The organism is Methylobacterium amylolyticum (assembly GCF_030700245.1).
GTDB lineage: Bacteria > Pseudomonadota > Alphaproteobacteria > Rhizobiales > Beijerinckiaceae > Methylobacterium.
The window spans coordinates 1-112,473 of record NZ_JAUYZI010000014.1; the positions used below are offsets into that span (position 1 = coordinate 1).

The following is a 112,473-nucleotide window of genomic DNA, read 5'->3' on the forward strand; positions in this document are numbered from 1 at the left end:
GGCCGCAAGGACAAAACGCCGCCCGCGTCTCCCTTCCTCTTTCCAACAATGTCAAAGATCGGGGCATCGGTCGAACCGGCACCCACCCCACACGCCACGGACCGACCCACACCCGGCAAAACCACCGCCAGGCACGCCCCAGTCCATTGTCGGTAGAGACGCCCGCCTCGCCAATCCCGACCGCAGCCAGATACCGGAGACAGACAATCCAGCGCCCGGTCCACTCCCGCGGCCGGCGCCGATGAGCGGGGTATACGGAGCCAGCTCAGAAGCGTCAACCGGAAAGATTCAAAAATGTCGGTCGCTCGGCGCCGCGCCCCGCCGCAACCCCGTCCTCCAGCAGTCTCAGGCCTCCACCGACAGGGTGAGGCCGTCATGGGCCGGGACCACGTCCCGCGGCAGGCGGCCGGCCAGCTCGGCGTAGTCGAGTTCGGTGTGCAGGTTGGTGAGCACCGCCCGCCGCGGGCGCACCGCGGCGATCAGGGCCAGGGCGTCCGAGACCGAATAGTGGGTGGGGTGCGGCGTGTCGCGTAGGGCGTCGATGATCAGCAGGTCGAGATCTTCGAGCCGGGCCCGGGTCTCCGCGGGCACGCGGCTCACGTCGGGCAGGTAGGCCGCGGGACCGAACCGGAAGCCCAGAGCCGGCTCGTTGCCGTGCTCGACGGGCAGGGCCTCGGCGGTCAGCGGCCCGCCCTGCCCCGCCAGCGTCAACGGCTCCCCCTCCGGCAGGGCGCGCAGGTCGAGGATCGGCGGGTAGGCGCTGCCGGGGGGCGTCACGAAGCAGTAGCCGAAACGGGCGGTGAGCGGCGCCCGGGTCGGGGCATCGGCGTAGACGGGGATGCGCGCCCGCATCCGGATCACCAGCGGGCGCAGGTCGTCGATGCCGTGGGTGTGGTCGGCGTGGGCGTGGGTGTAGAGCACGCCGTCGAGATGCGTGACGGCGGCATCGAGGAGCTGCTCGCGCAGGTCGGGAGAGGTATCCACGAGAACCGTCGTGCGTCCCGCGGGGCCGGCCCGCTCGACGAGCAGCGAGCAGCGGCGGCGGCGGTTGCGCGGGTTCGCCGGGTCGCACACCCCCCAGCCGCTGCCGACCCGCGGCACGCCGCCGGACGAGCCGCAGCCGAGGATGCGCAGGGTCAGCGTCGCCATCCGGTTCTCCCGCCCGGGCGCCCCACCCGGCCGGGGCGGACCGTTCAGGTCACCGTCCCGGCGCGGGCTCTCCGACGACCACGGGACGTCGTCTCACACACAACCGGATCGGTCGTATCGCGGCCGGCCGGGACCTGTCACGCCCGCGCCGCGCCGTTCCCTGCCGCCGCCTTGTCGAACAACCGGAAAAAGTTCGCGGTGGTGATCCGCGCCAGTACCTCCGGCGTCAGGCCGAGGGTGTCCGCGAGGGAGCGGGCCGTGTCGGCAGTGTAGGCCGGCTCGTTGGTGCGGCCCCGGTGCGGCTCGGGGGCGAGGAACGGCGCGTCGGTCTCCACGAGGATCCGGTCGAGCGGCACGCCCCGGGCGATGTCGCGCAGCTCGTGCGAGCGGCGGAAGGTGACGATCCCGGAGAAGGACACGTACAGCCCCAGCGCGACGCCGGCCTGCGCCAAGCGCGCCCCGGAGGAGAAGCAGTGCAGCACCGCCCGGAACGGCGCGCGCGCCATCTCCTCCGTCAGCACCCGCTCCATATGGGCGTCGGCGTCGCGGGCGTGGATGACGAGCGGCAGGCCGGACAGGCGGGCTGCCTCGATATGGGCGCGCAGCACCCGCTCCTGGACCGCCTCGGGGGCCGCGTCGGCGTAGTGGTAGTCGAGCCCCGCCTCGCCGATGCCGACGCAGCGCGGATTCCTCTTCGCATGGTCCGCGATGGTTTCGGCCGGGACGTCCGGCTCCTCGGCGGCGCCGTGCGGGTGTGTGCCTACCGTGTACCAGACCCGGGGATGCGCCGCGGCGATCGCCCGGTAGGTCTCGGCCTTCGCCACCCGGGTCGCGATGGTGAGCATGCCCGTCACCCCCGCCGCCTCCGCGCGGGCGATGACCCCCGGCAGGTCGGCGGCGAACTCGGGAAAATCGAGGTGGCAGTGACTGTCGATCAGCATTTTTGGGGACTTGGATTCGCGCCCTGGGGGTGCCGCTACGCCGCCGGCGCCTCGGGCCGCTCGAAGCGCGGGAAGATCGGGCTCGGGGCCGGCAGCGCCGTGCCGGGTGTCAAGCGGCCCCCCTCCCCCGCGTCGCTGAACCGGCGGCGATCCTGCGGCACGGCGAGCAGGTCGAGGAGCTTGCCCGCCGCCTCCGGCACGAAGGGCTGGACGACGAGGCCGATCCCCCGCAGCGCCTCCAGCGTCGTGTAGAGCACCGCGTCCATCCGCGCCGGATCGGACTTGCGCAAGCGCCACGGCTCCTGGGCCGCGAAGTAGCGGTTGGCCTCGGCCACCGCCGCCCAGATCTCGGCGAGGATCGTGTGGAGGGCGAGATCCTTCATCAGCGCCCGCGCCCGCTCCGGCAGGGCGTCGACCTGGGCCAGCAGCGCCCGGTCCACGTCAGTGAGGTCGCCCGGCTCGGGGACGCAGGCGGAAGAATTCTTGGCGACCATGGTCAGCGAGCGCTGGGCGAGGTTGCCGAGGTCGTTGGCCAGATCCGCGTTGATGCGGCCGATGATCGCCTCGTGGCTATAGCTGCCGTCGCCGCCGAACGGCACCTCCCGCAGCACGAAGTAGCGGACCGGATCGACGCCGTAAGTGTCGGCGAGCTCGAACGGATCGAGCACGTTGCCGAGCGACTTCGACATCTTCTCGCCCTTGGAGAGCAGGAAGCCGTGGCCGAACACGCGCTTCGGCAGCGGCAGCCCGGCCGACATCAGGAAGGCCGGCCAGTACACCGCGTGGAAGCGGACGATGTCCTTGCCGATGACGTGCAGGTCCATCGGCCAGAATTCTTTTTTCGGATCGGACGCGTCGGGGAAGCCGGTGACCGTCAGGTAGTTGGTGAGCGCGTCGACCCACACGTACATGACGTGCTCCGGGTGCCCCGGCACCGGCACGCCCCAGTCGAAGGTGGTGCGGCTCACCGACAGGTCCTTGAGGCCGGCGCGCACGAAGCTCGCCACCTCGTTCATCCGGGTCTCGGGCCCGACGAAGCCCGGCTGCTCCGCGTAGAGCGTCAGCAGCCGATCCTGGTAGGCGGAGAGGCGGAAGAGGAAGTTCTCCTCCTCCATCCAGACCACCGGCGTGTCGGTGGCGAGGGAGCGGCGGGAGCCGTCCTCCAGGAGCCGGGTCTCGGCCTCGTCGTAGTAGGCCTCGTCGCGCACCGAGTACCAGCCGGCATAGGTGTCGCGGTAGATGTCGCCGTTGGCCTCCATCCGCCGCCAGATCTCCCGGGCGGCGGCGTAGTGCGGTTCCTCCGTGGTGCGGATGAAGCGGTCGTAGGCGCAGCCCATCCGGTCGGCCATCGCCTGGAAGCGGGCACTCGTCCCGTCGACGAAGGCGCGCGGGCTGGTGCCGGCGCGGGTGGCCGCCTGCTGGATCTTGAGGCCGTGCTCGTCGGTGCCGGTGGAGAACAGCACGTCGTAGCCGTCGAGGCGGTGGAAGCGCGCGATCGCGTCGGCGGCGATCACCTCGTAGGCGTGGCCGATATGCGGCGCGCCGTTGGGGTAGGAGATCGCCGTCGAGATCCCGAATCTTTTTGGGGTTTGGCCGTCCGTCACGCGCATGTCCGATCGGGCGATTGCGGGGCCGCCGGGACGCCCGCGCCGTGTCCGCGGGGGTCGGCGATCCGTCGGGTCAGGCGTTCGCCAGATCCGCGAACAGCGACAGCACGACGGGCCGGCGGTCGAGGTTGTAGGTCGCGGCCTCCCGGGCGGCGCGGGCGAACTTGTCACACACCTCCACCAGGGCCGCAAGACGGGCGGGCGGCTCGGCCCGCCGCCGGTCGAGTTCGGCCGAGACGAAGCGCAGCACCGCGTCCTCGGCCGCCGCGAAGCGCGCGTCGGCATCGCGGCCCGACAGGGTCTCGGCGAGCTTGAGCACCCGCGCCCAGTCCGGGCTCGCCGCGCGGCCGAGCAGGGTCTCGACCTCGGCCACCAGCCCGGATGTGACGGGGTCGAGCATGGCGAGCGCCCGGGCGACCGAGCCCTCGGACGCCGCCGCCGCCCGGGCGAGCGCCGCCTCGTCCGGCGGGGGGAGGGGCAGCGCCCGCACGGCCCGGATCACCTCTTCGTCCGTCAGCGGCCGCAGCGCCAGCGCCCGGCAGCGCGAGCGGATGGTCGGCAGCAGGCGCCCGGGCTGGTGGGCGAGGATCAGGAACAGGGCGCGGGCGGGGGGCTCCTCCAGCACCTTGAGCAGGGCGTTGGCGGCGTTGGCGTTGAGGTCCTCGGCGCTGTCGAGGATGCAGACCCGCCAGCCGGAATCGGCGGCGGTGGCGGCGAACAGGTCCAGCGCCCGGCGCACCGCGTCGACCGCGATCCTGGTCGGCAGCGCCTTGGCGCCGGGGGCCCGGTGGCGGCGCAGGGCCACGAGGTTCGGATGCGACAGGCCGGCGATCTGCCCGTGCACCGGGTGGTCGTCCGGCACCGCGAGTCCCGCGGGCCCCCCGCCCCCCGGATAGGCGAGGAGCCGCCGGGCGACCCGGTAGGCGAGCGTCGCCTTGCCGATGCCGGCGGGGCCGCCGATCAGCCACGCGTGGTGCAGGCGCCCGGCCGCGAGCGCCTCGGCGAAGGCCGCCTCCGCGCCGGCGTGGCCGACGAGGGCGGCCGTCTCGCGCGGGCGGGGCACGCCGGCCACGTCCCCGGGCTCGACATCGTCGGGCGTGCGCTCAACCGGCATGCCGTCCGCTCCCCGCTCCGGTCTCGGCTCCGGCTCCGGCTCCGGCCCGGTCCCCGGCCCCCTCCCCCGGCAGGAGGTCCGGCAGGCGCGCGGCCACGACCGCGCGGATCGCGGCCTCGACAGCGTCCGGCGCGCCCCCCGCGTCGATCACCGCGCAGCGCTCCGGCTCCCGCCCGGCGATCTCCAGGAAGGCGGCGCGCAGGCGCGCGTGGAAGGCGGGGGCCTCGGCCTCGAACCGGTCGGGGGCAGCCCCGCGCCCGGCGGCGCGGCCGAGCCCGGCCTCGGGGGCGAGGTCGAGGATCAGGGTGAGATCGGGGCGGGTCGGGCCGACGACGACGCGCTCCAGCGCCGCCACCACGCCGGGCTCCAGACCGCCGGCAGCGCCCTGGTAGGCCCGGGTCGAGTCGATGAAGCGGTCGCAGATCACGACCTCGCCGCGGGCGAGCGCCGGGCGGATCAGCCGGTCGAGGTGGTCGATCCGGGCGGCGCTGAACAGCAGTGCCTCGGCGAAGGGGCCGTAGGGCTTGGCCGCGCCGCCGAGCAGCGCGGCACGGATCTCCTCGGCCCGGGCCGAGCCGCCGGGCTCGCGGGTGACCGTCACCGGCCGCCCGGAGCGGGCGCGGAGCGTCGCCGCGAGGCGGGCGACCTGCGTCGACTTGCCGGCCCCCTCCCCGCCCTCGACGGTGATGAAGGCGCCCCGCGTCGCCGCGCCGCCTGCCGCGCCCCTCGCCTCGACCCGTCCGCCGGTCACGTGGGGTTCGCGGCCTTGTCCTCGGCCTTCTCCGGCTTGCCCTTGCCCTTGGCCACCGTGTCGAACGCCTTGCGCATCAGGCCGGTCCCGAATTCCAGGGCGGCGTCCATCGCCCGCTGCGGCAGGGTCCCCTGGGCCACCGCGGCGCCGGCGTAGAGCGGCAGGTCGAGGGCCACCGTATCGCCGCGCTGCACGCGCAGCACGCCGACCCGCTGCCCCTCCTCCACCGGGGCGACGAGCGGGCCCTGGTAGATCACCTTGGCGCTGACCCGGTCGGTGGAGCCGCGCGGCAGCAGCACCCGAACCGGCTTCTTGGCCACGAGCGGCACCGAGCCGGCCTCGCCACCGAACACCGAGGCGTCGGCCACCGTCTCGCCGGCGGCGAAGATCTGCCGCGGCTCGAAGGCGCGGAACCCCCATTCCATCAGCTTGCGCGACTCGGCGGCGCGATCCCGGGCGGTCTTGAGGCCCGAGACCACCATGATCAGCCGCTGGCCGTTCTGCACCGCCGAGCCGGTCAGCGCGTAGCCGGATTCCTCGAGATAGCCGGTCTTCAGCCCGTCGGCGCCGATGTCGAGCGCCAGCAGCGGGTTGCGGTTCTGCTGGCGGATCTTGTTCCAGGTGAACTCCTTCTCGGCGAAGATCTTGTACAGGTCCGGATAGGTGTCGATGATGTGGATGGCGAGCTTGGCCATGTCGCGGGCGGTGACCCGCTGGTCGGGGGCCGAGTAGCCGGTGGCGTTGCGGAAGGTCGAGTTCGTCAGCCCGATCTCCTTGGCGCGCTGGTTCATGATCCCGGCGAACGCCGCCTCCGAGCCGGCCATGTTCTCGGCGATGGCGATCGCCGCGTCGTTGCCCGACTGCACGATCAGCCCGCGGAGCAGGTCGGACATCTTCACCCGGCTGTTGAGCTGGGCGAACATCGACGAGCCGCCCCCGCCCGCCCCGCCGCGCCGCCACGCGTCCTCGGTGATCGTGAACTCCGTGTCCATCGACAGCCGGCCGGACTTCAGCGCCTCGAACACGATGTCCGTGGTCATCAGCTTGGCCATGCTGGCCGGGGCGAAGCGCTCGTCGGCGGCCTTCTCGAACAGCACCGAGCCGGAATCGGCGTCGATCAGGATCGCGTGCGGGGCCGCGGTCTGGAAGGTCTGGGCGCGGGCCGGCGCGGCGAGCGCCAGCGCGGCGGCGAGCCAGAGGAGGGGCGTGAAGGGCCTGCGCATCGCGGATCTCCGGTGGGCGCCCGCTGGCCGCACCCGCGGCGACCGGCCACCCTGAGACAACAAGCGTGACCATACCGCGGTTTCGGGCGCGGATCGAACGCGAATTGCCGCGGCGTCGGCCCCGGCCCGCTTCAGAGTACGGCGGATGTCCCGGATGTGGAACGGCCGCCGTCAGTAGATTCCCGCCAGCCGGGGACCGTGCTTGCCCGCCGGGCCCGCCGCCTGCCGCGTGGCGGGCGGTGCGCCCGTTCCAGCAGTGCCCGTTCCAGCCGTGCCCTTGCCCGCAGCGACCTTGCCCGCAGCGCCCTTCGCACCCGCGGCTTCCTTGGCCGGCGCCGCGGAGGCGGAGAGCTTCGCCATGGCGAGCTTGGACGAGACCGGCATCGCCGGGGCGGGGTGGGCTGCGGCGAGGGTGCGGGACGCCGGAGCGGCCTGCGCCGCGAGACGGGTCGGGGCGGGGCGGGGGGCCGCGGCCGGTCCCTTTGCCGCGGCTTTCAGGCCGGGCGCGGGGGCCGCGCGGGAGCCGCCGGGGTTGAGCCCGGCCACCTTGAGGTCCGGCGCCTCGAAATTCGCCGTCCTGAGATGTGCGGTCTGCACCGGCGCAGGCCGGAACGCCTGTGCGCGGGGGGCGGTGGGCTGCACGGCCGCCGGCACCGCCACGGCGGCGCTCGCCAGCACGATCGGCGCGCGGACCGGCCGCGGCACCGGCGCCTCCTCGCGCTCCTCCCGCTCCGGCGCCGGCTTGAAGGCCAGGGGCGCCGCCCCGCGGGCGTAGCGCTCGGGCTCCTCCGAGGGGCCGAGATCGGCGAGCATCACCGGCGAGCGGATGCCGGCCGGGCGGCCGTCGGTGCGCAGGGTCGCGAGCAGCCTGCGGTCGTCGGAACCGGCGACGGAGGCCTTGCCGACGTACTCGACGCGGATCCGCGCCGTGCCCTTGCGGTGGAAGCCCAGCGCGTCGGCGGCCTCCTCCGAGACGTCCATGACGCGGCCGGCGTGGTAGGGGCCGCGGTCGTTGACGCGCACCACCATCGAGTGGCCGTTCTCCAGGTTCGTCACCCGGGCGTAGCTCGGCAGCGGCAGGGTCGGGTGGGCGGCGGCGATCGAGTGGCGGTCGAACACCTCGCCGTTGGCGGTCATCCGCCCGTGAAAGGCCGAGCCGTACCACGAGGCCAGCCCCACCCGGACGTAGCCGCGGGCATCCTCGCGCGGCGTGTAGGTCTGGCCGGCGACCACGTAGGGCTTGCCGCTGAACCGGCGCCCGCCCCCCTTCGGGATCACGTCGCCCTCGTTGTAGAGGCGCGGACTGGCCTTGACCCCGTATTTCGGGTCGATCTCGCTGCCGGAAGCCAGCCGCTGCGGGGAGGGGGCGGTCGCGCAGTTGGCCGTGGCCAGCGCCACGCCCGAGACGGCCATCAGCCGCAGGGCGAGGCGCGCGGGCCGGGGGAGCGACGTGCGCACCATGCTGTGGGACACCGATACTCGACGCGTGACCGGGGCCCGGCAGACGGCCCCGCCCGGCCCCCGAGGGCGCCGGACCACCGCAAATTGTCGGCACTGCGTAAAGGAAGCCTGAACGCTGCGGGCCCGGCCGGCGAAACGCGGACCGGCCTCGTGCGCCGCATCAGGATTGCGCTTCAAGATCCTGATGAAAATGGACTATCGGGCGCAGATGATGGTGTGGGTCTCTCTGTCCGCGTCCCCGCCAATATCTTGAGGCATCGCCTCAGAATTTCGGGGCAAATCGCTGATTCTAGGAAGAAATCAGCGCGGCGGGGTGTCGGAGAGCTGCGCGATCGAGCGGGCGCCCCGCTGGCGGAACAGCAGGTCGAGGGCCTCCAGCATCAGGGCGTGCATCTTGGTCCGCTCGGCGTAGGCGAGGTCGCGGAGCTGGTCGTAGACCGGCGGCTCCAGGTAGACCGACATCTGCCGGGCGCGCTGCTTGAGGGTGCCCGCGGGCCGCGGCGCCGGGGCCAGCGCCAGCGGCACGATCTCGGCCGTCCGCGGCGGCGCCGGGGATCTCGGCGCCGGCTTGGCGGGCGGGGTCGCGGAGGCGACGATCGCCGCCAAGCTGAGCTTAGGCGGCTTGGACATGCCGCTCCGTCCTCTGTCCCTGCCGCGGCGCCTGGGTGCGGCGCGCGATCCAGGCCCAGAGCCGGCGCACCTCGTCGGCGGCCTGCCCCTTCGGGTTCAGCTCGGTGACGCCGAGCCCCAGCCCGATCGCGTCCTGGTGGTCGGTGCGGGCGACGATGTTGACGTCCGGCAGCACCCCGAGCACCGCGAGCCCGTCGGCCGCGTCGCGCACCCGGTAGGAGCGCGGCGGCGTCTGGTTCAGCACGAAGGCGAACCGCTTCTCAAGCCGGTAGACGGCGGCGAGCGTCGGCTTGAAGGCGCGCAGGTCCGCCGGCGTCGGGCGGCAGGGAATGATGCACAGGTCCGCGGCGCGGATCGCCGAGAGGGTTCCGGTGGAATCGACGCCCGGCGTGTCGATGAACACGTAGTCGTAGGCCGACTCGCGCAGGCGCTCGATCACCGCATCGATCTGCGTTGCGTCGATCTGCGCCACCTCGGGTCCGTCCACCGTCCGGTGGTCGAGCCAGTCCGACACCGTCGCCTGCCGGTCCATCTCCAGGATGCAGACCGTGTGCCCCGCCTCCCGGGCGGCGACCGCCAGCGAGATGCACAGCGTGCTCTTGCCGCTGCCGCCCTTCTGCGTGACGAAGGTGAGCGCTTTCATCGCCAAGCCCCCTGCGCGAGTTCCATGCGGTCGGCTCACGGCCGCCGCGGACAACCTGAAGTACGGATTACGCGTCCGGCCGCGGATCCTGTGACCCAGGGATGCCCGGTTCCGGGATGCGGGATCATGGTTAACGGTCCGTTAAGGGCCGCGCCGCCTTCTGCGCCGGGGTCGATAAACTTTAGGTTTGCAAGAGCGGGTGCTCGACCGGTCCGGACCTTTGCATACAGGCGTGAATGCCGTAACTTCCGCTAAATCGGCTCCGCGCGCCCGCAGTGGGCCAACTTCAGGTTAAGAAGCGGCCGGGCCGGCATGAGAGGTGCGCGAGGCGCAGCATGGCAGAACCCCCGATCCCGCAATCCGTGCTCGAAGCCTCGGGGGTGGTCGGCACCTGGGTCCACGACCACTGGGCCGGGCGGCTGGCCCTGTCGGGCACGCTGGCCGGGCTGCTCGGCCTCGACCCGGAGGCGGCGGCGACCGGGGTGCCGCTCGAAGCCTTCCTCGATCGCACCCACCCGGAGGACCGGGTCCGGGTCGAGAGCTACCTGCACGCGGTGTCCGAGACCAGCGGCCCGGTGGAGGCCGAGTTCCGCACCCGCGACTCGCGCGCGGGCGTGCGGACCCTGCTGATGCGCGGCCGGATCGAGCGGGACCCGACCGGCCACACGGTGCAGGGGCGCGGCATCGCCATCGACCGCACGGAGGAGTCCAACCCCGGACTCGCGCAGAGCGAGCGCCTCGTGAACCGGATGGCCGAACACGTCATCGCCCTGCGCGGCCTCGCCCAGACCCTGCATAGGCCGGCGCTGACCGAGGGGATCGACCGGCTGATGATCGAGATCGGGTTCGAGCTCGCCCGCTTCCTGCCCGAGCCCGAGGACGAGCCCCGCCACTGATTTCTGCCGCCTCCGCGCCGGGTGCCCGGCGCGACCGGATTGCTGGCGCCCGCGGGGACACGCTACGGTCCCGGCGAGGCTTCGACGCGAGCCCGGCCGAGGGGGGACGATGCGCGACACGATCTACGACCGCGACCTCGATCGGGTGCCGGCCAACCATCAACCGCTGACGCCGCTGCTCTATCTCGACCGCGCGGCGCGGGTATTCCCCGACCACGTCGCGGTGATCCACGGGGGCCTGCGGCGCAGCTACGGCGAACTCTACGCCCGCGCCCGCCGCCTCGCCGCGGCGCTGACGGCCCGCGGCATCGGCCGCGGCGATACGGTGGCGGCGCTGCTCGCCAATACCCCCGAGATGGTCGAGTGCCACTACGGCGTGCCGATGACGGGGGCCGTGCTCAACACCCTCAACACCCGCCTCGACGCGGCCACGATCCGCTTCTGCCTGGAGCACGGCGAGGCCAAGGTGCTGATCACCGACCGCGAGTTCGCCCGCATCGCCGGCCCGGCCCTGGAGGGGATGGCGCGGAAGCCCGTCATCATCGACGTCGACGACCCCGAATACGACGGGCCGGGCGAGCGCCTGGGCGAGACCGACTACGAGACGCTTCTGGGGGAGGGCGACCCGGAGCACGACTGGGCGCTGCCCGGCGACGAGTGGGACGCGATCACCCTCAACTACACGTCCGGCACCACCGGCGACCCGAAGGGGGTGGTCTACCACCACCGCGGCGCGGCGCTGCTCGCGCTCGGCAACGTGGTCACCGGCGCGCTCGGGCAGCACCCGGTCTATCTCTGGACCCTGCCGATGTTCCACTGCAACGGCTGGTGCTTTCCCTGGACCCTGTCGATCGTGGCCGGCACCCATGTCTGCCTGCGGCAGGTGCGGGCCGACGCGATGTACCGGCTGATGGCCGAGCACGGCGTCACCCATCTCTGCGGCGCGCCGATCGTGATGCAGCTCCTGATCAACGCCCCCGACGCCGAGCGCCGTCCCCTGCCCCGTCGCGTCGCCTTCTTCACGGCGGCCGCGCCCCCGCCCGAGGCGGTTCTGGCGGGAATGTCCGAGGCGGGCTTCGACGTCACCCACCTCTACGGGCTCACCGAGTGCTACGGGCCGGCGGTGGTCAACGCGTGGCACGCCGACTGGGACGCGCTCGCCGCCGACGCCCGGGCCGCCAAGAAGGCCCGGCAGGGGGTGCGCTACCCGGTGCTGGAGGCCCTCGACGTGCGCGACCCCGAGACGCTGGAGCCGGTCCCCGCCGACGGGCAGACGCTCGGCGAGGTGATGATGCGCGGCAACGTGGTGATGCGCGGCTACCTCAAGAACCCGGCCGCGACGGAGGCGGCGTTCCGGGGCGGCTGGTTCCACACCGGCGACCTCGGGGTGAAGCACCCGGACGGCTACGTGCAGCTCAAGGACCGCTCGAAGGACATCATCATCTCCGGCGGCGAGAACATCTCGTCGATCGAGGTCGAGGACGTCCTGTTCAAGCACCCGGCGGTCGCCGCCGCGGCCGTGGTCGCCAAGCCGGACGCGAAGTGGGGCGAGACGCCCTGCGCCTTCGTCGAGCTGAAGCCCGGCGCCCAGCCCAGCGCCGACGAGTTGATCCAGTGGTGCCGCGGGCGGCTGGCCGCCTACAAGCTGCCGCGCCACGTGGTGTTCGGCGAGCTGCCCAAGACCTCGACCGGCAAGGTCCAGAAGTACGTCCTGCGCGAGCGGGCGCGGGAGGGCTGAGGCGCCCTACTCCGCCCCGCGCCGAGGCCGGTCCGTCCGCACCGGCACGCGCACCGGGACCCGCTTGGCCGCCCGCAGGTCGGCCGCGACCTGGGCGAGGAACGCCCGGAGCGAGACGAGGCTGAACACGGCGATGCCGCTCACGAGGGCGGCGGAGACGAGGGTCTTGGCGGTTGCGGGATCCACGGTCGGGGTTCCTCAGGTCGCGCGGCCCGCACGCTTTCGGCCGCGACGGGGATGAGGTGGGGACCCGCGGTCCCGGGCGCCACCCTCCCCCCGCCGTTCCTGACATGCGTCCCGCTCCGGGTTCGTGCGCCGGCGCACGCCGCGTCGAGCCGTCCCGCTCCGCCCGCGAAAACGCCGGTCGAGGCTGGTCGCGGCGGGCGTTTCCCGCGATAAGCGCCGCACGGGCCGGGTGAGAGCCCGCGGGGGATGGCATGGCCGGCAGCCGCATCGCGCGAGGGGCCCTGACGGCGCTGCTCGCCGCACGGACGGGGATGCTCGCGGGCCTGCTCGGGGCGGGCGTCGCGCCCGGGCCGGTCCGGGCGCAGGGCATGCCCCGCGAGGCGGTGCCGGCGCGGCCGCCCGAGCGGGCGGCGGACGCCGCGAAGGCGCCGGAGACGGTCTCCGGGCCGGTGACGCGGGCGGCCTACTTCTACATCGGCGGCCGCTATCAGAAGCTCGGCGACAAGACCGTGATGGTCGGCCAGATGTTCGTGCAGTCGCGCACCCCCGCCAAGGTCACCCAGCCCTACCCCGTGATCATGGTCCACGGGCTGTCGCAGACCGGCGTGAACTTCCTCGCAACCGCCGACGGCCGGCCGGGCTGGGCCCAGCGCTTCGTCGAGAAGGGCTATCAGGTCTACGTGGTCGATCAGGTCGGGCGCGGGCGCTCGGGCACCAACCCGGAGGTCTACGGCCCCTACGACCGGCTCGGCACGCGCCAACTGGAGCGGATCTACACGGCGCCGGAGGTCTACGACCTGTTCCCGCAGGCCAAGCTCCATACCCAGTGGCCGGGGGGCTCGGGGGTGCAGGGCAACCCGAGCTTCGACCAGTTCTACGCGAGCCAGGTGCCCTACCTCGCCAACTCCCAGCAGACCGAGGAACTCGTCGATCCGGCGCTCATCGCTCTGCTCGACAAGATCGGGCCGGCGGTCGTTCTCACCCACGGCCAGTCGGCCCTGTTCGGCTGGGCGGTCTCGGACGCGCGGCCCGACCTCGTGAAGGCGCACGTGGCGGTCGAGCCGAACGGGCCGCCCTTCTTCGACGTGCAGTTCCGCGGCGGCAAGGATTTCTGGGAGAAGTCCGGCGACGGCCGCGCCCGGGCCTACGGCCTGACCCGGGTGCCGCTGACCTTCGAACCGCCGGTCAAGGCGCCGGAGGATCTGGTCGTCACCCAGCAGGCCAAGGCGGCGGGCGAGGGCCGGATCCGCTGCTGGCTCCAGGGCGACCCGGTACGCAGCCTGCCCGTCCTCGCCCGGGTGCCCGCGGTGGTGGTGACGGCCGAGGCCTCGTTCCACGCCACCTACGACGAGTGCACGATCGCCTTCCTCAATCAGGCCGGCGTCCGGCCCGACACGATCCGGCTGGCCGACCGGGGCCTGCGCGGCAACGGCAACCTCGTGATGCTGGAATCGAACAGCGACGCGGTGGCCGACGCGCTGGTGGCCTGGCTCGCGGGACGGGTGAAATAGGGTCTCGAGAGGACGCGCCCTATCCTCCGCCGGGCTCGGCGCAGGGGATCCGCTGCGGCCCGGAGAGGCGGGTCGGCAGGTCGTCGATGCGCAGGCGGCGGCGCAGACGCCGCGACAGGGCGTCGACCGCCACCGTCAGCGCGGCGGTGGCGGCGATGAGGATCACGGCCACGTCGAGGCGCAGCTCCGAGATCGCCGCGTCCACGTAGAAGCCGAGGGTGGCCACCCCCAGGATGCCGAAGATCGCGCTCTCGCGCAGGATCAGCTCCCAGCGGTAGAGCAGGTAGGCCAGGAACTGCCCGTAGAGCCGCGGCACCGTCTCGTAGGCGTAGAGGTCGAGCCCCCGCGGCGCGTCGGGCCGGTAGGGGATGGCATCGGCGTGCCGGCCCATCAGGTAGGCGACGATGCCGGCGTTGTGCAGCGCCAGCGCGAGGATCGCCGGCAGCATCGAGGGCCCGAGCAGTTGCAGGCCGACATAGGCCAGCATGTACTCGGGGGTGGAGCGCACCACCACGAGCAGCACCCGCCCCAGCGGGCGCCCGAGCCGCCCGGCGAAGCGCCGCGCGGTGAGCGGGAACAGCAGGAGCGCCCCGAGCCCGGTCGCGACCAGGGCGATCTGCGCGAGGATCAGGGTCTGGAGGATGCCGGGCAGGATCTGGCCGGTGAGAATCGGTGCGAACCACGCCCAGAGCCGCGCCCAGGTCTCGGGGGACGTGGGATCGCCCGTGCGCAGGGGCGCGGGGACGATGTCGTGGCCGAGGAAGCGGGTGAGGCTCGCCCCCACGTCGGCGCTGCCGATCGCCGGCGGCAGCGCCAGGACGGCGCCGACGAGGAGCACCGGCAGGGTCACCCCGCGCACCCACAGCCGGCGGGTGCCGATCAGCGCGTAGAACACGGCGAGCAGGGCTCCGGCCTCGGCGTAGCGCCCCTGCCGGAAGGCGGATTCGAGGTAGAAGCCCATGGTCGGCAGGCCGATGAAGCCCAGCACGAGGCTGGAGCGCAGTCCGCATTCGAGCCGGTAGAGGGTGTAGTCGCGCATCCGCGCGGCGGTCTCCGGCAGGCGGGCGTAGAGGAAGGCGGAGACGGCGCCGGTGCCCGGCGGCAGCACCCGCAGGGCCGAGAGGTCCGCCTCCTCGACGATCTCGGCGTAGACCTTGGCGCAGATGCCCGCGTAGGGCAGCGCGATGGCCAGGATGCCGGTGGTGGCCGAGAGGCCGAACACCTGCATCAGGAGGAGCGCCCAGAACAGCTCGTGCACCGCGCGCAGGCCCGCGCAGGCGAGTCGCACGGGGCGCGAGCGCGCGAACGGCACCGCCAGCAGGAAGCCCGCCCCGACCCCGAGCCCGACGCCGAGCACCGCGAAGGCCACGGTGTAGACCACGCTGCGGATCTCGACCGCCAGGAAGTCGGGCCGGACGAGGCCGCCCAGCAGGCGGGCGAGATCGGCCAGCGGGTGCAGCGTCGTGACGTGCAGGTCGGCGACGAGCAGGCAGACGAGCGCGACGGCCGCGAACCGGCGGCTCACCGCCGCGTAGCCGAGCCCGGCCGGCGCGGGGTGCATCAGGCGGCCGCGTAGTACGGGGCGAGCCGGCCCGGGTCGAGGCTCCGGGCCGGCGCGTCGAGGGCGATGCGCCCCGCCTCCAGCACCACGATCCGGTCGGTGTGGGCGAGCGCCAGAGCCACGTCGTGGAGCGCCACGATCACGGTCTCGTGGCCGGCGGCCAACTCGGCGAGGATCGTCCCGCCCTGCGCGCGGTCCAGCGCCGAGACCGGCTCGTCGCCCACCAGCACCGGCCGGCCGTTGTAGAGGGCGCGGGCGACCGAGACCCGCTGCTGCTGGCCCCCCGACAGCTCCCCCGCCCGCGCCCAGAGTTTTTCGGAGAGCCCGACGCGGGCGAGCACCGCTTCCACCGCGACGACGTCCGCACGGGCGGGGCGGACGAGCGTGCACAGGTTGTGCAGGGTCGAGCGCCGGTCGAGGCGGCCCATGTAGACGTTGTGGAACACGGAGAGCGGCCGCACCAGGGCGGCGGCCTGCGGGACCAGCGCCACCCGTTCCGGCGCCCGCGCCTGGATCAACCCGATCAGGGTCGACTTGCCGGCCCCCGAGCGGCCCATCAGCGCCACGCGCTCGCCCGCCCGCACCGTCAGGTCGATGCCGGACAGGATCGTGCGGTCCCCGTAGGCCGCCGAGGCGTTCTCCAGGGCGATCGCCGGCTCGGCCACGGCCTCAGTCCAGGAGGCCGGTCGCGCGGCCGACCTCGACGAGGGGCTCGTAGGCGGCGTCGGTGACGGGGATGAAGCGCGTCCGCCCGAACGGCTCCAGGATCGCCGGGTCGGCGATGCCCACGAGGGCGTCCCGGAGCCTGTCGGTGAAGCCGGCGCCGTAGGTCTTGTCCACGTCGGCGCGGACCGTCCACTGGTAGTCCGGGAAGGGCGGGCTCTCCCAGATCACGGAGACCGCCTTGGGGTCGACCTTGCCGGCCTTGGTGTCGAGGTCCCAGACCGAGTAGTCGACGGCGCCGACGGCGTAGGCGCCCGATTGCACGAGCTGGATCGTGCGGGTGTGGTCGCCCGAGAAGCCGACACGGGCGAAGACCTGCTCCGGGGTCCTGCCCGGGAAGGCCTGCCGGATGAAGTACTCGGGCATCAGCCGCCCCGAGGTCGAGGCGCGGGCGCCGAAGGTGAAGGTCTGGCCCGCGACGGTCTTCGGGAAGTCCTTGCCCGGCTTCAGGCCGGTGGCGCTGTTGGCGATGACGTAGGTCTTGAACGCCGCGTCCTCGGCGCCCTGGGCGATGGCGTGCGAGCCCGGCACCGCCCGGCGCGCCTGCACGCCGGTGAAGCCGCCGAACCACGCGAGCTGCACTTGCCCGTTGGTGAAGGCGGTGACCGCCGCCGGGTAGCTCTTCACCGGCACGTAGCGCACCGGCACGCCGAGCTTGTCCTCGAGGTAGCGCGCGACCTTGCCGAAGCGCTCGACGAGGCGGCTCTCGTCCTGATCGGGGATGCCGGTGAAGACCAGGGGCGGCTTCCCCTGCGCCCGCGCCGGCCCGGCGGCGAGCGCCGCCAGCACCCCGAGGGCGAGCCGCCCCAATCGCCGCCTGATCATCGTGCCCCCGCCGCGTCACCGTCCGCGGGGGCGTAACAGACTCGGGCCGCCGGGGACATCATCGGATGTCCCCGGCGGCCGATCGAAGCGAAGTTGCTCTCGGCGACCCGGCCGCGCTCAGCGGGAGCGGCGGTGATGACGGCGATGGTGCCGGTGGTGGCCGCGCCCCATCGCCTGCCGCGAGGTGGACACGGCGCCGCGGTGCATGCCGCCGGTGCGGCCGTTGCCCATGGCCTCGGCGTTGCGGTCGAGGCCGGCACCCGCGGCGTGGCCGGGGGTCGGGGCGGCGGTCAGCGCCAGACCGAGGGCGAGCATCGCGCCGAGGGCAAGCTTTTTCATGATCTCAAACCTTTCCGCGGACCAGCGCCGCAGCATCGGAACGAGCGGATACTGCTACGGTTCGGCGCCCCGCGCAACCTGGAAGTCTGACACGGTCCGGGTAGTCTGGCCCGTAGTTAAGGGCGCCTAACGGCACTGACATCCGGCGTGCCGACGCAGCCGCTACGCTTTCACAACTCCCACTTGTGCAGGTCAGGTCCGCGCCCGTTTCCGTCAGGCGCGCCAACTCACGCGCGCCGCGCGCTCGGCCCCCGTCCCGATCGCGTAGAGCGTCGGCTGCCCGTCCGCGGGGGCGCCGACGCGGGTGGCGGAGACGCCCTCCGGCAGCCGGCCGCCCAGGAGGTCGAGGACATCGTCCGAGGCGGCGATCTCGAGATCGGCCGCCTTGGCGCGGGCTTCGAGGCGCGACAGGGCGTTCATGGCGGGCCCGAGCACCGTGTACTCCGCCCGCACCCCGTCGTCGAAGACGCCGACCAGGACGCTGCCCGCGTGCAGCGCCACGACCGCGCGGATGGTGAACGCGCCCTCGATCATCCGGCGGGCGTTCAGCGCGGCGATCCGGGCGCGGATCGCCGCGGCGCAGCCGAGCGCCGCCCGGGCCTGCGCGTCGGGCGTGCCCACCACGAACTGCACCAGCACCGCGTCGCCCACGTACTTGTCGACGAGGCCGCCATGCTCGGCGACCGCCGCCTGCGCCGCCGCCCGCACCGCCAGCAGCGCCGCCACCATCGCCTCGGGCGGGTGCTCGCGGCTGAGCGCCGAGAAGCCGCGGATGTCGAGCACCATCAGGCAGGCGTGGCGGCGGCGCATGCCGCGGCCCTCGTCGCTGGCGAGGTCGCGGGCGACCGCGGCGGGCAGGAAGCGGGCCAGCACCGCCCGCTCCTGCTCGACCCGCAGCGCCCGGCCGACCGCCCCGCGCAGGCGCGTCATCCCGTCGAGCACGAGGAGGCCCGTCGCGACGAAGGTCGCGAGCCCGACCGCCTGTGCGGTCGGGTGGGTGTCGGGGCCCGGGAACAGGCCCGGATTGACCTGCCCGAGGACGAAGGCGGTCACCCAGCTCGCCGTCACGATGGCGCAGAACACGAGCGTGTGGCCCGCCCGCATCGTCAGCCCGGTCTGGAGCAGCAGCAGGAAGGCCGGCAGGCGGCTCACCGCGTCGGCGCCCGCCTCCGTGCCGCCGCCGGCCAGCATGTGCTCGACGATGACGTAGACGGCCAGAACCGCGTTGAGCACGGTGCCCGCCCAGGCGAACACCTCCGCCAGGGGACCGCCGCGCCGCTCCGCCAGCCCGAACCCGATCGAGCCGAGGCCGTAGAGGACGAGGATGAACCAGTGGCTCAGGGCGTGCAGGGACCCGTCATAGGCCTGCGCCGCCATCAGCAGCACGAGCACGATCACCACGCGCAGGGCGAGCAGCCGCGTGCCGCCGCCCGCCTGCATCGCCCGCAGCACCGCGTCGTCGCCGTCCCGCCGCGCGTCCGCCCCCGCGGGGGCGGGGCCGCGCCCGCCGGCGCCGACCCCGCCGGACGCCGTCGTCATCCGGCCCGGCCGAGGCGGCGGGCCGCGCCGAAGCGGTTGAGGAAGCGCGGCTCCTTCTCGGGCGCGATCCGCACGGCGAGATGCAGGGTGCCGTCGCCTTCCGAGCGCCGGTCGAGGATCTCGGCGTTCTCGTAGAGCCAGTTCAGCGATGCCCCGTCCTCGGGGGGCAGGGTCACCGCGAAGCTCGTCCGGCCCCGGGCGATCCGGGCCTCGATCCGGGCCGCCAGCGTCGCCAGCCCCTCCCCGGTCAGCGCCGAGACGAGCACCGGCGCGTCGCTGTCCCGGTCGGCCCGGGTCCGCGCCTGCCCGCTGAGGTTCAGGAGCCGGGTGCGCTCCGCCTCGTCGAGGAGATCGGCCTTGTTCCAGACCTCGATCAGGCGCCCGTCCGCGGTCTCGATGCCGAGCTCGCGCAGCACCACCCCCACGTCCTCGGCCTGGGCCTCAGTGTCGCCATGGCTCACGTCGCGCACGTGCAGCAGCACGTCGGCCTCGATCGCGTCCTCCAGCGTGGCGCGGAAGGCGGCGATCAGCGGGGTCGGCAGGTCGGAGATGAAGCCCACCGTGTCGGACAGGATCACCGTCTCGCCGTGGGGAAGCTTGGTGGCCCGCGCCGTCGGGTCGAGGGTGGCGAACAGCATGTCCTTGGCCGTCACCTCGGCGCGCGTGAGCGCGTTGAACAGGCTGGACTTGCCGGCGTTCGTGTAACCCACGAGCGCGACGATCGGGTAGGGCACGCGGCGCCGGCTCTGCCGGTGCAGGCCGCGGGTGCGCACGACCGCGTCGAGGTCGCGCTCGATCCGGGTCATCCGCTCCTGGATCATCCGCCGGTCGGCCTCGATCTGGGTCTCTCCGGGGCCGCCGAGGAAGCCGAAGCCGCCGCGCTGGCGCTCCAGGTGGGTCCAGGACCGCACCAGCCGGCTCTTCTGGTAGGCGAGATGGGCGTGCTCCACCTGGAGCGTGCCCTCGCGCGTGGAGGCGCGGCGCCCGAAGATCTCGAGGATCAGGCCGGTGCGGTCGATGACCTTGGCGCCCCAGGCCTTCTCCAGGTTGCGCTGCTGCACCGGCGACAGGGCGCAGTCCATCACCACGAGGCCGATCTCGCGGGCGCGGACGAGGCCGGCGATCTCCTCGACGCGGCCGGTGCCGAGATAGGTCGCCGGGCGGATGCGCTGGAGAGTCACGGTGAGGCTCTCGACCACGTCGAGCTCGATCGCGGCGGCGAGCCCCGTCGCCTCGTCGAGGCGCGCCTCGACCGCGCGCGACGGCGCCCCCTGCCCGCCCCCGGCGCCCCGCACGAGGTAGGGCCCGACCACGAGGGTGTGGGTGGCGGCGGCGATCTCGCCCTCGGGCGCGGCCTGCGCCTGGAGCCGGGCCTCGCCCGCGGTCAACGGTTCGGTCATTCAGCCTGCGTGCCGCCGGGCCGGCCGGCGGGTCGGTTCGAGAGGGTCGAGACCCTGGTATGGGGATCGCCGCGGCCCGGGCCAAGATGGCCGGCCCTGCGATGGCCGGTTCTCGGGTGGCCCGGCACCGATCCCGCGCGGCGCGGACGCCGGTCTCACGCCTTCTCGGGGGTCTCGTCCGGCTCGAACAGTTGCACGGGGTGCCCGGGCATGATCGTCGAGATCGCGTGCTTGTAGACGAGCTGCGAGTGTCCGTCGCGCCGCAACAAGACGCAGAAGTTGTCGAACCACGTCACGACGCCCTGAAGCTTCACGCCGTTGACGAGGAAGATCGTCAGCGGAATCTTGTTCTTGCGGACGTGGTTGAGGAACGTGTCCTGCAGATTCTGTGCGCGCTCGCCGGCCATTCTTGTCCTTCTCCGGTCTTGTTGTTGTCTCGACGGGTCCGACGCGTGCCGGCCGGAGGATCCGCCGCCGCACGCCTCTCCGCCGGGCGGCGGACGGTCCGTATTACGTGTTCAACTCTCTGGAAGACGCAAGGTCCGAGCCGGCCGGGGCGTGACGGATGGGCGCCACTCTCAGCGAATCCGCCCGCTCGGGCGGGAGGCCGCGCCGTGGGTCTCGCAGATGCGAAGGCGGGCAGGCCGGAACCCCCGCCCCGGCCCCGGCCCGATCAGGGGCCAATGCCGAGCGACTTCAGCTTCCGGTGCAGCGCCGAGCGCTCCATGCCGATGAACTCGGCGGTGCGGGAGATGTTGCCGGAAAAGCGGGCGATCTGCGCCACGAGGTACTCGCGCTCGAAGATCTCGCGGGCCTCGCGCAGCGCGAGGCTCATCAGCTTCTCGCCCCCCGCCCCCGCCGGCGTGGTCGGCACCAGCGCACCGATCTCCGAGGGCAGCATCTCGGAGGTGACCTCCTGGTCCGGGTCGGCCTGGGTCAGGATCATCAGCCGCTCGACGTTGTTCTTGAGCTGGCGGACGTTGCCCGGCCAATTGTGCGACTGGAGCACCGCCATCGCGTCCTCGGCGATCACCCGCTTCGGCAGGCCGGTCTGAGACGAGATGTTGTCCATGAAGAACTGGATCAGCTCCGGCACGTCCTCGCGGCGCTCGGACAGGGCCGGCACCCGGATCGGCACCACCGAGAGGCGGTGGAACAGGTCCTCGCGGAAGCGGCCGGCGGCGATCTCCTCCTGAAGGTCGCGCGACGAGGAGGAGATGATCCGCACGTCGACGTGCACCCGCGTGGTGCCGCCGACCCGCTGGAAGTTCTGGTCGACGAGGACGCGCAGGATCCGTCCTTGCGTCTCCCGCGGCATGTCGGCCACCTCGTCGAGGTAGAGGGTGCCGCCGTGGGCCTCCTCCAGGGCGCCGACCCGGCGGCCGTTCTCGCCCTCGACGCCGAACAGCTCGGCCTCCATCGTCTCGGGCAGGATGGCGGCGGCGTTGAGCAGCACGAACGGGCCGCTCGCCCGCGCCGACGCCTTGTGGAGCCCGCGCGCGGCGAGTTCCTTGCCGGAGCCGAGCGCCCCGGTGATCATCACCCGCGCGTTGGTCGGCGCCACGCGCTCGATCGTCTGGCGGAGCTGGTTGACCGCGAGCGAGGCGCCGACGATGCGGTTGGCCTGCCCCGAGCGCGCCTTCAGCTCGCGCACCTCGCGCTTGAGGCGGGAGGCCTCCAGCGCCCGCTCGGCCACGAGGATCAGCCGGTCGGCCTTGAACGGCTTCTCGATGAAGTCGTAGGCGCCCGCCTTGATCGCCGAGACCGCGGTCTCGATGTTGCCGTGGCCCGAGATCATCACCACCGGCAGGTCCGGGTGGGCCGCCTTGATCAGGTCGAGCACCTGGAGGCCGTCGAGGCGCGAGCCTTGCAGCCAGATGTCGAGGAAGACGAGGTGCGGGCGGCGCGATTCGATCGCGGCCAGCGCCTCGTCGGAGCCGCCCGCGGTGCGGCAGCGGTGGCCCTCGTCGTCGAGGATCCCCGCCACGAGATCGCGGATGTCGGCCTCGTCGTCGACGATCAGGATATCGGCGCTCATGCCTGCATCTCCGCGATCCGGGGCGTCGGCACCGCGCCCGCCTCCTCTGTCCTGTCGGTCGCCCGGGGGGGCGTCTGGCCGGGGGGCGGGGCGCCCGCGTCTCCCCCGCCCGCGGCCGGCTGGGCGGGGCCGGCCTCGCGGGGCACGCGCATCCGCACCTGCCCGCCGCGGCCGGCGGGGTTGTCGTTCAGCTCGATCCCGCCGCCGTGCTCCTCAAGCACCTTGCTGACGATGGCAAGCCCGAGGCCCGTGCCACCGTCGCGGGTGGTCATGTAGGGCTCCAGCAGCCGCTGGCGTCCCTCCGCCGGGAAGCCCTTGCCGTTGTCGGTCACGGTGATCACCGCGAAGCCGTCGTCCACGGCGAGGTCGAGGGCGATCCGGCCCTTGCCCAGGGTCTCCGGCGGCACCTCGACCACCGCCTCGACGGCGTTCTTGAGGATGTTGGTGATCACTTGGCTGAGCAGCCGGATGTCGAAGGCCGCCACGATCTTTTCCGACTTGTCCGCACCCCCCTGGGCCGAGAAGGCGAAATCGATATCGGGGTGCGCGACGCGGATCATGAAGAGATTCTGCTTGGCGATCTCGGTCAGGTCGTTGGGGGCGATCGCCGGCTTGGGCATCCGCGCGAAGGCCGAGAACTCGTCGACCATGCGCTTGATCTCGTCGACCTGGCGCACGATCGTCGCCGTGCACTGGTCGAACACCTCGCGGTCGGTTGTGATGACCTTGCCGTACTTGCGCCGGATGCGCTCGGCCGAGAGCTGGATCGGGGTGAGCGGGTTCTTGATCTCGTGGGCGATGCGGCGGGCGACGTCGCCCCAGGCGGAGGTGCGCTGGGCCTGGACGAGGTCGGTGATGTCGTCGAGCGTCACCACCGAGCCGCGGGCCCCGCCCGGCGCCTGCTCCCCGGTCACCCGCACCGTCACGGTGCGCTCGCTCTTCGACTCGCCCCGGGTCCGGGTGAGCTGGATCTGCTGCTGGATCGCGCGCTGGCGCGCCTCGCCCTCGGCGAGCACGGGCGCCAGTTCCGGCACGGCGCGGGCGAGCGGCTGGCCGACGAGCCGATCGCTCGCCAAGTCCAGAATCCGCTCGGCGGCCGGGTTGGCGATGGTGACGAAGCCCGCCGCGTCGAGGCCGATCACCCCCGGCGACACCCCCGACAGCACCGCCTCGGTGAAGCGGCGGCGGGCGTCGATCAGATCGTTGGCGGCGATCAGGCCGGCGTGCTGGCGGCGCAGCTCCTGGGTCATCTTGTTGAACGATTCGCCGAGGCTCGCGAGGTCGCCGCTGGTCTTGCGGGTCGGCACCTGCGCGTAGAAGTTGCCCGACGCCACCTGATCGGCGGCGTTGATCAGGCGGCGGATCGGCGCGACGAAGCGGTTGGCGAAGTTGAGCCCGAACCACACCGCCGAGAGCAGCGCGATCAGCGCGATCAGCACGAAGACCAGGGCGAAGGTGATCTGGATCGAGCGGCGCAGCGAATCGTAGGTCAGGTACTCGGCCGCGGCCGCGCGCGACACGCCGGGGAACTCGATGGCGAGCTGGCTCACCTCCCGCTGCACCATCAGCACCGCGTCGTCGTAGGCGGGCATGCGCAGGAGCGCGGCGAAGACCCGGCCCTCGGTGGGCAGCAGGCAGATCGGATCGCTCGATTTGGCCGCGTCCTCGAAGGCGGCCGCCGACGGCAAGCGGGTCTGCTTCAGGATGTCGATATTGGCCCGCGCCACCACGTCGGTGGGGCCGCGCATGATCTGCGCCACCGGCAGGCCGAGGTTGCTCGCCCGGGTGGTGAGGAAGGTCTCGAACCAGCCGCGGTTCACGTCGAAGTTCGGCCGCGCCCGGGTGAGGTCGTCGGCCAGGATGCGGATCTCCCGGGCGAGCGACTGGCACTGGTTCTCCTGGTAGGCGTCGGCGACCTCCACCGACTTCAGCACCACGTCGCGCACCCGGTCGGTGAAGCCCAGCGACAGGCCGCGGTCGATCGTCACGGAGGCCACCACCGCGAGCAGGATGGTGGGCAGGATCGCGATCAGCGAGAACAGGCCGACGATGCGCGAGTGCAGGCGGGCCACCGCGGCGTTGGCCCGGCGGGCGTGCAGGAAGACCCGCGCCTCCCAGGCGATGATCACCGCCAGCCCGAGCACCAGGGCGACGTTGAGGGCCAGCAGGGCGACGCCGTAGGTCGGCGTCGGCGTCACGCGGATGACGCCGGCCAGGATCAGGAAGGTGGCGATCGCCGAGACCAGCGCCGTGATCACCACGGCCGCGCCGATCCAGCCGGGCCCGCGCGGGCCCGGCCGCAGGGATTCCTCCAGCGGCGCGGGCCCCTCGAGGGGCGGCGGCGGGGCGTCCGCGGTCCGGGAGCGTCGCAGGAACGGCATCGGTGGTGCAGGGCCACAACAGTGTGGCGGAATTAATACGAATCCGGCGGCGGTACAGCCCGTGCGGGCAGATTCGCCGCGGCCTCGCGTCCCCGATGCGGCCTTGACCGGGGGAAAGCGGCCGCGTACCCGGATCGGCGGAGGCGAACGGGGTCTGGTGGCCCTCCTGGTCTTCAAAACCAGCGGTACGCCAACAGCGTACGGTGGGTTCGATTCCCATCCGCTTCCGCCAAGTCTTCTCCGGATCTTCTCAGCCGCATCTTCCTGGCCGGCACGACTCTGCCGGCTCCTGCGCGGCGTGACGCCTGCGCCGGGTCAGCGGCCGCCGGGGCGTTCGAGGGGGAAGCTCAGCTCCGTCGTGCCGTCCGCCATCAGCAGCTCGGCTGGCGGCGACGGGAACGGACCAGCCTTCCGGATCGCGGCGAGCGCGCCCGCGTCGCGCGCGGCCGAGCCCGAACTCCGCTCGACCTGCGCGTCGATCACCGACCCGTCCCGGGCGATGCGGATCCGGATCTCCACCGTCCCCGCCCTGGTCCGCGTTCCGGATCCGGCGGCGCCCGTCGGACGGTCGGCCTCCCCGATCCGCGTGACCACGGTGGAGAGCCACCGCCGGGCGGCGGCGGTTTCGCCGGCCGCCGCCGGATCCGGAGCGCGGATCAGGGCGGCGAGGAGGACGGCGAGCAGGCAGGCCGGGAGGAAGCGGGCGCGGAGGGACATGGTCCTGCGATTTGGAATCTGGGGCGACGTTCGGGTGCTCGGTAAACCCGGCCGCGGCCGCTCACGGCGCCGCACGGGGCTCGGCCCCCTGTGCGGGGACGAAGCGAGCGGCCGCGGGGCCAAAGGGTGACGTTTTCCTGACGGGGTCCTGCCGGGGCCGGCCGGCGTTCCACGATGTCCCCGCGAGGATGTTCCGGCGACCGCCCCGGGATGATCCCGGACGCGGGCCGATGGGGGGCGCCCGCGGCGCCGTTAAGCCTCCGCTTACCAGGGGCCGCGAGGGTGCCGCCCCGTCACCGGAGCTGCAGCATGACCGACCTGACCGACACCGCCGCCGTCGCGGGGGACCGCATCCGCTCGATCGTCGAGCGCGTCGAGCGGCTGGAGGAGGAGATCAAGGACCTGATGGAGGCCAAGAAGGAGGTCTTCGCCGAGGCCAAGGGCGAGGGGCTCGACGTGAAGGTGCTGCGTGAGATCCTGAAGATCCGCAAGCAGGACAAGGACGCGCGCGACGAGCAGGAGACCCTGCTGGAGGTCTACCTGCGCGCCATGGACGCCCCCGCCCCGCTCGCCGCGGCGGCGTAGGGCCCGGCGCCCGCTGCGGGCTCCGATTCAGCCCAAAAAAAGACCCGGCCTCGAGGCCGGGTTCAGTGTGAATCCCTCTTGCACGGGGGATATCAGGGCCGGGCTTTGGAGAAACCGGCCCCGATCGGGTGATCAGAAGTCGCGCTGGACGCGGATGCGGATCTGCTGGACGCCGTCGTTCGTGGCGGTGCGCACGAAGCCGCCCGCGTTGATCGCGGCGACGCGGCTGTAGGCGGTCGGGTCCTTGTCGGCGTCGATCACGCGGCCGCGCTGCATGCCGATCTGGGTGTAGAGACCCTCCACGCCGATATCGAGATCCTTGACCGGCGACCAGATCAGGTTGGCGCCCGCCACGATCTGGTAGGTGTCGCGCAGAGCCTGACTGAGCTGGAAGAACCGCGTGCCGGGTGCGCCGACAGTGTTCACACCGAAGCCGATGGCCGGGCTGATGGTGTTGACGACGTTGAAGATCGCGCCCTGGGCCGCACGAGCCCCACGCCCGAAATCCATCTCGCCGTAGCTGGCGAAGAACGCCGAGCGCCACGCCGGCGACCAGTAGTGCAGGTAGGCCGCCGACACCGTGAAGCTGTTGGAGAGCTGCAACTGACCGGTGATCGGGTTGATCGTCGCGTCCGAGAAGTATTGCGAGAACTTCTGGCCCTGGATCGTCGCGGAGTTCTGGATATAGTTGCCCGAGTACGAGGAGTAGCCGGTGTAGAGCTGCGCGCCCTCGCCGTAGGCCGCCTGGAGGTAGAAGGTGTCGCCCGGGGCGATGAACGGCATGTTCACCTTCAGGCCGCCCTGCACCGCCCAGCCGTACTGCGTACGGGTGTGGGGGATGCTGATGTTGCTGCCGGTGCCGGTGCCGGCGCCGTTCTGGACGTTGTTCGCGTTCAGCTCGTGTGACGCGGCCGAGAGCTGGGCCGAGCCCCAGGCGCTGTCGTAGCGCAGGGCGCCGACGAAGTCGGGCAGGCGGCTCTTCTCGATCCCGTCGACGAAGCTGTAGCGGCTCGGCGCAGCGCCGTTGTAGCCGATCACCACCGGGATCGGCGAGTTCAACAGGCCGAAGTTGGCGACCGCGGCGTTCGTGGCCACGCCCGCGGCGTTCACGGTCGGCGAGAAGATGCCGCTGCGGCGGAAGACCGGGTCTTCGACCGAGAGCGTGGCGGAGAAGCCGTTGCCCAGCGTGGCGGTGTAGGCCAGCAGATTGGTCGAGGCCATGTCCGAGCCGGCGGTGGCGGCGGTGAACTCGAAGTCGTGGGCGTAGAAGTCGAAGAACGAGGACGCGCGGCCGGCGGTGAAGCCGGCGAACTGCACGAACGCCTTGTCGGCGTTCACGTATTGCTGGGCGCGGCCGAACTGGTCGACGCCGAGGCCCGGGAAGGCCTGCGCGATGCGCTGCTGAGTGCCGGACGTGCCGCCGCCGTACGGGCCGCCGGTGCGGGAGGCGACCTCGACGCGCAGGAAGGCGCGCAGAGTGCCGTAGCCGGTCTGGGTGCGGGCATCGACGTTGATGCGGGCGAGGCCGCGGTAGCCGGCGGTGTCGCCGCCCTGGCCGAACTGCCGGGTGTAGTTGGTCTGGTAGCCGCCCTCGAACCGGGCGCGGCCGGAGAGGCGGATGCAGGTGTCGGTACCGGGGATGTAGAAGAAGCCGGCGCCGTAGGCGGTGCAGATGCGGACGTACTCGATCGGCACCGCCTTCTTGACGGGCAGGTCGGCGGCGTGGGCTGCTCCGACCGCGGCGAAGGCGGCGGCCGAACCGAGCAGCGAGCTCCTCAAGAGCGACATCGATTTCTCCAAGACTTCGAGACCCGTGGTACGGCCGTGCCCGGTTGATCCGGATCGCGCCGCGCATACCTGTGATTGGCCCGCTTTCCGGGCTCGAACCGTCGGCACGTCTGTACTTGCCCCGCGTCAACAGTCGCAGAATCCTTCGCACGGCTGATATTCGATCTTCAATCAACCGAAGCTTGCATGATCGACTGTATCGGGGGCAGTTGCTGTTCGATCACACAATCGCTTAAGTTTAATAAAACGGATATACAACCCAAGGCACCGGAGCGCGCCGGTCGGGCCGCCGATTCCGGAGATGTCGCGTCGGGATAGTGGGGGCCGATCGGTCGTCATGGGCCTTGCCGACGGCGTCGCCGACGGCCGGGAGCCCCCGTTCCCACTGCGCGATGGGGGGGCCTTCGACGGCGGGTGATGCCGGTTCTCGGGGGCGTCCCACCCGGACCGCCGGGCCCGTCCGGCGGGCGCAGTTCACGGGCCGCGCGGCGACCCCGGCAGGACGCTCCACGCCCGGGAACCCGCGCGGATCAGCCGACCGGGCATGCGAGGCTCGGCGACCGTCCCGGGCTCCGTCCCGACCCGTGCAGCCGCACCCGGTCGAAGCCCGGACGCCGCCGGGCGGGGGCGTCAGCCCGCCCGCATCCAGCCCAGGCCCGCCTCTGTGGCGGCGGCCGGGTGATACTCGCAGCCGATGCGGCCGGCGTAGCCGACCTCTTCCAGCGCCCGGAAGATCGGTGCGAAGGCGATGGTGCCGGTGCCCGGCTCGTGCCGGCCGGGATCGTCGGCGATCTGCACGTGGGCGATCAGCGGGGCGTGCGCCCGGATCAGCGCTGCCGGGTCGTGGCCGAGGCAGACGCAGTGGTAGGCGTCGAACAGGAGCTTGACGTTGTCCCGGCCGACCGCGCGGATCGCCTCCACCGCCATCTCCGGATCGTCGATCGCGTAGTCCGCGATCGAGCCCGGCCCGATCGGCTCGACGATCACCGTCATGCCGCGCTTGGCCGCCGCGTCGGCGGCGAAGGCGAGGTTCTCGAGGTAGGTGTCCCACAGCCGCTCGCGGGGCACGCCCGGGGGCCGCACCCCGGCCATCGGGTGGACCATGCGGCAGCCGAGCTGCTCGACGAAGTCGAGCGTCGGCTCGATCGTGCCCCGGTACTGCGCCACCCGGTCCGGCAGGGCGGCGAAGCCCTTCTCGCCCCGGGACGCGTCGCCCGCCGGGAAGCCGGTCTGCACCAGCGGGATTCCGGCCCGCTCCAGCCAGCCGGCAACCTCGCGGGCGGGGGTGGCGAACAGGTTCGGGTGCTCGACCGCCGTGAAGCCGGCCCTGGCGGCGGCCGCGAAGCGCTCGGACAGCGGCAGCTCGGTGAACAGGAAGCCGCAATGGCCGCTGAGGCGGCCGGCGAAGGCGCCGAGATCGAGGGGTTCCACGCTCATCTTACCCCCTCCCCGCCACCAGCGCCCGCATCCGCGCGACCGCGGCGTGGGGCGCGGTGAGCACCGGCACGCCGACCGCCGCGCGCACCGCCTCGGCGGCGCGCGAGGTCGAGAAGTGGGCGAGCATGATCGCGTCGCAGTCGCCGAGTTCCGGCGCGCGGGCCGCCACCAGCCGGTTGTGGGTCTCCGCGTCGCCCGCGCGCAGGCGGGCCATCGCGTCGTCGACCAGCAGCGTGCGCAGAGTGGCCGGCCGATCCCCCTGGCCCACGAATTCCTCGAACTCGTCGGTCATCGTGCCCACCGACGGCCCGAAGGTCGCGAGCATGCCGATCCGCTGCCCCCGCGCGATGGCCTCCCGGAACATCGCCTCGTTGGGCTTCAGGACCGGCACGGGCACCGCCGCGCTCAGCCGGTCGATCGCCGGGCCGAAGGCCGAGCAGGTGATCAGGATGCCGTCGGCGCCCATGTCGTGGCCGTAGCGGCCGAACCGGACGAAGCGCTCGATCATTCCCTCCGAGATCGCGCCGGGCTCCCGCGCCCGGTCCAGCGACAGACCGTCGTCGAGGAGGTTGACGGTCTCGGCCTCGGGCCAGAGCTCGGCGAAGGCGGCCTGGATCGGGGCCATCGCGACCGGGGTCGCGTGGAGGAGGACGATGCGGGGGGCCATGGGTCTCGCTGCTGTCTCGCCGTTCTCTCGCCGCTGGTCGGGCCGGGTCGAATTTCTGTAAGCGGTTTCAGAGTGCCCGATCGCGGCAGGCTGCACAATAGCGCATCGGGATCACGGCTCGGTCCGTCGTGGCGGCGCGGTGCTGGCGCGGACGATCAACTCGGCGGGTATCTCCGTCTGGCGCAGGGCCGGGCGACCGGTGATCCGGGCGACGAGGTGGTCGCCCGCCGCCCGGCCGATCTCCGCCGAGTGGATCCGCACCGTGGTCAGGGCCGGGGTCAGGAAGGCGGCGATGTCGGAATCGTTGTGGCCGAGCACCGACAGGTCGCCCGGCACGTCGAGGCCGCGGGCGCGGGCCTCGATCATCGCCCCGAAGGCGATCTGGTCGGTGCCGCAGATGATCGCGGTCGGCGGCGGGCCCCCCGCCAGCATCTGGCGGAAGCCGTCGCGGCCGCCGCCGATGCCGTAGGAGATCTCGATGTCGTGCTCGGGCGCCAGCCGCAGGCCCCGGGCCGCGAGCGCCCCCGCGACCCCGCGGACGCGGGCGCCGCCGCGGTCGTTGTCCTTGCGCAGGCCCGAGATCACCCCGATCCGCCGGTGGCCGAGATCCATCAGGTAATCGGCGGCGCGGGCCGCCGAGGCGGCGTTGTCGAAGCCGACGCAAGCGTGCTCCCGCGACAGGGTGAAGGCCTGCACCACGGGGATGCCGTGGCGAGCGATGCGCGCGTGCAGGTCGGGATGGTGGATGTCGCCCACCAGCATCAGCCCGTCGAGGCCGCGCTCCAGCAGGAAGGTCGCCTCGCGCAGCTCGTCCTCCAGGTCGTAGCCGGCGTTCGCCGCCACCAGCGTGTAGCCGGCCTGCCGCAGCCGCTCCTGGAAGCTCGACAGGAGGCGCACGAACGCCTCGTTCTCGATGTTGGGCACCACCGCGCCCACCGCCATGAACCGGCGGGTGGAGAGCGCGCGCGCCGCTCCGTTGGCGACGAAGCCGAGGTCGTGCGCCGCCCGCATCACCGCCGCGCGCTTGTCCGCCCGCACCCCGGCCGAGCCGTTGAGCACCCGCGACACGGTGGCGGTGGAGACGCCGGCCCGCCGGGCCACGTCCCGGGCCACCGGGTTGCGCGCCGCCTGCGCCGACGCCTCCCCCTCCGCTCGCCCCTGCCCCTGCGAAGCCTCCGCCTCCATCCCGTCGCCCACCCCGAGAGACCGCCCGGCCGGAACCATCCTGCCGGATTCGCGGCGGCCGCACGTTGACACCGCCGGACCGCCGCGGCTATCTGAAAGCGCTTTCAACAAGCGTGCAAGGACTTTTCGGGTCCGAAGCAGGCGCTGGCCTCGGGGAGGGGTGGATGGCGACGCTCGACCGTCCCGCGACCGGCGTCGCGGCAGGTCCCGATTCGGCCCCGGAGCGCGCGGCCCCTGAGCGCGCGACGCCGACGCTGGGCCGCGCCGACGCGGGCGCGCCGGGGATCGCGGCGCCCGGCGCCGTCGTCACCAGCCTCAAGCGCAGCGCCGCGGCCACGCCCTACCGCTTCCGCGACCTGCTGGCGCTCGACGATTTCGAGCGCCACGCCCGGCGGATGCTGCCGCCGATGATCTTCCAGTACGTGGCCGGCGGGGTCGAGACCGGCGCCGCCCTGCGCCACAGCCGCGCGGCCTACGCCGACTACGCCTTCCTGCCGCGGATGATGCGCGACACCGCCGCCCGCGACACCGCGGTGGAGCTGTTCGGGCGGACCTACGCGGCGCCGTTCGGGATCGGGCCGCTCGGCGGGGCCGCCTTCATCGCCTATCGCGGCGACCTCGTGCTGGCCGAGGCCGCCCGGCGGATGGAGGTGCCGATGATCCTCAGCGCCTCCTCGCTGATCCGGCTGGAGGACGTGCACGCCCAGAACCCGGACGCGTGGTACCAAGCCTACCTGCCCGGCGACCAGCGCCGGATCGACCGGCTGATCGACCGGGTGGCGGCGGCGGGCTACCGCACCTTCGTGGTCACCGCCGACACGCCGACGCTCGGCAACCGCGAGCACAACACCCGCACCGGCTTCTCGATGCCGATGCGGATCACCCCGCGGGTGATGTGGCAGAGCGCGACCCATCCGCGCTGGCTGCTGGGCGTGGTGGCCCGCACCTTCCTCAAGCACGGCGCCCCGCATTTCGAGAACACCGAGGCGACGCGGGGCCCGCCGATGCTGTCGCAGGGCTCGGTGCGCAACAGCATCGACCGCGACCGCCTCTCCTGGACGAACCTGGAGGCGATCCGGCGGCGCTGGCACGGGCCCCTGCTGGTGAAGGGCCTGCTCTCGCCCGAGGACGTGGAGCTGGCGAGGGGCTGCGGGGCGGACGGGGTGATCCTCTCGACCCACGGCGGGCGCCAGCTCGACGGCGCCATCGCGCCGCTGGACGTGCTGCCCGAGATCGCCGCGCGGAAGGGCGACCTGAAGCTCATCGTCGACAGCGGCATCCGCCGCGGCACCGACGTGATCAAGGCCTTGGCGCTCGGGGCCGACTTCGTCCTGCTCGGCCGCCCGTTCATGTTCGCGGCCGCGCTCGGCGGCGCCGACGGGGTGGCGCACGCGATGCGGATCCTCAAGGAGGAGATCCACCGCGACATGGCCTTCCTGGGGGTGAACCGGCTCTCGGAGCTGACCCCCGACTACCTGCGGCGCGTCCCGCGGCGGAGCTGACGGGCACTGTCCGTTCCCACACCCTGACGGCGGCGGAGCGCCGCGCGAGGAGAGATCGATGGGCGCCGAGGAGATCCCGAACAGACCCGTGCTGCTGACCGGGGCGTCCGGCGCCCTCGGGCGGATCCTGGCCCGGGCGCTCGCCGCGCGCGGCTGGAGCCTGTGGCTCACCGACCGTGCGCCCTTCCCCGATCCCGTCCCCGCGGGCGCGCGCTTCACCCGCGCCGACCTCGAGGACGGGCCGATGATCCTGCGGCTGGCGGAAGGCTGCGGCACGATCGTGCATCTCGGCGGCGTCTCGGTGGAGCAGCCGTTCGAGACGGTGATCGGCCCGAACCTGCGCGGGCTCTACCACGTCTACGAGGCCGCCCGGCGCGAGGGCGCACGGGTGGTGTTCGCCTCCTCGAACCACGCGGTCGGCTTCCGCGAGCGGGCGGAGGTCCTCGACGACGACTGCGCCCTCGCCCCGGACGGCTTCTACGGCCTGTCGAAGGCCTACGGCGAGCTGATGGGCCGGCTCTACCGGGACAAGCACGGGGTCGAGAGCGTGGTGCTGCGCATCGGCTCCTGCTTCCCGGAGCCCACCGACGCGCGGATGCTGGCGACCTGGCTCTCGGCCGAAGACCTCGTCCGCCTGATCGCCCGCGCGACGCTGGCGTCCGATCTCGGGCCGGAGGGCCGGACCGTGATCTGGGCCACCTCGAACAACAGCCGCATGACGTGGTGGCGCCGCGACGGCCGCGACGTCATCGGCTGGGCGCCGCAGGACAGCGCCGACCCGTTCATCCCGCACCTCGAAGACCGCACCACCGACGACAGGATCGTGGAGCGCTACCAGGGCGGCGCCTTCACCGCGATCGACTACAGCCGCGACGGGGGCCGATCGTGACGGGCGAGGGGCCGCTGCGGCTGATGTGCGCCCTGGTGGTGCGCGGCGCCTTCGACGCGCACGTGGTGCCGGCCTACGAGGCGGCGGGCGGGCGCATCGCGGTCGACTGGGCGCCGACCGCGGTGATCATGCAGAAGATCGCGGCCGGCGAGCGGGCGGACGCGGTGCTGGTGCTCGCCGACGCGATGGACCGCCTCGTCGCCGAGGGGCTCGTCGAAGCGGACGCCCGCGTGGCGGTGGCGCGCTCGCGCTACGGGATCGCCGTGCGCGCCGGCGCGCCCCATCCGGAGATCGGCACGGTGGAGGCGCTGAAAGCCGCGCTCACGGGGGCACGCTCGGTGGCCTATTCCCGCACCGGCGCCAGCGGGATCTGGTTCGCCGGCCTGCTGCCGCGGCTCGGCATCGAAGAGGCGGTCAACGCCCGCGCCACGATCATCCCGCAGGGCTTCACCGCGGAGAAACTGGTCTCGGGCGAGGCCGACCTCGCCGTCCAGCAGATCAGCGAGCTGATGGTGGTGCCGGGCATCGCGGTGGTCGGTCCGTTCCCCGACCCCGTGCAGGAGGAGACGGTGTTCTGGGCGGCGCCGATGCGCGGCCGCGGCGCCGCGGCGGCGGCGTTCCTGGCCGGACTGACGACGCCGGCGGCGGCGGCGGCCTACCGGGCCAGCGGATTGGCGCCGGCCGCCTGACGTTCGTGTTTGATGGGACCCGGCCCGTGAAGAGGCCGGACGCGTGGGAGGAGTCGAGGGCATGAGGGTATCGCGTAAGGCACGGGGCTGGCTCGGGGGCTTGGGGATCGCGCTCGCCGCGCTCGCGGCCGCCGCCCCGGCCGCCCGGGCGGACGACGCCCGGGTGCGGATCAGCCGCCAGCCGGGCTTCGTCTACCTGCCGATGGTGCTGGCCGAGCGGCACGGGCTGATCGAGAAGCACGCCAAGGCGGCGGGCCTCGGCGACGTCACCGTCGAGTGGATGAACCTGACGAGCGGCGCCGCCGGCAACGACGCGCTCCTGTCGGGCAACCTCGACATCGTCGACAGCGGCTCGACCAACATGCTGCTGATGAACGACCGCACCCGCGGCGACGTGAAGGGCCTGACCGGCGTCGGCGCGACGCCGATGCTGCTCCTGACCCGCAATCCCGACGTGAAGACGCTCAAGGACTTCACGTCCAAGGACAAGATCGCCCTGCCGAGCGTGAAGGTGTCCTCGCAGGCGGTCCTCCTCCAGATCGCCGCCAAGAAGACGTTCGGGCCCGGCGAGGCCACCCGCCTCGACCCGCTCACCGTGCAGCTCGGCCACCCGGACGCGATCGCCGCCCTGTCGAGCCCGCACAACGAGGTCAACAGCCACTTCTCGCTGCCGCCCTTCCAGCAGCGCGAGCTGCAGGACCCGGCGATCCACGCCGTGCTCAACTCCTACGAGATGGTCGGCGAGCCGGTCAGCAACGCGATCCTCTACGCCCGCACCGGCTGGTTCAGCCGCAACCCCAAGCTCGCCGCGGCGATCGTCGCGGCCATCGACGAGGCGAATGCCGCGATCGCCAAGGACCCGCTCCAGGCGGCCAAGGACTACGTCGCGTCCACCAACGAGAAGACGCCCCCGGAGCAGCTCGTGGCGATGATGAAGGAGCCGGGCACGGTGTTCTCGACCACGCCCTACGGCATCATGCTCCAGGCCCGGCACTTCCACGAGATGAAGACCATCCGGACCGAGCCGAAGGACTGGAAGGACTATTTCTTCCCGATCGTTCATGGGTTGCCGGGGCGCTAGAGCGCTCTCCGCCGAAGTGGACGCCGGTTCGGCGACGGAGAGCGCGTCAAAACAAGGACCTGGACCCGCGCGCGATCGCAACGCGGTCGGGCACGGGTCTAGGACGGCCGGCGCCGGGAGACCCGTTCCCCCGGCGCCGAAAGACTGTACCATCCCGAAAAAGAAGCGACCGCAGACGTCGCGCATGGAGGAGGCGACCGATGGAAGATGACAGGCCGCTGCTTGAGGTCGACGGCGTCACGCTGCGCTACAAGACGCCCCAGCACCTCGTCACCGCCACCTACCGGGTGAGCTTCCGGGTCTGGCCCGGGGACCGCTTCGTGCTGCTCGGGCCGTCCGGCTGCGGGAAGTCGACCCTGCTCAAGGCGGTGGGCGGCTACATGGCCCCGACCGAGGGCGACATCCGACTGAAGGGCAAGACCGTCACCGAGCCCGGACCCGACCGGATGATGGTGTTCCAGGAGTTCGACCAGCTCCTGCCCTGGAAGACGGTCAAGCAGAACGTGGTCTTCGCGCTGGAAGCCTCCGGCCGCCTGTCGGGCCGCGAGGCCGAGGAGCGGGCGCGGTCCTACATCGACAAGGTCAACCTGACGAAATTCGCCGACAGCTACCCCCACACCCTCTCGGGAGGCATGAAGCAGCGCGTCGCCATCGCCCGCGGCATGGCGATGGAGCCGGACATCCTGCTCATGGACGAGCCGTTCGCGGCGCTCGATGCCCTGACCCGGCGGCGCATGCAGGACGAGCTGCTGTCCCTGTGGGAGGGCACGCGCTTCACCGTCCTGTTCGTCACCCACTCGATCCCGGAGGCGATCAAGATCGGCTCCCGCATCCTGCTGCTCTCGCCGCACCCCGGCGAGGTCAAGGCCGAACTCAACAGCGCCGGCTCCCCCGAGGCGGCGCTGCAACTCGAGAGCCGCATCCAGACGATGCTGTTCTCGGAGGAGATCAAGGAGGCGGAGAATGTCTAACGTCCACGCCCTGGCCGCGCGTCCGGCCCTGACCCTGCCGAACCGCCCCGAGATCGTCCGCGAGGTCGGGTCCGCCCACGGCGCCACGGTGGTGGAGAAGCCGCTGTCGCTGGCCGAACGGCTCTACAACCAAGCGTGGCTGCGCAAGCTCCTCATCCTGGCGGTGCTCGCCCTGATCTGGGAGGGCTACGGGCGCTACCTCGACAACGAGCTCCTGTTCCCGACCTTCACGGCGACGGTGGAGGCCTTCGCCCGCGGCATGGCCGACGGCACGCTGCCGGCCCGGGCCTGGGGCTCGCTGAAGGTGCTGCTGATGGGCTACGTCGCGGGCGTGGCGCTGGCGACGCTGCTGACCGCGCTGGCCATCGCCTCGCGGATCGGCACCGACTTCCTCGAGACGCTGACCTCGATGTTCAACCCGCTGCCGGCCATCGCGCTGCTGCCGCTGGCGCTGATCTGGTTCGGGCTCGGCAACGGTAGCCTCGTGTTCGTCCTCGTCCACTCGGTGACCTGGGCGATCGCGCTCAACACCCATTCCGGCTTCCTGTCGGTGAGCCGCACCCTGAAGATGGTGGGGCGCAACTATGGGCTGTCGGGCTTCGGGCTGATCCGCAAGATCCTGATCCCGGCGGCCTTCCCGTCGATCCTCACCGGCCTGAAGATCGGCTGGGCCTTCGCGTGGCGCACCCTGATCGCCGCCGAGCTGGTGTTCGGCGTCTCCTCGGGCTCGGGCGGGCTGGGCTGGTTCATCTTCGAGAACAAGAACATGCTCGACATCCCGAACGTGTTCGCCGGCCTGCTGACCGTCATCCTGATCGGCCTCGTCGTCGAGAACCTGATCTTCAGCACCATCGAGGCGCGCACCATCCAGCGCTGGGGCATGCAGAACCACTGAGCGTCTGCTTGTCGGCGATACCGGGTTTTCGAAGGGCGAGCCCTTCGGCGGGTGCTCAGGGCAGAGCCCTAAGACGTTCGCCAGGGCTCCGCCCTGGACCCGCGAAAGATCTCAATCTTTCGAAACCGGGATTCGCAGTCGCGCGATGACGGCGCCCGGCCGGGCGCCGATCAGAGGTCCGCGCCGTAGAACGCCTCGCCCCGGACCTGCCGCCCGGCGGCATCGAAGGTCATGATCTCGCAGGCCCGCCGACGGCGGCCGTCGCGCTCGGCGACGTAGATCACCGTGAGTTCGCGCCGCGCGTCGTCCCACGTCGCGTGATCGAGGGTGAAGCGCAGGCTGGGGATCCGATCGAGCGCGGCGCGCCAGTAGGCCCCGATCCCCTCCTTGCCGGTGAGGACGGCTTCCCCGACCACGTCGCGGGCCACCGGGCTGACGAACGTGGCGTCGTCGGCGAAATGCCCGAGCACGGCCTCGACGTCGCGCCGGTTCCAGTTCGCGATCCATGCGGCGGCAAAGCGCATCATCGCGTCTCGGCTCATCTCCATGGTCTCGGCTCCGCGGGCAGGAGGGGGGATCGGGGCTCAGGCCGCGCGCGTCGCGATCCAGGCGCCCCAGAACAGGCTGGAGAAGAACATCTCGGCCGCGACGAACCCCGCGCCGTGGAGCAGGTCCAAGACGGCGGCGTCGGATGCGGGCGGCTCCGCGGCGTCGAGGATCCTGCCGAGCTTCACCGCCACCTCCGCGTCGTCCGCCCCGTGCAGGCGCCAGCGCTCGGCCCAGGCCGAGAGGAACAGCGGGCGGCTCGCGTAGGTGCTGCGGTTGCCGGCGAGGACCAGCGGCGCGCCCGGTTCGAGGCGCGCCGCGAGCGCCGCCAGGATCGCCCGCTTCGCGTCATCTCCCGGCAGGTGGTGCAGCACGCCGATCAGCGTCGCAGCGTCGAAGCGCGCGCCCGCGGGGAGATCCTCGACACGCCCGGCGCGGAAATCCACCCGGGCGTCGAGGCCGGCGACGGCCACGCTCGCCCGCGCGCCGTCGAGCATGGGCCGCGACGGGTCCACGGCCGTGTAGCGCCAGTGCGGCGCGAGGCGGGCGGTCGTCAGGATCTCCTGCCCGGTGCCCCCGGCCCCCGCGACGAGCAGACGGGCGCGGCTGCCCCGGCCGAGCCGCGCGGCCAGGAGGCAGGCGGACAGCTCGTGGCAGGCGTCGTAGCCGGCGAGCGCGATCCGGCTCTGCTCGGCGTATTCCGCGGCGCGCGCATCGAATTTCGAGGCTGCCGCGGTCTCGGATGGCGCCATGGCGTCCGCTCCATCGGACCGGCGGAGATCTCGTCCCGCCGCGTCCACCTTCAGGCCGGGTCCGCCTGGATCCGGCCGATTTCCGCCAGCACATCCGCCGCCAGGGGCCCGTCGGCGGCCGCCTCCAGCGCCGCGTCGAGCTGGTCGAGGCTGGAGAAGCCGACCGCGACCGTGTCGAGCGGTGCCGCCAGGCCGTAGCGGATCGCCAGCGCCGCCGGGCTGCGCGCCGCCCCCGCCGCGACGAGCGTCTGGAAGCGTGCCGCCGCCCGAAGGTCCGCCGGGTAGTCGCGGGCGGTGCCCGGCCCCCCGCCGACCGGGGCCACGACCGGCGCGGCCAGCGCGTGCCGGGTCTCGGCGCCGCCGAGCGCCCCGCCCGCGAGGATCCGGATGCCGATCGTGCCGAGGGACGTGCCCGGCCGCAGCAGCCGCGCCGATTCCCCTCGTCCTTGCCCCTGCCCGTCCCCCGCGGCGGAGGGATTGAGCAGGTTGAAGGGCACCTGCGCGCTGGCGAACACCCCCGCCGCGGCGAGGCGCTCGATCGCGGCGGCGTCCCCCAGGGCGGTGAAGCCCAGCGCCCGCACCTTGCCCGCCCGCCGGAGCGCCTCGAAGGCCGGGATCACGTCGCCGAGGATCCGCTCCACGCCCAGCGCGTCCCCGGCATCCTCGGGGCCGACCCGGTTGTGGAGCTGGAACAGGTCGACGCTCTCGCGACCCAGCCGGCGCAGGCTGGCGTCGAGACTCGCGCGGATCGCCGCCGCGACGCCGCCGGCCAGATCCTCCGGGCGCAGGCGCACCTTGGTGGCGACCGCCGCCCGGGCCTCGCCGCGGGGCAGGGCGCGGCCGAGCGCCGTCTCGGACAGGCCGTCGCCGTAGAAGGCGGCGGTGTCGAACAGGCGGATGCCGCCATCGAGCGCCCGCGCCACCGCCTCCCGCTGCGTCTCCGGGTCACCGCGGACCATCAGCCCGCCGACCGCCCCGCAGCCGAATGTCAGGGCGGAGACCGTGATCCCGGTCCCGCCGAGGGGTCGCGTCTGCATGGTCCGTCTCCCGGCACGTGTCCCGCGCGGCGGCCCCCCGGTCGTCCGCGAGGCGGTATCTGATCCGGCGCCGCGCGGGATCAAGGCCGGCGGCCCGCGGTGTCGGTCCGCCCCTGTCCCCGCTATCCAAAGTTGAGCACTGTTGTCCCCTCGCGCGAATGCAGTATCCTGAGATCGCGCGGCCCCACGGCCCGCCGTCCCGGAACCACCGGCCGCCGCGGCGGCTTCCCCGGGATGACCTGCGATGATCGGGGGCGCCCGTGACCCACGCACGTCCTGCACGACCGCCGGCCGGCCGCCGCGGCACGTCCCGCTAGAGGTCGGCGATGCTCGACCGCCTCCTCCCCGCCGCCGCCCGCGCGAAGCTTCGCGCCCTGGCCGCCCGGCGCGCGCCCGGGCCGACGGTGCTGCCGGGCCTCGACCCGAGGCCGGGGCCGATGCCCCCCGTGCGCCCGGGCGCCGCCACCAACGACAACCCGCTCCACGAGGTCCACGACGCGGTGGAGTTGGAGTTGCGCGCCCGCGGCCTGCTGCGCTGAACCGAAACCCTACCTGGCCACCGCCGGCCGGCCGGTCGGGGCGGGGCGCGTCCCGGCCTCCATCCAGTGGCAGGCGGTGGTGCCCTGCACGGCGGCGCACTCGTAGGCCTGCCCGCCGAGCACCACGTGGTCGGCGACGCCGGTGATCCGGCCGCGCGGCAGGGCGGTGCAGCCGAGATGGTCCGCCTTGGGGTCGGCGAGGGTCGCGGCGGCACCGGCGGAGCCCGCGCGCACGAGCATGCGGTAATTGGCGAGCGACGGGCAGCCGATCACCGGCGGAGACTTGTCGGCGGCCTTCTCGTGTGCAGCCTTCTCCTGGGCGGCCCGATCGCCGGACTTGGCGCGCGCGCCCTCCGCCGCGGCGGCCGGGCCTGCGACGAGGACGAGGAGGGCGCAGGCGGTGCGCAGGGGGTGCCGTTCCATCGCACCCCCCTAGCACGGGCGGCCGCAGGGATCCCGATCACGCTTCCGTGCCGGGACGGCGCGCCGGCCTTGACGGGTCCCTCGCCGTCTGCGAGCCCGTCCCGACGGGGCGTCCAGCGGAGAGGACGGGTCATGACGACGACGATCGAGAGCGACCAGCGGCTGCACCTCGTGTTCGGCGGCGAACTGGAGAACCTCGACGGGGTCCGGTTCCGCGACGTGAAGGGTCTCGACATCGTCGGCATCTATCCCGACTACGCCTCCGCCCAGGCCGCCTGGAAGGCCAAGGCGCAGTCCACCGTCGACAGCGCCCAGACCCGCTACTTCGTCGTCCACCTGCACCGCCTGCTGGAGCCGCAGGCCGTCTGAGCCCGCCCGCGCAGCCGAGGATTGTGACGCCTGGACGCCGCTGGTAAGAGCCTCGCCCGTCATCGGGCGATCCCGGACCCCGCAGGGCCGCGATCGCGTGCGCGGCCCCGCGGCGGGGCCGCGAGTGGGCGGGCCAGCATGAAGACCTCGATCAAGATCGTCGCCGGCAACGCGAGCCGGCCCTTGGCCGAGGCGATCGCGGCCTACCTGGAACTGCCGCTCGCCAAGTGCATGGTCCGGCGCTTCGCCGACATGGAGATCTTCGTCGAGCTGCAGGAGAACGTCCGCGGCGAGGACGTGTTCATCGTCCAGTCGACCTCGTTCCCGGCCAACGACCACCTGATGGAACTGCTGATCATGATCGACGCCGCGCGCCGGTCGTCGGCGCGGCGCATCACGGCGGTGATCCCCTATTTCGGCTACGCCCGGCAGGACCGGCGCACCTCGGGCCGCACCCCGATCTCGGCCAAGCTCGTGGCCAACCTCATCACCGAGGCCGGCGCCGACCGGGTGCTGACCCTCGACCTCCACGCCGGCCAGATCCAAGGCTTCTTCGACATCCCCACCGACAACCTGTTCGCCGCCCCCGTCATGGTGCGCGACATCAAGGAGCGGATGCCCGACCAGGACCGCATGGTGGTCTCCCCCGACGTGGGCGGCGTGGTGCGCGCCCGGGTGGTCGCCAAGCGCATCGACGCGCAGCTCGCCATCGTCGACAAGCGCCGCGAGCGCCCGGGCGAGTCCGAGGTGATGAACATCATCGGCGACGTCGAGGGCCGCTCCTGCATCCTCGTGGACGACATCGTCGATTCCGGCGGCACCCTGGTGAACGCCGCCGAGGCGCTGCTGAACGCCGGCGCTAAGGAGGTCTCGGCCTACATCACCCACGGGGTGCTGTCGGGCGGCGCGGTCTCGCGCATCGCGGCCTCGCGGATGAAGGAGCTGGTCATCACCGACTCGATCCAGCCGACGCAGGCGGTCAAGCTCGCCCGCAACATCCGCGTCGCCAGCATCGCGCCGCTGCTCGGCGAGGCGATCGGGCGCACGGCCACGGAATCGAGCGTCTCCAGCCTGTTCGACTGATTCTTTTGGGACTTTGGTCGCAGTGCAGGATGCGACCGAGCGCCCTATCCTCTTCGCTCGGCATGGCCGCGTCGGGGGGAGGGCGCCATCCGGAAGACGAAGAGAATCGTCGGAATCCACGGGCTCGCGAACAAGCCGCCCCGCGAGGAGAAGGCGGGCTGGTGGGCGGACGCGATCCGCGAGGGGCTGGCGCGCAACGGCGCCTGGGCGGGCGGACCGGCGCCCGACCCCCTGCCCTTCGCCTTCGTCTACTGGGCCGACCTGCGCCATCCCGAGCCGCTCGACGCCGCGCGCAACCGCGAGCCCTACGTCCCGGACGCGGGCTCCGGTCCGTTCCCCTCCCCCGCCGACGATCCCGGCCGCCGCGCGCCGACCCTGACCGACCGGGTCTACCGGGGCCTGTCCCGCCTCCAGGAGGCGACCGGCCTGACGCCGGTGGACGACCTGATCCTGGAGCATCGCCTCGACGACCTCTGGGGCTACCACGAGGACCACGCCTTCCGCGACGCCGCCCGCGACCGGCTGGCCGCGGCGCTGGCGGAGGCGGCCCAGGACGACCCGCACGTGCTGCTCGTCGCCCACTCGATGGGTGGGCTGATCGCCTACGACGTGCTCCGCGCCGCCGAGCGGGACGGGACCCCGGACGGGCACCTCCCGCCCGCCTGCACCCTGGTGACGCTCGGCGCGCCGCTCGGGCTGGCCGAGATCAAGCTGAAGCTCGAAGCCGAGCACGGCGACCTGCGCGTCCCCGCCTCGCTCTCGGCCTGGATCAACCTGATCGACCGGGAGGACATCGCCACGGTGGGCGACGACCTCGCCGGGATCTACGCCGCCAACGCGGCCGGCGTCGCGCCCCGGGACGTGCCCGTGATCAACGCCTACCGCGCCCCCGACGGACGCGAGAACCGGCACAAGTCCTACGGCTATCTGCGCACGCCGGAATTCTCCCGGGTGGTGGCCGGGTTCTTCGCGGATTAGAGCATCGTCCCGAGAGGTGGTCACCGGCTTTCGGAAAAGATGATGCGAAGACAAAGGGCTCGCGCATCGTCCTGGACCCGATATCCAGGACGATGCGCTAGGCGCGCCCGCCTCGCTCCTCCGGCGGGACAGGGCCATCGCATGCGGCGCGATGCGGATCGGCGCGGGCGGCGTCCCGCCATCCGGCCGTGCGAATTCCCGTAACCGCGCGGGGCATTCGCGACTTCCCGTCGGCACCGACCCGACGCTATGTGTGCGCCGCAGACGCGCCACGACCGGGAGACCCGCCATGCCCCTCACCGCCGACATCAGCGGCGTCGTGCCGATCGCGCCGACGCCGTTCCACCCGGACGGGCGGATCGACGAGGCCTCGCTCGACCGGATGACCGACTTCTTCGGCGCGGCGGGGGTCGACGGGCTGACGATCCTCGGGCAGCTCGGCGAGGCGGGCAAGCTCGACCACGCCGAGGGCATCGCGGTCGCCCGGCGGGTGCTGGGGCGGACGCGGCTGCCGGTGATCGTCGGCGTCACGGCGCCGGGCTTCGCGGCCATGCGCTCGCTCGCCCGCGAGGTGATGGAGCTGGGCGCGGCCGGGGTGATGATCGCCCCGCCCAACACCCTGCGCACCGACGATCAGGTCGCCGGCTACTACCGCAACGCCGCCGAGGCGATCGGGGCGGACGTGCCCTTCGTCCTCCAGGACTATCCCCTCACCTTCTCGGTCCAGATGACCCCGGCGGTCATCCGCCGGATCGTGACGGAGAACCCGAGCTGCGTGATGCTCAAGCACGAGGACTGGCCGGGCCTGGAGAAGATCACGACGCTCCGCGGCTTCGAGGCCGACGGCGCGATGCGCCGCATCTCCATCCTCGTGGGCAACGGCGGCCTGTTCCTCGACTTCGAGGTCGAGCGCGGCGCCGACGGGGCCAACACCGGCTACGCCTTCCCCGAGATGCTGGTCGACGTGGTCCGCCTCGGCGCCGCGGGCGAGCGCGACGCCGCCCACGACCTGTTCGACGCGCACCTGCCGTACCTGCGCTACGAGCAGCAGCAGGGCCCGCTGGGGCTGGCGGTGCGCAAGTACGTGTTCATGCGCCGGGGCATCTTCGCCTCCGACGCGCAGCGCAAGCCCTCGCAGGCGCTCACCGCGGCGGCGAAGGCGGAGGTGGAGTACCTGCTGTCCCGCATCGCCCGGGTCGACCCGCGGGCGCGGCTGCCGGGCTGATCCGGGCTCAGTGCCGGTTCGGGTCCGATCGACTCGGCGATCGACTCGGCCTGCTCGACCGGGCGTCCCAATGCGCCGTCCAAGCCTCCAGGAGCGCCCGGGCATCGGCAGCGATCTCCGTGGCCTCCGCCTGCGTCGCGCTCTGCACCCCGTCGAGGCCGCCGTCGGGGAAGTAGTCGGACTCTGCACGCGCCGGTCGCGCGCGCGGTTCAGAGCCCGCCCCGTGTCGCGCAGCGCCGCACCCTGCCCCTCGGACAGGGCGATGTAGTGCATCAGGACGTGCTCGTGACTGTCCGGAACGCTGCCGCGCTTCCCGACGCCCCCGGCCCTCAGGAGGGCGGCGACGGCGATGAAATGCATGGCGTAGTAGGCCGCGTGGATGCAGGCATTCGGCGCGCCGTCCCACGCGACCATCGCCTCCGCTTCGGTCAGGTGGACGACGGCCTTCCGGAGGGCCTCCGCGGCCTTCTCCTCGCGCTCCGCGTCGGTCAGAGCGACGACCGGCGGTGATCGCGGCTTCGGCGGCTTCTTCTTCGTCGCCGCCCAGTCCTTGTCCTTGCTGCGGCTCACGCGATGGGGATCCCGTCGCGGGCGACGTTGCGCGCGACGGGCAGGGGGCTCGTCGCGCTGACCTGCTCCGACAGCAGTGCGACTGGCCGGATCGGCATCCGCATCCGGACGAACCGATACGCGATGTCCGAGAGCTTGCGCGGGATATCGGGATCTCGGCCGCCGTCCGAGAAGACCACGGCGACATCGTAGTCGCTGCCGCGCCGCACCTCCCCGCGGGCCCGCGAGCCGAACAGGAGCACGTCGCTCAGCCGGTCGGGAAAGGCGCGCTCGACATCCTGCCGGAATGACCGCAGGCGCATCGCCGAGCGCGCCGAGACCACGGCGTCGATCGGCTTCGTCGCTGTCGGCGCGGGATGCATGGCCGATCGATACGCGCTCCGCCGCTCCGGCGCAAAGCGGGCCCCGCTCACGACCCCGCCTCGGCCTCCGGCCGGACGGTCACCCGGTCCCCGTCGCGCAGGGAAGCGGGCGGGCCGATCACCACCCGCTCGCCGCCCTCCAGGCCGGCCCGCAGCTCCAGGGTCTGGCCGAGCTGGCGGAAGATCGAGACCGGGCGCATCCGCACCCGGGAGCCGTCCGCCTCGACCACCGCGACGCGGGTGCCGTCCTGGTCGAAGATCAGGGCGTCGCTCGGCACGGTCACGGCGGGCGCGGGCCGCGGGATCGCCAGCGTCACGCTGATGTACAGGCCCGGCCGCAGCTCCGCGTCGGGGTTGGGGATGTCGACCTGCGTCACCAGGGTGCGCGCGGCGGAGAGGAGCGAGGCCGACGAGCGCGCGACCTTGCCCGGGAACACCTTGCCGGGGATCTGCGCCACCTCGGCCTTGGCCGGCAGCCCCTCGCGCACCCCGGCGGCGGCGTAGAGGGGCACGTTGACCGCCATGCGCAGCACGTCGTCGCGGGCGAGCGTCAGCAGCGGCGGCCCGCTCGTCGTGTCGGCGGTGACCGCGTCGCCGATGTCGCTGTTGCGGGTGGTCACCACCCCGTCGAAGGGCGCGCGGATCTCCTCGAAGCCGGTGAGCACCGTCAGGCGGGCGACCTGCGCCTCCTGGGCGGCGATGTTGGCCTCGGCGACCTTCACCGCGGCCCGCGCCGCCGCGACGTTGGCGGCCTGGGTCAGCACCCCGGCCCGGGAGGTGTCGGCGTTCTGCTGGGCGGCGATGCCGGAGCCGGCCAGCGTGGCCGTGCGCCGGTTGGTGACGTCGGCGAGGTGGCGGTTGGCCTCGGCCTGATCGACCATCGCCTGGGCCTGGGCCAGCGCCGCCCGCAACTGCACCACCTGCGACTGCGCCTGGACGAGCTGCTGGTCGAGGTCGGGGGCGCTGATCCGGAACAGCAGGTCGCCCTTCTTGACGTGCGAGCCGATATCGACCCGGCGCTCGGCGATGTAGCCGGTGGCCCGGGGATAGAGGCTGGCATAGTCGAAGGCCTGGGTGGTGCCGGTCTGGGTCAGGTCGGTCGTGTCGGCGGCCCGCTGCGCGGTGGCGACCCGCACCGTCGGCGGCGCCCGCTCGGCCCGGGCGGGCGGGCTCTGCGCCCGGGACGGCCCGGACCACGCCCGGTAGCCGAGGGCACCCCCGGCCGCGAGGGCGATCAGCGTGAGCCAGACGGCGCCCCGGGCCGCCGGCCGCCCGGCCTTGTCACCCTCCGCCATCCGTCCCCGCCGCGTTCCCGGTGCCGCGTCCCGGCGCGGGCCGGGCGAAGCGAATCATATACCGCGCCGGCCCCGGCGAACGAGGGGCGCCCCGAACCGGATCGTCGCGCCCCGAACCGGATCGTCGCGCCGCAGAAACCGGCCGGGCGCCGACGGGTTGAGCCGGAGTCGGCACGAGCGGCGGATCGCGGACGGGACGAGCATGACCGATCTCTCACGGCGGGGCCTGATCGCCGCGGCGGCCGGCGGGGCGCTGGCGGGGCCGGCCCGGGCCGAGGCGCCCTCGGCAGAGCGGGGTGGCCGGGGCGCCGACATCCTCGGCCCGCGCGACGCCGCCCGCGCGGCGGAGGCGCCGAACACGCTCGACCCGCCCGCCACGGACCACGGCACGATGCCGAACCTGAAATGGTCGTTCAGCGACAGCCACATGCGGCTGGAGCCCGGCGGCTGGGCGCGCCAGACCACGGTCCGGGAGCTGCCGGTCTCCACCGCCATGGCCGGCGTCAACATGCGGCTCAAGGCGAACGCGGTCCGGGAGATGCACTGGCACAAGGAGGCGGAGTGGGCCTACATGATCAAAGGCCGCGCCCGGATCACCGCCATCGACGCGGAGGGGCGCACCTTCGCCGACGACGTGGGCGAGGGCGACCTCTGGTACTTTCCCGGCGGCATCCCCCATTCGATCCAGGGCCTCCAGGGGCCCGAGGACGGCTGCGAGTTCCTGCTCGTGTTCGACGACGGCGGCTTCTCCGAGGACTCGACCTTCCTGCTCACCGACTGGCTGGCGCACACGCCCCGCAGCGTGCTGGCCAAGAACTTCGGCATCCCCGAAGCGGCGCTGGCGCACATCCCGGAGACGGAGCTGTACATCTTCCCCGGCCCGACGCCCGGCCCGCTCGCGGGCGACGTGCCGGGGGGCAACGGTCAGGTCCCGAGAACATTCAGCCACCGGATGCTGGCGCAGGCGCCGGTGGCGACGCGGGGCGGGCGGGTGCGGATCACCGATTCCAGCGTCTTTCCCGCCTCCGCGACGATCGCGGCGGCGCTGGTCGAGGTCGAGCCCGGCGGGATGCGCGAGCTGCACTGGCACCCGAACGGCGACGAGTGGCAGTACTACCTCGCGGGGCAGGGCCGGATGACGGTGTTCGGATCGGAATCGAAGGCCCGCACCTTCGACTACCGGGCGGGGGACGTCGGCTACGTGCCCTACGCCATGGGCCACTACATCGAGAACACCGGCCCGGAGACGCTGACCTTCCTGGAGCTGTTCCGGAGCCCGCGCTACGCCGACCTGTCGCTGACCCAGTGGATGGCCCTGACCCCGCACGCCCTGGTGCAGGCGCACACGCGGATCGACCGGGCGGTGATCGACGGCCTGCCCGCCGCGAAGCATCCGGTCGTGCCGGGTTGACGCGCGCTGGAACCCGGGTGCCTCCTCGCGCGTCGCCCGGAAGGACACGACGGAGTTCTGGCATGCGCGTCCACACCCTCGGCATCCCTCTCGCCCCGACGCTGGCTGCGGCGCTGGCCCTGACGCTGGCCCTGGCGGCCGGCGACGCGGCGGCGCAGGTGCAGCAGAACAACCCGAACGCCGCCAACGAGTCCCTGGCGCGCCAGAGCGACATGCGCATCCTCCAGCAGCAGCGTGTCTCAGACTTCAACATCCTGAACATGCAGGCGCAGCGCAGCGTGCAGTACCGGCCGGCGCCCCCCGGCGGCGCGGTCTACGGCTACGGGCTGCGCCGCGGCAGCGTGCGCCACGGGCGCGTGCGCAGCGGTTTCGATCCCGGCATCTGCGTCGGTTGCTGAAAACCTCCGCCGCCGCGGCACGGGAAAAGCCGCGGAAGGCCCTTTTCCCGCCGACGCACATGGCCCAGAACCGGTGACCATGATGGCGCGCGCATGAACATCCTGCTGATCGGTTCCGGCGGCCGCGAGCACGCGCTCGCGTGGCGGCTGGCGCAGAGCCCGCTCTGCGCGCGCCTGTTCACCGCCCCCGGCAATCCCGGCACCGCCCGTCACGGGACCAACCGGCCCGACCTCAAGGTCTCGGACCACGCGGCGGTGGCGGCCTTCTGCGCGGCGGAGGGCATCGGCCTCGTGGTCGTCGGGCCGGAGGCGCCGCTGGTGGCCGGGCTCGTCGACGATCTCACCGCCGCGGGGGTGCGCGCCTTCGGGCCGACCCGCGACGCCGCCCGGCTCGAAGGCTCCAAGGGCTTCACCAAGGATCTCTGCGCCGAGTACGGCATCCCCACCGCCGCCTTCGCGCGCTTCTCCGCCCTGGAGCCGGCGCTGGCCTACGTCCGCGCGCGGGGCGCGCCGATCGTCGTCAAGGCCGACGGGCTCGCCGCGGGCAAGGGCGTGACGGTGGCCGACACCCTCGACCAGGCGGAGGACGCGCTGGCCGCGCTGTTCGCGGAGGCCGGTGCCGAAGTGGTGGTGGAGGAGTGCCTCGTCGGCGAGGAGGCGAGCTTCTTCGCCCTGTGCGACGGCACGCGGGCGATCCCGCTCGGCACCGCCCAGGACCACAAGCGCGTCTTCGACGGCGACCGCGGCCCGAACACCGGCGGCATGGGCGCCTACGCGCCCGCCCGGGTCGTCACCCCGGAGATCGAGGCGCGGGTGATGGAGACGATCATCGCCCCGACGCTCGCCGGCATGCGGGCCCGGGGCTGCCCGTTCACCGGCATCCTCTACGCCGGGCTGATGCTGACGGCGGACGGGCCGAAGCTCATCGAGTACAACACCCGCTTCGGCGATCCCGAGGCGCAGGTGCTGATGCCGCGCCTCGCCTCCGACCTCGTGCCCGCCCTGCTCTCGGCCTGCGACGGCGACCTCTCCGGCGTCAGCCTGGAGTTCGATCCCGGCCGCGCCGCGCTGACGGTGGTGATGGCCGCCGCCGGCTATCCCGGCGCGGTCGTGCGCGGCTCGGTCATCCGCGGCGTCGAGGCTGCGGAGGGCGAGGGCGTCCACGTCTTCCAGGCCGGCACCCGCGCCGAGGGCGGCGACCTGCTGGCCCACGGCGGCCGGGTGCTCGCGGTCACCGCGCTCGGCGACAGCGTCACCGAGGCCCAGGCCCGCGCCTACGCGGCGGTGGCCCGCATCGACTGGCCGGAGGGGTTCTGCCGGCACGACATCGGCTACCGGGCCGTCGCGCGGGAGGCGGAAGCCGCGGCTTGAGGTCGGCCGTGCACCGAGGACGTCGCCCGAGCGTCTAAGAGCCGTTCCCGATCGCGTTGCAATCGTGCTCGACTCTAAGTCCTTGTTTTGACGCGCTCTCTTTCGCCGAACCGGCATCCACTTCGGCGGAGAGCGCTCTAGCCGCGGGGTTCCAGGACGAGCTCCACCGTGATCAGGGTCGGGTTGTCGCCCCGCACCAGCCCGCCCCCGGAGACGGCGCCGGTGTAGTCGACGAGCCTCACGTCCACGTCGGCCCGAGATGCCCCGGCCGCGTCCGGCCCGATCCGGCCCGAGACGATCGCCATCTCGGTCGCGAAGGCATCGACCCGCCGCCCGTCCCGGTATCGGGCGCCGATGATGCTGCCCACGCCGCCGTGGATCTCCGCCGCGGCGATGCCCCGCGCCCGGCAGAACGCTTCGAGCGCGCCCGCCAGGTCCTGGTTGGGCCGCAGGCGCACCGCGAACACCCGCCGATCCGACGCATCCCGCGCGCCGGCCCGCGGGACCGGGCCGAACAGCGCGAAATTCGTCTCCGGATCCGGCGCGGCGACGAACGCCGCTCCGACGAGACCGAGGCCCTCGACCGGGATCGGCTCCGCGATGATCGTGCTCTCGGGCAGCACGTGCCCGCCGCCTGGCGCGCCGTCCGCCTCGGTCCAGAAGGCGTGGCAGTGGAAGCTCGGTGCGCCGTCGCGCCACCCGAGCGTCAGGGCGCCCGCCGCGATCCGGCTGGGCCCCTGCGGCCGATGCGCGGGGCTGTAGTAGGCCGCGTGGTCGGGCGTCTCCGAGAGCGCGGGCATCACGTAGGCGAGCGGGCCGAGGGCACCGCCCGTCAGCCTCAGGACGCCGCCCGCGCAGCCCTGCGCCGCGAAGGCCGCCCGGACCGCGTCGAGCAGCGGCACGCCCGGTTCGAGGACCGCGCGCACCGGCCGCCCCCCGGCCTCGACCGCCTGGATGCGCTCGGGCGCTGCCGGGCCCGGTTGCGCGACCGTCCGCATGCCCGTCACGACCGAGGCACCCTAATGCCCCACCCCCGCCCCGGCCGGCCGCCGGTTGTCGTTGGCGCCGTAGAGCAGGTCCGGCCGCATCCGGCCGGTGCGCGAGGCGTCGTTGCCGGAGGTGGCGGTCTCGCGGACCGGGGGCGCGGCGCCCTGCACGGCGATCAGCTCCTCGGCTCCCCACGGCACCTGCTCGGTGATGCTGTGGCCCATGCCCTTCAGGATGGCCTGCGTGTCCGCCGACAGGGCGAACGGCTCGGCGTAGATCGTGTCCGGCAGCCACTGGTGGTGGATGCGCGGCGCATCGACCGCCGCCTGCGGGTCCATGCCGAAATCGAGCATGTTGATGATCGTCTGCGCGTTGATGGTGATGATCCGCGAGCCGCCGGGGGAGCCGGCCACCATCACCGGCTTGCCGTCGCGCAGGACCACCGTCGGGGCCATCGAGGAGAGCGGGCGCTTGCCGGGCGCGATCGCGTTGGCCTCGCCCTGCACGAGGCCGAACAGGTTCGGCACGCCGGGCTTCACGGTGAAGTCGTCCATCTCGTCGTTCATGAGGAAGCCGGTGTCGCCCGCGATGACGCCCGCGCCGAAGAAGCCGTTGATCGTGTAGGTGAGCGAGACGGCGTTGCCGGCCTTGTCCATCACCGAGATGTGCGTCGTCTCCGGCTTCTCCCGGGGCGGCAGGCTGTTCGGGTCGGGGCGGATCTCGGCCGACGGCGTGGCCTTGTCCGGCCGGATCGTGGCCCGGAGCCGCGCCGCGTAGGCCGGCGAGATCAGCCGGTCGACCGGGTTGTCCACGAACGCCGGGTCGCCGAGATAGGTATTGCGGTCGGCGTAGGCGCGCCGCATCGCCTCGACCATCCAGTGCACGGTCTGCGCGGAATTGAAGCCCGCCGCGCGCAGGTCGTAGCCGTCGAGCACGGCCAGGATCTCGCACAGGGTGGTTCCGCCCGACGAGGGCGGGGCGGCCGAGAGCACGCGCGTGCCGCGGTAGCCGCAGGCGACGGGATCGGACTCGGTGACGGTGTAGGCCGCAAAATCCGCCGCGGTGAGCAGCCCGCCGCCGGCGCGGGAGGCCGCCTCGACCTTGCGCGGGATCTCGCCCTTGTAGAACGCGTCCGAGCCGCCCGCGGCGATCGCCTCCAAGGTCCCGGCGAGATCCGTCTGCACCAGCCGGTCGCCGGGGCGCCAGGGCGTGCCGTCCGGGCGCAGGAAGATCCGCGCGACGTTGGCCTCCTTCGCGAACAGCTTGGTCCCAGCCTCCAGGATGTCGGTGTCGCCGCGGGTGAGGATGAAGCCCTCGCGGGCGAGGCGGATCGCCGGGGCGATCACCCGCGCCAGCGGCAGCGTGCCGTATTTCTGGAGCGCCGTGTTGAGGCCGAGCACGGTGCCCGGCACGCCGGCCGCCTTCCAGCCGTAGAGGCTCGCACCCTTCACCACGTTGCCGGCGGCGTCGAGGTACATGTCCTTGGTGGCCGCCGCGGGCGCCGTCTCGCGGAAGTTGATGAACCGGTTCCGGCCGTCCGCCGTGTGCAGGACGATGAAGCCGCCGCCGCCGATGTTGCCGCAGCAGGGGTTGGTCACCGCCTCGGCGTAGGCCACCGCCACCGCCGCGTCGACGGCGTTGCCACCCTCCCGCAGGATCTCGGCGCCGACCTCGGAGGCGATGCGCTGGGAGGACACCACCATCCCGTTCTCGGCCTCGACCGCCGGGCCGGAGGCGGCGCGGGCCGGCCCGGCCAGCGCGAGGGCGGCGGCCAGGGCCAGCGCGGCGCGTCGTGCGATCATCCCCGTCTCCCCCGGCCCGTCAGGCCCGAGCCAGCGCCTCTCCTCCCCCTCGCGGGGAGGAGAGGCGCGCTCGGTGGGCGAGATAGGGCCGGAAACGGCCGCGTCAGCCGTTCCGGAAGGTGTAGCTGTAGCCGTTCAGCGCCGGGGCGCCGCCGAGATGGGCGTAGAGCACGCGCGACCCCTTCGGGAAGAAGCCCTTCCCCACGAGGTCGATCAGCCCCTGCATCGATTTCCCCTCGTAGACGGGGTCGGTGATCATCCCCTCCAGCCGGGCCGAGAGGCGGATCGCCTCCACCGTCTCCTTCGAGGGCACCCCGTAGACCGGGTAGGCGTAGTCCGCGTTGAGCACCACGTCGTCCTCGGTGATCTCCCCGGCCTCGACCAGGGCGGCGGTGTTGCGGGCGATGTCGAGCACCTGCGCCTTGGTCTGCCGGGGCGTGCAGGAGGCGTCGATGCCGATGACCTTGCGGGCGCGCCCGTCCGCCGAGAAGCCGACCACCATGCCGGCATGGGTGGATCCCGTCACCGTGCAGACGATCACGTAGTCGAAGGCGAAGCCCAGGTCCGCCTCCTGGGCCCGCACCTCCTCGGCGAAGCCGACGTAGCCGAGGCCGCCGTACCTGTGCACCGAGGCGCCGGCGGGGATCGCGTAGGGCTTGCCCCCTTCCGCCTCGACCTCACGGAGCGCCCGCGTCCAGCTCTCGCGGATGCCGATGTCGAAGCCCTCGTCCACGAGCTGCGCCTGCGCGCCCATCAGCCGCGACAGCAGGATGTTGCCGACCCGGTCGTAGACCGCGTCCTCGTGCGGCACCCAGGCTTCCTGGATCAGGCGGCACTTCAGCCCGAGCTTGGCCGCAACCGCCGCCACCATGCGGGTGTGGTTCGACTGCACGCCGCCGATCGACACGAGGGTGTCGGCGCCCGACTTCAGCACGTCCGGCACGATGTATTCGAGCTTGCGCAGCTTGTTGCCGCCGTAGGCCAGACCCGAGTTGCAGTCGTCGCGCTTGGCCCAGATCTCGACCTCCCCGCCGAGATGGGCCGAGAGCCGCTTCAGGGGCTCGATCGGCGTCGGCCCGAAGGTCAGGGGATAGCGTTCGAATTTTTCCAGCATCGAGCCACTCCGCGTGCGAAAGCGGCTTGAAACCTAGCAGATGATGCGCGGAAGGTGTTTTCGAACTGACGGTCCCCACCGGTCTCATCGTTCGTGTAAGGGGCCTCCGCGCTCTATCCGTTTCGCTTGCGGGCAGGAATTCGAAAGGTCCTTTCATGGGCACCGCGCTCGACCGGATCGACCTGAAGATCCTGCGGCTCCTCCAGGCGGACGGGCGGCTCGGCAACGCCGAGATCGCCGAGCGGGTCGGCACCAGCGCCGCCACCTGCCACCGCCGGATGCGGGCTCTGTTCGCGGGGGGCGTGGTGCGGGCGGTGCGGGCGCTGATCGACCCGGCCAAGGTCGGGCGCGGCACGCTCGTGATCGTCGGCGTGGTGCTCGACCGCTCGACGCCCGAGAGCTTCTCCGCCTTCGAGGCGGCAGTGCGGGCGCTGCCCACCGTGCTCGACTGCCACCTCGTGGCCGGCGACTTCGACTACTTCCTCAAGATCCGCGTCTCCGACATGGCCGACTTCAACCGCCTCCACAGCGCCACGCTGATCGGCCTGCCGGGGGTGCGCCAGACCCGCACCTTCTTCGTGATGAAGGAGGTGATCGACAACGCGCCCCTGGCCCTGTGACCCGGCCGCAGGAGGGCCGCATTCCGCCGCTAGCGGCGGGTTTTTGCACTCGGACAGAGCCGTCGCATGCCGTTCGATCGGGAGGCCGCCGCACCTCCCCCTCCCCCCTCTGCGGGGGAGGGAGCCTTCCTGCGCTGCATTCGTCCCACCCGCCCCCGACCCGAGCCGCCTCGCCGTCGGGATCACCGCCTACCACCCGGCCCCGGGCCAGCTCACGGCCCTGCTGGACCGCCTGCCCGCGGGCGTCGCGGTGCTGGTGTTCGACAACGGTGGCCTGCCGCCGGAGGACCGGGACGGCCTCGCCCGGGCCGGCGCGACGATCCTGTCGGACGGTCAGAAGAATCTCGGGATCGCCGCGGCGCTGAACCGCCTCGCCGACGCCGCGCGGGCGGCGGGCGCGGACGGGCTGCTGCTCCTCGACCAGGACGCCGCGCCCGATCCCGCCCTCCCCGCGGCGCTGCTCGCCGCCCGCGACCGCCTGCGCGCGGCGAGCAGGGCCGCCGCCGTGGTCGGGCCGGCGCCCGCCGCCGCCGCCGGCCACAAGCCCCCCGCCCGGCCCCCCCGGCCCGGGGTCGCGCCGGTCGGCCCGCTCGCCCCGGTGCAGTTCCTGGCGACCTCCGGCTCGCTGATCGACCTCGACGCCTTCGCCCGGGTCGGGCCGTTCCGCGCCGACTTCTTCATCGACGGCGTCGAGCTCGAATGGTGCTTCCGCGCCTGGGCGCGGGGGTTCGGCTGCTACCTCGACGCGAGCGTCACCATCCCGCACCGGGTCGGGGCCGGGACGATCCGGTTCCTCGGGCTCGCCACCCCGCGCCAGCCGCTGCCGCGCATGGCGACCTACCTGCGGAACAGCCTCTACGCGTGGCGCCTGCCCCACGTGCCCCTGCGCTGGAAGCTGGCGCAGGGCCTCTACCTGCCGGTCCAGGCCGCGCTCTACTGGGCGGATGCGGGGTTCCGCCCGGCCGTCCTCGCCCGGCTCGGTGCCGCCGCCCGCGACGGGCTCCTCGGGCGCCTCGGCCAGCCCCGGGATCTGCCGTGACGGACTTGCCGTGACCCTCGATCCCGAAGCCCTCCCCGACCTGGACGTGGTGATCGTCAACTGGAACGGCGGCGGCCTGCTGCGCGCCTGCCTCGCGAGCCTCGCCGCCGCCACGGACGCGGGTCGCGTGCAGGTGACGGTGGTCGACAACGCCTCGGCGGATGAATCCCTGCGCGACCTGCCCGCCCTCCCCCGCCCCCTCCGGCTGATCGAGAATGCGGACAATCGCGGCTTCGGCCGGGCCTGCAACCAGGGCGCCGCCGGGGGCCGCGGCCCGGTGATCCTGTTCCTCAACCCGGACGCGCAGGTGGCCCCGGACGCCCTCGCCCTCGCCCGCGCCGCGCTGCTCGCCGATCCCGGCTCGGGCGTCGTCGGCGCGCGGCTGATCGACGCCGACGGCCGCACCGCCCGCTCCTGCGCCCGCGCGCCGACCTCGGGCGGGATGCTCGGCCGGGCGCTGGCGCTCGACCGGGTCGGCTTCGTGCCGCCCCACTTCCTCGCCGACTGGGACCACGCCGAGGACCGCGCCGTCGATCAGGTGATGGGCGCCTTCCTGATGATCCGCCGCGACCTGTTCGAGCGGCTGGGCGGCTTCGACCCGCGCTTCTTCGTCTACTACGAGGACGTCGACCTCTGCACCCGGGTCCGCGCCGCGGGTTTTTCCGTGCGCCACCTCGCGGGCCCGACCGCGCGCCATCTCGGCCAGGGCACGACGCGGGCGGTGCGGGCGCGGCGGCTGTTCTACATCCTGCGCAGCGCGGTGCTCTACGCCGGCAAGCACCACGGCCGGGCCGCGGCGCTGGCGCTGCTGGCCGCGTCCTTCGCGGCGCAGGTGCCCCTGCGCCTCGCCCAGGCGCTCGCCCGCCGCTCCCTGTCGGAAGCCGCCGAGATCCTGCGCGCCGCCGCCCTGCTCGCCGCCGCGACGCCGGCGATCCTGGCCGGGCTGCGGACCGGCGCGCGTCGAAGCGCGGGGTGAGCCCCGGCCCGCAGCGTGACTTCGGCGGCAGAACCGGCCAGAACCCGCGCGTCCCACCCTCCCCCCTCATCCTGAGGTGCCGGAGCGCAGCGGAGGCCTCGAAGGAGCCCTCCAGCCGGCCGCGCGATCCCTGGAGCCCTCCTTCGAGGCCCGCGCGGGCACTTCAGGATGAGGGGAGCGCGTGGGACGAAGCCCTCGAACCGGCGGCGGGCCCGGCCGCCGCGAGCCCGTTCCCCAGACCCTCGCGATGTTGCACCAGAACAGAATCGCCGTCGTGCTGCCGGCCTACAACGCCGCGGCGACCCTGCGGCGGACCTACGGTGAGATCCCGCTCGACATCGTCGACGACGTGATCCTGATCGACGACGCCAGCCACGACGCGACGGTGGCGGTCGCCCGGGAGCTCGGCATCCACACGGTGCGGCACGCCGAGAACCGCGGCTACGGCGGCAACCAGAAGACCTGCTACCGGACCGCCCTGGAGCGCGGCGCCGACATCGTCGTGATGCTCCACCCCGACTACCAGTACGCCCCGCGCCTCGTCACCGCGATGGCCTCGATGATCGTCTCGGGCGAGTACGACGCGGTGCTCGCCTCGCGCATCCTCGGGGGCGGGGCGCTCGCCGGGGGCATGCCGCTCTACAAGTACGTCGCCAACCGCGGCCTGACGCTCGTCCAGAACTGGCTCATGGGCCAGAAGATGTCGGAGTACCATTCCGGCTACCGCGCCTGGAGCCGGACGGTGCTGGAGCGCGTGCCGCTCGACCGCTGCTCGGACGACTTCGTGTTCGACAACCAGATGCTCGCCCAGGCGATGCACATGGGCTTCCGGATCGGCGAGATCTCCTGCCCGACGCGCTACTTCGACGACGCCTCGTCGATCGATTTCCGGCGCTCCTGCGTCTACGGGCTCGGCGTGCTGCGCACCGCCCTGGACTACCGCCTGCACCGGATGGGCCTGCGCGCCGACCCGCTGCTGGCGGACCCGGACGCGCGGGCGGGGCGGTGAGGATCCCTGCGCCGGGCGGCCCCCGGTTCTGGTGCGGCGCCTTCCTGGCCCTGTGCCTGCCGGTCTGCCTCGCGCTGGCGCTGATCGTGCCGCTCGGCGAGGTCGCCGACGAGGCCGCCCACCTCGCCCGCGCCGCGGCGCTGAGTGAGGGGCAGCTCGTCGGGCACCGCGAGACCGTGACCTACGCCGACGGCTCGACCCACGTCGCCGCCGGGATGCGGATCGACCCGGTCTGGATCCGCGCCGGCCGCTCGCGCCCGCCGGATGTCCGCGGCACCCTCGCCCCGATCGAGGCGGAGCCGGGGCCGGACGGCCGGGTGTTCATGCCGCTCTACACCGTCGCCACCTACCCGCCGCTGCTCTACGCGCCGGGCGCGGCCGGCCTCCTCGCCGGGCGCGCGCTCGGGCTCGCGCCGGAGGGGGCGGCCCGGCTCGGGCGGCTCGCCAACGCCGCCGCCTACCTCGCCCTCGGGGTCGCGGCGCTGGCGCTGGCCACGCGCGGCCGCGCCGCCCTGTTCGCGCTGCTCGCCCTGCCGATGCCGCTGTCGCTCGCCGCCTCGCTGAGCCAGGACGCGCTGGTCGTGGCGCTCGCCGCGCTCGCCGCCGCGCTGCTCACCCCGCGGCCGCAGGTCGGGCGGGGCGGCTACCGCCGATTGTGGGCCGCGGCCGGGGCGCTCGCGCTGGTCGTGCTCGCCAAGCCCCCCTACGCGCCGCTCGCCGCGATGCTGCTGGTGCCGCTCCCGCCGCGCTCCGCGATCGGCCGGTTCCTGCTGCGCCGGGGGCCCCTCGTCGCCCTGGCGGTCGCCCCCGCCGCCCTCTGGACGCTGGCCGCGACCGCGCTCGTGGCCACGCCGGTGCCGCGCCCGGCCTACGAGGCCGGCCCGCTCTGGCCCGGCCCCCGCCCGGCGACCTTCTCCGCCACCGATCCCGGCGCGCAGGCGCGGGTGCTGCTCGCCGAGCCCGCCCGCCTCCTGACCGTGCCGGCGAAGTACCTGTTCGGGCTCAAGCATCTGATCGCGCTGGCGCGCGAGGCGATCGGCAGCTTCGGCTGGGCCGACCGGCCGCTGCCCGCCCCGCTCTACGCCCTGTGGGCGGCCGCGCTCCTCGTCCCCTGGCTCGCCGACCGCCGCGGCCCGCTGCCCCCGGGTCCCGAGCGCGCGGGGCTCGCCGCCTGCGCGGTGCTGTGCCTCTGGCTGGTGATCCTGTCGCAGTACCTCTCGTGGACCGATGTCGGGACCGACCGGGTCGACGGGCCGCAGGGGCGCTACCTGCTGCCGCTGGCGCCGATGCTGATCCTCGCCCTCGCCCGCGGGCGGATCGGCACGGCCGCCGTCGGGCGCTGGCCGGCGCTGCTCCCGGTCGCCGCCGCCGCGGTCGATGTCGTCGCGCTGCCGCTCGTGGCCTGGGGCGCGGCGCCCGGCTGAAGCGGCACCGGGACGCCTTGCCGACGCCGCGGCCTGGGCTACTCTCGTCCGGGTCGTCCCGGAGTCGTCCGATGCGCGCGCGGTCCGCCCTGGTCCTCCTCGCCCTGCTCGCCGGCCCCGCCCGTGCCGACGAGGCCGGGCGCGCCGAGGCCCGGGCGGTCATCACCCGCCAGGTCGAGGCGTTCGGGCGCGACGACGCCGCGCTGGCCTACGCCCAGGCCGCCCCGGCGATCCGCGAGATCTTCCCGAGCGCCGACCTGTTCCTCGGCATGGTGCGCAACCAGTACCGGCCGGTCTACCGCCACCGCAGCTTCGTGTTCGGGGAGGGCCGCGACCTCGGCGACGCGCGCGTGACCCAGTCCGTGGCGATCCAGGACGAGTACGGGACCGACTGGACGGCGGAGTACACCCTGGAGCGGGACGCGGACGGGCAGTGGCGCATCACCGGCTGCCGGCTGGTCAAGGCGCCGGGCACGACCGCCTAAGGGGCGGCCTCGCAGGAGCCCGTCATGGGATACCGAAGGGATCATCCCTTCGGCGGGTGTCGGGCGGAGCCCGACGGCTTCTCCGGGCGACGGCGATCGATGCGGCCGCTCACCCCGCCTCCGCACGCGCGTCGAGCGCGAGGGCGTCGGGGACGAGGACCACGTCGAGCGCGCCCGAGCGCCCCCGGACCGCCAGGGTCCTGCGCTCGAACGCGGCCTCGCGGCCGGCCGCCGCCAGCACCGCGGCCGAGACCACGGCCTCGACCTCGAGGTCCTTGGCGGCGGTCTCGAGCCGGCTCGCCACGTTGATGGCGTCGCCCACCGCGGTGAGGCTCAGGGTGCGCCCGTAGCCGATCTCGCCGACGATGCAGGGGCCGACATGCAGCCCCATGGCGACCCGCACCGGCTCGCCGCCCTCCGCCCGCAGGTCGGCGTTGAGGGCGGCGAGCCCCCGGGCGATCGCGGCGGCGGCCGACAGCGCCTGGGCGCAGGCGCGGTCGGCCGGCGCGGCGAGGCCGAACAGGGCCAGCGCCCCGTCGCCGATGAACTTGTCGAGGTAGCCCCCGCCCGCCTCGACCGCCCGGCCGACCACCGCGAAGTAGCGGTTCAGCAGGTGGACGGTGTCGAAGGGCAGGGCGCCCTCGGAGCGGCGCGTGAAGCCGCGCAGGTCGCAGAACAGCACGGCGACCTCGCGCTCGACCCCGCCCGGCGCCGCCGCGTCGCGGAAGGGCGCGCCCTGGCCCGCGGGCGCCTGCGCGTAGACCGGGAAGACGGTCAGGTCGCTTGTCGGCCGCAACTGGCAGGCCAGCCGCACGGCCTCCCCCTCCCCCGCCCGGATCCCGGCATGGGCCAGGGTGGCGCGCTCCGCCTCGGTCTGCGGGGGCAGGTCCTCCCGGCCCTTCAGCACCCGGACCCGGCAGGTCGAGCAGCGCCCGCGGCCGCCGCAGACCGAGGCGTGCGGGATCCGGGCGAGGCGGCTCGCCTCCAGCACGGTGAAGCCCGCGGGCACGACCACCGCGCGGCCGTCGGCGTAGCGGACCCGGACGCGCCGGCTCCGCCCCGCGAGCGCCCGCCCCACCCGCAGCAGGAACACCGCGGCCACCGCGCCGCCGAGGGCGGCGAACAGGGCGGCCCGCGCCCGGGCGCCGGCCTCCAGGGCCATCTCCGGAATCCGCTGCGGCGGCGGCGGCACCCGCGCCAGCTCCCGCCCCGCCGCGACGAAGCCGAGGGCGGCCGCGCAGGGCACCAGCACCGCCGCCGCGAGCAGGTAGGGGGCCGCGCGCGGGAACCACGGCTTCGTCCGCAGCCAGAACCACAGCCCGAAGCAGCCGTGCAGCCACGCCACCGCCAGGGCGACGAGCTGCCGCCCGCCCTCCCCCGGCGACACCGACCACAGGGTGTGGACCACGTGGGCGAAATCCGCGGTCTCCCCGGCGAGCCGCGGCACGACCTGCGTGCCCACCACGTGGGCGACGAGCAGGAACGGCAGCCCCAGGCCGAAGGCCACCTGCACGGCCTCGCGCCCGCCCATCCGCAGGGTCCGGCGCCGGTAGAGCGCCCGCAGCGCGAGGCCGAAATGGGCCGCGAGCGCCGCGTAGAGCAGGGCGTTGCCGACCGGGTTGGACCACAGGCCCGTCAGCCAGGGCCACGCGGCGTCCATCGCCTCCGCCGAGACGAGGCCGAGCGCGATGTTGGCGAAGTGCGTGAGCAGGAACAGGCCCAGGATCAGCCCCGAGGCGAGCCGGATCGTCCGCACGTCGCCGAGGCGTCGGGCGAGGGAGGCGGGTATCGGGTTCGAGGCTGCGTCCAAGAGGTGTCCCGCGGGGCGGCCCCATCATCCGTCCCAGATCCGCCCGGGGATCTTACCAAGCGACGACCCGTGTGGCCACGACGCGGCCGATGCGCTCAGGACCTGAGCTGTCCCCTCAGGGAGACGAGCAGCGCCAGCGCGTGTTTGGAGTCGCGATCCGAGGCCGTATTGGCGGCCTTCCACGCGCCGATGGCGCGGGTCACCCGGCGCCGCAACTGGCGCGCATCCGTCTCGCTCAGCGGCTCGCTCAGATTGTAATCCGCATCCTCCCGCTTCGCTCGGGCGTCGAGATACGCCGTCGCGACCTGTTGCAGGAAGGGCGGGGTGGGGACCGACCCTGCCGCCACGCTTGGCAGGCGAAACAGGTCCACGACCGACGCATCGATCGTTGCGCCCTTCAGCTTGCCGAAGGTGGTCGTCAACCCCGCGTGGGACAGCGTGCGGATGAAGAGGCGCCGTCGTTGACGCAGGTCGTTGCCCGATCCGACGAGCCTGCCGGCCGTCTCATCAATCAGGAAGTGGAACAGGGCGTAGTAGGTCGTCGATATGCTGCGCCTGACATACGCACCCTTGAGCGGCCCCTTCTGGCCCTTCCGCCTGCCGAGGAGCCGGGATGAGGCCCTCAGCAGATCGTCCGAGAACGTCGACATCAGTTTTCTGAATACCGCACGCTCGGGAAACGATCGTCGTGGCGATTGACGGCATGCTCGATCGATGACGTCAACGCATCGATGTCGTCATCGCTCACGTCTTCCATCTCTGAGACGCGGACGACGACCCTGATCAGGCTATCGTCGTCATCGCCCTGGTCCGCCGCGAGTGTGAGGCCCCGAAATTTTCGTCCGATCGGCGAGTCCTTGATGACGCCCGATATCGCATCCTGGAGTCGCTGTGGGTCAGCACGCCTCATGGCTACGTTCCGAACTCGACCGGTCGCAGATCGCTTGGCGCCCTATGAACATCCGCCGCGCACCGCGCGCAACCTGCGCGGCGCGGTTCCGTCGCATCGAACGCCCATGTCCGCTTCACCGACGCGATCCGTCGACCAGCCCGCCATGCCGGGCCGTTCATCGGACGTCCCCGCTTTCGACAGTCCCGCGCGCATCGTGTAGAGGGGGCGCCTTCCTCCCGGAGGCCCCCGTGCTCCACGTCTCGACCCGCGGCGAGGCCGCGCCGCTCTCGTTCTCGGACGCCCTTCTGGCCGGGCTCGCCCGCGACGGCGGGCTCTACGTGCCGCAGGCGTGGCCGCGGCTCGGGGCGGACGAGATCGCCGGGCTGGCGGGCCGGCCCTACGCCGAGGCCGCCAAGCGCGTGCTGCGCCCGCTGGTCGACGGCGAGATCGCCGACCCCGACCTCGACCGGATGATCGAGGCGGCCTACGCCAGCTTCCGCCACCCGGCGGTCTGCCCGCTCACCCAGCTCGACGACAACCTGTTCCTGCTGGAACTCTTCCACGGGCCGACGCTCGCCTTCAAGGACGTGGCGATGCAGCTCCTCGGGCGGCTGATGGACCACGTGCTCCGCGCCCGCGGCAGCCGCGCGACCATCGTCGGCGCCACCTCGGGCGACACCGGCTCGGCCGCGGTCGAGGCGTTCCGCGGGCTCGATCAGGTCGACGTGTTCATCCTCTACCCGCACGGACGGGTCTCGGAGGTGCAGCGGCGGCAGATGACCTCGGTCGCCGCCGAGAACGTCCACGCGCTCGCGATCGACGGCACGTTCGACGACTGCCAGAACATCGTCAAGGCTCTGTTCCAGCACCGGGATTTCGCCGACGGCGTGCGCCTGTCGGGCGTCAACTCGATCAACTGGGCCCGCGTCGCCGCGCAGACGGTCTACTACTTCACCAGCGCCGTGGCGCTCGGCGCCCCCCACCGCCCGGTCTCGTTCGCGGTGCCGACCGGCAATTTCGGCGACATCCTCGCCGGCTGGGTCGCCAAGCGGATGGGGCTGCCGATCGAGCGGCTGATGATCGGCACCAACGCCAACGACATCCTCGTGCGCACCCTGGAGCACGGCGCCTACGAGCTGCGCGGCGTCGAGCCGACCACCTCGCCCTCCATGGACATCCAGATCTCGTCGAACTTCGAGCGGCTGCTGTTCGAGGCGCTGGGGCGCGACGCCTCCGGCCTGTCGCGGCTGATGGCCGGGCTGAAGCAGTCCGGCGGCTTCCGCCTGGACCCGGCGGTGCTGGCGGGCGTGCGCGCCGAGTTCGACGCCCACGCCGTGCCGGAATCGGCGGTGATGGAGGAGATCGCCCTGACGCAGGCCGCCACCGGCGTCACCCTCGATCCCCACAGCGCCATCGGCGTGCGCGCCGGCCGGCGCCTGCTGGCGCGCGACCCGGCGACGCCGGTGGTGGCGCTCGCCACCGCGCATCCGGCGAAGTTCCCGGACGCGGTCGCCCAGGCCACGGGGGGCCTGCGCCCGGCCCTGCCGCCGCACCTCGCCGACCTGATGGACCGGCCCGAGCGCCTCACCCGCCTGCCCAACGACCAAGCGGCGGTCGAGCGGCTGATCCGCGAGCGCGCCCGGATCGGCAAGGCCGCGTGACGGGGTGGCGATGAACCAGCACTTCTCCACCCACGCCGCCTCGCCCTCCTTGCGGATCACGCGGCTTGCGAACGGCGTCACCGTCGCCACCGAGCCGATGCCGGGGGTGGCGACCGCGAGCCTCGGCGTCTGGGTCGGCGCCGGCTCGCGCCACGAGCGCGCCGACGAGAGCGGGCTGTCGCACCTCATCGAGCACATGGCGTTCAAGGGGACGCGTTCGCGCTCCGCCCGGCAGATCGCCGAGGCGATCGAGAACGTCGGCGGCGAGATCAACGCCGCCACCTCCACCGAGGGCACGAGCTACACCGCCCGAGTGCTCGGCGAGCACGCCGGCCTCGCGCTCGACGTGATCGGCGACATCCTCACCGACTCGACCTTCGACGCGGCCGAGCTCGCCCGCGAGAAGGGCGTGATCCTCCAGGAATACGCCGCCGTCGAGGACACGCCGGACGACGTGGTCTACGACGCCTTCGCCGAGGCGGCCTTTCCCGGCCAGCCGATCGGCCGGCCGATCCTCGGCCGCCCGGAGACGATTCGGCGCTTCGACGCGCGCGCGATCCGCGCCTATCTCGACCGCGAGTACACCCCGGACCGGTTCGTGGTGGCGGCCGCCGGGTCGGTGGACCACGCCGCCGTGGTCGAGGCGGCCGAGCGGCGCTTCGGCGCGCTGCCCGCCCGGGCCGCGCCCGAGGCCGAGCCCGGCCGCTACGGCGGCGGCGAGCGGCGGATGCCGCGCAAGCTCGAACAGGCCAACCTCGTGATCGGCCTGCCCGGCCTGTCGTTCCGCGACGACGGCTACTACGCCCTGCACATGTTCGCGCAGGTGCTCGGCGGCGGCCTGACCTCGCGGCTGTGGCAGGAGGTGCGCGAGGCCCGCGGCCTCGCCTACGAGATCCAGGCGTTCCACTGGCCGTTCTCGGATTGCGGCCTGTTCGGCATCGGCGCGGGGGTCGCAGGCGCGGACGTGGCCGAACTCGTCGCGGTGACGCTGGAGGTCGCGACGCTCGCCGCCCGCGACCTCGACGCCCGGGAGATCGAGCGCGCCAAGGCGGGGCTCAAGCTCTCCCTGCTCTCCGCGCTGGAGACGCCGGGCGGGCGCATCGAGCGCAACGCCCGCCAGATCCTGGCCTGGGGCCGGGTGATCCCGGCCGAGGAGGTCATCGCCCGGGTCGACGCGGTGAGCGTGGACGACGTGCGCGCCGCCGCCGCCGCGACCCTCCAGGGCCCGCCGACGCTCGCCGCGATCGGCCCGATCCGGGGCCTGCCGCCGCTGGACCGGATCGCCGCCGCGCTGCGGGGCGCCTGAGGCCCCCCAACTTGATTTGGCCGCAAAGGGGGGCGATCCGCGGGCGGTGGACCCGGCCGCGGGCGGCCTTGCCCGGGGTTAGGGGCGCCTTTACCAATCGAGGCCGCCCGGGCGGCTGACGCCGAAGCTCGCACGGCCGGAAGCTGCTCACCCTTGCGTATCCTCGCCCTCCTCCTGATCCTGGTCGGCGCCTGCCTCGCGGGGGGCCCGGCCCGCGCCGTGGAGGCGGTGCGCGTCGGGCTCGACCAGCCGGTCATCGACCTGACGGGGGCGATCGAGCGCTACCGCTCCGACGGCGACCTGATCCAGATCTCCACCGCCCCGGGCCGGGACGGTATCGTCCGCCGCATCGTCGTCAAGGCGCGCGAGGCCGGCGCCCGGCCGGACTGGATCGTGTTCGCGCTCACCAACGACACCGACGAGCAGATCGAGCGGATCCTCGTGGTCCCGCATTTCCGGCTCGTGAATTCCGGGGTGATCTGGCCGGACCTCGGCGGCTCGCGCATCGCCGCGATCACCGCGAGCCAGGGCATCCGCCCCGAGCGCGACGAGAACCCGGAAGCCGACCAGTTCACGATCACGCTGGATCCCGGCACCACGGTCACCTACGTGGCCGAGTTGCGCGGGCCCAACGTGCCCCAGATCCACCTCTGGGAGGCCGACGCCTACCGCCGCAAGGTCGCCGGCCTGACGCTCTACAAGGGCATCATCATCGGCATCAGCGGCCTGCTCGCCCTGTTCCTAACCATCGTGTTCGTGGTCAAGGGCGCGATCATCTTCCCCGCCGCCGCGGCGCTGGCGTGGTCGGTGCTCGCCTACGCCTGCATCGATTTCGGCTTCCTCCAGCGGGTCTTCCCCGTCACCGAACTCGCCGAGCGGGTCTACCGGGCGTCGGCCGAGGCGGTGCTCGGGGCGACGCTGCTCGTCTTCCTGTTCGCCTATCTCAACCTCGCCCGCTGGCACGTGCGCTACAGCCACGTCGCCTTCTTCTGGCTGGCCTTCCTCGCCGGCCTCGTCGGGCTCGCGGTGTTCGATCCGCCGGTGGCGGCCGGCGTCGCCCGCATCTCGATCGCCGCGGTCGCCGGGATCGGCCTCCTCTTGATCCTCTACCTCTCCGTCCACAACGGCTACGACCGCGCCATCCTGCTGGTGCCGACCTGGATCCTCCTCGTCGTCTGGGTGACGGCGGCGGGCTTCGCGGTCACCGGCCAGATCGGCAGCGACCTCGTGCAGCCCGCCCTCATCGGCGGCCTCGTGCTGATCGTGATGCTGATCGGCTTCACCGTGCTCCAGCACGCCTTCGCGGGCGGCGGCCTGTCCCACGCGCTGGTGTCCGACACCGAGCGCCGGGCGCTGGCGCTCACGGGTGCGGGCGACGTGGTGTTCGACTGGGACGTGCCCGCCGACCGGGTCTTCGCCGGCCCCGAGATCGAGGGCCAGCTCGGCCTGCCCCGCGGCGCCCTGGAGGGCCCGGCCTCGAACTGGCTCGGGGCGATGCACCCCTTCGACGTGGAGCGCTACTCGGCGGCCCTCGACACGGTGATCGAGGAGCGGCGCGGCCGCATCGTCCACGATTTCCGCCTGCGCTCGGCCGCGGGCACGTATTTCTGGTATCGGCTGAAGGCCCGGCCGGTGATCGGCGCCGACGGCGAGGTGATCCGGGTGGTCGGCACGGTCGCCGACGTCACCGAGGTCAAGACCGCCGAGGAGCGCCTGCTGCACGACGCGGTGCACGACAGCCTCACCGGCCTGCCGAACCGCGAATTGTTCGGCGACCGCCTCGACGCGGCGCTGGCCTTCGCCGGCCAGGACCCGCGGCTCAAGCCGACCGTGATCGTCCTCGACATCGACCGCTTCAAGGGCATCAACGACGCCATCGGCCTCTCGGCGGGCGACTCGATCCTGCTCACCCTGTCGCGCCGCCTCGGGCGGCTGCTGCGGCCGCAGGACACGCTGGCGCGCATCGCGGGCGACGAGTTCGCGGTGATCCTGCTCTCCGAGCGCGACCCCGACCGCATCCTGGCCTTCGCCGGCATGATCCAGCGGGCGGTCTCGACGCCGATCACCTACGCCGACCGCGAGATCTTCCTGACGGTGTCGATCGGGCTGGCGCTCCACGAGGCGGGGGTGAAGCGCGACGAGGTGCTCAAGAGCGCCGAGATCGCGATGATCCAGGCCAAGCGCGGGGGCGGCGACCGCATCGAGGTGTTCCGCGCCCACATGCGCGCCGAGCGCTCCGACCGGCTGATGCTGGAGGGCGACCTGCGCAAGGCGATCGAGCGCAACGAGATGCGGGTGCTGTTCTCGCCCCTCGTCCGGCTGGAGGACCGCACGGTGGCGGGCTTCGAGACGGTGCTGCGCTGGGACCACCCGAAGCTCGGGCGCATCCCCGCCTCGACCTTCCTGCCGCTCGCCGAGGAGAGCGGCTTCATCGTCAACCTCGGCATCTTCGCCCTGGAGCGCACGGCGCTCGAACTCGCCGCGTGGCAGCGCTCGCTGGAGGTGGAGCCGCCGATCTTCGCCGCCTGCAACCTCTCCTCGCGCCAGCTCCTGCGCCACGACCTGCTGCACGACGTGAAGACGGTGCTCGCCCGCTCCGGGGCGCTGCCGGGCTCGCTGAAGCTCGAATTCAGCGAGAGCCTCGTGATGGAGAACCCGGAATACGCGGCCCAGATGCTTGCGCGCATCCACGACCTCGGCGCCGGCCTGTGCCTGTCCGATTTCGGCACCGGCTACTCGGCGCTCTCCTACCTCCAGCGCTTCCCCTTCGACACGATCAAGGTCGACGCCACCTTCGTGCGCCAGATGGCCACCGGCCAGACCGCGATCCTGCGCTCGATCGTGCGGATGGCGAGCGAGCTGAACCTCGCCATCGTCGCCGAGGGCTGCGAATCGGAGGGCGACGCGGTGGCGCTCGCCGAACTCGGCTGCGAGTACGCGCTCGGCCCCGCCTTCGGCGAGCCGATGAGCGTGCTCCAGGCCCGCCAGATCGTCGGCGCCGCCCCCGAGGCGGCCTGAGCCGGGCGGCCCGCGCACGGCCGGCATGGGGGCCATCCCACACACATTGTTTCGCCGCGCAGCCCAGCGCGCTACGGAGTGGCGGGCGACGACGCCCATGCCAGGGGAACCGCGATGACGCCGGAACAGGTGACGTTGGTGCAGGAGAGCTTCGCCAAGGTGCGGCCGATCGCCGACACGGCGGCCGACCTGTTCTACGGGCGGCTGTTCACCATCGCGCCGGAGGTGCGCGGCCTGTTCCCCACGGACATGACCGAGCAGAAGAAGAAGCTCATGGCCATGCTCGGCCTCGCGGTGAGCAACCTCAACCGGCCGGAGGCAGTGGCGCCCGCCGTGCAGGATCTCGGGCGGCGGCACGTCGCCTACCGGGTCGAGGACGCCCATTACGAGCCGGTCGGCGGCGCCCTGCTCTGGACCCTGGAACAGGGGCTCGGACCCGACTTCACCCCCGAGGTGCGGGAGGCCTGGACCGAGACCTACGGCCTCGTCGCCGGCCTGATGAAGCGCGCGGCCCGGACGGAGGCGTGAGGCCGGAGAGGGGGCACACGCTTAAGTCCCCCTTAACCATGTTCCGCCAAGGTCCGATCCGCGGATGGGAGCCCCGTGGGCCCGCATCGAGGGGAGTTGGCGTATGGCCGAGGCGGCGCGGCGTTACCAGCAGACGGGCGGTTCCGATCTCGTGCGCCGGCTGATCGCCCGGCCGGTGCGGCAGGAGCACCAGGCCCGCACCCGCCTGTCCCTGCCGAGCTACGATCCGGACCCGACCGAGGCGGAGGCCGAGGAGGCCGACGCCATCGCCCGCCTGGAGGCGGAGCTGGCGGTGACGAAGGCGGTGCTGCGCGCCCAGCGGCAGGAGGTCGAGGCCCTGCGCGCCCAGCGCCGGCTGATGACCGAGGCCGGGCCCGACGAGGACGTCCGCGCCACCCGCGAGCGGTGGGCGGCCCTCGTCGACAGCCTGCTGATCCGCGCCCGCTGATCCGCGCCATGCGCACACGGGCGGGGTAGGCCATGCACGCGCGCTGCTCGCTCGTCGTCAACGGCCGCACGGTCCGCGTCTCGACCGGCGACACGCCGCTGGAGGCGGCGCTGGCCGAGGGCATGATCGCGCCCTCGCCGGAACCGCCCGGGGCCCTCCAAGGCGGCGTGCCGGCCGGGCGCCGGGCGCCCCCGCGCCGCGGCCGGGCCGAGGCCGCGCGCACCGGCCCCATCCCGCACCGGGGCGAGCCGATCGCCGGTCATGCCGAGGCGCCGCGGCCGGCCCCGGTGACCCGCAAGGGCACCGTCACGGAGATCCGCCGGCTGAGCCCGGGCATCGTCGAGGTGGTCGCCACGCTGACGCGCCGGCCGGTCTTCGAGCCGGGCCACCAGCTCGCCGTCACGTTCGAGGGCCTGCCGCCGCTGACGCTCGCCCCGACGCTCCGGGTCGACGGCGCGGCCGAATTGAACGAGGCGGTGTTCCACCTCCCCCGGGATCCCGAGGGCGGCCCGCTCGACGCCCTCGCCCTCGATCTGCCCGTGCGCCTGCGGGGCCCGGTCGGGCGGGGCCAGTACCGCCCCGGCGGCGGTCGCCTCGTCCTGGCCTCCTCCGGGGCCGGCTTCGCGCCGATCTGGGCCATCGCCCGCGCGGCGCGCTACGTCGAGCCGGCCCGGGAGATGGCGCTGGCGGTCGGCGCCCGCGACGCCCTCGACCTGTACATGCGCGAGAGCCTCGACTGGCTGCGCCGCACCGGCGTCGGCCGGATCGTGCTCTGCGCCGATCGGGGCCGCCTGCGCCCGCCGGACGTGCGCTCGGGTCCGCTCGGCGCCCACCTGCCGCAACTGCGCGCCACCGACGTGGTCCACGTGGCGGGCGACGCCGCGACCTGCGGCGCCGTGCAGGTGCTCGCCGCCTCGGTGGGCGCGCGCTGCTACCCGATCGTGGTCGCCTGAGGGCCCTCATGGCCCCCGGCGACACGTCCGGCGCCGCCGCGCCCGCCGCGCCCTACCGCGTGCTCTGCCTCGGCTACAGCGTCACCGAGCAGCCGGGCTACGTCGAGCGCGCCAACGCGCTCGCCGCCGCCGAGGGGCGGCCGCTGGTGTTCCTGCGCAGCGGCTGGGGCGCCCACTCCCTGTGCACGGTCGCCTGCCTGATCGACGAGATCCTCGACGCCTTCCCGTGCGACTTCGTCCTCCTGGAGCTGTTCACCGGCAGCGTGCGATATTTCCGGCCCCCCGCGATGCGGGCCTATCTCGACGAGATCCTCGCCGCCACCGCCCGACGCGGCCTGCCGGTCGCGTTCCTCAACCTGCACCAGGGCGGCGTCGACTACGACCACGAGCCCTGCGCCGGCCTCGTCGCGGAGTACCGCCGCCTCTACGCCATCCCCCGCCTCGACATCGCCGCGGTGGTGGCGGCGGCGGAGCCCACAGGGATCGGCCACCTCCTCAAGGACGGCACGCACGTCACCGCGGCCGGCGGCGACCTCTACGGCACGCTCGTCTACGCCTTCCTGTGCCCGCCCCCGGCACGCCTCGACTACGTCGCCCGGTTCGCCGGCCTGCCGCGCCGGCACCTGTCGCTGCCGCTGCGGGCGATGCCCGGCCTCGCCTGCCCGTTCGAACTGCGCCGCAACGGCCTGCCGCTGCACTTCCTGGAGATTCCCGGGGGGGCGCGCGCCGCGGTCGATCTCGGCCGCCCGCGCCGGGTGGTCGGCGTCCTCGTCGCCTACGGGCCGCCCGCGGGCACGCTGACCTTCACCGACCCGGACGGCGGGCGGTCGCGGTCGATGCTGGCCTACGACGAATACTGCTACTACACGCGCTCGGCCTTCCGCTTCCTGACGTTCCGCGCCGCCCGGCGGCTGACGATCGCGCAGGGCGAGGCCGTGCCGGAGATCGCGCTCCGCAAGGGCGAGACGGATCGCGGGCCGCGGCTCGGCCGCGTGTCGCACGTCTTCTGCCGGGCCGAGCTGAGCCTCGCCGAGCGCTGGGCGCTGCTGCGGCACGCCCTGGTGCGGAGCGTCCGCCGCGCGGGGCGGCGCTGGCGATAGCCGCCATCGCGCCTCGCCCTTCCCCCTCTGTGGGGGAGGGTGGCCAAGAAGGTGCTCCTCGCGTCAGGCCGGGTCGGGAGAGGGGAGCGCGGCTTCAGGCAACGTCGGAGCGGCCGATGCCGAGCGCCGTCTCCTGCACCGTCGCTCCCCGCACCCGACGCCCTTCGGGCGCCTCCCTCTCCCGCAGAGGGGAGAGGGAGACTGCGCGGACGGCCGCCGGCGCTCCCTGCCTCAGCCGAGGCGCACCCGCCAGATCTCCTCGGCGTATTCCCGCATCGCCCGGTCCGAGGAGAACCACGCCACCCGCGCGGTGTTGCGGATCGCCTTGGCCCACCACGCGGCCGGGTCGCGCCACGCCGTGTCGATCAGGCGCTGGGTCCGCCAGTAATCGTCGAAATCGGCGGTGAGCAGGTAGGGGTCGCGCCCGCGCAGGTCTTCGACGAGGGGCCGGAAGCGGCCGGGCTCCTCCGGCGAGAACCGGCCGGAGGCGATCATGTCGAGGGCCTGGGCCAGCCGCGGCGAGGCCTGGATCGCCGCCCGCGCGTAGTCCGGCATCGCCTTGCGCGCCTGCACCCCGGCCGCGTCGAGGCCGAAGATGAAGATGTTCTCCGCCCCCACGTGGTCGCGGATCTCGATGTTGGCCCCGTCGAGGGTGCCGACGGTCAGCGCGCCGTTGAGGGCGAACTTCATGTTGCCGGTCCCCGAGGCTTCGAGGCCTGCGGTGGAGATCTGCTCGGAGAGGTCGGCCGCCGGGATGATCGTCTCGGCGAGGCTCACCGAGTAGTTCGGCAGGAACACCACCTTGAGCCGGCCGGCGACCTCGGGGTCGTCGTTCACCGCCCGGGCCACGTCGCAGGCGAGCTTGATGATCAGCTTGGCCTGCACGTAGCTCGGCGCCGCCTTGCCGCCGAAGATCTTGACCCGCGGCGTCCAGTCCCGGTGGGGCTCGGCCTTGATCGCCTGGTAGAGCGCCACCGTCTCGATCACGTTGAGGAGCTGGCGCTTGTACTCGTGGATGCGCTTGACCTGCACGTCGAACAGCGCCGCCGGGTCGATGTCGATCCCGGTCCGGTCGGCCACCAGCGCGGCGAGCGCCTCCTTGCGCTCCCGGCGCATGGCCGCGTAGCGCGCCACGAAGCCGGAATCCCCCGCGAAGCGGTCGAGCCCCCGGAGCTGGCCGGGATCGTCGAGCACGCCCGGGCCCACCGCCTCGACCGCGAGCCGGGTCAGGCCCGGATTGGCGGTGTGCAGCCAGCGCCGGAAGGTGATGCCGTTCGTCTTGTTGACGATCTTCTCCGGATCGAGGGCGTGGAGGTCGGCGAACACTGTCGAGCGCATCAGGTCGGTGTGCAGCGCCGAGACGCCGTTGACCCGCCGCGCCCCGTGAAAGGCGAGGTGCCCCATCCGCACCCGGCGCCCGTGTGCCTCGTCGATCAGGGAGATCGCCGCGAGCCCCGCCGCGTCGTGGGCGCCGTGCCGTCCCTGCTCCTCCAGGTGCATCCAGTTGATCAGGTAGATGAGCTGCATGTGGCGCGGCAGCAGCCGCTCCATCAGCTCCACCGGCCACGTCTCCAGCGCCTCGGGCAGCAGGGTGTGGTTGGTGTAGTTCAGGGTGTGCGTGGTGACGTGCCACGCGTCCTCCCAGGACAGGCCGTGCTCGTCCAGCAGCAGGCGCATCAGCTCCGGCACGGCGATGGCCGGGTGGGTGTCGTTGAGCTGGATCGCGGCGTTGTCGGGCAGGGTGCGCAGGTCGCCGCGCTCGGCCACGTGCCGGGCGACGAGGTCCTGCAGCGAGGCCGCGGTGAAGAAGTATTCCTGGCGCAGGCGCAGCTCGCGGCCCTCGTCCGAGGCGTCGCCGGGATAGAGCACCCGGGAGATGCCTTCCGCGCGCACCCGCGCGTCGAGGGCGCCGACGTGGTCGCCGCCGTTGAAGCGGGCGAGGTCGATCGGCTCGGCGGCCTCCGCCTTCCACAGCCGCAGGCGGTTGACGTGGGCCGCGCGCCAGCCGACCACCGGCACGTCGTGGGCCACCGCCAGCACCGTCTCGGCCGGCTGCCAGTGCCGCCGGATGGCGTCGCCCGACACCGACATGGTCACGCCGCCGCCGAACCCGATCCGGTAGGTCGCCTCCGGCCTGCGGAACTCCCAGGGGTTGCCTTCCGCGAGCCACGTCTCCGGGGCCTCGCGCTGCCAGCCGTTCTCGAAGGACTGGCGGAACAGGCCGTGGTCGTAGCGGATGCCGTAGCCCACCGCCGGGATGCCGACGCTCGCCATGCTCTCCATGAAGCAGGCGGCGAGCCGCCCGAGGCCGCCGTTGCCCAGCGCCGCGTCGGGCTCGGCGTCCATCACCGCGTCGAAGTCGGCACCGAGTTCGGCCAGCGCCGTGCGCACGGTCTCGGTGAGGCCGAGGTTGTTCATCGCGTCCGACAGGAGCCGGCCGATCAGGAATTCGAGCGAGAGGTAGTAGACGCGCTTGTTCGGCACCGACGCCTCGCCGGTCGCGCCGGCCGCGACGATCCTGTCGCGCAGCGCGAGCGCCGTCGCGGCGAACCAGTCGCGCGGGCGGGCGGTTGCGGGCGTCTGACCGAGGGTGTAGGCGAGCTTCGCGCGGATCGTCTCGCGCAGGTCGACGGTGGCGTCGCCGGTCTCCATCGGGGCGGGCCGGCTCCAGGTCGGGCGGGTCGGTGCGTCGGCAATCGCGGACTCGTCGCGCGCCGCGGGCGGCGTCAGAACATCGTTCAGCACGTCGGTTCCCCCAGTGTTTCTTCGGCGGATTATCTCTGCTTGCGGATTGCCGCCCGATGAACGGACTGAGCGATCCTGTTCCCGAAGACGGCAATTGTGCGAATCGCTTCGGGCGAAGTCGAGGCCGTGGGATGCGCGGGCGCGCATTCGACGCACGGCGCGTCGGGTGCGTGTCATACTAGACACATATGTTACGGGTGCCACGGCCGCCCGCGCCGATCAGACCCGCGCGGGACGGGAAGCCGGCGTCGGTGCCGGTCGCCAGCGCCCGCTCCGGCCATTAACCCCTGTCGGTCGATTCGGCCGAGCGAGCGGGAGTGCGCATGACCGAGACCGTGTGGTGGAAGCGCGGGACCGTCTACCAGGTCTATCCCCGGTCCTTCCAGGACACGGACGGCGACGGCGTCGGCGACCTGCCCGGCATCACAGCCCGCCTCGACTACCTCGCGTGGCTCGGGGTCGACGCCGTGTGGATCTCCCCCGTCTACCCCTCGCCGATGGCCGATTTCGGCTACGACGTGGCCGATTACTGCGGCATCGACCCGCTGTTCGGCACGCTCGCCGACTTCGACACCCTGGTGGCCGAGGCGCATCGCCGGAAGCTGAAGGTCATCCTCGACTTCGTGCCCAACCACTCCTCGATCGCGCATCCGTGGTTCACGCAGAGCCGGTCGTCGCGGCAGAGCCCGAAGCGGGACTGGTACATCTGGCGCGACCCGGCGCCGGACGGCGGACCGCCGAACAACTGGCTGTCGAATTTCGGCGGTCCGGCCTGGACCCTCGATCCGGCCACCGGCCAGTACTACTACCACGCCTTCCTGCCCGAGCAGCCGGACCTCAACTGGCGCGAGCCCGCGGTGCGCGCGGCCATGCACGACGCCCTGCGCTTCTGGCTCGAGCGCGGCGTCGACGGCTTCCGCGTCGACGTGATCTGGCACCTGATGAAGGACGCGGGCTTCCGCGACAATCCGGAGAACCCGGGCTACCGGCCCGGCGCCCCCGAGATCAACCGCTTCCACCAAGTCTACTCCGCCGACCAGCCGGAGGTGTTCGCGGTCATCGCCGGGATGCGCGCGGTGCTCGCGCCCTACGGCGAGCGGGTGCTGATCGGCGAGATCTACCTGCCGATCGAGCGGCTGATGGCCTATTACGGCCCGGACCTCACGGGCGCCGACCTGCCGTTCAACTTCCAGCTCATCCAGACGCCGTGGAAAGCGGGGGCCGTGCGCGATCTCGTGGAGAGCTACGAGGCGGCCCTGCCACCCGGCGGATGGCCGAACTGGGTGCTCGGCAACCACGACCAGCCCCGCATCGCCGCCCGCGTCGGCGAGGCCCAGGCGCGGGTCGCCGCGATGCTGCTGCTCACCCTGCGCGGCACGCCGACCCTGTACTACGGCGACGAGATCGGGCTCGCCCACGTGCCGGTGCCGCCGGAGCGCGTCCGCGACCCCTGGGAGCGCAACGAGCCCGGCCACGGCCGCGACCCGGAACGCACGCCGATGCAGTGGGACGACGCGCCCAACGCCGGCTTCTCGGAGGCCGAGCCGTGGCTGCCGCTCGCGGCGGACTGGCCGGCCCGCAACGTCGAGGCCCTGCGCGACGCGCCCGGCTCGATCCTGACCCTGCACCGCCGCCTGCTCCGGCTGCGGCGCGAGCACCCGGCGCTGAGCGTCGGCGATTACCGGACGGTGGCAGCGGCCGGCGACGAGGTCTTCGCCTACGAGCGGTTCGCGGGACCGGAGACGATGCGGGTCCTGCTGAATTTCGGGGCCGACGCCCGGACGGAGCCCCTGTCCGAGGGCGCCTGGACGATTCTGCTCTCCACCCGGGCCGGGCGGGGGGGCGAGGCCACCCGGGATTCGGTCGCCCTCGGGCCCGACGAGGGGGTGATCCTGCTGCGGGGGTGAGAGACCTGCGCTCCGAGCATACCGCACCGCACGCCGCGTAACCGAACTTTAAGCACACCCGCGGCCTGTTTTGTGCGATGCAACGGAACCGGCGGCGTGGGGGAGCGTTGTGCGTGGTTGAGGTCGTCGCAGCCAAGCCCGATCGCGAGCCCGTCCGACCGCGGCTTCCCATCAGTCCAGGATTGTTCTCGATGCTCGACGCGCGCGGCGCCGGATCGTTCGACGACACCGTCGGGACGGTCCTGCCGATGAACGCTGCCCAGCCGGCCTCGCTGCGCCGCCGCATCCTCTACGCCACCCCGGAGATGGCCGACTTCGTGAAGACCGGCGGCCTCGGCGAGGTCTCGGCCGCCCTGCCCCGGGCCCTGCGGGCGCACTACGACGTCCGCGTGCTGATCCCCGGCTACCGCGAGGTCCGTGCCGCCTTCCCCGAGATCCCGGTGGTGGCCCGACTCGACGGTCTCGCCGGGATCCCGCCCTGCGACCTCGGCCTCGTCGAGGCCGCCGACGGCCTGCGGATCTACGTCCTGCTGAGCCCCGACCTCTACGAGCGCGACGGCACGCCCTACGGCGACGCCGGGGGCGACTTCTCTGACAACGACCTGCGCTTCGCCCGCCTCAGCCTCGCGGCCGCCGACCTCGCCCGCGGCGCCGACCCGGACTGGGCCGCCGACCTCCTGCACCTGCACGACTGGCAGGCGGCGCTGGCGCCGGCCTTCCTCGCGTGGCGCGGCGCGCGGCTGCCCACCGTGCTGACGATCCACAACCTCGCCTACCAGGGGCTGTTCCCCCGCGACGCGATGCACCGCCTCGGCGTGCCGGACGCCGCCTTCCAGGTCGACGGCTGCGAGTTCTATGGGCAGCTCTCGTTCCTCAAGGCCGGCATCTTCTACGCCTCGCACGTCACCACCGTCAGCGAGACCTACGCCCGGGAGATCCAGACCCCCGAGATGGGCTGCGGCCTCGACGGCCTGCTGCGGGTGCGCGCCGGCCAGGGGCGGCTCGCCGGCATCCTCAACGGCATCGACGAGAGCTGGGACCCGCGCACCGACCCCCACCTCGCCCTGCCCTTCGAGGTCGACGACTGGAAGGGCAAGCGCGCCAACGCCGAGGCGGTGCGCCGCGCCTTCGGGCTGGCCCTGTCGCGGGGGCCCCTCTTCGCCATCGTCTCCCGCCTCGTCCACCAGAAAGGCATCGACCTGAGCCTCCAGGCGGCGGAGCAGATCGTCGCCGAGGGCGGCCAGCTCGTGGTGATCGGCCAGGGCGAGGCCCGGTTCGAGGACGGCCTGCGCGGTCTCGGCCGCCGCCATCCGGAGGCGGTCGGCGTGCATGTCGGCTTCGAGGAGGCCCGGGCCCGGCAGATGTTCGCGGGCAGCGACTTCCTGCTGATGCCCTCGCGCTTCGAGCCGTGCGGGCTCGCGCAGATGTACGCCCAGCGCTTCGGCTCCCTGCCGATCGTGCGGCGCACCGGCGGCCTCGCCGACACCGTCGAGGACGGGGTGACGGGCTTCACCTTCTCCGACCCCTCCCCCGCCGGGCTCGGCGGCGCGGTGCGGCGGGCACTCGACACGTTCGGCCAGAAGAAGCGCCTCAACGCGATGCGGCGGCGGGCGATGGCCGCGGATTTCGGCTGGGACCGGGCGGCCGAGAACTACGCCACGCTCTACACCCGTGCCATCGGCAACAGCCTCGCCCTGCGCTGGCGCGCCGCCTGACGGGACCGGGCTGCCGGACGGAATACTCGGCCTGCGTGCTAATCTGCGTTTCGATGATTGTAAGTTGTTCTTTTTAACTTTTATTTCATGGAAGTTGTCACGTTCGCCGGATTGTCGCAGGCGCCAATCCTTGGCATGAAGCGGCCATGCCAACTTGGTCGACGGATCATCTGCCGCCGCCGGACCGGTTCGAGTACTGGCGCGAAGTCATCGCGCGACGCCTGCTCGGTGTCGAAGCCGAGATCGAGGTCAAGCGTCGTCCCACCTTCATCGGCCGCGCGAGGGCCTCGGCGGTGGGACCCGCCTGCCTGATCGAAGCCGCGGTCAGCGCCCACACGATGCGCGTCACGCGATGCGCGATCGAGCGTCAGGCGGCGGAGGGCGGCGTCTATCTCTGGCATCTCGTCAGCGGCGGCGGAGCGGTGACGCTCGCGGGCGGCGCGGAGCGCATCGCGGGCGACACCCTCGTGACCGGGTGCGGCGACATCCCGGCGGCCTACCGGCCCGACCTGACCCTGTTCCGGCCCAGCGGGTGCAGCGGGCACCGGGTCGTCCTGGTGCCGCGCCGCGTCTTCTCGACCCTTCTCGTGCCGAGCCGGATGAGCGCGCGGCAGCACCGGTGCGCCGCCGGCCTCGACGCGCTGCTGCGCGGCTATCTCGCCACCTTCATGGAGCAGGCCTCCAACCTGTCCGGCCCGGCCGCGGAGGACGCGCTCCGCACCCTGGTGCAACTCATCGCCGCCGCCCGCGGCGCGAGCGACATCCGCGAGGACGCCGCCGCGACGGCCATCCGCCAAGCGCTGCTCGTGCGCGCGCAGGACCTGATCGAGCGCGAGCTGCACCGGGCGGATCTGAACCCGGCCCGGGTGGCGGCTCGCCTCGGGATCTCGGTGCGCAAGCTCCACCTCGTGTTCGAGCCGAGCGGCGAGACCTTTGGCCGGCACCTGCTCGCCCGGCGGCTGGCGCTGGCCGACCGGCTGCTGCGGGACGCGCCGCACCTGTCGGTGACGGAGGTCGCCTACGCCGCGGGCTTCGAGAGCCTGTCGACCTTCTTCCGCGGCTACCGGGCCGCCTACGGCGCCTCCCCCGGCGAGCGGCGCCGCACCGCGTCGGCGTGAAGGGCATCGCCCGGATCCGCGGGCGGTCGCGATCCGGAAATTTCCGTGAAGTTGTACAATGGGGTGCGTAATCGCTGAGCGTTGAAAGTATCCGATCATCCTGGCACAGTGTCGTATGGGCCGAGCTCCGGCATGGAGCGGATGTGGTCGCAGCCGCCGATCGGCGACATCCTGCATCGGAGCCGACGAAGATGCGAACGGCCTACGGTTCGTGCGAGACACCGTCGGATCGAGGCGAGATATAGTCGTGTCATCGTCGCGAAATCGCGCTCCGATGCGACCGCAGGCCGGCCGGTGGACCGGAGATCCGTCCGCACCGCGCGCCGCGGTGCATCCGTCGTGACGGGCCGCATCGAGCCCGCGCTGCCGTCCCGGGCCAGGACCCTGTGGCGACCCCAGCACGTGTTCGCGGCCTCCATCGGCTCGCGCGCCCAGCTCGCGGCGTTCAACGATCACGGCGCCATCGCGGTCAATTTCGACGTCCTGCGCGGCCGGGCGCCGCGCATCCGCATCTCCGGCGGCCAGAGCGAGACGTTCAGCCTGTGGGAGACCCGCTCGGGGAGCGGGTTCGTGACCCATCCGAAGTTCAACGCCCGGCTCGTCACCGTGCGGTTCGTGACGAGCGGCCGGATCACCTACCACCACCGGCGCGGCAACTTCGTCGGGATGCCGCAGGTGGCGACGCTCGTCGGGTTCGACCAGCTCCGGTCGGTCGAAGCCTCGCCGGATTTCGGCGCGGTCAGCGCGACGATCGCGGTCGACGTGCTGGCCGCCGCCCACGGCGCGCTGACGGGCGACCGGACCCGCGCCCTGCCGCGCCTCGAAACCGTCGCCGAGGTCGGCAGCGACGGCATGCGGGCCCTCTACTGCACGGTCGCGCGGATGCAGCACCGGGTCGCGGCGGGGCTCGACGCGGACCTGTACATGCTCCCCCTGCTCCAGGAGATCATGAGCTACCAGTTGCTGTCCGCGTGGCCCCGGACGGAGGCGGCGCCCGTGGGCCGGGCCGGCGGCGTCCCGGCCCGCGCGATGCGGACCGCGCTCGACTACATCGAGGCCAACGTGGCCCGGCCCCTGGCCCTGTCGGAGATCGCGGCCGCGGCCGGGGTGAGCGTCCGGGCCTTGCAGGACACGTTCCGGACGGAGACCGGCCAGTCGCTGGGACAGTTCGTGATCGCCCGGCGCGCGCAACGCCTGCCGGCCGATCTCGCCGACCGTCCCGGCGTGCCCGTCCCGCGGCGTCCCGGCGGGATGCCCGCGCCGCGCGAGGATCTGCTGACGCGCGCGCAGGACCTGATCGAGCGCGAGCTGCACCGGGCGGACCTGAGCCCGGCCCGGGTGGCGGCCCGCCTCGGGATCTCGGTGCGCAAGCTCCACCTCGTGTTCGAGCCGAGCGGCGAGAGCTTCACCCGCCGGGTCCTGGCCCGGCGCCTGGCCCGGGCCGACCGGCTGCTGCGGGACGCGCCGGATCGGTCGGTGACGGAGGTCGCCTACGCCGCGGGGTTCGAGAGCCTGTCGACTTTCTTCCGCAGCTACCGGGCTGCCTACGGCGCCTCCCCCGGCGAGCGGCGCGCCGAGGCCGGACGCGCGAGGGACGGAACGGACGATCCGGCCTGACCGTCGCGCCGGATGCACGGGAGGGGCCATGCACCCGTCGGTACGGCGGACCTGATGCCCGATCCGTCCCCGTCAACGGGCCCGGTCCCCGCACGGGGGCGTCGGGCCGTCGCGGTGAAGTCCCGGATCTGAGTCCGATGCTTCACGAACCACACGATGCAACCGCGCGGCCGCGCCGTCGCCCCATCCCGCGCAAATCTTATCCCAATCCGCGCAGGAGCCGGGAAAAGCCGCGCGGCCTCAGCCCTCGCGCACGAAGATCATCGTCGCGAGCGGCGGCAGGGTCAGGCACAGGGACTGGGCCTGGCCGTGGCTCGCCTCGCCCTCGGCGTGGCGCCCGCCCATGTTGCCGACGTTCGAGCCGCCGTACTGTGCCGCGTCCGAGTTGAACGCCTCGCGGTAGAACCCGCCCGCCGGCACGCCGATCCGGTAACCTTCCCGCGGCACGGGGGTGAAGTTCGACACCACGATCGCGATCTGGTCCGGCCCTTTGTCCGGCCCTCGGCCCTTGCGCGCCCAGGCGATGACGCTGTTGTCCTGGTCGTCCGCCACCAGCCACTGGAAGCCGGCGTGCTCCGCGTCCCGGCTGTAGAGGGCGGGCGTCGAGACGTAGAGGCGGTTGAGATCGCGCACCGCGTCCTTGACGCCCCGGTGCAGGGGATCGTCGAGCAGGTGCCAGTCGAGGCTGGCGTCGTGGTTCCACTCGCGCTCCTGGCCGAACTCGCCGCCCATGAACAGCAGCTTCTTGCCGGGATGGCCCCACATGAAGCCGAAATAGGCGCGCAGGTTGGCGAACTTCTGCCAACGGTCGCCCGGCATCTTGCCGAGCAGCGAACCCTTCCCGTGCACGACCTCGTCGTGGGAGAGCGGCAGGATGAAGTTCTCGGAGAAGGCGTAGAGCAGCCCGAAGGTCAGGTTGTGGTGGTGGTAGCGGCGGTGGATCGGATCCTCCGACACGTAGTGCAGCGTGTCGTGCATCCAGCCCATGTTCCACTTGAAGCCGAAGCCGAGGCCGCCGGTGTAGGTGGGGTGCGAGACGCCCGGCCAGGACGTCGATTCCTCGGCGACCGTGATCGTGCCCGGGGCGTGGGTGTAGGTCGCCTCGTTGGTCTTGCGCATGAAGTCGATGGCGTCGAGGTTCTCGTTGCCGCCGTAGCGGTTCGGGATCCACTCGCCGGCCCGGCGCGAGTAGTCGAGGTAGAGCATCGAGGCCACCGCATCCACGCGCAGGCCGTCGAGGTGGTAGTGCTCCAGCCAGAACCGGGCGTTGGCGGCGAGGAAGGTCGCCACTTCCGTGCGCCCGAAATTGTAGATGTAGGTGCCCCAGTCCTGGTGGAAGCCCTGGCGCGGGTCGGCGTGCTCGTAGAGGTGGGTGCCGTCGAACTGGCCGAGCCCGTGCGCGTCGAGGGGGAAGTGGCCGGGCACCCAGTCGAGCAGCACGCCGATGCCGGCCGCGTGCGCCGCGTCGACGAAGGCGGCGAAGTCGTCCGGCGTCCCGAACCGGCTCGTGGGCGCGAACAGCGACACCGGCTGGTAGCCCCAGGAGCCGTCGAACGGGAACTCGGTGATCGGCAGGAGCTCGATATGGGTGAAGCCCATGTCCTTGACGTAGGGGATCAGCCGCTCGCCCAGCTCCTTGTAGGTGAGGTAGCGGTTGCCCTCGTCCGGCACCCGCGCCCAGGAGCCGAGATGGACCTCGTAGATCGAGATCGCCGCGTGGCGCGGGTCCTTCTCGCCCCGCGTCCCCATCCAGCCGGAATCGCGCCAGTCGAACGCGCCGATCCCGTGCAGCACCGAGGCGGTCTCCGGCGGGTGCTGGGCGGCGAAGGCCACCGGGTCGGCCTTGAGCGGCACCAGGGCGCCGTCGGGGCCGCGGATCTCGAACTTGTAGCTGGCGCCGGCCTTCAGCCCGGGGACGAACAGCTCCCAGACGCCGCCGTCCTGCCACAGGCGCATCGGGTGGCGGCGCCCGTCCCAGTCGTTGAAGTCGCCGACGACGCTGACCTTCTTGGCGTTCGGCGCCCAGACGGCGAAGCGGAAGCCCTCGATCCCGTCGAGCTTGCCCGCCTGCGCCCCGAGGACCCGGTAGACGAGGTTGGTGCCGACCTCGCGCAGGCCCGAGATGTCGTACTGCTCGATCGAGGAGCCGAAGCCGTAGGGGTCGTAGCGGCGGCGCTTGGCGCCGTCCCAGCCCTCTACCTCGATCTCGTAGAGGGGGCGGCCCTCGCCCTCGATCCGGGCGACGTAGAAGCCGTCCGGGTGGCGCTTCTCGAACGGCACCCGGCGCTCGCCGACCACCAGCGCGGCGGCGCGCGCCTCGGGCAGCACGGCGCGGACCTCCCAGGCCCCGGCCCCCACCCGGTGCGGCCCGAGCACCGCGAAGGGATCGCCGTGGTTGGCGTCCATGAGTGCGGCGATGGCGCCGGGATCGACGGTCGGCGCGGATTCCGCCGCCGGCTTCGTCGCCCCCGTCGCGGATCCCTGCGCCGTGCCCCGGTCCGGACGCGGTGCGAAGGTCTCGTCGATCGCCGTCATGCAAGTGCCTTTCCGGGCTGGAGCGCTCTCCGCCGAATGGGCCGCCGGTTCGGCGTGAGAGGGCGCGGAGAACCAGGGTTTTCGGGATACCCGCCCGCTTCCCGCGGATCGGGCGCAACCTGGTGCGGGTCCGGACGGCGTCGCGCCCGGGCCCGGCTCCAGGTCCGTGTTTCGGCCGCGCGACGTCCTAGCGCGCGTCCTCGTCCAGAATGGTGAGAACCCCGGTTGCGGGGATTTCGATCCAGTCCGGGCGGTTGTTGGCCTCGTAATCGACCTCGTAGAGGGCCTTCGTCAGCAGGCAGAGCTTCAGCAGCCGGTCGCGCGTGCCCGGGTCGGTCACGGCGGCGCGGCTGTCGGCCGCCGCCGCGTCGTAACCGGCGAGGAAGGCGGCATCGATCATGGCGCGCCACGCGGTGGCCGCGGCCCGCGCCCGGTCCTCGGTGTCGGCGAAGCGGCCGCTGATCTCGCGGATCACCGTCTCGGCGCCGTAGGCGAAGGAGCGCAGCATCCCTGCCACGTCGCGCAGCGGCATCGACTTCTGCCGCCGCTCGTCGGCCGGCCGCGAGGGCTCGCCCTCGAAGTCGACGATGATCAGGTCGCTGTCGGCCACCAGCACCTGCCCGAGATGGTAGTCGCCGTGGATCCGGATCTTGTGGGCGCCCCGCGGCGCGTCGCGGGTGAGGCGGTCGATCAGCGCCTCGACCTCGACCCGGCGCCCGCTGAGCGCGGCGCAGGCCGGCCGGCCGGCGTCGAGGCCGCGGGCGGCGAGCCCCTTCAGCGCCCCGAACGCGCGCTCGGCCTGGTGGCGGGCGTCGCGGGCGAGCGTCTCCAGGTCGGATTCCGCGAAGGCTTCGGCGGCGAAGGCCGGGTCGGGGGTGTCGATCGCGAAGGCGGCGTGCATCTCGGCGGTGCGCCGCCCGAGCAGGTCGGCCCAGCGGCCGTGGGCGTGGAACGCCTCCTCCGGGGCCGCCGCCTCGCTCTCGGGGGCGAGCACCACGGTCTCGAAGTCGCGCCGCAGCCCCTCCAGCATCAGCGTCCAGGCATCGCCCTGGTTGAGGACGAACTTCTGGAGCACGGCGAGCGCCGTGCGGGTGCCGTCCTCGGCCACGTGCTCCAGGGTGCCGAGCAGCGCCGGGGTGTTGGCGAAGCCCGCCTCCTCGGTGAGGAAGCGGCCGATCTCGATCTCGGGATGCATTCCCGGTTGCAGGCGGCGCAGCAGCTTGAGCATCATCTTCGAGCCCACCGCGATCGAGGTGTTGCTCTGCTCGGCCTTGAGGCGCCGGATGTCGGCGGGGTCGACCGTCACCGCGGGGTCGAAGGCGGAGGTCGTGGCGAAGACGAGTTTGCCGCGCTCGCTGGGGATCTCGGCGCCCGCGCGCATGTCCTCGATCAGCCGGGCGGCGAAGCCGTTCGAGCCGGCGGCGCCGTAGAGCAGGCCGGTGCGCGGGCCGCGGCGGACCCGGGCGACGGCGAACTCCATCAGGTCCGCGTCCTCGCGGCCCTCGTCGACGCCCACGGGGACGAAGTACTCGTGGGTCTCGCCGTTGGCGAGCTGCACGTTGAGCCGCGGCAGCAGGAAGCGGGCGCCGCCGTCCTCGTCCGTCAGGACGGCGCAGTCGATCACCTTCGTCGTCTTGATGCGCGAGCCCTTGGCGCCGAACCAGCGCCGGCTCGCCAGGAAGGGCGGCACCACCGTGCGCTCGAAGGCCACGCGCTCGCGGCCCGCCATCAGGGTCTCGATCCCCCCGGTGAGCACCAGGGTGAACAGCTCCGGCGGCTCCTGCTGGGGACCGACCGCGCCGGAGCGGGCCGCCGAGAGGCCGAACCAGTAGAACCCGTAGGCCGGCAGGGTCAGCAGGTAGGGCAGGTCGCCGATCGGCGGGAACTCGGTGCCGCCGGTCAGCTCCACCGGCACGGCGGTGCGGAACTCGGCCAGATCGAGCTGCACCGCCTGGGGCGCGCGCGACAGGTTGGCCACGCACAGGACCCGCTCGTTCTCGTACTCGCGGATCCAGGCGAGCACCTTGCGGTTCGCCGGGTACAGGAACTGGATCGAGCCGCGGCCCAGCGCGACGCTGTTGTTGCGGATGGCGATCATCCGCCGCGTCCAGTTCAGGAGGCTCGTCTGCGCCTGGACCTGCGCCTCGACGTTGATCGCGTCGAACCCGTAGATCGGGTCCTGGATCGCCGGCAGGTACAGCCGCTGCGGGTTGGCCCGGGAGAAGCCGCCGTTGCGGTCGGGCGACCACTGCATCGGCGTGCGCACCCCGTCGCGGTCGCCGAGGTAGATGTTGTCGCCCATGCCGATCTCGTCGCCGTAGTAGAGCACCGGCGTGCCGGGCATCGACAGGACGAGGGACTTCATCAATTCGATCTTGCGCCGGTCGTTCTCGAGGAGCGGCGCGAGGCGGCGGCGGATGCCGAGGTTGATCCGGGCGCGGCGCTCGGCGGCGTAGAACGACCAGAGGTAATCACGCTCTTCCGCCGTGACCATCTCCAAGGTCAGCTCGTCGTGATTCCGCAGGAAGATCGCCCACTGGCAGCCCTCGGGAATCTCCGGGGTCTGGCGCATGATGTCGGTGATCGGGTGCCGGTCCTCGCGGGCGATCGCCATGTACATCCGCGGCATCAGCGGGAAGTGGAATGCCATGTGGCACTCGTCCCCGTCGCCGAAATACTGCGCGGTCTCCTCCGGCCACTGGTTGGCCTCGGCCAGCAGCATGCGGTCGGGGTAGCTCGCGTCGAGCGCAGCCCTGATCTTCTTGATGACGTCGTGGGTCTCCTTGAGGTTCTCGCAGTTCGTGCCGTCACGCTCGATCAGGTAGGGGATCGCGTCGAGCCGCAGGCCGTCGACGCCCATGTCGAGCCAGTAGCGCATCGTCGCGATGACCGCTTCGAGCACCCGCGGGTTGTCGAAGTTGAGGTCGGGCTGGTGGCTGTAGAACCGGTGCCAGAAATACTGCTTGGCGACCGGGTCCCAGGTCCAGTTCGACGCCTCGGTGTCGAGGAAGATGATGCGCGTGTCCTTGTACGGCGTGTCGGTGTCCGACCAGACGTAGAAGTCGCGCTCCGGCGAGCCGGCGGGCGCCTCGCGGGCGGCCTGGAACCAGGGGTGCTGGTCCGAGGTGTGGTTGATGACGAGCTCGGTGATGACCCGCAGGCCGCGCGCGTGGGCGGCCTCCACGAAGGCGCGGAACTGCTCCATCGTGCCGTAGGAGGGGTTGATGCCCTCGTAGTCGGCGATGTCGTAGCCGTCGTCGCGCAGCGGCGAGGGGTAGAACGGCATCAGCCAGATCGCCGTGACGCCGAGGTCGCGCACGTAGTCGAGCCGCTGCGTCAGCCCCTCGAAGTCGCCGATCCCGTCGTTGTTCGCGTCGAAGTACGACTTGACGTGGATCTGGTAGATGATGGCGTCACGGTACCATTGCGGATCGCTGCGATCGATCATCGCGTGGCTGCCTCGTCGTCGAATCGGGGGTGACGGGGCCGGTCCCGGCGGACCGGCGGACATGTCTTGGAACGGACCCTGGACCGGGCCGCGGGCGGTCTGGCCGCCGCAGGTGCCACGGGCCGCCTCAGCCCGCAACCCGCCGCGGCACCCGCAGGCGCCAGATGACGCAGGAGCGGTCGGCGGGATCGAGCGCGATCCGGTGCGACTTGCCGCGCAATTCGAACCGGTAGCCCTGGAGCAGGTCCTCGACCTCGACCGCGCCGTCGTCCGGCAGGCCGAGCAGCCACAGCGGCACCTCGTAGGTGCATTCCTGCCGGTTCTTCGGGTCGAGGTTGACCATGGTGAACACGCAGTTGTCGCGCTCGGGCGTGGTCTTGGCGTAGGCGACGATGTTGTCGTTCCAGGCGCCGGTGAAGTGGACGTTGCGGAAGTCCCACAGCGCCGGGTTCTCGCGGCGGATCTTGTTGAGCTTGATGATGTGCTCGCGGATGTTGCCGGGGCGGTGGTAGTCCCAGGCCTTCAGCTCGTACTTCTCCGAGTTCAGGTACTCTTCCTTGCCCGGGTAGGGGGCGGCCTCGCACATCTCGAAGCCGTTGTAGATGCCGTAGACCGAGGACAGCGTCGCGGCGAGCGTCGCGCGCACCACGAAGCCCGCCCGCCCGCTGGTCTGGAGATAGTAGGGGTTGATGTCGGGCGTGTTCGCGAAGAAGTTCGGGCGGTAGTACTCGCCCATCTCGCCGGCCAGCTCCAGGGCGTACTCGGTCAGCTCCTGCTTCGTGTTGCGCCACGTGAAGTAGGTGTAGCTCTGCTGGTAGCCGGCCTTGGCGAGCTTCTTCATCATCTTCGGCCGGGTGAAGGCCTCGGCGAGGAAGATCGCGTCCGGATACTGGCCGTTGACCTCGGCGAGCACCCATTCCCAGAACGGGATCGGCTTGGTGTGCGGGTTGTCGACCCGGAAGATGCGCACGCCCCGGGCGCACCAGCCGAGCAGGATGTCGCGCAGCTCGATCCACAGCGAGGGCAGCGCGCCGCCGTAGAAGTGGACGTTGGAGATGTCCTCGTACTTCTTCGGCGGGTTCTCGGCGAACTTGAGCGTCCCGTCGGGGCGCCACTCGAACCACTCCGGGTGGTCCTTGATCCAGGGGTGGTCGGGGGAGCACTGGATGGCGAAGTCGAGCGCCACCTCCATGCCGTAGGCGTGGCTCGCGGCGACCAAGCGCTCGAAATCCGCGAGCGTGCCGAGGTCGGGGTGCACGGCCTCGTGGCCGCCCTCCTCCGTGCCCACCGCGTATACCGAGCCGACATCGCCGGGTTCGGCCTTCAGGGTGTTGTTCTTGCCCTTGCGGTTGGTGCGCCCGACCGGGTGGATCGGCGTGAAGTACAGCACGTCGAAGCCGAGCTCGCGGATCTCGGGCAGGCGGGCGATCACGTCGTCGAAGGTGCCGTGGCGGTTGGGATCCATCGACTGCGAGCGCGGGAAGATCTCGTACCAGGCGGAGAACCGGGCCGCGAGGCGGTCGGCGATCACCGGGGCGGTGACGGGGTAGCGGGAGAGGTTCACCCGCTCGACGTTGGCGCGCACCAGCCGGGCGGCATCGGGCTGGAGGATGCGGTCGAGCTGCGCCGAGGAGCCGGATTCCTCCGCCGCGAGCGCCTGGACCAGGGCGGCGAGCCGCTCCGCATCCCGCCCCGTCGCGCGCCCCTTGGCTAGCGAGGCCGCGGTCTCGACCAGCGTCACGCCCTCGATCGTCTCCAGGCGCACGTCGACGCCCGCGGCGCGCTTCTTCAGGGTGTCGCGCACCCAGGACGAGAACGGGTCGCGCCACGCGATCACCGTGAACTCGTAGCGGGCGTTGCGCTCCAGCGGGAATGTGCCCGCCCAGCGGTCGTTGTCGACGAAGACCATCGGGTCCTCGCGCCACGCGGTCTCGCCCACGATCCGCGACAGGATCGCCGCGTCGATGATCTCGTGGCCGTCGGAGAAGATGTCGGCCTCGACACGGACTCCCTCGCCCACCACCCGCTTCACCGCCGAGCGGCCGCCGTCGAGTTCCGGGCTCACCGCCTCGATCACGATCCGGCCCTCGCCGGTCGGCCGCCCCCGGGAGGGCTGCCGGGCCACCGCGGCGGCCTCCGCGCCGAGGATGCGCAGCTCGCCGGGGGCGAGGTCGACGGCGCTGCCGGGATGGAAGGCGATCGGCTCGGCGTCGGGCGTGCGGTCGACGAAGGGCCCGAGCATGCCGCCGGTGCGGGCGATGAGGACGCCGGCATCCACCGGCAGCGGCCGGCTCGACGGGTTGTAGAGCACGAGCAGCGCGTGGCGCGCCGAGGCCGGATGGCCGGTGTCGAAGCGGGCGAGCGCCACGAGGTCGCCGTCGGGCGCCGAGATCCGCATCTGCGCGCCCTCGACGTTGGCGGCGGGCAGTTCCGCCCGGAGGGCGTTGATCGCGCGGACGTAGGCCGAGATGTCGATGCCCGTGTCGTTCTCGCGGTCGCGCGGGGTGGTCTCGACCACGTGCAGCGCCCGGCGGTAGCCCCACTCGTAGCCGATCGGCATCAGCACGCCGGCCGAGAAGAAGGCGGCGAGCGCGTAGCGGGTGCGGAGCGCGGCTGCGACCGCCTCGGGCCCATCGCCGATCCCGGCCGCGAGGCGCGGCATGTCGTGGTTCTCGGGGAACGCGATCGAGGGCGCGAGCACGCGCAGCCGCTCGTACTGCTCCAGCGCCCAGGGCTTCTGGAGGTCCCACCACGCGAACGAGTTGAACAGGTAGTCGAAGCCGGCCCCCGCCGTGGCCCGCGCCTCCTCGAAGGTGCAGCCGAGCGTCTCCGCGGCGAACAGGCAGGCGGGATCGCGCCCCTTGGCCGCGCCGATCAGCGCCCGCCACACCTCCGGCGGCACCTTGTAGGCGGCGTCGCAGCGGAAGCCCGCCACGCCGAGATCCTGGAGGTGGGCGACGTAGGCGCCCCAGATCCGGGTCAGCTCGTCCCGGGGGCCGGCGTTGTGGTAGTCGAGTTCGGCGAGATCGCCCCAGACCGTCTTGATCGTCGGGTCGTCGGGATCAACCGCCTCCGGGTGCAGGATCGAACCGTCCGCGTCCTTCAGGAACAGGTCGGGCCGCGCGCGCGCCAGCCGCCCGTCGTCGGCGGTGTGGTTGATGACGAGGTCGGTCATCACCGACAGGCCGGCCGCGCGGGCGGCGGCGCAGAAGCGGCGGACCTGCTCGTCGTCGGGCGCGCCGTCGCCGTCGCGGAAGCGCTCGTCGAGCCGCTCGGGGTCGGCCACCGCGTAGAGGCTGCGCGAGCCGCCGGTCTGGTGGAACGGGTTGAGGTAGACCCAGTCGAAGCCGAGGCCCGCGATCCGCGGCAGCTCCGCCGCCCAGTCCGCGACGCGCCCGACCAGCAGCGGGAACAGGTTGTAGATCCGCGGCCCCGCGGCGCGCGGCGCCAGCCCCGACGGCAGCGCGGCCGACCCGGTCCCCTCGGCACCCGCCGCCGGGACGGTCGCGGCGGCTCTGGTCGGTGCGTTCATGCTGGCCCTCTCCCTCACGTGTCTCGTAACGCCCGAACCGCGCCGGTGTGCCGACCGGGCGGTGACGCCGGGGGCGTTCTATCCGCCGTTCCATGACGGCGTGCCGTCACGGGGCTCGTCCGACCGTCCCGTCCACCCCCTCATCCTGAGGTGCCGCGTCAGCGGCCTCGAAGGAGCCCTCCAGGGGTCGCAGTGGCTTCTGGAGGTCTCCTTCGAGGCCCCTTGCCGGGGCAAGGGGCACCTCAGGACGAGGGCGGCTGGTGGGATGCCCCGTCCCTCACGCCGTCCGGCGCAGCACCGCGTAGGGCAGGTCGCGGAACAGGTGGCCGAGATCGGCCTCCGCCCCCTCCACGCTCCGCCCGGTGACGATGTCGCGCCAGCGCGTGCCGTCGCCGAGGTCGACCGCGGTGCCCGCGAACGCCTCGCCAGACCACACCGTCTCCCCCGAGAGGTCTCCGAGCAGGCCGGAGACGAGGCGCGGCACCGCCACGAACAGGTCGCCGTCCTCCGCGTCCGGGTCGGTGCGCCGGTAGGCCAGCACGTGGGCCGCCCGCGCGCCCCGCGCCGCCACCGGCTCGTAGCCGGCCCCGGCGTAGAAACCGGGCCGGTCCGCCCGCTCGGCGAGGAGGCGCGCGAGCGTCGCCTGCTTGACCCGGCCGTCCGGCCAGTGCGCCAGCAGCGGGGCGACCTCGCCCGCCTCCGCCAGCATCCGCTCCAGGGCCGGGTAGTCCACCGGCCGACGGTTGTCGGGATCGACGAACGAGAAGTCCCAGATCTCGGTGCCCTGGTAGGTGTCGGGCAGGCCCGGCAGGGTGCACTTGAGCACCGTGCGCCCGAGCCCGGCCAGCATGCCGAGATGGCCGAGCTTCCTGGCGAACGGCCTGAGCTCGCGCAGGAAGTCCGAGCCCGGGGCGATCAGCGCCTCGAACAGCTTGCGGACCGTGCCCTCGTAGACCTCGTCGACGTTCACCCAGGACGAGCGGCGCTTGCCCTCGCGCATCGCCTTCTCGCTGTAGGCGTTCAGGCGCTCCCGGAACGCCTCGACCGCCTCGGGCGCCTCGCCGTCCATGAGTTCCAGCGGCCACGCCCCCAGGATGCCTTGAAAGAACATCCACTGGTCGTTGGAATCGGGGGCCGGCTCGCCGTCGATGCGCGACAGGTGCGGGCCAGCGAGCCGCTGCCACAGGTCCCAGGCGCCGGCCCAGCCCTCCGGCATCTCGGACAGCGCCAGCAGCCGGGTGCGGGCATCCTCGCCGCGCTTGGTGTCGTGGGTGGCGGTCGCGATCATCGCGTTCGGCCAGTCGCGGGCGCGGGCCGCCTGGAGGTCGTGGAAGTGCTCCGTGTCGAGGCCGTACTCGCCGGGATCGCCGCCGACCTCGTTGAGGCCGAGCAGGCACGCGTACCGGTAGAACAGCGTGTCCTCCAGGCTCTTGGCCATCACCGGCCCGGTGAGCTGCTGGAAGCGGCGGCGGAAGCGCAGCACGACGCCCGGGTCCGGCCGGCCGGGGCCCGCCGTCTCGACGCGCCCGAGCATCACGTCCCGGGCGAAGTCGTGGACCGAGCGGTCGGGCAGCCCCGACCAGCGCTTGGCCTTGGCGACCGCGCCCTCGATCAGCCGCACGTCCTCGGGCTCGACCTCGCCCTCCTCCAGGTTCGGGGGCAGGTAGCTGCGGTAGGTGGGGAAGCGGGCGATGATCTCGATCAGCGCCCGGCGCAGGGCGTTGACGGTGAAGTCGCGGGTGCGCCGGTCGGCGTCGGCCACTTCCTTGAGGTCGGAGGTCAGCACCTCCAGCTCGCTCGCGAAGCTGATCTCCAGGATCTCGGCCTTGGCGGCGCGGAGCTGGAAGCCGTAGGGCTCGTCCATCCCGGTCGCCCAGGCGTAGAGGCGCTGGATCCGCCCCTGCTTGCCCCGGTCGACGAGCAGCCCGTCGAGCTGGTTGAGCACGTCGTAACCGGTGGTGCCGGCCACCGGCCAGGGCCGCAGCCGCTCGCCGGGCTCCAGGATCTTTTCCACCACCACGTAGAAGCCTGGCCCGACCGCCGCCTGGAGGGCGCGGGCGTAGCCCAGCGGGTCGGCGAGCCCGTCGATGTGGTCGATGCGCAGGCCGTCGATCCGGCCCTCCGCGACGTGCCGGAACACCGTCTCGTGCGAGCGGTGGAAGATGTCGGACTTCTCCACCCGCAGGCCGGCGAGCGAGTTCACGTCGAAGAACCGGCGGTAGTTGATGTCGCTCGACGCCACCCGCCAGTGGGCCAGCCGGTAGGCCTGCGCCTCCAAGAGCCGGTGCAGCGGCCCGAAGCTGTCGGGCCGGCTCTTGAAGCCGTTGAGGAGCGCGAGCGTCCGGTCCGTGGCCTCGCGGATCAGCGGCGCGGCGGCGTAGACCGCCGCGAGCCGCGCCTTCAGGGTCTCGGCCTCCTCCGGGAACTCCCGGCGGCGGGCCTCGTCGGTGTCGATCGACATGGCGCGGAAGCGCTCGGAGATCGCCAGCAGTTCGGCGGTGGTGTCGTCGTCCACCGCGCCGAGCGCGGCGAGCACCCGGTTGAGGATCGTCGGGTAGCTCAGGGGCCGGATCGGGAACTGGTGCTCGTAGTGCCAGACGCTGAAGGCGCCCTTCTCCGCGTCGAACTTCAGCTCCAGCGTGCCGGTCTCCAGCGCCTCGCCGTAGCGGCTGCCGAGGAACGGGATCACGAGGTTGCGCCCGGCGCCGAGCCGCTGCCAGTCGATGTCGAAGGCGTGGGCGAAGGGCGAGAGCGCCCCCCATTCGAGCACCGAGAGCCACCACGGGTTGTCGGCGCCGCCCACCCCCATGTGGTTCGGCACGATGTCGAGCAGCAGCTTCAGGCCGTGGGCGTGCAGGGCGTCGGAGAGGCGCACGAAGCCCGCCTCGCCGCCGAGTTCCGGGTTGATCTCGCCGTGGTCGACGATGTCGTAGCCGTGGGTCGAGCCGGGCCGGGCCTTCTGGAGCGGCGAGGCGTAGACGTGGCTGATCCCGAGCTTCTTCAGGTACGGGACGATCGCTTCCGCGTCGGCGAACGAGAAACCCTTGTGGAACTGGAGGCGGTAGGTCGCCCGCGGCGGCGGCGCGGCGAGCCGCGACGCGCCGGAGCGGGCCCCGCGCCCCTCCGCCGAGAGGGCGGCGGCGAGCTTGGCGAGCGGCCCGCCGGGGGCGGCGATGTCGGCGAGCTCCCGGTCGAGCTTGCGCCGCCAGTTCGGGTAGCCCTCCGTCGAGCCCGGCACGTTGGCCTGGGCGAGTTCGGAGACCACGTCCTCGTACTGGACGGCGGTGAGGATCGCGGGCGCGCGGGCGAGGTAGCGGGCGGCGGCCTCGAACGGGGCGGCCTCGGGGGGCTCGGCCTGCGGCAGCAACTGCTCGCCCGCCAGGGCCTCGGACAGCCGGTGGCGCTCGGTCACCCGCTCGGCGCGCTCGGCCTCGGCCCGGTCGCCGTCGTACAGCCCGAGCGACTGGCGCGTGTCGGTGTCGACGCCGCGCCACCAGCCGACGAAGGTCGGCAGGTCGTGGGTGGTGATGGCGGTCAGCGCGTCGCGCGGATAGGCGCCCGGCGGCTTGAAGCGGCCGTCGCCCTCGCGCTCGAAGGCGAGGATGCGGTAGCTCAGCACGCCGGCCCGCATCAGCGCGTCCGAGAAGCCCTCCGGCGCGGTGCCCAGATCCTCGGCGATGACGAGGCACTTGGCCCGGTGGCTCTCCAGCCGCAGCACCGCGAGCATCGGCTCGAACGGCATGGCGAGGTAGGCGCCCGCGTGCGCGCCCTCCCCCAGCGGGATCAGGAACAGCCGGGCGAGCTGGAAGGCGTGGTCGATGCGGATCGCGCCGGCGTGGCGCATGTTGGCCCGCACCAGCGCGCGGAAGGCCGCGAGCCCGTTCCGCTCCATCTCCAGCGGGTCGAAGGCCGGAAGGCCCCAGTTCTGGCCCTTGGGCGCCAGCAGGTCGGGCGGCGCGCCGATCGAGACGCGGTCGGCGAAGCGCTCGGGGTGCGACCAGATCTCGGAGCCGCCCCGGTCGGCGCCCACCGCGAGGTCGCGGTAGAGCCCGACCCGCATGCCCGCCGCGAGTGCCGCCTCGGAGGCTTGCGCGAGCTGCCGGTCGGCGAGGAACTGGAGCCACGCGTGGTAGCCCACCGCCTCGGCGTTCTCCGCGGCGAAGGCCCGGACCGCCTCGGTGCCGGCGCGGCGGTACGCCTCCGGCCAGTCCCCGAGCCAGTGCGCGCCGCGGGCCTTGAAGTGCTCGGACAGGGCCTCGAAGACGGCGTGCGCCTCCAAGTCGGCGCCGCCCTCGGCGCGGAACCGGTCGAACTCCGCGTCGGTGCCGGCGCGGGCGGGCGAGTCCGCCCAGAGCGCGCGCAGCACCGGATCGAGCACCTCGGCCACGCCCTGGTGATCGACGAGCGCCGCCTCGCGCAGGGCCGCGACCCGCGGGGCGCGCTCGTCGAGGAGCGCGGCCGCGCGGGAGCCGGCGAGCCCCGGCAGCGACCGGGGTGCGATGAACAGGGTCTCCAGGAACAGGCGCGAGGAGGGCGAGTAGGGCGAGATCTTGGTGCGGTCGGACCCGAATAGGGCGTGGACCGGGCTCAAACCTAAGAAGTCCGCCCCGCGCAGGGCCGCCTCGCGGGCCGCCTCCCCCGCATCCGCGTAGGTGCCGATGCCGATATTGCCGGCCGAGCGCAGGCCGTAGAGCTGCGCGGCGAGCCCCCAGTCGCCGGTCCCCTCCTCGGCGTAGGCGGACGGGCGCCAGCAGCGCTGCGGCGCGGCGATCACGAAGGCCTCGGCGCGGGTCTCGCCGGCCTGCACCGCGAGGCGGTGGTAGCCCGGGGTCAGCGGCGGCAGGTCGAAGCCCGGCTCGGGCCCGTCGAGGGCGGCGCGGCCCTCGCGCGCGGCGCCGCGCTCGTCGACGAGGCGCCACGTCAGCGTCCCCCGCACCCCACGCACCGGCACCCGCGCGGCGCGCCGCGCCTCGACGGGGATCAGCGGCGGCACCGGCCCGCGGCGCAGGGCCTCGACCGCGGCGAGGCTGCGCGCGGCCGCCGCCTCGTCCTCCACCGGGAAGCCGAGGGCGGCGAGCAGGCCGCGCCGGACCTCCAGGGGCGTCTCGACCGGCTTGCCGAAGGCGTCGGTGTAGCCCGCCGCGACGCCGACGAGATCGGCTAGGGTCTCGTACACACCGCTCACGCGCGGGACTCCGTCAGGAACACGCCGGTCCAGCCCGGCAGATCGCTTCCGCTCCCGCCGGGCGCGTTGGTCCACACCACCTGAGCCCCGCCCGCTTCGACGGCGAACGGCTCGGCCCCGACATTGGCGACGAAGCGCAGGGTGCCGGCCGCGAAGGTCCAGGTGCAGTCAACCACGTCTGGCCGGGGCAGGGTCGCGGCGGCGCCGCGGTAGCCGGACTTGGCCAGCGGCACCACCACGTCGCGCCGCAGGCCGAGCAGCCGCGTCGTCTCGGCCAGCACCTCCCGGTGGGGCGAGCGCTCCCGCTCCGACCAGTCGAGCTTCGAGGCCTCGAAGGTCGCGGCCTCGGTGGGGTCGGGGATCTTCGAGGTGTCGTCGGCGAAGGCGGCGAAGCTCTTGAACTCGCGGCGGCGCCCGTCGCGCACCGCCTTGTTGAGATCCGCGTCGGGGGCGAAGTCGACGAAGAACAGGAACGGCGCCGAGGCCGACCACTCCTCCCCCATCCACAGCATCGGGATCTGGGGGCTGAGCAGGAGGCCCGCCCGGGCGAGGTCGAGCTTCTTCGGATCGGCGAGGTGGGAGAGCCGCTCGCCGAGCGCCCGGTTGCCGACCTGATCGTGGTTCTGGAGGAAGGTCACGAAGGCCGAGGGCGGCAGGTGCGCCGAGGGCTCGCCGCGGGGGTGGTTGTCGAGCGTCTTGAACGGCTCGCCCTGGTAGGCGAAGCCCTCCGCGAGGCAGCGGGCCAGCCGCTCCACCGGCTTGTCGGCGAAGCTCTCGTAGTAGCCGGCATCCTCGCCCGTCAGCAGCACGTGCCAGCAATGGTGCAGGTCGTCCGCCCACTGGGCGTCGTGCATCCGCGGGCGCCCGGCGGCGTCGCGCTCCAGCCAGCGCGCCTGGTTGGCCTCGTTCTCCAGCATCAGGTGGATCTGGCGACCCGGAAACGTCTTGCGGACCGTCTCGCCGAGCTGGGCCAGGAAGTGCCGGGGGGAATCGTCGAGGATCGCGTGGACGGCGTCGAAGCGCAGGCCGTCGAAATGATACTCCTCCAGCCAGTACAGGGCGTTCTGGATGAAGAACTGCCGCACCACCGCGCCGCCGTCCTTGCCGTCGAAGTTGATCCCCGCGCCCCAGGGGGTCTGGTGGCGCTCGGTGAAGAACGTCTTGGCGTAGGCGTGGAGGTAGTTCCCGGCCGGGCCGAAGTGGTTGTAGACCGCGTCGAGGTAGACCATCAGCCCGAGGCCGTGGGCGGCGTCGATCAGGCGCTTGAGGTCGTCGGGCCGGCCGTAGGCGGCGTCGGGGGCGTAGGGCTGCACGCCGTCGTAGCCCCAGTTGCGGGTGCCCTTGAAGTCGGCGAGCGGCAGGAGCTCGATCGCGGTCACGCCCAGCGCCTTCAGGTCGGGCAGCCGCTTCTCCAGGCCGGCATAGGTGCCCTCCGGCGTCGCCGTGCCGACGTGGCACTCGTAGATCACCGCCTCCTCGAAGGGCCGGCCGGTCCAGGCGTCGTCGGTCCAGGCGAAGCCCCGCGGGTCGATCACCTCGGACAGGCCGGACACGTCCTCCGGCTGGAAGCGCGAGGCGGGGTCGGGCACCACGAGGTCGCCGTCGATGCGGAATCCGTAGCGGGCGCCGGCCTTGACCCCGGGCAGGGCCGTGCGCCGCCAGCCGCCGCCGGATTCGGGGATCGGGTGGTCCGCCCCATCGACCACGAGGTCGACGCGCTGCGCGGTCGGAGCCCAGAGGGCGAAGCGGACGCCGCCCGCCACCATCTCGGCCCCGAACTCCATGCTGTGGGCACGCCGCATCAGGCCGCCATCCTCGCTGTCGTCCGCGCGCCCGGTCCGCCATCGAAGCGGGGCCGCGGTTCGTCGTGGGGGAGAAGGCCCCGGCGCCGATCCGGTTCCCGGAATCGCACCTATGGCGACGGCCGGCGGCGGCAACGGCCGGGCGCGGCTTTAGGCGCGGTAGAACAGGGCGCGGCCGTCCGGCCCTGCGGCTCGCGGGGTGCCCACGCAACGCCGGGGCCGGTGCGGCTGTCGGCCGGACGCGGCCCTCCATCCGTCATGCGCGGACGGCGTGTCAGCGATGCGAAGGATGTCCCACCCGCCCACCCGCTTCGGCCGGCCGCGGCCGTTACGGCCGGGTGACATCCTGCTCGATCAGCATGCGGACGTACCGCGTGAACGGGATGCCCTTGGCCTTGGCCTTGGCCTTCACAGCGTCGAGGAGCGGCTGCGGGATCCGCATGTTCAATGCGGCCGCCTTCTTCTCGAACTCGAACCGCATGGGCTTGAAATCGGAGAAATCATATTCGGACAGATCTGCGGTGTCGACGAAACGCTCGGCCGCCTCGTCGGTGGCATGGACAGGAAACGGCTTAAGCTTCTCGGGTCCGGTCATAGGTGTCGATCTCCCTGCGGTGCATGTAGCGGGCCGATATCGGACGTATCAGCGTCGTCCCTCCCTGCTCGCGGAGTGTGAACACGACGAAGACGTGCCGGTTATCCGCCGTCACGCCGACGGCATCGAAGCGGACTTCCGCACCACCTTGTCGGTCCGGTCTGACGCGAGGACTGTTCCGCAGGATGTATTCGATCTCGTGCCGGGAAACGCCGTGCTTGCCGCATTTGGGCCAGTTGCCGTCGTCCCAATCGAAGCCCCCGATCGCCACGGTACCGTCCCCGATGCCCTTTTGTGTATACAAAAGCAACACAATGCGTGAGGCCGTCGGCGCTCTCGTTCGCCCGCGACAGCGAGCCGCGCTCACCGGAGACCGTGTTTTCCGGGCCCTGGCATCGCACGAGTTCACGATCGGAGAGGCGAGCCGGGCCGCGTCTCCGCACGCTTCGCGGTCCGGACCGGCGGCACCACCGGATGGTGCGGGACTCAGGCCCCGCCCGGCATCCACCCCGTCGCCGCCCCCGAGGCCGTGAGCACCAGCACCGAGCGGCCGGGCAGCGGCACGGTGCCGCCGGCCTCGTAGGCGGTCGCGCCGGGGCCCACGGCGCCGGTGGGGAGCGTCGTGTCGAAGACCGGGGTCCACGCCCCGCCGATCACCGGCTCGAGGCGGAAGTCGTGGGGGCCTTCATCCGCGTTGAACAGGATCAGCAGGCGGTCGCCCTCGGTCCGGTCGTTGCCGATCTGCATGCCGAACACCCGGCGGCCGTCGTCGCCCCAATCCTCCCCGACCATCTCGGTCCCGTCGGGGTCGAGCCAGTGCACGTCGCGCAGGGGCTCGTCGGGATCGACCAGGGCGCCGGTGAAGAAGGTGCGGCGGCGCAGGGCCGCCTGCGCGCGGCGGAGCGCCAGCAGGTTGGCGACGAACGGGGTGAGCGCGGGGTCGGGGTCGCTCGTCCAGTCCATCCAGCTCGTCGGGTTGTCCTGGCAGTAGGCGTTGTTGTTGCCGCCCTGGGAGCGCGAGCGCTCGTCGCCCATCAGCAGCATCGGCACGCCCTGGGCCAGCATCACCGTCGCCAGCATGTTGCGCTTCTGGCGGGCGCGCACGGCCAGGATCTCGGCATCGTCGGTGTCGCCCTCGACGCCGTAGTTGCAGGAGACGTTGTGGCCGTGGCCGTCGCGGTTCTCCTCGCCGTTGGCCGCGTTGTGCTTCTCCTCGTAGGCCACCACGTCGGCGAGCGTGTAGCCGTCGTGGCTCGCGATGAAGTTGACGCTGGCGAGCGGCGAGCGGCCGGAGGGCCCGAAGGTCTCGCGCGAGCCGGTCAGCCCCTGGGTGAGCTTGGCGAGCGTGCCGGAATCGCCCCGCCAGAAGCCGCGGGCCGCGTCGCGGAAGCGGTCGTTCCACTCGCTCCAGCCGCGGGGATAGCCGCCGAGCCGGTAGCCGCCCTCGCCGATGTCCCAGGGCTCGGCCACGAGCTTGACCCGGGCGAGCACCGGGTCCTGCGCCGCGGCCTGGAAGAAGGCGGCCCGCGGGTCGAAGGCCAGGGGCGAGCGCCCCAGCGAGGAGGCGAGGTCGAACCGGAAGCCCGCGATGCCGTAGGCGGTGACCCAGTGGCGCAGGGAGTCGAGGACGAGCTGCATCACCCGCGGGTGGCTCGCGTCGAAGGTGTTGCCGCAGCCGGTGCAGTCGAGGTAGCGGCGGCGGTCGCCCGCGTCGAGCTTGTAGTAGCTGGCGTTGTCGATGCCGCGGAACGCCAGGGTCGGTCCGGTGTGGTCGCCCTCGGCGGTGTGGTTGTAGACCACGTCGAGCCAGGTCTCGATCCCGGCGGCGGCCAGTTCGCGGATCGCCGCCTTGAGACCGCCGACCCCGCCCTCGCCGAGGTAGCGCGGATCGGGGGCGAAGTAGCCGTAGGGCTGGTAGCCCCAGAAGTTCACGAGGCCCCGCTCGACCAGGAAGCGGTCGTCGGCGAACGCCTGGATCGGCAGCAGTTCCAGCGCGGTGACGCCGAGCTTCACGAGATGCTCGATGATCGCCGGGTGGGCCAGCGCCGCGTAGGTGCCGCGCTCGGCCTCCGGCACGTCGGGATGGGTGCGGGTGAGCGCCTTGACGTGGGCCTCGTAGATCACCGTCTCGTGGAGCGGCCGGGGCCGCGGGTGCGGCCCGAGATCCGGGCCGTCGGGGGCGGCCACGACGCAGCGCGGCATGTAGACCGCGCTGTCGCGGCGGTCGATCCGGTCCTCGCGCCCGCTGCCGCGGCGGTGGCCGTAGAGCGCGTCGTGCCAGCGGATCCGGCCCTGGATCTCGCGGGCGTAGGGGTCGAGCACCAGCTTGGAGGCGTTGAAGCGGTGCCCCTGCGCCGGATCCCAGGGCCCGTGCACCCGGTAGCCGTAGAGCTGGCCGGGCAGCACGCCGCGCAGATACCCGTGCCACACGTCGTCGGTGCGGGCCGGCAGGCGGATGGTCCGGGTCTCGTGGCGCTCCCCCGGCTCGAACAGGCAGAGGTCGACCGCGGTCGCGTGCTCGGAGAACAGGGCGAAGTTGACGCCGCGCCCGTCGAAATGCGCGCCCAGCGGAGCTGGCACCCCGTCGTCGACGGCGATCATGCGGAGGTTCTCGCGGGCCGGTCCGGGCGCCCTACTCCGCGGCGGCGGCCGCGGTCGGGGGCTCGCGCTCGGTGGTGCGGAAGGCCTCCAGCTCCGAGAGGAAGTTGCGCGCCCACCAGTCCACGTCCTCGCGGGTCATGCGCTCGACCATCGGCCGCCAGCGCGCGAGCCGCTCGGCCTTCGGCATGTAGAGCGCGGTGCGGATCGCCTCGGCCATCTCGAAGCGGTCGTAGGGGTTGACGAGCAGCGCCTCGGGGAGCTGCCGCGCCGCGCCCGCGAACTTGGAGAGCACCAGCACGCCGGGATCGTCCTCGGCCTGGGCGACCACGTACTCCTTGGCGACGAGGTTCATGCCGTCGCGCATCGGCGTGACGAGGCCGACCCGGGCCGCCCGGTACAGGCCGGCGAGCACCGGCCGCGGGTAGGCCTTGGTGATGTACTGGATCGGCGTCCAGGCCGGGTCGCCGAGCGAGCCGTTGATCTCGCCGACCTTCTCGTTCACCTCGCGGGCGAGCTGCTCGTATTCCGGCACCTCGCTGCGGGATTTCGGGGTGATCTGGATGTAGGTGACGTTGCCGCGCTGGTCGGGGTTGGAGGCGAAGAAGCTCTCCACCGCCTCCATCCGCTCGGGCACGCCCTTGGAATAGTCGAGCCGGTCGACGCCGATCAGCAGCTTGCGGGTGCGCAGGCCGGCCATCGTCTCGCGCACCACCTTGTTGGCGCCGGCCTTGGCGGCGGCCTCCTTGAATCCGGCGACATCGATGCCGATCGGGAACGAGCGGATGCGGGTGCGCCGCCCGTCGACCATCAGCGAGCCGCCACCGAGCGGGATGGCGCGGAGCGTGTCGATCAGGTTGCGCTGGAGGTTCTGGACGTCCGAATCGGTCTGGAGGCCGATCAGGTCGTAATCGACGATCGCGCGCAGCAATTCGCCGCTCGCGGGCAGCGAGTTGAACACGTCGGCGGCCGGCCAGGGGATGTGGTGGAAGTAGCCGATCGGGTTGTCGAGCCCGAGGCCGCGCAGCTCGGCGGCGAGCGGCAGCAGGTGGTAGTCGTGCACCCAGATGATGTCGTCGGGCTCGACCAGCTTGGCGAGCGCCCGCGCGAAGGTGCGGTTGACGCGGCTGTAGCCGGAATAGTCGGAGCGGGAGAACGCGCCGAGGCCCAGCCGGTAGTGCATGATCGGCCACAGCGCCCGGTTGGCGAAGCCGGCGTAGTACTCGAGGTGGTCCCGCGGCGAGAGGTCGACGACCGCGTACTGCACCCGGCCGCGGTCGATCAGGGTCGGCTCCTCGGAGGGCTCCTCGACGATGTTGCCGCTCCAGCCGAACCACAGCCCCTCGTAGGCGGTGAACGCCTCCTTCACGGCGACCGCCAGCCCGCCCGCGGCGACCGCCTTGCCGCCCTCCTCCGGGACCGCAACGCGGTTCGATACGATCACAAGGCGTGCCACGCGGGTCGGCTCCGGGATCATGCGTCGCGCCGGGGCGCGACCGCGGATATCGAGTGTAGAACGCGCGGGCCCCGCGCGCGATCCTCAAAGTCGTCGTTCGGCCAACCCAAGCGTGAAGCCGGGAGCGGGTCAAGCGGCGCGTGCGGTGCGTCCCGACGAAAGGCTCGGCCTGTCCTCGACCAGTTCCGCGCGCCGGTCCCCGCGCCTTTCCGCGCGCCCGGGCTCCCTCCCGGGCACCCGCGGCGCAAGCGCGGCCGTTCTGCCGGGCGCCGCCTGAACGCAGGCTGAGCGACCGGAACCCGCGACGGAGCAGCCGGTTACTCAGCCGTCGCGGCGGCCGCGGCGAGACCGCACGCCCCCGCCCCCGAGGAGTTGTTCGAGATGGCCGGCACCGAGTCCCCGCAGCACCCGTCCCGAGGCTCTGCGGACCCTCACTCGGCGGACCCCCACTCGGCGGACCCCCACCCGGCGGGCGCCTCCGCCGACGAGCGGGCCCAGTGGCGGGCCCTCCAGGGCGACGTCGAGGGTCTGGCCGACGAGGCGGCCCAGCGCGGGCGCGGCCTGCTCGACGCGGCGCGGCTCCAGGCCCAGGACTACGTCGAGCGGCGCAAGGGCGACGCGGCGCAGTCGGTCCACAGCCTCGCCCAGTCCCTGCGCAGCTCGGGCCGCGACCTGGGCGACCAGCCGAACGTGCGCGCCTTCTTCGACAGCGCCGCCGACGGCCTCGACCAGCTCGGCACCTCGATCGAGCGGCGCAACCTCTCCGATCTCTACGGCGAGGCCGAGGCCTTCGCCCGGCGCGCGCCGGTGGCGGTGGCGGTCGGCACCTTCGTGGCCGGCCTGCTCGCCGCCCGGTTCATCAAGTCGTCCAGCCTGCCCCCCGAGGCCCCGTCCGTCGACGGGGACGCCCGCGACAGCTTCCGGGCCTGACGCCATGGCCGCCGGTCCCGATCCCCGCTCCTCCGCCTCGACCATCCAGAGCCTCGTCGGCGACGCCCTGCGCGAGACCAACGAGCTCGCCCGCAAGGAGATCGCCCTGTTCCGGGCGGAGATGGCCGGCAACGTCCGCCAGCTCGTGGCCGGGCTCGCCTGCATGGTCGCCTCCGCGGTGTTCGCGGTGGTCGCCCTGCTGGTGCTGATCGGCGCCTTCGTGAAGTGGCTCGCCACGATCGTCGGCTCCGAGTGGCTCGCGGCGCTGATCGTCGGCGGCGTGCTGCTGGTGATCGCCGTCGGGCTCGCCCTGTGGGCGCGCAGCGTCCTGTCCCTCTCGACGCTTGCCCCGACCCGCACCACGCGCCAAGTCCGCCAGGACGCCCAGGCCCTGTCGGAGCGCGTCTCCGGATGAGCATGAGCGCACTGCGAACGCCACTGCGAGTTCCGACATGAGTTCGATGAACGATCTTGAACGCGAGATCGAGGAGAGCCGGGCGCGGCTCGACCAGACGATCGACCGCATCCAGGGCCGGCTGTCGGTGCCCAATCTCGTGGACGAGATGCTCGGCAACGCCCGGCGCGTGCCGGCCCTGAACAGCGCCTACGACGGCGCCCTCGACGCGGTGCGGCGCAACCCGGTGCCGGTGCTGCTGATCGCCGCCGGCGTCGGCCTGCTGTTCAGCCGCATGGCCCGCGACGCCGAGCGGCGCCGCACCGAGGTCTCGGCCGCCCGCGTCCCGGTGCTCGACGACACGCCCCGGCCCGCGGCCCGCACCTACGACCCCGACGCGCCCGGCGCCCGGCCGGTCCACGATCCCGTCGAGAAGACCGAGCTCTGACGACCGAACCCCGCGGCGGATCCCGGTCCGCCGCGGGCCGTCACCCCCTGACCGGCTCCCGCCCCGCCGCCGGGAGCGACCGAGGACACCGCCATGACCGACACGCCCGGACACGCCCCGATCCCGCCGACGGGCGCCCCCGGCGCCCCCGGCCTGCGCCCCGACCCCCTCGGCACCGCCGACCCGCGCGCGGTGCCGGGCGCGGCGGCCGGCGATTTCACCCTGCGGCCGGACCCGCGCGGGCTGCACGACCCGCGCCCCCACGCGGAGGACCACGTGGAGGACACCGCCGACGCGCTCCGGGCCGGGGCGGGCGACGCGGGCGAGCGGGCCGCCGGCCTCGCGGACCACGCGCGCGACCGGGTCGATCAGGCGCGCGAGCGGGTCGCCGACCTCGCCGGCGACCTGCGCGACCGGGTGCAGGAGCGGATCGGCGGCGCCGCCGACGAGGCCCGCGCCCGGGTCGGCGACCTCCACCGCCAGGGGCTGCGCCGCCTCGACGACCTGACGGTCCAGGGCATGGACGGGCTCCACCGCGGCCGCACCACCGTCGAGCGGTTCGTGGACGAGAACCCGCTGCTCGTCGGCGTGGTCGGCGTCGCCGCCGGCCTGCTGCTCGGGGCGCTGCTGCCGCGCACCCGCCAGGAGGATCGCAACCTCGGCCCCTGGGCCGACGAGGTCCGCGACCAGGGCCTGCGCTACGCCCGCGAGATGACCCACCGCGGCCGCGAGTTCGTCCAGACCGCCCTCGATCCGGACAACCTCAACGCCGCGGTCCGCAAGGCCGCCGACACGGACGCGCCGCGGCCGCCGGAGAGCGAGCGGGCGCAGCACAACCTCTGAGATGCACAGCACTTCCCTCCCCCCTCTGCGGGGGAGGGTGGGCCCTGCGTCAGTAGGGTTCGGGAGAGGGGAGCCCGGCTTCCGGCACGATCACTGCGGCGGATGCCGGGCGCCGCCTCCGGCACCGTCGCTCCCCTCACCCGACCCCCTTCGGGGGCCACCCTCTCCCGCAGAGGGGAGAGGGGGAGCGCGCGGCCACGATGCGTGAATCCAGTGGCCCGTGCAGGGGGACCGAGAGCGTAGGCTCTACTCCCGGTAAAGATCCGCGTAGCGGTCGCGCAGAACGTTCTTCTGCACCTTGCCCATGGTGTTGCGCGGCAGTTCATCCACCACGAGCACGCGCTTGGGGCACTTGAACCGGGCGAGCCGGCCCTCCAGCGCGGCGAGCACCGCCGCCTCGTCGGGGGCGTCGGCGCCGCCGACCACCACCGCCGTCACCGCCTCGCCGAAATCCGGGTGGGCGAGCCCGATCACCGCCGACTCGACCACGCCGGGCAGCCCGTCGATCTCGGTCTCGACCTCCTTCGGGTAGACGTTGAAGCCCCCCGAGATGATCAGGTCCTTGCCGCGCCCGACGATGTGGACGTAGCCGGCCCGGTCCACCTTGCCGAGGTCGCCGGTGATGAAGAAGCCGTCGGGCCGGAACTCGGCCGCCGTCTTCTCCGGCATGCGCCAGTAGCCCTTGAACACGTTGGGCCCGCGCACCTCGATCATCCCGATTTTTTCGGATTCCAGCGCGGCGCCGGTCTCGGGGTCGACGACCCGCAGGGAGACCCCCGGCAGCGGGAACCCCACCGTGCCGGCGACCCGGTCGCCGTCGTAGGGGTTCGAGGTGCTCATGTTGGTCTCGGTCATGCCGTAGCGTTCGAGGATGGCGTGGCCGGTGCGCGCCCGCCACTCCCGGTGGGTCTCGGCGAGCAGCGGCGCCGAGCCCGACACGAACAGCCGGATCTTTCCGGCGACCTCGGCGTCGAGGCCCGGCTCCTTCAGGAGGCGGGTGTAGAAGGTCGGCACGCCCATCATCGCGGTCGCCCGCGGCATCAGCTCCAGGATTTTTTTCGGATCGAGGCGTGGGAGGAAGAGCATCGCGCCGCCGCTCGCCAGCACCGTGTTGGTCGCCACGAACAGGCCGTGGGTGTGGAACACCGGCAGGGCGTGGATCAGCACGTCGTCGGCCGTGAAGCGCCAGTGCTCCACCAGCACGCGGGCGTTCGAGGCGAGGTTGTCGTGGGTGAGCATGGCGCCCTTCGAGCGCCCGGTCGTGCCCGAGGTGTAGAGGATCGCGGCGAGGTCGTCCGCCGCCCGGGGCACGTCCGGACCGTCGCCCCCCTGCCCGTCCGCGGCCTCGGCGGCGCTGCCGCGGCCGGAGGCGTCGAGGGTCCAGATCCGCGGCACGCCGGCGGCCGCCTCGGCCAGCGCCTCCCGCCGGGCGGGGTCGCAGACGAACAGGGCGGGCTCGGCGTCGCCGAGGAAGTAGGCGATCTCGGCCGGCGTGTAGGCGGTGTTGAGCGGCAGGAACACCGCCCCGGCCCGCACCACGCCGAGGTAGAGGACGATCACCTCGGGGCTCTTCTCGACCTGCACCGCCACCCGGTCGCCGGGGACGACGCCGGCCGCCGCCAGCGCCGCCGCGTAGGCGCCGGAGCGGGCGAGCAGGTCGCCGTAGCGGATGTGCCGCCCCTCCGGCGTCTCGATGACGGTCTTGGCGGGATCGGGGACGCCGTCCCGGACCAGGGAGAACAGGTGATTCGTCATGGTGGGCGCCTAGCACGGGCGGCGGGGATGGCGCATCCATATCGTCCCCCGCGGCCCTCCGGCGAGGGCCCCCGCGCCGTTCGCCGTGACGGAACGCGCCCTCAGGCCGCCAGCCGCGCGCGCGCCGACAGGAACGGCCCCTCCGGCCGGCGCGCCGGGGCGAACAGGCCGAAGCCGGTGGGCTCGGGCATCGCGACGTAGATCGCCTCCATGCCGGCGCGGGAATAGGTCTCGTGCCAGAAGCCGGAGCCGCCCGTGTCGCGCAGGAAGTCCCGCCACCAGCCGCTGTGCGGCGCCGAGCGGGTGAAGCGCTCCAGGCTCGGGAGGTCGCGCCAGTACTGGCGCATGCCGACGTGGTTGAGGCCGAACAGGACGTTCTCGTGGGCGAGCAGCCCGTCCGGCCGGTCCCGCGCCACGCCCCGGATGCCGGGCGCCAGTCCGAGCAGGGTCAGCAGGCCGCGCCAGCGCGTGACCCGGAAGCCGAGATAGATCACCACGAGGTCGGGATAGGCGGAGAGATCCACCGAGTGCCGGGCGGGCTTGGCTTGCATGGCGGCGCCTGTTGCGTTTGATTACGCTGTAAACATAGAGGCGCTGCGTACAGTGTCAACATCGGATCCGGAGCGGGCCTACCATCACGGCGAGCTGCGCGGGGCGCTGGTCGCGGCGGCCCTGGCGGACCTGGAGGCGGGGGGCGAGGCGGGCCTGTCGCTCCGCGCCGTCGCGCGGGCCTGCGGCGTCTCGGCGATGGCGCCCTACCGGCACTTCGCCGACAAGGACGCGCTCCTGGCGGCCGTGGCCGAGCGCGGCTTCGACGATCTGGGCGACCGGCTCGCGGCAGCCGACGCCTCGGCGGAGGGCGCCTCCGCGCTGGCGGCGCAGGGGGCGGCCTACGTCGCCTTCGCGCTGGCGCGGCCGGCCCTGTTCCGCCTGATGTTCATGGGTGCAGGGGGCCTGGGCGCCGGGGGCCGGGCCGAAGGGAGTTGCGCCGACGGGAGCTGCGCCTACCGGATCCTGTCCGAGCGCTGCGCCGCTCTGGCGGGCCCGGCGATGTCGGCCGAGGACCTGACCCTGACCGCGTGGTCGCTGGTGCACGGGCTCGCCGCGCTGATCCTCGACCGCCGGGTCTCGGTCGATGCCGCGGGGGCGGAGGCGCTGGCCCGGCGGATCACCACCGGCTTCGCGCGGCTGGCGGCGGGCGGGTGACTCTCACGCCTCGGCGAGCACCACCGCCCGCGGCGGCGGCAGCTTGGCGCGCAATTCGCGCGTCACCGCGGGCGAGGCCGCCACCGTGCCGAGATTGGCGTAGGTCTCGTGGTTCTTCTCGATGGCGCCGAGGTCGTAGAGGTAGTTCACCATCAGCCCGTGCGACTGGGCGAGCCCCTTCTTCGAGGTGTCGCCGAGGAAGTTGATCCGGTCGAGGCGGGCGCCGTTGCCGAGATGGAAGCGGGCGACCGGGTCGAGGGGCCGGCCGCGCGCGTTGCGGGCGCGCAGGAAGTAGGCGGCGGCGGCCGGGATCAGCGCCTTGCGCACCGCCTCGGCCCGGGCCTTGTCCGCGTGCCAGCCGGGCTCGTCCAGCGCCCGCAGGGTCTCGACATCCTCCGGCAGCAGCCCCTGCGGGCTGTCGGCCCGGCGCTCGCGGGCGAGCCACGCGGAGAAGCCCGGCACCGGCGACAGGGTGACGAAGGTCTTGAGGGTCGGGATCTCGCGGGCGAGGTCCTCCACCACCTGCTTGATCAGGAAGTTGCCGAAGGTGACGCCGGCCAGCCCCTTCTGGCAGTTCGAGATCGAGTAGAAGATCGCGGTGGTGGCCGTCTGCGGCGCCAGCGGCTTGCGGGTGCGGGACAGGATCGGCGCGATCGCCGGGGCGACCGCCTCGGTCAGCGCGACCTCCACGAAGATCAGCGGCTCGTCGGCCAGCGCCGGGTGGAAGAACGCGAAGCAGCGCCGGTCCGGCGGCTCGATCCGGGCGCGCAGCTCGTCCCAGTCGGCGATCTCGTGGACCGCCTCGTAGCGGATGATTTTTTCGAGGATGTGGGCGGGCGTCGTCCAGTCGATGTGGCGCAGCACCAGGAAGCCGCGGTTGAACCACGAGGCGAACAGGTGCTCGAAATCGGCGTCGAGGCTGTCGGCGGCGTCGACGAGGCCGGGGGCCGCCCCCGCGTCGCCGTCCCGGAGCGCGCGGCGAAGTCCGAAGAGATCCTCGCGCATCCGCACGAGGCTGAGCGTGCCGCCGCGGGCGAGGTTGAGCCGGCGGATCAGCTCCTGGCTGCGCGGCTCGGCGGCCTCGTGCAGGGCCCCGAGGCGGGCGCGGCTCGGCGCGGCCCGATAGGCCTCGATCGCCGCCGCGACGGCGTCGTCGTCGGCGCCGAATTCGAGGGCGATCGTGCGCAGGAAGGCGTGCCGCTCGTCGGGGCCGAAGCTGGCGTAGCGGTCGAGGATCGCCCGGGCGAGCGCGACGCCCGACGCCTCGCCGCGGCGGGAGATCAGATCCTCGCACAGCCGGACCAGTTCGGGGGCGGTGGCGCGGGCGGCGAGGTCGCCCCGGCCGAGGCCGACGAGGTCGCGGCCGCGGTCGCTGATGCTCTGAAGCAGGTCGCCGAAGAAGGAGATCGCCGCCATGAGTTCCGGTTGCCCCTCCCGACCCTGAAACGTCCGCGCCGCGAACCGACGGCCGCCGTGGCGGGAGGCCGCCGGTCCCCGTCACGCCCAAGCTCGGCCGTTCTAAGGCGGCTCCGGCGCAGCGGCCAGAGCGCGCGGTCATTCTAGGAGACGGGGACGGCGGTCCGGTGACGGTCTCGGGGCGCGGCCCTGCGGATTCAGGTGCCCTCGGCCACGGTGGCGAGGTCGGCCCGCTCCCGCCAGTCGCCGACGCCGTGCTGGCGGGCGAAGCGCAGTTCGGCGGCGCGGCGGGCGCGCTCCGGATCGCGCGCGCGCTGGATCGCGACGGACCCGACGGTGAAGGGCACCCCGAGGATGTCCTTGGCGAACTCGACGCGGTAGTTCGGCATTCCGTACTCCCTGCTGCGGCGGCCTCTCGACGGCGTCCCGGCGATCTCCGCAGGAACCGAATCGGCGGGAACCGACTCGGCACCGCGGCGGTAGAAGACGGGAGGGCCGGCGCGCCCGGCGGTCCCGGGGTTCGGTGGCGCCGCACGTCCGTTCGTCGGCGCGAGACCGCGTCGGACGTATATGGTGCGCCCGCGCCCCGGTTGAAGGCCCCCGGGCTCGCCGCAGCCCTGCGGCCCCGCGCCTTGCCCGGCGCCGCCGCCCGGGCCTATCCGCCCGGTGACCCGACCGCCGCCCCCAACGGATCCGTGAGCGCAGCCCCCTCCCCGCGACCCGCCTCGCGCGTCCTCGCAACCCGGTCCGGGGCCCGGCCGTGACCGCCGCCCTCGACGGCAAGGCGCGCCTCGGCCTGACGCTCATCGCGGGCGGGGCGGTGGCCAACATCTACTACAACCAGCCGCTGCTCGGGCTGATCGTGGCCGAGTTCGGCGACCGCGCCGCCCTGTGGGTGCCCACCACCGCGCTGGTCGGCTACGGGCTCGGCATCGTCGCGCTGGTGCCGCTCGGCGACGCCTTGCCCCGGCGGCGGCTGATCGTGCTGCAATGCCTCGCCCTGGCGCTGGCGCTGCTCGCGGTGGCGCTCAGCCGGGATCTGGCGAGCCTCGCGCTCGCCCATCTCTGCGTCGGCCTGCTCGCCTCCGCCGCGCAGCAGGCGGTGCCGTTCGCGGCCGAGCTCGCCCCGGACGCGAGCCGCGGCCGGATCGTCGGGCAGGTGATGACCGGGCTGCTGACCGGCATCCTGCTCGCCCGCACCGCCAGCGGCTTCCTCGGCGCCCATCTCGGCTGGCGCCCGGTGTTCCTGGCCGCCGCCGCCGTGGCGCTGGCGATGGCGGGGATCGCCCGGGCGACCCTGCCGCACACGCCGCAGACCCATCCGCTCCGCTACCGCGCGCTGATGCTCTCGATCCTGGACCTCGCCCGCAGCCAGCCGGTGCTGCGGACCGCGACCCTGTCGCAGGCGCTGCTGTTCGCGGGATTCAACGCCTTCTGGGCGACGCTGGCGCTGCTGGTGGAGGGCGAGCCGTTCGGGCTCAGCGCGGCCGGCGCCGGGCTGTTCGGGGTGATCGGCGTCTGCGGCGCCTTCGTCGCCCCGCTGTCGGGCCGCTTCACCGACGCCCGCGGCGCCCGGCCGGTGGTGCTCGGCGGCAGCCTCCTCGTCGCGCTGGCCTTCGTCGTGCTGTGGCTCGGGGGGACGTGGTCGCTCGCCGCGGTGGCGCTCGGCGTGCTGCTGATCGACATCGGCATGAACGGCGCGCTGATCGCCAACCAGACCCGCGCCTACGCCCTGGTGCCCGGAGCGCGGGGGCGGATCAACACCGTGCTGTTCACGGTGCTGTTCGTGTTCGGGGCGCTCGGCGCCTATGCCGGCTCGCGGGCCTTCCTGGCGGTGGGCTGGCCGGGGGTCTGCGCCGTGGGGCTCGCCTTCTCGGCGCTGGCGGTGCTGGTGGCCGCGCGCGACCCGCACGGGCGGTGACCGGTTCCCCCCGAGCCTCGATCGTCGGTGCCGTCGTCGCGCACCTTGGTCATGTGCACCATCACGTCGTCGTCGCGCGTCCGGTCGGGGCCGGCATAGGGCTCCTCCCGCGTGGTCCGGTAGCCGAGGCGCGCGTAGAGGCGCAGGGTCTCCGCGTAGAGCCGGTTGGTGTAGAGCCGCAGCTCCGGCAGGCCCGCGGCGGCGGCGAGCGCCTCGGCGTGGCGCAGCAGGAGCCGGCCGTGGCCGCGGCCCTGGCGGGCGGGATGCACCGCGACGTTGACGATCAGGAGGTGGCCGTCGCCCGGGGCGGTCTCGATCAGCGCCGCGAGGGTGTCCCCGTCCCGGAGCAGGTCGAAGCGGTGCCGCCGCACGGCCTCCGCGTAATCGGCCTGCATCGGCAGCGGCAGCCGGCCGATCACCGGCACCCAGCGGGCGTAGGCCGCGTGCGTCAGGGCGCGGATCGCCTCCGCGTCCGCCGGCCCGCCCCGGACGAGCGCGTCTTCTCCTTGGCCGCCGTCCCACGATTGACCCATCCGCGCATCTCCCCTAAGAGCCCCCCGTCGACGGGGCTCCTCAGCGGGGCCCCGCGGCGTTTTTGCACGCGCACCCGTGGGCCGGCTCCCCGCCGCCCTGTCGTCCCGGGCCCTGAGACCCGGGAAGAGGAGGGCGCGTTCCTCAAAATCTCGTCACGAGAGGACGCGAGAAGACATGTCGAAGCGGATTCAGGCGAAGCACAAGCTCGACCGCCGCATGGGCCAGAACATCTGGGGCCGCCCGAAGAGCCCCGTGAACCGCCGCGAGTACGGCCCCGGCCAGCACGGCCAGCGCCGCAAGGGCAAGATGAGCGACTTCGGCACGCAGTTGCGCGCCAAGCAGAAGCTCAAGGGCTACTACGGCAACATCACCGAGAAGCAGTTCCGCCGCTACTACGCCGAGGCGATCCGCCTGCGCGGCGATTCCGGCGAGAACCTGGTCGGCCTGCTGGAGCGCCGCCTCGACGCGGTGGTCTACCGCGCGAAGTTCGTGGCGACCCCCTTCGCCGCCCGCCAGTTCGTCAACCACGGCCACGTCAAGGTCAACGGCGTGCGCGTCAACATCCCGAGCTATCAGGTGAAGGCCGGCGACCTCATCGAGGTCAAGGAAGCCTCCCGCCAGCTCGAGATCGTGATCGTCTCGACCCAGCTCGCCGAGCGCGACGTGCCGGACTACATCGAGGCCGACCACGCCAAGATGACCGCCCGCGTCACCCGCATCCCGACCCTGTCCGAGGTGCCCTACCCGGTGCAGATGGAGCCGAACCTCGTCATCGAGTTCTACTCCCGCTGATTTTCCGATTTGGTGTCGCGGAAGGGGGCTGCCGTCGGGCGGCCCCTTTTCGTTTGCGCCCGGGAAGGAGATCGCGTCCCATGAAGGCGAAATTTCCCGAGTTCGGAAGCGACGAAGAGGCCGAGATTTTCCTGGAGACGGCCGATCTCAGCGCCTACGCCATGACCGACATGGTGCCGGTGCGCTTCGAGCTGCGGCGCACGGACGCGTCCGTCGGCCCGCGCATGCCCGAAAGCCCGCTTGACGCCGTGCGTGTCCGGCCGGGCGCCGGAGAGAGCCCGCCTCGGTAACGGCCGGATCGAGCGCGGGACGTCCAAAAAAAATCAGCAGCCGTGGCAGATCGAGCCCATGGTGCGGCGCATCTTGGCGTCCCAGGCCTTCGAGCGGGCCTCGGCGGCCTTCTGGGCCTTGATCATCGCGGCCTCGTTCCCGGCGGGCCGCGGGAGGGGCGTGCCGGCGGCCGCGCCCGGCGGCTTGGTCTGGCCGGTGCCGGTCACCGCCCGTCCGGTGGCGGCCGGCGCGGCGGCTCCGGGCGGGCCGGGATCGACAGAAACCGGGCTCTGGGCCAGCGCTGGCCCGGCCCCGACCAGCGCCCAGAGGATCAGCGCGCGACGGATCGTTGCCATGGACCTGTTCTCCCCGGCGGATCGCCGCCCTTGTCCCCCGGTCATACTACCGGATCGCGAGGCGGGAATCACCGCTCACCCGGCGGGTGTCCCGCGATGAGCGGCGACCGTCGCGCCCGCGTGGCCGGGGCGCTGGCCCGCCTCGCCCCCCGCCTGCCCGCCTACGAGACCGAGGCGGTGCTCGACCGGGCGCTGGCGAGCCCGGGCCTGCGCGGCGCCGCGCCCGAGACCGCGGCCCGGCTCAGCCTCGTCGCCTTCGCCCGGCACGCCTTCACCGATTACGACGATCTGCTCGACGAGGGCTACGACCGCGACAGCGCGCGGCACTTCGTCCTCGACGACCTCAACGCCGCGCTCGCGGCCTGGGGGGCCAAGCCGGTGCCGGAGGACGAGCCGGGCGAGCCGGCCTGAAGCGGCGGCCCTGAAGCGGCGGCCATGTCCGTGGGGCCGCCGGGACCCGACGCGCGTCCGGTCGCGTCGCGGGCCCCGATGCGATAGGGCCCCCGGACGCCGGCCCGCGGCGGGCCGGAACTCACGGACGGATCCATGAAGATCAGCGCGCGCAACATCCTCAAGGGCACGGTCGTCTCGGTCGACAAGGGCGCCACCACGGCGCACGTGAAGATCGAGATCAGCCCCGGGCAGGTGGTCACCGCCGCCATCACCAACGCGGCGGTCGACAGCCTCAGGCTCGTGGCCGGCGGCCAGGCCTACGCCGTGATCAAGGCCTCCGACGTCATGGTCGCCGTCGACTGATTGCTT

97 protein-coding genes and 1 tRNA gene are annotated in these 112,473 nt (G+C 73.0%); 46 read left to right on the top strand and 52 right to left on the bottom strand.

Translation table 11 applies throughout. The annotated features are described in order from the left end of the window. Positions 1–345: 345 nt before the first annotated feature. The 9 genes from Q8W71_RS11925 to Q8W71_RS11965 all read right to left on the bottom strand — a co-directional run bounded on the left by Q8W71_RS11925 (position 346) and on the right by Q8W71_RS11965 (position 9,519). Positions 346–1,149 carry an MBL fold metallo-hydrolase gene (locus Q8W71_RS11925; RefSeq protein WP_305525591.1) on the bottom strand — a complete coding sequence of 268 codons (804 nt, stop codon included), beginning with the start codon at positions 1,147–1,149 and terminating at the stop codon, positions 346–348. Between the two features lie 137 nt (positions 1,150–1,286). After that, positions 1,287–2,090 (bottom strand): TatD family hydrolase, encoded by an 804-nt coding sequence (locus Q8W71_RS11930; RefSeq protein WP_305525592.1) that lies wholly within the window; start codon positions 2,088–2,090, stop codon positions 1,287–1,289. Between the two features lie 35 nt (positions 2,091–2,125). Next, a complete protein-coding gene (gene metG / locus Q8W71_RS11935; RefSeq protein ID WP_370875395.1) occupies positions 2,126–3,700 on the bottom strand; it encodes a methionine--tRNA ligase in 1,575 nt (524 codons plus the stop codon). A 70-nt stretch (positions 3,701–3,770) separates the two neighbouring features. Then, positions 3,771–4,811 carry a DNA polymerase III subunit delta' gene (locus Q8W71_RS11940; RefSeq protein WP_305525594.1) on the bottom strand — a complete coding sequence of 347 codons (1,041 nt, stop codon included), beginning with the start codon at positions 4,809–4,811 and terminating at the stop codon, positions 3,771–3,773. Beyond that, positions 4,801–5,562 (bottom strand): dTMP kinase, encoded by a 762-nt coding sequence (tmk, locus tag Q8W71_RS11945; RefSeq protein WP_305525595.1) that lies wholly within the window; start codon positions 5,560–5,562, stop codon positions 4,801–4,803. Before tmk ends, Q8W71_RS11940 begins: the two co-directional genes overlap by 11 nt. Continuing rightward, complete coding sequence (locus Q8W71_RS11950) at positions 5,559–6,785, bottom strand: D-alanyl-D-alanine carboxypeptidase family protein (protein WP_305525596.1); 1,227 nt, start codon at positions 6,783–6,785, stop codon at positions 5,559–5,561. Before Q8W71_RS11950 ends, tmk begins: the two co-directional genes overlap by 4 nt. A gap of 171 nt (positions 6,786–6,956) precedes the next feature. Then, positions 6,957–8,246: a septal ring lytic transglycosylase RlpA family protein gene (locus Q8W71_RS11955; protein WP_305525693.1), complete on the bottom strand. Its 1,290-nt coding sequence runs from the start codon at positions 8,244–8,246 to the stop codon at positions 6,957–6,959. A 300-nt stretch (positions 8,247–8,546) separates the two neighbouring features. Continuing rightward, a complete protein-coding gene (locus tag Q8W71_RS11960; protein ID WP_305525597.1) occupies positions 8,547–8,876 on the bottom strand; it encodes a ribbon-helix-helix domain-containing protein in 330 nt (109 codons plus the stop codon). After that, on the bottom strand, positions 8,860–9,519 hold the full coding sequence (locus Q8W71_RS11965) for a ParA family protein (RefSeq protein ID WP_305525598.1): 660 nt from the start codon (positions 9,517–9,519) through the stop codon (positions 8,860–8,862). The genes Q8W71_RS11960 and Q8W71_RS11965 overlap by 17 nt, the downstream gene beginning before the upstream one ends. A 335-nt stretch (positions 9,520–9,854) precedes the next feature. On the opposite strand from Q8W71_RS11965, the gene Q8W71_RS11970 reads away from it, so the two are divergent. Both Q8W71_RS11970 and Q8W71_RS11975 read left to right on the top strand, forming a co-directional pair. Then, positions 9,855–10,415, top strand: coding sequence for a PAS domain-containing protein (locus tag Q8W71_RS11970; RefSeq protein WP_305525599.1), 561 nt, complete (start codon positions 9,855–9,857; stop codon positions 10,413–10,415). A gap of 109 nt (positions 10,416–10,524) precedes the next feature. Then, positions 10,525–12,153: an acyl-CoA synthetase gene (locus Q8W71_RS11975; protein ID WP_305525600.1), complete on the top strand. Its 1,629-nt coding sequence runs from the start codon at positions 10,525–10,527 to the stop codon at positions 12,151–12,153. Between the two features lie 6 nt (positions 12,154–12,159). On the opposite strand, the gene Q8W71_RS11980 is transcribed toward Q8W71_RS11975, so the two are convergent. Then, positions 12,160–12,339 (bottom strand): hypothetical protein, encoded by a 180-nt coding sequence (locus tag Q8W71_RS11980; RefSeq protein WP_305525601.1) that lies wholly within the window; start codon positions 12,337–12,339, stop codon positions 12,160–12,162. Positions 12,340–12,590: 251 nt separating this feature from the next. Here Q8W71_RS11980 and Q8W71_RS11985 point away from each other — a divergent pair, with 251 nt between their 5' ends. Beyond that, complete coding sequence (locus tag Q8W71_RS11985) at positions 12,591–13,850, top strand: alpha/beta hydrolase (protein ID WP_305525602.1); 1,260 nt, start codon at positions 12,591–12,593, stop codon at positions 13,848–13,850. A 19-nt stretch (positions 13,851–13,869) separates the two neighbouring features. On the opposite strand, the gene Q8W71_RS11990 is transcribed toward Q8W71_RS11985, so the two are convergent. From Q8W71_RS11990 to Q8W71_RS12030, 9 genes are all read right to left on the bottom strand, one after another. After that, positions 13,870–15,411: a PhnE/PtxC family ABC transporter permease gene (locus tag Q8W71_RS11990; protein WP_305525603.1), complete on the bottom strand. Its 1,542-nt coding sequence runs from the start codon at positions 15,409–15,411 to the stop codon at positions 13,870–13,872. Further along, entirely contained in the window at positions 15,411–16,076 is a 666-nt protein-coding gene (locus Q8W71_RS11995) for an ATP-binding cassette domain-containing protein (RefSeq protein ID WP_305525604.1), read from the bottom strand. The genes Q8W71_RS11990 and Q8W71_RS11995 overlap by 1 nt, the downstream gene beginning before the upstream one ends. Positions 16,077–16,080: 4 nt before the next feature. Then, positions 16,081–16,959, bottom strand: a complete 879-nt coding sequence (locus tag Q8W71_RS12000) for a putative selenate ABC transporter substrate-binding protein (protein WP_305525605.1) — start codon at positions 16,957–16,959, stop codon at positions 16,081–16,083. 117 nt (positions 16,960–17,076) lie between these two features. Beyond that, a complete protein-coding gene (locus Q8W71_RS12005; protein WP_305525606.1) occupies positions 17,077–17,298 on the bottom strand; it encodes a hypothetical protein in 222 nt (73 codons plus the stop codon). A gap of 213 nt (positions 17,299–17,511) precedes the next feature. Next, positions 17,512–18,837, bottom strand: a complete 1,326-nt coding sequence (locus tag Q8W71_RS12010) for an adenylate/guanylate cyclase domain-containing protein (RefSeq protein ID WP_305525607.1) — start codon at positions 18,835–18,837, stop codon at positions 17,512–17,514. Beyond that, the gene (gene hflX, locus Q8W71_RS12015; protein WP_305525608.1) at positions 18,834–20,237 is read right to left on the bottom strand and encodes a GTPase HflX; all 1,404 of its coding nucleotides are present in this window, start codon (positions 20,235–20,237) and stop codon (positions 18,834–18,836) included. Before hflX ends, Q8W71_RS12010 begins: the two co-directional genes overlap by 4 nt. Before the next feature lie 155 nt (positions 20,238–20,392). After that, positions 20,393–20,644 carry an RNA chaperone Hfq gene (gene hfq / locus Q8W71_RS12020; RefSeq protein WP_238249876.1) on the bottom strand — a complete coding sequence of 84 codons (252 nt, stop codon included), beginning with the start codon at positions 20,642–20,644 and terminating at the stop codon, positions 20,393–20,395. 266 nt (positions 20,645–20,910) lie between these two features. Further along, positions 20,911–22,275 carry a nitrogen assimilation response regulator NtrX gene (gene ntrX / locus Q8W71_RS12025; protein ID WP_305525609.1) on the bottom strand — a complete coding sequence of 455 codons (1,365 nt, stop codon included), beginning with the start codon at positions 22,273–22,275 and terminating at the stop codon, positions 20,911–20,913. Then, complete coding sequence (locus Q8W71_RS12030) at positions 22,272–24,656, bottom strand: sensor histidine kinase NtrY-like (protein ID WP_305525610.1); 2,385 nt, start codon at positions 24,654–24,656, stop codon at positions 22,272–22,274. The genes ntrX and Q8W71_RS12030 overlap by 4 nt, the downstream gene beginning before the upstream one ends. 139 nt (positions 24,657–24,795) lie before the next feature. On the opposite strand from Q8W71_RS12030, the gene Q8W71_RS12035 reads away from it, so the two are divergent. Beyond that, positions 24,796–24,888 (top strand) — tRNA-Sec (locus Q8W71_RS12035). A gap of 83 nt (positions 24,889–24,971) precedes the next feature. On the opposite strand, the gene Q8W71_RS12040 is transcribed toward Q8W71_RS12035, so the two are convergent. Further along, positions 24,972–25,373, bottom strand: coding sequence for a TonB family protein (locus Q8W71_RS12040; protein ID WP_305525611.1), 402 nt, complete (start codon positions 25,371–25,373; stop codon positions 24,972–24,974). A 309-nt stretch (positions 25,374–25,682) separates the two neighbouring features. Between Q8W71_RS12040 and Q8W71_RS12045 the strand changes: the two genes are divergently transcribed. Then, positions 25,683–25,958 carry a DUF2312 domain-containing protein gene (locus Q8W71_RS12045; RefSeq protein WP_305525612.1) on the top strand — a complete coding sequence of 92 codons (276 nt, stop codon included), beginning with the start codon at positions 25,683–25,685 and terminating at the stop codon, positions 25,956–25,958. 132 nt (positions 25,959–26,090) lie between these two features. Here Q8W71_RS12045 and Q8W71_RS12050 read toward each other — a convergent pair whose 3' ends face one another. The 4 genes from Q8W71_RS12050 to Q8W71_RS12065 form a co-directional block, all read right to left on the bottom strand. Beyond that, a complete protein-coding gene (locus Q8W71_RS12050; RefSeq protein ID WP_305525613.1) occupies positions 26,091–27,746 on the bottom strand; it encodes a porin in 1,656 nt (551 codons plus the stop codon). A 630-nt stretch (positions 27,747–28,376) separates the two neighbouring features. Then, on the bottom strand, positions 28,377–29,183 hold the full coding sequence (locus tag Q8W71_RS12055) for a hydroxypyruvate isomerase family protein (protein ID WP_305525614.1): 807 nt from the start codon (positions 29,181–29,183) through the stop codon (positions 28,377–28,379). A 1-nt stretch (position 29,184) separates the two neighbouring features. Further along, complete coding sequence (locus tag Q8W71_RS12060; protein WP_305525615.1) at positions 29,185–29,850, bottom strand: aspartate/glutamate racemase family protein; 666 nt, start codon at positions 29,848–29,850, stop codon at positions 29,185–29,187. A gap of 111 nt (positions 29,851–29,961) precedes the next feature. Then, on the bottom strand, positions 29,962–31,047 hold the full coding sequence (locus Q8W71_RS12065) for a LacI family DNA-binding transcriptional regulator (protein ID WP_305525616.1): 1,086 nt from the start codon (positions 31,045–31,047) through the stop codon (positions 29,962–29,964). Positions 31,048–31,199: 152 nt separating this feature from the next. Between Q8W71_RS12065 and Q8W71_RS12070 the strand changes: the two genes are divergently transcribed. The 6 genes from Q8W71_RS12070 (at position 31,200) to Q8W71_RS12095 (ending at position 37,062) form a co-directional block, all read left to right on the top strand. Next, positions 31,200–32,537 carry an alpha-hydroxy acid oxidase gene (locus tag Q8W71_RS12070; RefSeq protein ID WP_305525617.1) on the top strand — a complete coding sequence of 446 codons (1,338 nt, stop codon included), beginning with the start codon at positions 31,200–31,202 and terminating at the stop codon, positions 32,535–32,537. Positions 32,538–32,595: 58 nt separating this feature from the next. After that, positions 32,596–33,426 carry an NAD-dependent epimerase/dehydratase family protein gene (locus Q8W71_RS12075; RefSeq protein ID WP_305525618.1) on the top strand — a complete coding sequence of 277 codons (831 nt, stop codon included), beginning with the start codon at positions 32,596–32,598 and terminating at the stop codon, positions 33,424–33,426. A gap of 23 nt (positions 33,427–33,449) precedes the next feature. Continuing rightward, positions 33,450–34,115, top strand: a complete 666-nt coding sequence (locus tag Q8W71_RS12080) for a substrate-binding domain-containing protein (protein WP_370875400.1) — start codon at positions 33,450–33,452, stop codon at positions 34,113–34,115. Positions 34,116–34,176: 61 nt separating this feature from the next. After that, on the top strand, positions 34,177–35,196 hold the full coding sequence (locus tag Q8W71_RS12085; RefSeq protein ID WP_305525620.1) for an ABC transporter substrate-binding protein: 1,020 nt from the start codon (positions 34,177–34,179) through the stop codon (positions 35,194–35,196). 200 nt (positions 35,197–35,396) lie between these two features. Continuing rightward, the gene (locus tag Q8W71_RS12090) at positions 35,397–36,167 is read left to right on the top strand and encodes an ABC transporter ATP-binding protein (RefSeq protein WP_305525621.1); all 771 of its coding nucleotides are present in this window, start codon (positions 35,397–35,399) and stop codon (positions 36,165–36,167) included. Then, positions 36,160–37,062 carry an ABC transporter permease gene (locus tag Q8W71_RS12095; protein WP_305525622.1) on the top strand — a complete coding sequence of 301 codons (903 nt, stop codon included), beginning with the start codon at positions 36,160–36,162 and terminating at the stop codon, positions 37,060–37,062. Before Q8W71_RS12090 ends, Q8W71_RS12095 begins: the two co-directional genes overlap by 8 nt. A 170-nt stretch (positions 37,063–37,232) precedes the next feature. On the opposite strand, the gene Q8W71_RS12100 is transcribed toward Q8W71_RS12095, so the two are convergent. From Q8W71_RS12100 to Q8W71_RS12110, 3 genes are read right to left on the bottom strand one after another with little or no spacing between them, the layout of a single operon-like run. Continuing rightward, the gene (locus tag Q8W71_RS12100) at positions 37,233–37,610 is read right to left on the bottom strand and encodes a nuclear transport factor 2 family protein (RefSeq protein ID WP_305525623.1); all 378 of its coding nucleotides are present in this window, start codon (positions 37,608–37,610) and stop codon (positions 37,233–37,235) included. Between the two features lie 36 nt (positions 37,611–37,646). Then, positions 37,647–38,360, bottom strand: coding sequence for a class I SAM-dependent methyltransferase (locus Q8W71_RS12105; protein WP_305525624.1), 714 nt, complete (start codon positions 38,358–38,360; stop codon positions 37,647–37,649). Between the two features lie 50 nt (positions 38,361–38,410). Then, the gene (locus Q8W71_RS12110) at positions 38,411–39,397 is read right to left on the bottom strand and encodes an aldo/keto reductase (protein WP_305525625.1); all 987 of its coding nucleotides are present in this window, start codon (positions 39,395–39,397) and stop codon (positions 38,411–38,413) included. 326 nt (positions 39,398–39,723) lie between these two features. Between Q8W71_RS12110 and Q8W71_RS12115 the strand changes: the two genes are divergently transcribed. Continuing rightward, on the top strand, positions 39,724–39,936 hold the full coding sequence (locus Q8W71_RS12115; protein ID WP_305525626.1) for a hypothetical protein: 213 nt from the start codon (positions 39,724–39,726) through the stop codon (positions 39,934–39,936). 9 nt (positions 39,937–39,945) lie between these two features. Here Q8W71_RS12115 and Q8W71_RS12120 read toward each other — a convergent pair whose 3' ends face one another. Beyond that, the gene (locus Q8W71_RS12120) at positions 39,946–40,359 is read right to left on the bottom strand and encodes a hypothetical protein (RefSeq protein WP_305525627.1); all 414 of its coding nucleotides are present in this window, start codon (positions 40,357–40,359) and stop codon (positions 39,946–39,948) included. A gap of 132 nt (positions 40,360–40,491) precedes the next feature. On the opposite strand from Q8W71_RS12120, the gene Q8W71_RS12125 reads away from it, so the two are divergent. The 4 genes from Q8W71_RS12125 to Q8W71_RS12140 all read left to right on the top strand — a co-directional run bounded on the left by Q8W71_RS12125 (position 40,492) and on the right by Q8W71_RS12140 (position 44,014). Continuing rightward, positions 40,492–40,728, top strand: a complete 237-nt coding sequence (locus Q8W71_RS12125) for a DUF4170 domain-containing protein (RefSeq protein ID WP_305525628.1) — start codon at positions 40,492–40,494, stop codon at positions 40,726–40,728. A gap of 138 nt (positions 40,729–40,866) precedes the next feature. Further along, entirely contained in the window at positions 40,867–41,811 is a 945-nt protein-coding gene (locus Q8W71_RS12130) for a ribose-phosphate pyrophosphokinase (protein ID WP_305525629.1), read from the top strand. 435 nt (positions 41,812–42,246) lie between these two features. Next, positions 42,247–42,789, top strand: a complete 543-nt coding sequence (locus tag Q8W71_RS32895) for an alpha/beta fold hydrolase (protein WP_370875396.1) — start codon at positions 42,247–42,249, stop codon at positions 42,787–42,789. Between the two features lie 289 nt (positions 42,790–43,078). Continuing rightward, positions 43,079–44,014, top strand: a complete 936-nt coding sequence (locus Q8W71_RS12140) for a dihydrodipicolinate synthase family protein (RefSeq protein ID WP_305525630.1) — start codon at positions 43,079–43,081, stop codon at positions 44,012–44,014. 566 nt (positions 44,015–44,580) lie between these two features. Here Q8W71_RS12140 and Q8W71_RS12145 read toward each other — a convergent pair. Then, positions 44,581–44,946: a nucleotidyltransferase domain-containing protein gene (locus tag Q8W71_RS12145; RefSeq protein WP_305525631.1), complete on the bottom strand. Its 366-nt coding sequence runs from the start codon at positions 44,944–44,946 to the stop codon at positions 44,581–44,583. Between the two features lie 47 nt (positions 44,947–44,993). Further along, entirely contained in the window at positions 44,994–46,241 is a 1,248-nt protein-coding gene (locus Q8W71_RS12150) for an efflux RND transporter periplasmic adaptor subunit (protein WP_305525632.1), read from the bottom strand. A gap of 202 nt (positions 46,242–46,443) precedes the next feature. Between Q8W71_RS12150 and Q8W71_RS12155 the strand changes: the two genes are divergently transcribed. The 3 genes from Q8W71_RS12155 (at position 46,444) to purD (ending at position 49,421) form a co-directional block, all read left to right on the top strand. Further along, on the top strand, positions 46,444–47,652 hold the full coding sequence (locus tag Q8W71_RS12155) for an oxalate decarboxylase family bicupin (protein ID WP_305525633.1): 1,209 nt from the start codon (positions 46,444–46,446) through the stop codon (positions 47,650–47,652). 62 nt (positions 47,653–47,714) lie between these two features. Beyond that, positions 47,715–48,050: a hypothetical protein gene (locus Q8W71_RS12160; protein ID WP_305525634.1), complete on the top strand. Its 336-nt coding sequence runs from the start codon at positions 47,715–47,717 to the stop codon at positions 48,048–48,050. A 93-nt stretch (positions 48,051–48,143) separates the two neighbouring features. Beyond that, positions 48,144–49,421, top strand: a complete 1,278-nt coding sequence (purD, locus tag Q8W71_RS12165; protein ID WP_305525635.1) for a phosphoribosylamine--glycine ligase — start codon at positions 48,144–48,146, stop codon at positions 49,419–49,421. A 137-nt stretch (positions 49,422–49,558) separates the two neighbouring features. On the opposite strand, the gene Q8W71_RS12170 is transcribed toward purD, so the two are convergent. The 3 genes from Q8W71_RS12170 to Q8W71_RS12180 all read right to left on the bottom strand — a co-directional run bounded on the left by Q8W71_RS12170 (position 49,559) and on the right by Q8W71_RS12180 (position 53,324). Continuing rightward, positions 49,559–50,419, bottom strand: coding sequence for a PCC domain-containing protein (locus tag Q8W71_RS12170; RefSeq protein ID WP_305525636.1), 861 nt, complete (start codon positions 50,417–50,419; stop codon positions 49,559–49,561). Between the two features lie 21 nt (positions 50,420–50,440). Then, the gene (gene ggt / locus Q8W71_RS12175; RefSeq protein WP_305525637.1) at positions 50,441–52,210 is read right to left on the bottom strand and encodes a gamma-glutamyltransferase; all 1,770 of its coding nucleotides are present in this window, start codon (positions 52,208–52,210) and stop codon (positions 50,441–50,443) included. A 103-nt stretch (positions 52,211–52,313) separates the two neighbouring features. Then, the gene (locus Q8W71_RS12180) at positions 52,314–53,324 is read right to left on the bottom strand and encodes a 1-aminocyclopropane-1-carboxylate deaminase (protein WP_305525638.1); all 1,011 of its coding nucleotides are present in this window, start codon (positions 53,322–53,324) and stop codon (positions 52,314–52,316) included. A gap of 155 nt (positions 53,325–53,479) precedes the next feature. Here Q8W71_RS12180 and Q8W71_RS12185 point away from each other — a divergent pair, with 155 nt between their 5' ends. The 6 genes from Q8W71_RS12185 to Q8W71_RS12210 all read left to right on the top strand — a co-directional run bounded on the left by Q8W71_RS12185 (position 53,480) and on the right by Q8W71_RS12210 (position 58,877). After that, entirely contained in the window at positions 53,480–53,944 is a 465-nt protein-coding gene (locus Q8W71_RS12185; protein WP_305525639.1) for an Lrp/AsnC family transcriptional regulator, read from the top strand. 109 nt (positions 53,945–54,053) lie between these two features. Next, positions 54,054–54,983: a glycosyltransferase family protein gene (locus Q8W71_RS12190; protein ID WP_305525695.1), complete on the top strand. Its 930-nt coding sequence runs from the start codon at positions 54,054–54,056 to the stop codon at positions 54,981–54,983. A 10-nt stretch (positions 54,984–54,993) separates the two neighbouring features. Next, positions 54,994–55,959 carry a glycosyltransferase family 2 protein gene (locus Q8W71_RS12195; protein ID WP_305525640.1) on the top strand — a complete coding sequence of 322 codons (966 nt, stop codon included), beginning with the start codon at positions 54,994–54,996 and terminating at the stop codon, positions 55,957–55,959. A gap of 247 nt (positions 55,960–56,206) precedes the next feature. Continuing rightward, entirely contained in the window at positions 56,207–56,968 is a 762-nt protein-coding gene (locus Q8W71_RS12200) for a glycosyltransferase family 2 protein (protein WP_305525641.1), read from the top strand. Beyond that, entirely contained in the window at positions 56,965–58,392 is a 1,428-nt protein-coding gene (locus tag Q8W71_RS12205) for a DUF2142 domain-containing protein (protein WP_305525642.1), read from the top strand. The genes Q8W71_RS12200 and Q8W71_RS12205 overlap by 4 nt, the downstream gene beginning before the upstream one ends. Before the next feature lie 71 nt (positions 58,393–58,463). Further along, entirely contained in the window at positions 58,464–58,877 is a 414-nt protein-coding gene (locus tag Q8W71_RS12210; RefSeq protein WP_305525643.1) for a DUF4864 domain-containing protein, read from the top strand. Between the two features lie 109 nt (positions 58,878–58,986). Here Q8W71_RS12210 and Q8W71_RS12215 read toward each other — a convergent pair whose 3' ends face one another. The 3 genes from Q8W71_RS12215 to Q8W71_RS12225 all read right to left on the bottom strand — a co-directional run bounded on the left by Q8W71_RS12215 (position 58,987) and on the right by Q8W71_RS12225 (position 61,597). Continuing rightward, positions 58,987–60,687 carry an adenylate/guanylate cyclase domain-containing protein gene (locus tag Q8W71_RS12215; RefSeq protein ID WP_305525644.1) on the bottom strand — a complete coding sequence of 567 codons (1,701 nt, stop codon included), beginning with the start codon at positions 60,685–60,687 and terminating at the stop codon, positions 58,987–58,989. Positions 60,688–60,782: 95 nt separating this feature from the next. Continuing rightward, positions 60,783–61,337 carry a hypothetical protein gene (locus Q8W71_RS12220; protein ID WP_305525645.1) on the bottom strand — a complete coding sequence of 185 codons (555 nt, stop codon included), beginning with the start codon at positions 61,335–61,337 and terminating at the stop codon, positions 60,783–60,785. Continuing rightward, positions 61,337–61,597, bottom strand: coding sequence for a hypothetical protein (locus Q8W71_RS12225; protein ID WP_305525646.1), 261 nt, complete (start codon positions 61,595–61,597; stop codon positions 61,337–61,339). Before Q8W71_RS12225 ends, Q8W71_RS12220 begins: the two co-directional genes overlap by 1 nt. A gap of 230 nt (positions 61,598–61,827) precedes the next feature. On the opposite strand from Q8W71_RS12225, the gene thrC reads away from it, so the two are divergent. From thrC to Q8W71_RS12260, 7 genes are all read left to right on the top strand, one after another. Continuing rightward, positions 61,828–63,240 carry a threonine synthase gene (thrC, locus tag Q8W71_RS12230; protein WP_305525647.1) on the top strand — a complete coding sequence of 471 codons (1,413 nt, stop codon included), beginning with the start codon at positions 61,828–61,830 and terminating at the stop codon, positions 63,238–63,240. A gap of 10 nt (positions 63,241–63,250) precedes the next feature. Next, a complete protein-coding gene (locus tag Q8W71_RS12235) occupies positions 63,251–64,546 on the top strand; it encodes a M16 family metallopeptidase (RefSeq protein WP_305525649.1) in 1,296 nt (431 codons plus the stop codon). Between the two features lie 153 nt (positions 64,547–64,699). After that, a complete protein-coding gene (locus Q8W71_RS12240) occupies positions 64,700–67,564 on the top strand; it encodes an EAL domain-containing protein (RefSeq protein WP_305525650.1) in 2,865 nt (954 codons plus the stop codon). A gap of 114 nt (positions 67,565–67,678) precedes the next feature. Continuing rightward, positions 67,679–68,092 carry a globin family protein gene (locus Q8W71_RS12245; RefSeq protein WP_305525651.1) on the top strand — a complete coding sequence of 138 codons (414 nt, stop codon included), beginning with the start codon at positions 67,679–67,681 and terminating at the stop codon, positions 68,090–68,092. Between the two features lie 103 nt (positions 68,093–68,195). After that, on the top strand, positions 68,196–68,540 hold the full coding sequence (locus Q8W71_RS12250) for a hypothetical protein (RefSeq protein WP_305525652.1): 345 nt from the start codon (positions 68,196–68,198) through the stop codon (positions 68,538–68,540). A gap of 32 nt (positions 68,541–68,572) precedes the next feature. Next, positions 68,573–69,493: a ferredoxin reductase domain-containing protein gene (locus Q8W71_RS12255; RefSeq protein ID WP_305525653.1), complete on the top strand. Its 921-nt coding sequence runs from the start codon at positions 68,573–68,575 to the stop codon at positions 69,491–69,493. An 8-nt stretch (positions 69,494–69,501) separates the two neighbouring features. Further along, positions 69,502–70,593: a hypothetical protein gene (locus Q8W71_RS12260; RefSeq protein ID WP_305525654.1), complete on the top strand. Its 1,092-nt coding sequence runs from the start codon at positions 69,502–69,504 to the stop codon at positions 70,591–70,593. A 231-nt stretch (positions 70,594–70,824) separates the two neighbouring features. Here the strand turns inward: Q8W71_RS12260 and Q8W71_RS12265 are convergent, their stop codons facing one another. Then, positions 70,825–73,245 carry a glycogen/starch/alpha-glucan phosphorylase gene (locus Q8W71_RS12265; RefSeq protein WP_305525696.1) on the bottom strand — a complete coding sequence of 807 codons (2,421 nt, stop codon included), beginning with the start codon at positions 73,243–73,245 and terminating at the stop codon, positions 70,825–70,827. 416 nt (positions 73,246–73,661) lie between these two features. On the opposite strand from Q8W71_RS12265, the gene Q8W71_RS12270 reads away from it, so the two are divergent. The 4 genes from Q8W71_RS12270 to Q8W71_RS12285 all read left to right on the top strand — a co-directional run bounded on the left by Q8W71_RS12270 (position 73,662) and on the right by Q8W71_RS12285 (position 79,695). Beyond that, positions 73,662–75,245 (top strand): alpha-amylase family glycosyl hydrolase, encoded by a 1,584-nt coding sequence (locus tag Q8W71_RS12270; RefSeq protein ID WP_305525655.1) that lies wholly within the window; start codon positions 73,662–73,664, stop codon positions 75,243–75,245. A gap of 248 nt (positions 75,246–75,493) precedes the next feature. Further along, positions 75,494–76,960: a glycogen synthase GlgA gene (glgA, locus tag Q8W71_RS12275; protein ID WP_305525697.1), complete on the top strand. Its 1,467-nt coding sequence runs from the start codon at positions 75,494–75,496 to the stop codon at positions 76,958–76,960. Between the two features lie 146 nt (positions 76,961–77,106). Beyond that, entirely contained in the window at positions 77,107–78,078 is a 972-nt protein-coding gene (locus Q8W71_RS12280; protein ID WP_305525656.1) for an AraC family transcriptional regulator, read from the top strand. Positions 78,079–78,417: 339 nt separating this feature from the next. Then, the gene (locus tag Q8W71_RS12285; RefSeq protein ID WP_305525657.1) at positions 78,418–79,695 is read left to right on the top strand and encodes a helix-turn-helix domain-containing protein; all 1,278 of its coding nucleotides are present in this window, start codon (positions 78,418–78,420) and stop codon (positions 79,693–79,695) included. Positions 79,696–79,935: 240 nt separating this feature from the next. On the opposite strand, the gene glgB is transcribed toward Q8W71_RS12285, so the two are convergent. The 9 genes from glgB to Q8W71_RS12330 form a co-directional block, all read right to left on the bottom strand. Further along, on the bottom strand, positions 79,936–82,230 hold the full coding sequence (gene glgB, locus Q8W71_RS12290; RefSeq protein WP_305525658.1) for a 1,4-alpha-glucan branching protein GlgB: 2,295 nt from the start codon (positions 82,228–82,230) through the stop codon (positions 79,936–79,938). 187 nt (positions 82,231–82,417) lie between these two features. After that, positions 82,418–85,678: a maltose alpha-D-glucosyltransferase gene (gene treS, locus Q8W71_RS12295; protein WP_305525659.1), complete on the bottom strand. Its 3,261-nt coding sequence runs from the start codon at positions 85,676–85,678 to the stop codon at positions 82,418–82,420. 127 nt (positions 85,679–85,805) lie between these two features. Continuing rightward, a complete protein-coding gene (locus Q8W71_RS12300; RefSeq protein WP_305525660.1) occupies positions 85,806–89,210 on the bottom strand; it encodes a maltotransferase domain-containing protein in 3,405 nt (1,134 codons plus the stop codon). 277 nt (positions 89,211–89,487) lie between these two features. Continuing rightward, a complete protein-coding gene (locus Q8W71_RS12305; protein WP_305525661.1) occupies positions 89,488–94,395 on the bottom strand; it encodes a malto-oligosyltrehalose synthase in 4,908 nt (1,635 codons plus the stop codon). Beyond that, positions 94,392–96,197 carry a malto-oligosyltrehalose trehalohydrolase gene (gene treZ / locus Q8W71_RS12310; protein WP_305525662.1) on the bottom strand — a complete coding sequence of 602 codons (1,806 nt, stop codon included), beginning with the start codon at positions 96,195–96,197 and terminating at the stop codon, positions 94,392–94,394. Before treZ ends, Q8W71_RS12305 begins: the two co-directional genes overlap by 4 nt. Before the next feature lie 328 nt (positions 96,198–96,525). Further along, the gene (locus Q8W71_RS12315) at positions 96,526–96,792 is read right to left on the bottom strand and encodes a CopG family antitoxin (RefSeq protein WP_305525663.1); all 267 of its coding nucleotides are present in this window, start codon (positions 96,790–96,792) and stop codon (positions 96,526–96,528) included. Beyond that, positions 96,770–97,063 (bottom strand): BrnT family toxin, encoded by a 294-nt coding sequence (locus Q8W71_RS12320; RefSeq protein ID WP_305525664.1) that lies wholly within the window; start codon positions 97,061–97,063, stop codon positions 96,770–96,772. Before Q8W71_RS12320 ends, Q8W71_RS12315 begins: the two co-directional genes overlap by 23 nt. A 215-nt stretch (positions 97,064–97,278) precedes the next feature. Continuing rightward, positions 97,279–99,393 carry a glycogen debranching protein GlgX gene (gene glgX / locus Q8W71_RS12325; protein ID WP_305525665.1) on the bottom strand — a complete coding sequence of 705 codons (2,115 nt, stop codon included), beginning with the start codon at positions 99,391–99,393 and terminating at the stop codon, positions 97,279–97,281. A gap of 31 nt (positions 99,394–99,424) precedes the next feature. After that, the gene (locus tag Q8W71_RS12330; RefSeq protein WP_305525666.1) at positions 99,425–100,846 is read right to left on the bottom strand and encodes an alpha,alpha-trehalose-phosphate synthase (UDP-forming); all 1,422 of its coding nucleotides are present in this window, start codon (positions 100,844–100,846) and stop codon (positions 99,425–99,427) included. A gap of 381 nt (positions 100,847–101,227) precedes the next feature. Between Q8W71_RS12330 and Q8W71_RS12335 the strand changes: the two genes are divergently transcribed. The 4 genes from Q8W71_RS12335 (at position 101,228) to Q8W71_RS12350 (ending at position 103,461) form a co-directional block, all read left to right on the top strand. Beyond that, on the top strand, positions 101,228–101,776 hold the full coding sequence (locus Q8W71_RS12335) for a hypothetical protein (RefSeq protein ID WP_305525667.1): 549 nt from the start codon (positions 101,228–101,230) through the stop codon (positions 101,774–101,776). A 4-nt stretch (positions 101,777–101,780) separates the two neighbouring features. Beyond that, entirely contained in the window at positions 101,781–102,191 is a 411-nt protein-coding gene (locus Q8W71_RS12340; RefSeq protein WP_305525668.1) for a phage holin family protein, read from the top strand. A gap of 46 nt (positions 102,192–102,237) precedes the next feature. Beyond that, a complete protein-coding gene (locus Q8W71_RS12345) occupies positions 102,238–102,618 on the top strand; it encodes a DUF3618 domain-containing protein (protein WP_370875397.1) in 381 nt (126 codons plus the stop codon). Between the two features lie 93 nt (positions 102,619–102,711). Next, positions 102,712–103,461, top strand: coding sequence for a hypothetical protein (locus Q8W71_RS12350; protein ID WP_305525670.1), 750 nt, complete (start codon positions 102,712–102,714; stop codon positions 103,459–103,461). A 246-nt stretch (positions 103,462–103,707) separates the two neighbouring features. Here the strand turns inward: Q8W71_RS12350 and Q8W71_RS12355 are convergent, their stop codons facing one another. Beyond that, positions 103,708–105,216 (bottom strand): malonate--CoA ligase, encoded by a 1,509-nt coding sequence (locus tag Q8W71_RS12355; RefSeq protein ID WP_305525671.1) that lies wholly within the window; start codon positions 105,214–105,216, stop codon positions 103,708–103,710. Between the two features lie 101 nt (positions 105,217–105,317). Next, a complete protein-coding gene (locus tag Q8W71_RS12360) occupies positions 105,318–105,767 on the bottom strand; it encodes a monooxygenase family protein (protein ID WP_305525672.1) in 450 nt (149 codons plus the stop codon). A gap of 52 nt (positions 105,768–105,819) precedes the next feature. On the opposite strand from Q8W71_RS12360, the gene Q8W71_RS12365 reads away from it, so the two are divergent. Continuing rightward, positions 105,820–106,422, top strand: coding sequence for a TetR/AcrR family transcriptional regulator (locus Q8W71_RS12365; protein WP_305525673.1), 603 nt, complete (start codon positions 105,820–105,822; stop codon positions 106,420–106,422). Positions 106,423–106,425: 3 nt separating this feature from the next. Here the strand turns inward: Q8W71_RS12365 and Q8W71_RS12370 are convergent, their stop codons facing one another. Next, a complete protein-coding gene (locus tag Q8W71_RS12370; protein ID WP_305525674.1) occupies positions 106,426–107,838 on the bottom strand; it encodes a malonyl-CoA decarboxylase in 1,413 nt (470 codons plus the stop codon). A gap of 197 nt (positions 107,839–108,035) precedes the next feature. Beyond that, a complete protein-coding gene (locus tag Q8W71_RS12375; RefSeq protein WP_305525675.1) occupies positions 108,036–108,227 on the bottom strand; it encodes a hypothetical protein in 192 nt (63 codons plus the stop codon). A gap of 371 nt (positions 108,228–108,598) precedes the next feature. On the opposite strand from Q8W71_RS12375, the gene Q8W71_RS12380 reads away from it, so the two are divergent. Continuing rightward, positions 108,599–109,759, top strand: coding sequence for an MFS transporter (locus Q8W71_RS12380; RefSeq protein ID WP_305525676.1), 1,161 nt, complete (start codon positions 108,599–108,601; stop codon positions 109,757–109,759). Here the strand turns inward: Q8W71_RS12380 and Q8W71_RS12385 are convergent. After that, positions 109,645–110,292 carry a GNAT family N-acetyltransferase gene (locus Q8W71_RS12385; RefSeq protein ID WP_370875398.1) on the bottom strand — a complete coding sequence of 216 codons (648 nt, stop codon included), beginning with the start codon at positions 110,290–110,292 and terminating at the stop codon, positions 109,645–109,647. The genes Q8W71_RS12380 and Q8W71_RS12385 overlap by 115 nt on opposite strands. A 175-nt stretch (positions 110,293–110,467) precedes the next feature. On the opposite strand from Q8W71_RS12385, the gene rpsD reads away from it, so the two are divergent. Together rpsD and Q8W71_RS12395 are read left to right on the top strand one after the other, a co-directional pair. Then, positions 110,468–111,085, top strand: coding sequence for a 30S ribosomal protein S4 (gene rpsD, locus Q8W71_RS12390; RefSeq protein ID WP_305525677.1), 618 nt, complete (start codon positions 110,468–110,470; stop codon positions 111,083–111,085). An 80-nt stretch (positions 111,086–111,165) separates the two neighbouring features. Further along, a complete protein-coding gene (locus tag Q8W71_RS12395) occupies positions 111,166–111,375 on the top strand; it encodes a CopG family antitoxin (RefSeq protein ID WP_305525678.1) in 210 nt (69 codons plus the stop codon). A gap of 33 nt (positions 111,376–111,408) precedes the next feature. On the opposite strand, the gene Q8W71_RS12400 is transcribed toward Q8W71_RS12395, so the two are convergent. Next, a complete protein-coding gene (locus tag Q8W71_RS12400) occupies positions 111,409–111,711 on the bottom strand; it encodes a hypothetical protein (RefSeq protein WP_305525679.1) in 303 nt (100 codons plus the stop codon). Positions 111,712–111,807: 96 nt separating this feature from the next. Here Q8W71_RS12400 and Q8W71_RS12405 point away from each other — a divergent pair, with 96 nt between their 5' ends. Together Q8W71_RS12405 and Q8W71_RS12410 are read left to right on the top strand one after the other, a co-directional pair. Next, positions 111,808–112,122, top strand: coding sequence for a DUF2293 domain-containing protein (locus Q8W71_RS12405; protein WP_305525680.1), 315 nt, complete (start codon positions 111,808–111,810; stop codon positions 112,120–112,122). Between the two features lie 135 nt (positions 112,123–112,257). Next, positions 112,258–112,467 (top strand): TOBE domain-containing protein, encoded by a 210-nt coding sequence (locus tag Q8W71_RS12410; RefSeq protein WP_305525681.1) that lies wholly within the window; start codon positions 112,258–112,260, stop codon positions 112,465–112,467. The last annotated feature ends 6 nt before the right edge of the window (positions 112,468–112,473 follow it).

What these genes read in the sequence shown, in the direction of transcription:
- Q8W71_RS11925 (WP_305525591.1), bottom strand. Translation starts at nt 1,149, where the DNA reads ATGGCGACGCTGACCCTGCGCATCCTCGGCTGCGGCTCGTCCGGCGGC.
- Q8W71_RS11930 (WP_305525592.1), bottom strand. Translation starts at nt 2,090, where the DNA reads ATGCTGATCGACAGTCACTGCCACCTCGATTTTCCCGAGTTCGCCGCC.
- metG (WP_370875395.1), bottom strand. Translation starts at nt 3,700, where the DNA reads ATGCGCGTGACGGACGGCCAAACCCCAAAAAGATTCGGGATCTCGACG.
- Q8W71_RS11940 (WP_305525594.1), bottom strand. Translation starts at nt 4,811, where the DNA reads ATGCCGGTTGAGCGCACGCCCGACGATGTCGAGCCCGGGGACGTGGCC.
- Q8W71_RS11950 (WP_305525596.1), bottom strand. Translation starts at nt 6,785, where the DNA reads ATGCGCAGGCCCTTCACGCCCCTCCTCTGGCTCGCCGCCGCGCTGGCG.
- Q8W71_RS11955 (WP_305525693.1), bottom strand. Translation starts at nt 8,246, where the DNA reads ATGGTGCGCACGTCGCTCCCCCGGCCCGCGCGCCTCGCCCTGCGGCTG.
- Q8W71_RS11960 (WP_305525597.1), bottom strand. Translation starts at nt 8,876, where the DNA reads ATGTCCAAGCCGCCTAAGCTCAGCTTGGCGGCGATCGTCGCCTCCGCG.
- Q8W71_RS11965 (WP_305525598.1), bottom strand. Translation starts at nt 9,519, where the DNA reads ATGAAAGCGCTCACCTTCGTCACGCAGAAGGGCGGCAGCGGCAAGAGC.
- Q8W71_RS11970 (WP_305525599.1), top strand. Translation starts at nt 9,855, where the DNA reads ATGGCAGAACCCCCGATCCCGCAATCCGTGCTCGAAGCCTCGGGGGTG.
- Q8W71_RS11975 (WP_305525600.1), top strand. Translation starts at nt 10,525, where the DNA reads ATGCGCGACACGATCTACGACCGCGACCTCGATCGGGTGCCGGCCAAC.
- Q8W71_RS11985 (WP_305525602.1), top strand. Translation starts at nt 12,591, where the DNA reads ATGGCCGGCAGCCGCATCGCGCGAGGGGCCCTGACGGCGCTGCTCGCC.
- Q8W71_RS11990 (WP_305525603.1), bottom strand. Translation starts at nt 15,411, where the DNA reads ATGCACCCCGCGCCGGCCGGGCTCGGCTACGCGGCGGTGAGCCGCCGG.
- Q8W71_RS12000 (WP_305525605.1), bottom strand. Translation starts at nt 16,959, where the DNA reads ATGATCAGGCGGCGATTGGGGCGGCTCGCCCTCGGGGTGCTGGCGGCG.
- Q8W71_RS12005 (WP_305525606.1), bottom strand. Translation starts at nt 17,298, where the DNA reads ATGAAAAAGCTTGCCCTCGGCGCGATGCTCGCCCTCGGTCTGGCGCTG.
- Q8W71_RS12010 (WP_305525607.1), bottom strand. Translation starts at nt 18,837, where the DNA reads ATGACGACGGCGTCCGGCGGGGTCGGCGCCGGCGGGCGCGGCCCCGCC.
- hflX (WP_305525608.1), bottom strand. Translation starts at nt 20,237, where the DNA reads ATGACCGAACCGTTGACCGCGGGCGAGGCCCGGCTCCAGGCGCAGGCC.
- hfq (WP_238249876.1), bottom strand. Translation starts at nt 20,644, where the DNA reads ATGGCCGGCGAGCGCGCACAGAATCTGCAGGACACGTTCCTCAACCAC.
- ntrX (WP_305525609.1), bottom strand. Translation starts at nt 22,275, where the DNA reads ATGAGCGCCGATATCCTGATCGTCGACGACGAGGCCGACATCCGCGAT.
- Q8W71_RS12030 (WP_305525610.1), bottom strand. Translation starts at nt 24,656, where the DNA reads ATGCCGTTCCTGCGACGCTCCCGGACCGCGGACGCCCCGCCGCCGCCC.
- Q8W71_RS12040 (WP_305525611.1), bottom strand. Translation starts at nt 25,373, where the DNA reads ATGTCCCTCCGCGCCCGCTTCCTCCCGGCCTGCCTGCTCGCCGTCCTC.
- Q8W71_RS12045 (WP_305525612.1), top strand. Translation starts at nt 25,683, where the DNA reads ATGACCGACCTGACCGACACCGCCGCCGTCGCGGGGGACCGCATCCGC.
- Q8W71_RS12050 (WP_305525613.1), bottom strand. Translation starts at nt 27,746, where the DNA reads ATGTCGCTCTTGAGGAGCTCGCTGCTCGGTTCGGCCGCCGCCTTCGCC.
- Q8W71_RS12055 (WP_305525614.1), bottom strand. Translation starts at nt 29,183, where the DNA reads ATGAGCGTGGAACCCCTCGATCTCGGCGCCTTCGCCGGCCGCCTCAGC.
- Q8W71_RS12060 (WP_305525615.1), bottom strand. Translation starts at nt 29,850, where the DNA reads ATGGCCCCCCGCATCGTCCTCCTCCACGCGACCCCGGTCGCGATGGCC.
- Q8W71_RS12070 (WP_305525617.1), top strand. Translation starts at nt 31,200, where the DNA reads ATGGCGACGCTCGACCGTCCCGCGACCGGCGTCGCGGCAGGTCCCGAT.
- Q8W71_RS12075 (WP_305525618.1), top strand. Translation starts at nt 32,596, where the DNA reads ATGGGCGCCGAGGAGATCCCGAACAGACCCGTGCTGCTGACCGGGGCG.
- Q8W71_RS12080 (WP_370875400.1), top strand. Translation starts at nt 33,450, where the DNA reads ATGTGCGCCCTGGTGGTGCGCGGCGCCTTCGACGCGCACGTGGTGCCG.
- Q8W71_RS12085 (WP_305525620.1), top strand. Translation starts at nt 34,177, where the DNA reads ATGAGGGTATCGCGTAAGGCACGGGGCTGGCTCGGGGGCTTGGGGATC.
- Q8W71_RS12090 (WP_305525621.1), top strand. Translation starts at nt 35,397, where the DNA reads ATGGAAGATGACAGGCCGCTGCTTGAGGTCGACGGCGTCACGCTGCGC.
- Q8W71_RS12095 (WP_305525622.1), top strand. Translation starts at nt 36,160, where the DNA reads ATGTCTAACGTCCACGCCCTGGCCGCGCGTCCGGCCCTGACCCTGCCG.
- Q8W71_RS12100 (WP_305525623.1), bottom strand. Translation starts at nt 37,610, where the DNA reads ATGGAGATGAGCCGAGACGCGATGATGCGCTTTGCCGCCGCATGGATC.
- Q8W71_RS12105 (WP_305525624.1), bottom strand. Translation starts at nt 38,360, where the DNA reads ATGGCGCCATCCGAGACCGCGGCAGCCTCGAAATTCGATGCGCGCGCC.
- Q8W71_RS12110 (WP_305525625.1), bottom strand. Translation starts at nt 39,397, where the DNA reads ATGCAGACGCGACCCCTCGGCGGGACCGGGATCACGGTCTCCGCCCTG.
- Q8W71_RS12115 (WP_305525626.1), top strand. Translation starts at nt 39,724, where the DNA reads ATGCTCGACCGCCTCCTCCCCGCCGCCGCCCGCGCGAAGCTTCGCGCC.
- Q8W71_RS12120 (WP_305525627.1), bottom strand. Translation starts at nt 40,359, where the DNA reads ATGGAACGGCACCCCCTGCGCACCGCCTGCGCCCTCCTCGTCCTCGTC.
- Q8W71_RS12125 (WP_305525628.1), top strand. Translation starts at nt 40,492, where the DNA reads ATGACGACGACGATCGAGAGCGACCAGCGGCTGCACCTCGTGTTCGGC.
- Q8W71_RS12130 (WP_305525629.1), top strand. Translation starts at nt 40,867, where the DNA reads ATGAAGACCTCGATCAAGATCGTCGCCGGCAACGCGAGCCGGCCCTTG.
- Q8W71_RS12140 (WP_305525630.1), top strand. Translation starts at nt 43,079, where the DNA reads ATGCCCCTCACCGCCGACATCAGCGGCGTCGTGCCGATCGCGCCGACG.
- Q8W71_RS12145 (WP_305525631.1), bottom strand. Translation starts at nt 44,946, where the DNA reads ATGCATCCCGCGCCGACAGCGACGAAGCCGATCGACGCCGTGGTCTCG.
- Q8W71_RS12150 (WP_305525632.1), bottom strand. Translation starts at nt 46,241, where the DNA reads ATGGCGGAGGGTGACAAGGCCGGGCGGCCGGCGGCCCGGGGCGCCGTC.
- Q8W71_RS12155 (WP_305525633.1), top strand. Translation starts at nt 46,444, where the DNA reads ATGACCGATCTCTCACGGCGGGGCCTGATCGCCGCGGCGGCCGGCGGG.
- Q8W71_RS12160 (WP_305525634.1), top strand. Translation starts at nt 47,715, where the DNA reads ATGCGCGTCCACACCCTCGGCATCCCTCTCGCCCCGACGCTGGCTGCG.
- purD (WP_305525635.1), top strand. Translation starts at nt 48,144, where the DNA reads ATGAACATCCTGCTGATCGGTTCCGGCGGCCGCGAGCACGCGCTCGCG.
- Q8W71_RS12170 (WP_305525636.1), bottom strand. Translation starts at nt 50,419, where the DNA reads ATGCGGACGGTCGCGCAACCGGGCCCGGCAGCGCCCGAGCGCATCCAG.
- ggt (WP_305525637.1), bottom strand. Translation starts at nt 52,210, where the DNA reads ATGATCGCACGACGCGCCGCGCTGGCCCTGGCCGCCGCCCTCGCGCTG.
- Q8W71_RS12180 (WP_305525638.1), bottom strand. Translation starts at nt 53,324, where the DNA reads ATGCTGGAAAAATTCGAACGCTATCCCCTGACCTTCGGGCCGACGCCG.
- Q8W71_RS12185 (WP_305525639.1), top strand. Translation starts at nt 53,480, where the DNA reads ATGGGCACCGCGCTCGACCGGATCGACCTGAAGATCCTGCGGCTCCTC.
- Q8W71_RS12200 (WP_305525641.1), top strand. Translation starts at nt 56,207, where the DNA reads ATGTTGCACCAGAACAGAATCGCCGTCGTGCTGCCGGCCTACAACGCC.
- Q8W71_RS12210 (WP_305525643.1), top strand. Translation starts at nt 58,464, where the DNA reads ATGCGCGCGCGGTCCGCCCTGGTCCTCCTCGCCCTGCTCGCCGGCCCC.
- Q8W71_RS12220 (WP_305525645.1), bottom strand. Translation starts at nt 61,337, where the DNA reads ATGTCGACGTTCTCGGACGATCTGCTGAGGGCCTCATCCCGGCTCCTC.
- Q8W71_RS12225 (WP_305525646.1), bottom strand. Translation starts at nt 61,597, where the DNA reads ATGAGGCGTGCTGACCCACAGCGACTCCAGGATGCGATATCGGGCGTC.
- Q8W71_RS12235 (WP_305525649.1), top strand. Translation starts at nt 63,251, where the DNA reads ATGAACCAGCACTTCTCCACCCACGCCGCCTCGCCCTCCTTGCGGATC.
- Q8W71_RS12245 (WP_305525651.1), top strand. Translation starts at nt 67,679, where the DNA reads ATGACGCCGGAACAGGTGACGTTGGTGCAGGAGAGCTTCGCCAAGGTG.
- Q8W71_RS12250 (WP_305525652.1), top strand. Translation starts at nt 68,196, where the DNA reads ATGGCCGAGGCGGCGCGGCGTTACCAGCAGACGGGCGGTTCCGATCTC.
- Q8W71_RS12255 (WP_305525653.1), top strand. Translation starts at nt 68,573, where the DNA reads ATGCACGCGCGCTGCTCGCTCGTCGTCAACGGCCGCACGGTCCGCGTC.
- Q8W71_RS12260 (WP_305525654.1), top strand. Translation starts at nt 69,502, where the DNA reads ATGGCCCCCGGCGACACGTCCGGCGCCGCCGCGCCCGCCGCGCCCTAC.
- Q8W71_RS12265 (WP_305525696.1), bottom strand. Translation starts at nt 73,245, where the DNA reads ATGGAGACCGGCGACGCCACCGTCGACCTGCGCGAGACGATCCGCGCG.
- Q8W71_RS12270 (WP_305525655.1), top strand. Translation starts at nt 73,662, where the DNA reads ATGACCGAGACCGTGTGGTGGAAGCGCGGGACCGTCTACCAGGTCTAT.
- glgA (WP_305525697.1), top strand. Translation starts at nt 75,494, where the DNA reads ATGAACGCTGCCCAGCCGGCCTCGCTGCGCCGCCGCATCCTCTACGCC.
- Q8W71_RS12280 (WP_305525656.1), top strand. Translation starts at nt 77,107, where the DNA reads ATGCCAACTTGGTCGACGGATCATCTGCCGCCGCCGGACCGGTTCGAG.
- glgB (WP_305525658.1), bottom strand. Translation starts at nt 82,230, where the DNA reads ATGACGGCGATCGACGAGACCTTCGCACCGCGTCCGGACCGGGGCACG.
- treS (WP_305525659.1), bottom strand. Translation starts at nt 85,678, where the DNA reads ATGATCGATCGCAGCGATCCGCAATGGTACCGTGACGCCATCATCTAC.
- Q8W71_RS12300 (WP_305525660.1), bottom strand. Translation starts at nt 89,210, where the DNA reads ATGAACGCACCGACCAGAGCCGCCGCGACCGTCCCGGCGGCGGGTGCC.
- treZ (WP_305525662.1), bottom strand. Translation starts at nt 96,197, where the DNA reads ATGCGGCGTGCCCACAGCATGGAGTTCGGGGCCGAGATGGTGGCGGGC.
- Q8W71_RS12315 (WP_305525663.1), bottom strand. Translation starts at nt 96,792, where the DNA reads ATGACCGGACCCGAGAAGCTTAAGCCGTTTCCTGTCCATGCCACCGAC.
- glgX (WP_305525665.1), bottom strand. Translation starts at nt 99,393, where the DNA reads ATGATCGCCGTCGACGACGGGGTGCCAGCTCCGCTGGGCGCGCATTTC.
- Q8W71_RS12335 (WP_305525667.1), top strand. Translation starts at nt 101,228, where the DNA reads ATGGCCGGCACCGAGTCCCCGCAGCACCCGTCCCGAGGCTCTGCGGAC.
- Q8W71_RS12340 (WP_305525668.1), top strand. Translation starts at nt 101,781, where the DNA reads ATGGCCGCCGGTCCCGATCCCCGCTCCTCCGCCTCGACCATCCAGAGC.
- Q8W71_RS12345 (WP_370875397.1), top strand. Translation starts at nt 102,238, where the DNA reads ATGAACGATCTTGAACGCGAGATCGAGGAGAGCCGGGCGCGGCTCGAC.
- Q8W71_RS12350 (WP_305525670.1), top strand. Translation starts at nt 102,712, where the DNA reads ATGACCGACACGCCCGGACACGCCCCGATCCCGCCGACGGGCGCCCCC.
- Q8W71_RS12355 (WP_305525671.1), bottom strand. Translation starts at nt 105,216, where the DNA reads ATGACGAATCACCTGTTCTCCCTGGTCCGGGACGGCGTCCCCGATCCC.
- Q8W71_RS12360 (WP_305525672.1), bottom strand. Translation starts at nt 105,767, where the DNA reads ATGCAAGCCAAGCCCGCCCGGCACTCGGTGGATCTCTCCGCCTATCCC.
- Q8W71_RS12370 (WP_305525674.1), bottom strand. Translation starts at nt 107,838, where the DNA reads ATGGCGGCGATCTCCTTCTTCGGCGACCTGCTTCAGAGCATCAGCGAC.
- Q8W71_RS12375 (WP_305525675.1), bottom strand. Translation starts at nt 108,227, where the DNA reads ATGCCGAACTACCGCGTCGAGTTCGCCAAGGACATCCTCGGGGTGCCC.
- Q8W71_RS12385 (WP_370875398.1), bottom strand. Translation starts at nt 110,292, where the DNA reads ATGGGTCAATCGTGGGACGGCGGCCAAGGAGAAGACGCGCTCGTCCGG.
- rpsD (WP_305525677.1), top strand. Translation starts at nt 110,468, where the DNA reads ATGTCGAAGCGGATTCAGGCGAAGCACAAGCTCGACCGCCGCATGGGC.
- Q8W71_RS12395 (WP_305525678.1), top strand. Translation starts at nt 111,166, where the DNA reads ATGAAGGCGAAATTTCCCGAGTTCGGAAGCGACGAAGAGGCCGAGATT.
- Q8W71_RS12400 (WP_305525679.1), bottom strand. Translation starts at nt 111,711, where the DNA reads ATGGCAACGATCCGTCGCGCGCTGATCCTCTGGGCGCTGGTCGGGGCC.
- Q8W71_RS12405 (WP_305525680.1), top strand. Translation starts at nt 111,808, where the DNA reads ATGAGCGGCGACCGTCGCGCCCGCGTGGCCGGGGCGCTGGCCCGCCTC.
- Q8W71_RS12410 (WP_305525681.1), top strand. Translation starts at nt 112,258, where the DNA reads ATGAAGATCAGCGCGCGCAACATCCTCAAGGGCACGGTCGTCTCGGTC.